Annotated in this window: 74 protein-coding genes; 42 read left to right on the top strand and 32 right to left on the bottom strand. The window is 64.2% G+C overall.

Features of this window, described 5'->3' with window-relative positions; translation table 11 throughout:
• The first annotated feature begins 235 nt into the window (after positions 1 to 235).
• Together RQI43_RS20920 and RQI43_RS20915 are read left to right on the top strand one after the other, a co-directional pair.
• On the top strand, positions 236 to 553 hold the full coding sequence (locus RQI43_RS20920; RefSeq protein WP_311276467.1) for a hypothetical protein: 318 nt from the start codon (positions 236 to 238) through the stop codon (positions 551 to 553).
• Positions 554 to 668: 115 nt separating this feature from the next.
• The gene (locus tag RQI43_RS20915) at positions 669 to 1,169 is read left to right on the top strand and encodes a DUF2867 domain-containing protein (protein ID WP_311276466.1); all 501 of its coding nucleotides are present in this window, start codon (positions 669 to 671) and stop codon (positions 1,167 to 1,169) included.
• 159 nt (positions 1,170 to 1,328) lie between these two features.
• On the opposite strand, the gene frc is transcribed toward RQI43_RS20915, so the two are convergent.
• Both frc and RQI43_RS20905 read right to left on the bottom strand, forming a co-directional pair.
• Complete coding sequence (gene frc / locus RQI43_RS20910; protein WP_207412361.1) at positions 1,329 to 2,579, bottom strand: formyl-CoA transferase; 1,251 nt, start codon at positions 2,577 to 2,579, stop codon at positions 1,329 to 1,331.
• A 125-nt stretch (positions 2,580 to 2,704) separates the two neighbouring features.
• Complete coding sequence (locus tag RQI43_RS20905; protein ID WP_311276465.1) at positions 2,705 to 3,148, bottom strand: PAS domain S-box protein; 444 nt, start codon at positions 3,146 to 3,148, stop codon at positions 2,705 to 2,707.
• 420 nt (positions 3,149 to 3,568) lie between these two features.
• Here RQI43_RS20905 and RQI43_RS20900 point away from each other — a divergent pair, with 420 nt between their 5' ends.
• The 4 genes from RQI43_RS20900 to RQI43_RS20885 all read left to right on the top strand — a co-directional run bounded on the left by RQI43_RS20900 (position 3,569) and on the right by RQI43_RS20885 (position 5,877).
• A complete protein-coding gene (locus tag RQI43_RS20900; RefSeq protein WP_311276464.1) occupies positions 3,569 to 4,012 on the top strand; it encodes an OsmC family protein in 444 nt (147 codons plus the stop codon).
• 23 nt (positions 4,013 to 4,035) lie between these two features.
• The gene (locus tag RQI43_RS20895) at positions 4,036 to 4,404 is read left to right on the top strand and encodes a hypothetical protein (protein WP_311276463.1); all 369 of its coding nucleotides are present in this window, start codon (positions 4,036 to 4,038) and stop codon (positions 4,402 to 4,404) included.
• An 83-nt stretch (positions 4,405 to 4,487) separates the two neighbouring features.
• Positions 4,488 to 5,165, top strand: coding sequence for an alpha/beta hydrolase (locus RQI43_RS20890; RefSeq protein ID WP_056426976.1), 678 nt, complete (start codon positions 4,488 to 4,490; stop codon positions 5,163 to 5,165).
• A gap of 253 nt (positions 5,166 to 5,418) precedes the next feature.
• On the top strand, positions 5,419 to 5,877 hold the full coding sequence (locus tag RQI43_RS20885) for an FUSC family protein (RefSeq protein WP_311276462.1): 459 nt from the start codon (positions 5,419 to 5,421) through the stop codon (positions 5,875 to 5,877).
• 15 nt (positions 5,878 to 5,892) lie between these two features.
• On the opposite strand, the gene glp is transcribed toward RQI43_RS20885, so the two are convergent.
• The 8 genes from glp to RQI43_RS20845 all read right to left on the bottom strand — a co-directional run bounded on the left by glp (position 5,893) and on the right by RQI43_RS20845 (position 14,658).
• Positions 5,893 to 7,122 (bottom strand): gephyrin-like molybdotransferase Glp, encoded by a 1,230-nt coding sequence (glp, locus tag RQI43_RS20880; RefSeq protein WP_311276461.1) that lies wholly within the window; start codon positions 7,120 to 7,122, stop codon positions 5,893 to 5,895.
• On the bottom strand, positions 7,119 to 7,604 hold the full coding sequence (moaC, locus tag RQI43_RS20875) for a cyclic pyranopterin monophosphate synthase MoaC (RefSeq protein WP_311276460.1): 486 nt from the start codon (positions 7,602 to 7,604) through the stop codon (positions 7,119 to 7,121). The genes glp and moaC overlap by 4 nt, the downstream gene beginning before the upstream one ends.
• Positions 7,601 to 8,458: an indole-3-glycerol phosphate synthase TrpC gene (gene trpC / locus RQI43_RS20870; protein WP_311276459.1), complete on the bottom strand. Its 858-nt coding sequence runs from the start codon at positions 8,456 to 8,458 to the stop codon at positions 7,601 to 7,603. The genes moaC and trpC overlap by 4 nt, the downstream gene beginning before the upstream one ends.
• Positions 8,459 to 8,469: 11 nt before the next feature.
• Positions 8,470 to 9,483 carry an anthranilate phosphoribosyltransferase gene (trpD, locus tag RQI43_RS20865; RefSeq protein ID WP_311276458.1) on the bottom strand — a complete coding sequence of 338 codons (1,014 nt, stop codon included), beginning with the start codon at positions 9,481 to 9,483 and terminating at the stop codon, positions 8,470 to 8,472.
• A 34-nt stretch (positions 9,484 to 9,517) separates the two neighbouring features.
• Complete coding sequence (locus RQI43_RS20860; protein WP_056426990.1) at positions 9,518 to 10,132, bottom strand: aminodeoxychorismate/anthranilate synthase component II; 615 nt, start codon at positions 10,130 to 10,132, stop codon at positions 9,518 to 9,520.
• A gap of 76 nt (positions 10,133 to 10,208) precedes the next feature.
• The gene (locus tag RQI43_RS20855; RefSeq protein WP_311276457.1) at positions 10,209 to 11,129 is read right to left on the bottom strand and encodes an alpha/beta hydrolase; all 921 of its coding nucleotides are present in this window, start codon (positions 11,127 to 11,129) and stop codon (positions 10,209 to 10,211) included.
• A gap of 99 nt (positions 11,130 to 11,228) precedes the next feature.
• Positions 11,229 to 12,749, bottom strand: a complete 1,521-nt coding sequence (gene trpE, locus RQI43_RS20850) for an anthranilate synthase component I (protein ID WP_056426996.1) — start codon at positions 12,747 to 12,749, stop codon at positions 11,229 to 11,231.
• 7 nt (positions 12,750 to 12,756) lie between these two features.
• Positions 12,757 to 14,658 (bottom strand): SurA N-terminal domain-containing protein, encoded by a 1,902-nt coding sequence (locus tag RQI43_RS20845; protein ID WP_311276456.1) that lies wholly within the window; start codon positions 14,656 to 14,658, stop codon positions 12,757 to 12,759.
• Positions 14,659 to 14,851: 193 nt separating this feature from the next.
• On the opposite strand from RQI43_RS20845, the gene tpiA reads away from it, so the two are divergent.
• The 9 genes from tpiA (at position 14,852) to RQI43_RS20800 (ending at position 22,849) form a co-directional block, all read left to right on the top strand.
• Entirely contained in the window at positions 14,852 to 15,613 is a 762-nt protein-coding gene (gene tpiA, locus RQI43_RS20840) for a triose-phosphate isomerase (protein WP_056427105.1), read from the top strand.
• 151 nt (positions 15,614 to 15,764) lie between these two features.
• Positions 15,765 to 16,148 carry a preprotein translocase subunit SecG gene (gene secG, locus RQI43_RS20835; RefSeq protein WP_056427002.1) on the top strand — a complete coding sequence of 128 codons (384 nt, stop codon included), beginning with the start codon at positions 15,765 to 15,767 and terminating at the stop codon, positions 16,146 to 16,148.
• 159 nt (positions 16,149 to 16,307) lie between these two features.
• The gene (locus tag RQI43_RS20830) at positions 16,308 to 17,936 is read left to right on the top strand and encodes a CTP synthase (RefSeq protein ID WP_207412375.1); all 1,629 of its coding nucleotides are present in this window, start codon (positions 16,308 to 16,310) and stop codon (positions 17,934 to 17,936) included.
• 16 nt (positions 17,937 to 17,952) lie between these two features.
• Positions 17,953 to 18,351 carry a DUF350 domain-containing protein gene (locus RQI43_RS20825; protein WP_056427008.1) on the top strand — a complete coding sequence of 133 codons (399 nt, stop codon included), beginning with the start codon at positions 17,953 to 17,955 and terminating at the stop codon, positions 18,349 to 18,351.
• A gap of 120 nt (positions 18,352 to 18,471) precedes the next feature.
• On the top strand, positions 18,472 to 19,116 hold the full coding sequence (locus tag RQI43_RS20820) for a DUF1190 domain-containing protein (RefSeq protein WP_311276455.1): 645 nt from the start codon (positions 18,472 to 18,474) through the stop codon (positions 19,114 to 19,116).
• Positions 19,116 to 20,285 (top strand): glutathionylspermidine synthase family protein, encoded by a 1,170-nt coding sequence (locus tag RQI43_RS20815; RefSeq protein ID WP_311276454.1) that lies wholly within the window; start codon positions 19,116 to 19,118, stop codon positions 20,283 to 20,285. Before RQI43_RS20820 ends, RQI43_RS20815 begins: the two co-directional genes overlap by 1 nt.
• 52 nt (positions 20,286 to 20,337) lie before the next feature.
• Positions 20,338 to 20,790: a DNA polymerase III subunit chi gene (locus tag RQI43_RS20810; protein WP_207412378.1), complete on the top strand. Its 453-nt coding sequence runs from the start codon at positions 20,338 to 20,340 to the stop codon at positions 20,788 to 20,790.
• A 161-nt stretch (positions 20,791 to 20,951) separates the two neighbouring features.
• Positions 20,952 to 22,469, top strand: coding sequence for a S10 family peptidase (locus RQI43_RS20805; protein WP_405030677.1), 1,518 nt, complete (start codon positions 20,952 to 20,954; stop codon positions 22,467 to 22,469).
• Positions 22,470 to 22,474: 5 nt separating this feature from the next.
• A complete protein-coding gene (locus tag RQI43_RS20800) occupies positions 22,475 to 22,849 on the top strand; it encodes a hypothetical protein (protein ID WP_311276451.1) in 375 nt (124 codons plus the stop codon).
• Between the two features lie 9 nt (positions 22,850 to 22,858).
• Here the strand turns inward: RQI43_RS20800 and RQI43_RS20795 are convergent, their stop codons facing one another.
• Together RQI43_RS20795 and RQI43_RS20790 are read right to left on the bottom strand one after the other, a co-directional pair.
• The gene (locus RQI43_RS20795; protein ID WP_056427030.1) at positions 22,859 to 23,899 is read right to left on the bottom strand and encodes a sensor histidine kinase; all 1,041 of its coding nucleotides are present in this window, start codon (positions 23,897 to 23,899) and stop codon (positions 22,859 to 22,861) included.
• Complete coding sequence (locus RQI43_RS20790; protein WP_207412382.1) at positions 23,886 to 25,430, bottom strand: ATPase domain-containing protein; 1,545 nt, start codon at positions 25,428 to 25,430, stop codon at positions 23,886 to 23,888. The genes RQI43_RS20795 and RQI43_RS20790 overlap by 14 nt, the downstream gene beginning before the upstream one ends.
• A gap of 229 nt (positions 25,431 to 25,659) precedes the next feature.
• On the opposite strand from RQI43_RS20790, the gene RQI43_RS20785 reads away from it, so the two are divergent.
• The 5 genes from RQI43_RS20785 (at position 25,660) to RQI43_RS20765 (ending at position 30,927) form a co-directional block, all read left to right on the top strand.
• Entirely contained in the window at positions 25,660 to 26,748 is a 1,089-nt protein-coding gene (locus tag RQI43_RS20785) for an OpgC domain-containing protein (RefSeq protein WP_311276450.1), read from the top strand.
• Entirely contained in the window at positions 26,718 to 27,668 is a 951-nt protein-coding gene (locus RQI43_RS20780) for a GDSL-type esterase/lipase family protein (RefSeq protein ID WP_056427038.1), read from the top strand. The genes RQI43_RS20785 and RQI43_RS20780 overlap by 31 nt, the downstream gene beginning before the upstream one ends.
• A 268-nt stretch (positions 27,669 to 27,936) precedes the next feature.
• The gene (locus RQI43_RS20775; RefSeq protein WP_405030675.1) at positions 27,937 to 29,301 is read left to right on the top strand and encodes a lipopolysaccharide biosynthesis protein; all 1,365 of its coding nucleotides are present in this window, start codon (positions 27,937 to 27,939) and stop codon (positions 29,299 to 29,301) included.
• Entirely contained in the window at positions 29,298 to 30,449 is a 1,152-nt protein-coding gene (locus tag RQI43_RS20770; RefSeq protein ID WP_311276448.1) for a GNAT family N-acetyltransferase, read from the top strand. The genes RQI43_RS20775 and RQI43_RS20770 overlap by 4 nt, the downstream gene beginning before the upstream one ends.
• A 58-nt stretch (positions 30,450 to 30,507) precedes the next feature.
• The gene (locus RQI43_RS20765; protein WP_056427046.1) at positions 30,508 to 30,927 is read left to right on the top strand and encodes an FKBP-type peptidyl-prolyl cis-trans isomerase; all 420 of its coding nucleotides are present in this window, start codon (positions 30,508 to 30,510) and stop codon (positions 30,925 to 30,927) included.
• A 73-nt stretch (positions 30,928 to 31,000) separates the two neighbouring features.
• Here RQI43_RS20765 and RQI43_RS20760 read toward each other — a convergent pair whose 3' ends face one another.
• From RQI43_RS20760 to RQI43_RS20740, 5 genes are all read right to left on the bottom strand, one after another.
• Positions 31,001 to 31,828: a 3-keto-5-aminohexanoate cleavage protein gene (locus RQI43_RS20760; protein WP_311276447.1), complete on the bottom strand. Its 828-nt coding sequence runs from the start codon at positions 31,826 to 31,828 to the stop codon at positions 31,001 to 31,003.
• A 95-nt stretch (positions 31,829 to 31,923) separates the two neighbouring features.
• Positions 31,924 to 32,973 (bottom strand): response regulator, encoded by a 1,050-nt coding sequence (locus RQI43_RS20755; RefSeq protein WP_311276446.1) that lies wholly within the window; start codon positions 32,971 to 32,973, stop codon positions 31,924 to 31,926.
• Positions 32,974 to 32,986: 13 nt separating this feature from the next.
• On the bottom strand, positions 32,987 to 33,400 hold the full coding sequence (locus tag RQI43_RS20750) for a response regulator (protein WP_405030676.1): 414 nt from the start codon (positions 33,398 to 33,400) through the stop codon (positions 32,987 to 32,989).
• Between the two features lie 35 nt (positions 33,401 to 33,435).
• A complete protein-coding gene (locus tag RQI43_RS20745) occupies positions 33,436 to 35,316 on the bottom strand; it encodes an MHYT domain-containing protein (RefSeq protein WP_311276472.1) in 1,881 nt (626 codons plus the stop codon).
• A 125-nt stretch (positions 35,317 to 35,441) separates the two neighbouring features.
• On the bottom strand, positions 35,442 to 36,521 hold the full coding sequence (locus RQI43_RS20740; RefSeq protein WP_405030674.1) for a YeiH family protein: 1,080 nt from the start codon (positions 36,519 to 36,521) through the stop codon (positions 35,442 to 35,444).
• Positions 36,522 to 36,631: 110 nt separating this feature from the next.
• On the opposite strand from RQI43_RS20740, the gene RQI43_RS20735 reads away from it, so the two are divergent.
• Positions 36,632 to 36,910: a hypothetical protein gene (locus RQI43_RS20735; RefSeq protein WP_244477894.1), complete on the top strand. Its 279-nt coding sequence runs from the start codon at positions 36,632 to 36,634 to the stop codon at positions 36,908 to 36,910.
• Positions 36,911 to 36,931: 21 nt separating this feature from the next.
• On the opposite strand, the gene RQI43_RS20730 is transcribed toward RQI43_RS20735, so the two are convergent.
• Together RQI43_RS20730 and RQI43_RS20725 are read right to left on the bottom strand one after the other, a co-directional pair.
• Positions 36,932 to 37,252: a cytochrome c gene (locus RQI43_RS20730; protein WP_311276445.1), complete on the bottom strand. Its 321-nt coding sequence runs from the start codon at positions 37,250 to 37,252 to the stop codon at positions 36,932 to 36,934.
• Between the two features lie 11 nt (positions 37,253 to 37,263).
• Positions 37,264 to 38,466 (bottom strand): molybdopterin-dependent oxidoreductase, encoded by a 1,203-nt coding sequence (locus tag RQI43_RS20725; RefSeq protein ID WP_311276470.1) that lies wholly within the window; start codon positions 38,464 to 38,466, stop codon positions 37,264 to 37,266.
• A gap of 499 nt (positions 38,467 to 38,965) precedes the next feature.
• Between RQI43_RS20725 and RQI43_RS20720 the strand changes: the two genes are divergently transcribed.
• Positions 38,966 to 41,020, top strand: a complete 2,055-nt coding sequence (locus RQI43_RS20720; protein ID WP_311276444.1) for a tetratricopeptide repeat protein — start codon at positions 38,966 to 38,968, stop codon at positions 41,018 to 41,020.
• A gap of 541 nt (positions 41,021 to 41,561) precedes the next feature.
• Here the strand turns inward: RQI43_RS20720 and RQI43_RS20715 are convergent.
• Positions 41,562 to 45,293 (bottom strand): vitamin B12-dependent ribonucleotide reductase, encoded by a 3,732-nt coding sequence (locus RQI43_RS20715; protein ID WP_311276443.1) that lies wholly within the window; start codon positions 45,291 to 45,293, stop codon positions 41,562 to 41,564.
• 516 nt (positions 45,294 to 45,809) lie between these two features.
• Here RQI43_RS20715 and RQI43_RS20710 point away from each other — a divergent pair.
• On the top strand, positions 45,810 to 46,223 hold the full coding sequence (locus tag RQI43_RS20710) for an NADH:ubiquinone oxidoreductase subunit NDUFA12 (RefSeq protein WP_207412393.1): 414 nt from the start codon (positions 45,810 to 45,812) through the stop codon (positions 46,221 to 46,223).
• Between the two features lie 78 nt (positions 46,224 to 46,301).
• On the opposite strand, the gene arsH is transcribed toward RQI43_RS20710, so the two are convergent.
• Positions 46,302 to 47,060, bottom strand: a complete 759-nt coding sequence (arsH, locus tag RQI43_RS20705) for an arsenical resistance protein ArsH (protein ID WP_311276442.1) — start codon at positions 47,058 to 47,060, stop codon at positions 46,302 to 46,304.
• A 47-nt stretch (positions 47,061 to 47,107) separates the two neighbouring features.
• Here arsH and RQI43_RS20700 point away from each other — a divergent pair, with 47 nt between their 5' ends.
• The 5 genes from RQI43_RS20700 (at position 47,108) to RQI43_RS20680 (ending at position 50,721) form a co-directional block, all read left to right on the top strand.
• Positions 47,108 to 47,485 (top strand): helix-turn-helix transcriptional regulator, encoded by a 378-nt coding sequence (locus RQI43_RS20700; protein WP_200919165.1) that lies wholly within the window; start codon positions 47,108 to 47,110, stop codon positions 47,483 to 47,485.
• Positions 47,478 to 47,915 carry an arsenate reductase (glutaredoxin) gene (gene arsC, locus RQI43_RS20695; protein WP_311276441.1) on the top strand — a complete coding sequence of 146 codons (438 nt, stop codon included), beginning with the start codon at positions 47,478 to 47,480 and terminating at the stop codon, positions 47,913 to 47,915. The genes RQI43_RS20700 and arsC overlap by 8 nt, the downstream gene beginning before the upstream one ends.
• A gap of 33 nt (positions 47,916 to 47,948) precedes the next feature.
• Positions 47,949 to 49,247 carry an arsenic transporter gene (locus tag RQI43_RS20690; RefSeq protein ID WP_311276440.1) on the top strand — a complete coding sequence of 433 codons (1,299 nt, stop codon included), beginning with the start codon at positions 47,949 to 47,951 and terminating at the stop codon, positions 49,245 to 49,247.
• A 141-nt stretch (positions 49,248 to 49,388) separates the two neighbouring features.
• A complete protein-coding gene (locus RQI43_RS20685; RefSeq protein WP_056430663.1) occupies positions 49,389 to 50,060 on the top strand; it encodes a DUF2155 domain-containing protein in 672 nt (223 codons plus the stop codon).
• 28 nt (positions 50,061 to 50,088) lie between these two features.
• Entirely contained in the window at positions 50,089 to 50,721 is a 633-nt protein-coding gene (locus tag RQI43_RS20680; protein WP_311276439.1) for a LysE family translocator, read from the top strand.
• Positions 50,722 to 50,734: 13 nt separating this feature from the next.
• On the opposite strand, the gene aat is transcribed toward RQI43_RS20680, so the two are convergent.
• The 7 genes from aat to RQI43_RS20645 all read right to left on the bottom strand — a co-directional run bounded on the left by aat (position 50,735) and on the right by RQI43_RS20645 (position 56,034).
• The gene (gene aat, locus RQI43_RS20675) at positions 50,735 to 51,421 is read right to left on the bottom strand and encodes a leucyl/phenylalanyl-tRNA--protein transferase (RefSeq protein ID WP_311276469.1); all 687 of its coding nucleotides are present in this window, start codon (positions 51,419 to 51,421) and stop codon (positions 50,735 to 50,737) included.
• 122 nt (positions 51,422 to 51,543) lie between these two features.
• Entirely contained in the window at positions 51,544 to 51,876 is a 333-nt protein-coding gene (locus tag RQI43_RS20670; RefSeq protein WP_311276438.1) for a hypothetical protein, read from the bottom strand.
• Positions 51,877 to 52,287: 411 nt separating this feature from the next.
• A complete protein-coding gene (locus RQI43_RS20665) occupies positions 52,288 to 52,602 on the bottom strand; it encodes a hypothetical protein (RefSeq protein ID WP_311276437.1) in 315 nt (104 codons plus the stop codon).
• A 133-nt stretch (positions 52,603 to 52,735) separates the two neighbouring features.
• Positions 52,736 to 54,097, bottom strand: a complete 1,362-nt coding sequence (gene accC / locus RQI43_RS20660) for an acetyl-CoA carboxylase biotin carboxylase subunit (RefSeq protein WP_056430648.1) — start codon at positions 54,095 to 54,097, stop codon at positions 52,736 to 52,738.
• Positions 54,098 to 54,108: 11 nt separating this feature from the next.
• The gene (accB, locus tag RQI43_RS20655; RefSeq protein ID WP_056430681.1) at positions 54,109 to 54,594 is read right to left on the bottom strand and encodes an acetyl-CoA carboxylase biotin carboxyl carrier protein; all 486 of its coding nucleotides are present in this window, start codon (positions 54,592 to 54,594) and stop codon (positions 54,109 to 54,111) included.
• Positions 54,595 to 54,614: 20 nt separating this feature from the next.
• On the bottom strand, positions 54,615 to 55,112 hold the full coding sequence (gene aroQ / locus RQI43_RS20650) for a type II 3-dehydroquinate dehydratase (RefSeq protein ID WP_207412404.1): 498 nt from the start codon (positions 55,110 to 55,112) through the stop codon (positions 54,615 to 54,617).
• 112 nt (positions 55,113 to 55,224) lie between these two features.
• Positions 55,225 to 56,034, bottom strand: coding sequence for a DsbA family protein (locus RQI43_RS20645; protein WP_311276436.1), 810 nt, complete (start codon positions 56,032 to 56,034; stop codon positions 55,225 to 55,227).
• 183 nt (positions 56,035 to 56,217) lie between these two features.
• Between RQI43_RS20645 and RQI43_RS20640 the strand changes: the two genes are divergently transcribed.
• Entirely contained in the window at positions 56,218 to 57,408 is a 1,191-nt protein-coding gene (locus RQI43_RS20640) for an aminotransferase class I/II-fold pyridoxal phosphate-dependent enzyme (protein ID WP_311276435.1), read from the top strand.
• 73 nt (positions 57,409 to 57,481) lie between these two features.
• On the opposite strand, the gene RQI43_RS20635 is transcribed toward RQI43_RS20640, so the two are convergent.
• On the bottom strand, positions 57,482 to 58,456 hold the full coding sequence (locus RQI43_RS20635; RefSeq protein WP_311276434.1) for a TorF family putative porin: 975 nt from the start codon (positions 58,454 to 58,456) through the stop codon (positions 57,482 to 57,484).
• A gap of 470 nt (positions 58,457 to 58,926) precedes the next feature.
• A complete protein-coding gene (locus RQI43_RS20630; protein ID WP_311276433.1) occupies positions 58,927 to 61,941 on the bottom strand; it encodes an Rne/Rng family ribonuclease in 3,015 nt (1,004 codons plus the stop codon).
• A gap of 738 nt (positions 61,942 to 62,679) precedes the next feature.
• On the opposite strand from RQI43_RS20630, the gene RQI43_RS20625 reads away from it, so the two are divergent.
• Entirely contained in the window at positions 62,680 to 63,954 is a 1,275-nt protein-coding gene (locus RQI43_RS20625; RefSeq protein WP_056429727.1) for an N-acetylmuramoyl-L-alanine amidase, read from the top strand.
• A gap of 174 nt (positions 63,955 to 64,128) precedes the next feature.
• A complete protein-coding gene (locus RQI43_RS20620; RefSeq protein WP_311276432.1) occupies positions 64,129 to 66,549 on the top strand; it encodes a penicillin-binding protein 1A in 2,421 nt (806 codons plus the stop codon).
• A 148-nt stretch (positions 66,550 to 66,697) separates the two neighbouring features.
• Here the strand turns inward: RQI43_RS20620 and RQI43_RS20615 are convergent, their stop codons facing one another.
• Complete coding sequence (locus tag RQI43_RS20615) at positions 66,698 to 68,785, bottom strand: TonB-dependent receptor (RefSeq protein WP_311276431.1); 2,088 nt, start codon at positions 68,783 to 68,785, stop codon at positions 66,698 to 66,700.
• A 195-nt stretch (positions 68,786 to 68,980) separates the two neighbouring features.
• Positions 68,981 to 69,982, bottom strand: a complete 1,002-nt coding sequence (locus RQI43_RS20610) for a DUF1775 domain-containing protein (protein ID WP_311276430.1) — start codon at positions 69,980 to 69,982, stop codon at positions 68,981 to 68,983.
• 676 nt (positions 69,983 to 70,658) lie between these two features.
• On the opposite strand from RQI43_RS20610, the gene RQI43_RS20605 reads away from it, so the two are divergent.
• From RQI43_RS20605 to RQI43_RS20555, 11 genes are all read left to right on the top strand, one after another.
• Entirely contained in the window at positions 70,659 to 71,957 is a 1,299-nt protein-coding gene (locus tag RQI43_RS20605) for a murein L,D-transpeptidase (protein ID WP_207412411.1), read from the top strand.
• Between the two features lie 429 nt (positions 71,958 to 72,386).
• Positions 72,387 to 73,691, top strand: coding sequence for a serine hydroxymethyltransferase (gene glyA / locus RQI43_RS20600; protein ID WP_056429738.1), 1,305 nt, complete (start codon positions 72,387 to 72,389; stop codon positions 73,689 to 73,691).
• 110 nt (positions 73,692 to 73,801) lie between these two features.
• On the top strand, positions 73,802 to 74,374 hold the full coding sequence (nrdR, locus tag RQI43_RS20595) for a transcriptional regulator NrdR (protein WP_207412436.1): 573 nt from the start codon (positions 73,802 to 73,804) through the stop codon (positions 74,372 to 74,374).
• Positions 74,371 to 75,501 (top strand): bifunctional diaminohydroxyphosphoribosylaminopyrimidine deaminase/5-amino-6-(5-phosphoribosylamino)uracil reductase RibD, encoded by a 1,131-nt coding sequence (ribD, locus tag RQI43_RS20590; protein WP_311276429.1) that lies wholly within the window; start codon positions 74,371 to 74,373, stop codon positions 75,499 to 75,501. The genes nrdR and ribD overlap by 4 nt, the downstream gene beginning before the upstream one ends.
• Positions 75,502 to 76,137, top strand: coding sequence for a riboflavin synthase (locus RQI43_RS20585; RefSeq protein WP_056429741.1), 636 nt, complete (start codon positions 75,502 to 75,504; stop codon positions 76,135 to 76,137). It begins immediately after the preceding gene.
• 211 nt (positions 76,138 to 76,348) lie between these two features.
• Complete coding sequence (ribH, locus tag RQI43_RS20580) at positions 76,349 to 76,858, top strand: 6,7-dimethyl-8-ribityllumazine synthase (RefSeq protein WP_056429743.1); 510 nt, start codon at positions 76,349 to 76,351, stop codon at positions 76,856 to 76,858.
• A 7-nt stretch (positions 76,859 to 76,865) separates the two neighbouring features.
• Positions 76,866 to 77,345, top strand: a complete 480-nt coding sequence (gene nusB / locus RQI43_RS20575) for a transcription antitermination factor NusB (protein WP_056429745.1) — start codon at positions 76,866 to 76,868, stop codon at positions 77,343 to 77,345.
• Positions 77,346 to 77,347: 2 nt separating this feature from the next.
• A complete protein-coding gene (thiL, locus tag RQI43_RS20570) occupies positions 77,348 to 78,349 on the top strand; it encodes a thiamine-phosphate kinase (protein ID WP_311276468.1) in 1,002 nt (333 codons plus the stop codon).
• A gap of 284 nt (positions 78,350 to 78,633) precedes the next feature.
• Positions 78,634 to 79,644 carry a MoxR family ATPase gene (locus tag RQI43_RS20565; protein ID WP_056429747.1) on the top strand — a complete coding sequence of 337 codons (1,011 nt, stop codon included), beginning with the start codon at positions 78,634 to 78,636 and terminating at the stop codon, positions 79,642 to 79,644.
• 4 nt (positions 79,645 to 79,648) lie between these two features.
• Positions 79,649 to 80,563 (top strand): DUF58 domain-containing protein, encoded by a 915-nt coding sequence (locus RQI43_RS20560; protein WP_311276428.1) that lies wholly within the window; start codon positions 79,649 to 79,651, stop codon positions 80,561 to 80,563.
• Positions 80,564 to 80,573: 10 nt separating this feature from the next.
• Entirely contained in the window at positions 80,574 to 83,399 is a 2,826-nt protein-coding gene (locus RQI43_RS20555; protein WP_311276427.1) for a DUF4159 domain-containing protein, read from the top strand.
• Positions 83,400 to 83,521 lie beyond the last annotated feature (122 nt).

Genomic DNA, 83,521 nt, shown 5'->3' with positions numbered 1-83,521 from the left:
CCGGCGCCAACATCCTCGCATCCCTCCTCGCCATCGCCGTGCTGAAGCCCTGGCGCAAGCGGGTGGTGGCCCAGGCGCTGGCCGTCTCCGACGAGACCAAGCCTGCCCCCCGCGTAGTGGCTGCCTGAACTGAGGCTGAGCCACCGACCACGAACAGAGTACGGGGGTCGGACGCCAAGTCCTGGCCCCCGCACCCGTTACATCGCCCCGTGATCGCCCTCGCAGGAGATGTCCGATGCCGCTGACCTGGCGCCCGATGCACACGGCCCCGCAGATCGTCGAGCGGATCTGGCTCAACCATCTGACACTCGGCCCGATCCTGGCCGAGGGCCGTCCCGGCCGCTGGTACGCCCCGAGTGCGGCACGCCAAGTCTGGCGTTGGTATCGCCCCGCTGGGCAGGATAATCTGGAACCCTTCGCCGGCTGGCTGCCCTACGAGGCACTCGCGACGGAGGGGAAAGACGCAGCCTCGCTGGATGTCTCGCCTCACGGCCTCCCGGTTACGCATCCCGTCGCAGGGCAACAGGACCGCAACAACTCCTTAGGAGGATAAACGCACGGCTACCGGGTCCGGTATGGCCGAGGCCGCGCTCGTTCACCTATCGCGCCGCCGGTTATCCGCGCCGGTCATGCTAGGGCTGTCCTCTCAACGGGATGGGAAAAAGTCCTTGCCTGTCGATCTGCCGGTTCGGATTCTGCGCCCGAGCGATCAGCTCGATTATGACGACTCGCGATCGGTCGTACTCCCCTCGGCGATGACTCCGATACAGGACTGGAATTTCATCACGACAGAGCCACGACCGCTCATGTCGCTCGCCTTCCGCATGGGAGATTCGATCGCGGCCCGTTTCGGCGTGAAGGCGATCGGCGGCCTTTCCGGTGAACGCCGGATCCAAGCGCGCGCGGGTGAAACGTTGGACTTCTTCCTGGTGGAACACAGCGCCCCGGATATGCTGGTTCTCACCGTGCGGGACCGCCGCCTCGACGTCATGATCTGTCTCGCGACCTCCGGTCGCCGTCTCACGATCACCTCGTCGGTCGTCGTCCACAATGCCTTTGGTTGGGTCTACATGGTGCTGGTCGCGCCGATCCATCGCTTGATCCTCGCCGCCGACCTGCGGCGTTTGACGAACTCGTTGGGGCAGGAAGCCGTGCGTCCCGGTACGTAGGTCGTTCGTTCGAACAGGGCCGACGCTCGATCAACGATGCCGACGACGCAGCCGTCCTGCTGCGGCCTTGTCTCATCCCAAAAGAAAACGGCGCGCCTCGCGGCACGCCGTTTTCCTCAATCCAGGGCCCGTCCGAGGACGGGCCGCTTTGCATCTGTCTTAGACGGCGCGTGCCTGGTGCAAGCGCTCGATCTGCTGCTGGGTGTAACCGAGGTCGAGCAGCACTTCGTCAGTGTGCTCTCCGAGGAGCGGCGAAGATTTGATCTCGACCGGCATGTCCGAGAACTTGATCGGGCTTCCGACGGTGAGATACGAGCCGAGCTTGGGGTGCTGCACCTCGACGATGGTGCCGCTGGCGCGCAGCGACGGATCGACCGAGAGTTCCTTCATCGACAGGACCGGCGAACACGGGATGTCGAACTTGCGCAGGATGTCGACCGCCTCGAACTTGGTCTTGTCAGCGAGCCATTCCTCGATCGTGCCGAAGATGTCCATGATCTTGTCCTGGCGGGCACGGGCGGTGTTGTAGGCCGGATCTTCGATCCACTCTTCGCGGCCGATCGCCTTGCAGATTGGGGCCCAGGCATGGCCCTGGATCGTGAAGTAGATGTAGGCGTTCGGGTCGGTTTCCCAGCCCTTGCACTTCAGCACCCAGCCCGGCTGCCCGCCGCCGCCCGCATTACCGCCGCGCGGCACCACGTCGGTGAACTCGCCGTGCGGATACTGGGGGTATTCCTCGAGGTAGCCAAGGGCGTCGAGGCGCTGCTGGTCGCGCAGCTTCACACGGCAGAGGTTCAGCACCGAATCCTGCATCGACACGGCGACCTTCTGGCCCTTGCCGGTCTTGTTCTTCTGGTGAAGCGCCGTGAGGATGCCGATGGCGAGATGCATGCCGGTGTTCGAGTCACCGAGAGCGGCGGCGCTGACGGTGGGGGGGCCGTCCCAGAAGCCGGTGGTGGAGGCGGCGCCGCCGGCGCATTGGGCGACGTTCTCGTAGACCTTCAGGTCCTCGTAATGGTGGCCGTCCGAGAAGCCCTTCACCGAAGCCAGGATCATGCCCGGGTTGAGTTCTTGAATGCGGGCCCAGGAGAAGCCCATGCGGTCGAGGGCACCGGGACCGAAATTCTCGACCATCACGTCGGATTGCTTGATGAGGTTCTCGAGAACTTCCTTGCCCTCGGGGGTCTTGGTGTCGAGGGTCAGCGAACGCTTGTTCGAATTCAGCATGGTGAAGTAAAGGGCGTCGGCATCCTCCACGTGGCGCAGCTGCGTCCGTGTCACGTCTCCGGCACCGGGACGCTCGACCTTGATGACGTCGGCGCCGAACCAGGCGAGAAGCTGCGTGCAAGCAGGGCCAGCCTGGACGTGAGTGAAATCGATGATCTTGGTGCCTTCAAGCGGCTTGCTCATCTCGACGTTCTCCCTTTCGATCGTCATGCAACGATAATGGATCGGATAGTTCGAATGTCCGGTTCTAATCCGGAACTCGTGTTGGCCGGTATTCTGGCGAAACCTTTAGATTTTCGCGCCTCCACTTAAACGGAAGCGCTTTCGAGCTCGCTCAGACGCTTGCGCATCTGACGTTCGTCGTTCCAGCGCCGGGTCTCATCGCGGATGATGGCGAGGATTCCAGTCACTGCGCCGTCAGAACCGTGAAGGAGTCCGACGGTGAAGGCGATCGAGAGTGATCGGCCGTCTTTGTGAAGCGCCGGCACGCGCAGCACCTCGGTGCCGTAGCGGGTGATGCCGGTCCGCATTGTCTTGGCGTAACCATCCCAGTGACGCTGGCGCTGGCGTTCCGGGGTGATCAGATCGAGGGATTGGCCGAGCGCCTCGGATGACGAGAACCCGAAGATCCTCTCCGCCGCCGCGTTCCACACGACGATCGCACCGTCCGGATCGGAGACGACGATGGCATCTCCGGCGGCTTCGATCAGTTGAGAGACGTCGATACCGAAGAAATTGGCTTGATCCGACATGGCTTGTTTCGCGTCTTCGAGTGAAACGTCGTCCATCGACTTAGGCAGCAGGTACGGCCGTCAAACGCGATGAGGGATTTCACTTGAGACGCGCGATGCTTCGTTCGCAGTCGTGGTCGTGAGTTCGGCTTCCGTCTGGAATATATTGCGGTTGCGAATGCTGCATTGCATCATCGTGATCGCTTCCTCCATTTCGCGGAAAGGTCAAACCTCGTCCGTGAGATGTTCCGCGCACTTGCTTTTTCTGTGCGTCTACTGTTGGTATTTGGTATGCCAACGAGGGCAGGCTGTCAACACGCGGGCAAGGAGGGGGAATGAGATGGAACTCGCCTTTGCTTCTCGTTCGTTGCCTCGCCAGTCGTTGCTTTGCCGCTTCAGTGCGCACGCGGCGGCTAGGCGAGCCGAGAGGAGACGTCCCGGATGGGCAGTGACGGCAGCATCACGATCAGGCAGATCGAAGGCTATCGGTTCGAGATCGATTTTGGGGAAGCCTTCCCGAACCTCGCCGTTGACGAGGCGCCACCCTATGGCGGCGGGGAGGGGCCTTACCCCGAGCAGATCCTGGTCGCCGGCGTCACCAACTGTCTGTGCGCGAGCCTGGTCTTCGCCCTCGGCAAATTCAAACAGGACGCAACCGGGCTCGCAGCGCGATCGAGCTTTCGCGTGGAACGCAACGCGGATGGTCGCCTGAGGATCAGCGGGATCGAAGTCGGCATCGCGCTGAGCGCTCCGGCGGAAACGATGCCACGGCTCGACAAGGTTCTCGAGCAGTTCGAGCGCTTCTGTACCGTCTCCGAGAGCGTCAAAGCGGGGATTCCGGTCACCGTAGCGGTGCGCGACTCGGCTGGAACGCTGCTGAAGTAGCCGTGTAACAAGAGGAAAACGCCATGGACCACGTGCTAGCAGAAACCCCCGAAGACCTTGCCCGTCTCTTCAACGAAAGGGCCAATGCCGGCGATGTGGAGGGGTTGGTCGCCCTCTATGAACCGGATGCCGTGCTGGCCGCCGGAAAGGTGGTTGCGACGGGACATCAGGAGATCCGGGCATTCTACACCGACCTTCAAGCGCGGCGCTCCGAGTTCCCGGCCGCGGAGACGCTGCCGAGCATCCGCAACGGGGGCATCGCGATGACCTTCGCGCGCCTGCCGAACGGAACGATCTCGGTGGAGACGGCACGGAAGCAGGAGGCCGGCGGCTGGCTGTGGATCATCGATCAACTGAAGATCAAGCCTTTGAGCGAAGCCAAGCCGGATTGACGCGGCAGCTTAGGCAAGGGGCGCCGTCCGCAGAGAACGACCGATGCCCGCACCATGTCACCGAACGACGCGAGGCTCGCCGCATGATCGACCCTAAACTCGCAGGACGTCTCGCTTTTGCGCATCGTCTGCCGACGAGGGAGCCCATGCCTTCGGGCCGCCATCCGCTCGGTCTGCTCGATGAGCGCGACGCCATGCTGATCGTGCCGCCGGGGATCAATCCGCGACGGCCGACTCCCCTCGTCGTACTCTTTCATGGCGGCGGCGGGAGTGCGGAGAAGATCCTGCCCATGCTCGAAAAGCATGCGGAGACGCGCGGATTTCTGCTCCTCGCTCCACAATCTGTATTCCCGACCTGGGATCTCGTCATCGGCGGTCACGGGCCGGACCGCGAACGGCTCGACCTCGCTTTGACCGAGGTAGCGTCACGCTTCATGCTCGATCCCCTGCACATCGTCTTCGCCGGCCATTCCGATGGCGGGAGCTACGCTCTCTCCTCCGGCCTCGCCAATGGCCATGTGGTCACCCACCTCATCATCTCCTCGGCCGGGTTCTTGTCGGTACATCTGCAGGCCGGGTCACCACGCATCTTCATCTCACATGGGACACGGGACGAGCAGATACCCATCAATCGCAGCGCACGGGTGCACACTTCGAAACTGAGGGACGTTGGCTACGATGTGACCTCTGTGGAGTATGACGGGCCACACGCCTACCAGCCTGAGGTTGTAACGCAGGCGGTGGAGTTCGTATTCGGCTAACCGAGCCGGCAAGCGTGAATCCTGAAGATCGCCGGCGGATCGAAGCAGGCTCGGCTCGCGTTCAAAAATCATGGATTCGAGCGACCGTGTCATCGTGGAGCAGCAACCGGGAAGCCCTGGGTGGCGAGCGCAGGCACACCCTCCAGGAACCGAAAAAGGAGGGCGCGACGAGGCCAGGATCAGCCGGCTCGGCGAACGTATCGCGCGCCTTCGCAAGGGCCTGCCGCTACGACGCCGCCTCATCGATGGTTTGGTGCACGGCCTTTTATCCGCTGGCGCGGCGATCATCGCTTATCTGCCGACCCAGGCGCTGAACCAGCGTGAGGGGTTCTGGTCGGCGATCACTGCCATCGCCGTACTCCAAACCGAGTTCCGCGCGACGCGGAAAGTCGGGCGGGATCAATTGCTCGGTGCAGCCACGGGGGGGCTCATCGGCCTTGGTATCTGGCTCGGCCTCGGGCAGCATCTGGCTGCCTATGCCCTCGCAGTCATCCTGTCGCTCACGGCCTGCTGGGTGCTGAACGTGGCGAGCGCGGCCCGGCTCGCCGGGATCACCGCGACCATCATCCTGCTCGTCCCCCATGACGGAACGGCGCAGCATATCTTCGGCTCGCGCGTCATGGAGGTGGGCTGGGGCGTCACCGTGGCGATCATCGTCGGCTGGCTCGCCACGCGGCTGGCTAGATCGACCCCTGACGTCACCGGAAAATGACGAAACTTGTCGTCGTCAGAGCAACGCTCGATCGAGGCGAATGATCCGGCATGGATCGCCGCGCTTCGCGGCCGGAGCGCCGGGTGGGCGAACCAGCAGCGCTTCGGATTGACCGAGGACCGAGAGCATCGAGGAATCCTGGCGCGTTTCGGCGTACGCTATCGGACGGCCGTCATCCGCGATTTCGATCCGCGCCCGCATGTAGTCCTGGCGGATATCGTTGGCCGGCATGTCCGCCCCGAGCAAGGCCGGCTCGCTGCGGTCGGCCCCGGCCTTGGGGTCGCCAAGAAGGGCTCGGATCGCCGGCACGACGAAGAGCAGGCCACAGACTACGGCGGAGACGGGATTGCCCGGTAAACCGATGACCATCATCGGACCGAGGCGTCCATGCATCAGTGGCTTTCCGGGGCGGAGAGCCACTCGCCAGAATCCAAGTTCCAGCCCCTCGCGATGCAGAGCCGCCTGGACGAGGTCATGATCACCTACGGAGGCGCCGCCCAGGGTCACCAGGAGGTCTGCTTTCGCGTCCCGCGCCCGGCCTAGTGCGGCTTCGAGGGAGGCGAGGCTGTCTCCGGCAATGCCGAGATCGATGGGTTCCGCGCCTGCCTCGCGGGCAAGGCTCGCCACCGCCAATCCATTCGAGGCGACGATCTGGTCCCAGCGGGCCGGTTCTCCCGGCGCCACGAGTTCGTCGCCCGTGGCGAGGATCGCGACCCGAGGCCGGCGGCGAACCTGGAGAGTGGCGTGACCACCCGCGGCCGCGAGGGCAAGCCGGCGCGCATCCAGGCACTCCCCCGCCCGCAGGAGCAGATCACCGGACCGGAAATCGAGACCGGGAACGCGGATATGGCGCTTGGCGGCGACCGTTTCTTTCGCCGTGACCACATTGTCCGAGACGTCGGCATTCTCCTGAATGAGGATCGTGTCGGCCCCCGTGGGCACTGGAGCCCCCGTGAGGATCCGTACCGTCTCGCCGGGGCCGATCGTGCCCGAGAAGCCGTGGCCCGCAGCGCTCATGCCGATGAGGGCCAGTTTTGCCGGAACGGCGGCCACATCCTCGGAACGCACCGCATAGCCATCCATAGCGGAGGCGGGGAAGGGCGGCTGGGTCCGTAGGGCGGCCACATCGTCGGCCAGGGTCCGGCCGTAGGCGTCGGCTACCGGCACCGTCTCGGCTGCCACTGGCTCGGCGGCACTTGCGAGGATGCGCGCGAGCGCCTCCTCCACCGGAATGAGTTTGCTCACGAAGCGCCCTCGGCCCGGTACGAGCCGGACTTTCCGCCATCCTTGGAGACTAGGTGGATGCCTTCGATCCGCATGGCGCGATCGGCCGCCTTCACCATGTCGTAGATCGTGAGGCAGGCGACCGAGACGGCGGTGAGGGCCTCCATCTCGACCCCGGTCGGACCGATCACCTTGACCTCTGCGGTCACGCGAAGGCCTGGCAGGGAATCGTCCGGCTCGCATTCCACCCGGACCCTAGAGATCAGCAACGGATGGCACAGCGGGATGAGTTCATGCGTGCGTTTCGACGCCATGATGCCCGCGAGCCTCGCCGTGCCGATCACGTCGCCCTTCTTGGCATCGCCTTCGCGGATCAGCCGCAGCGTTTCGGGCAGCATCACCACCACGCCTTCGGCGCGAGCGATGCGGGTGGTGGCGGCTTTGTCGGAGACGTCGACCATGTTGGCGGCGCCGGCCGCATCGAGATGCGTGAGGCTGCTCATTTGCCGGCCTTGCCGAAGAGCAGGCGTTTCGTCGCCTTGGTCACGTCCGCTTCGCGCATCAGGCTTTCCCCGACGAGGATCGTCCGAAGCCCACCCTTTTCGAGGCGCAGGACATCGCCGTGCCCGGTGATGCCGCTCTCCGCAACAGCGATACGGTCCTCTGGCACGCCCTTGGCAACGCGGATGGCCGTATCGAACGAGACCTCGAATGTCTTGAGGTCGCGGTTGTTGATGCCCAGCAGCCGGGTGCCGAGCGGAATGGCGCGGGCGAGTTCCGCCTCGTCATGGACCTCGACCAGCACATCCATGCCGAGATCGTGCGCGGTCTCGATGATGGCCAGCGCCTCGTCGTCATCGAGGCACGCCATGATGGCCAGCACGCAATCGGCGCCCCAGGCGCGCGCCTCGAACACTTGGTACGGCTCGAACAGGAAGTCTTTGCGCAGCACCGGCAGCGAACAGGCGTCCCGCGCCTCGGTGAGGTATTCCGGCTTGCCCTGGAAGGAGGGCGTGTCGGTGAGCACCGAGAGACAGGTGGCGCCACCCGCCTCGTACGCAGCGGCGAGGGTGGCGGGGTCGAAATCCTCGCGGATCAGGCCCTTGGACGGCGAGGCCTTCTTCACCTCGGCGATGAGCGCGGGGCGACCCTGCGCGATATGAGCAGCGATCGCATCGGCGAAGGGCCGGACCGGCGAGGCTTTCTCGATGCGCTTCTCGAGCTTCGCGAGCGGTACGCGCAGCTTGGCTTCGGCGATCTCGCGGCGCTTATAGGCCTCGATCCGCGCAAGCACGTCACGCCGGTCGGTGGTGGCCGGTGGTGCAACGACGTCCGCAATGGGTTTCGCCTCGCTCATCGGGGCCTCTTTCATGTGTTCGAGACCGCCACGAGGCGTGCAAGGGTTGCTCGTGCCGCGCCGTCATCGATGGCGGAAGCGGCACGGGCCACACCTTCGCTCAAGGTCTGCGCGGAACCGGCGACGACGAGGCCGGCCCCCGCATTGAGAACGGCGATGTCGCGATAGGCGTTGCGCTCGCCCGACAGGACGGCGTTCAGCGCGTGCGCGTTATGGTCGGGATCGCCGCCGCGCAGATCCTCGAGAGTCCAGAGCGGCAGGCCGACTTCGCGCGGATCGATGGTGAAACGGCCGATCCGCCCGTCCTCCAGGGTGACCACCGGCGTCGGCCCGGTGACGGTGATCTCGTCGAGCCCGTCCGACCCGTGTACCGTCCAGACCCGCGTGCTGCCGAGTTGGCCCAATACACGCGTCAGGGGTTCGGCCCAGGCCTCGGTGGAGACGCCCAGAAGCTGGCGCTCGACACCGGCCGGATTCGAGAGCGGCCCCAACAGGTTGAAGATCGTCCGCGTCGGCAGTTCGGAGCGCACCGGCGCCACATGGCGCATCGCGCCGTGATGGGTCTGAGCGAACATGAAGCAGAGGCCGGCCTGTGCGAGGCAGCGGGCCAGCCCGTCTGGGTCGAGACCGATTTTCACGCCAAGGGAAACGAGGACATCGGCCGCACCCGAGCGCGAGGTGGCCGCACGGTTGCCGTGCTTGGCCACCGGCACGCCGCAGGCCGCCGTGAGGATCGCGGCGAGAGTCGAGACGTTGTAGCTACCCGAATGGTCGCCGCCGGTGCCGACGATGTCGATGGCGCCGGGAACCGGGACCACGCGCACCATCCGCGCCCGCATGGCCTCCACCGCGCCGACGATCTCGTCCTTGGCTTCGCCACGCACCTTCAGGGCGATGAGGAAGGCGCTGGCCTGGACCGGCGTCACCTCGCCCGAGAGCAGGTCGTCGAAGGCGGCGCGCGCCTCCGCCCGGTCGAGACTCGACCCGGCCGCGACTTTCGCGAGGAGCGGCTTGAAGGTGTCCATGGGTCGGAAGCGTCAATCAAAATCGATCGATGCGTCAATGCACGCCGGACCCGCGCTTGTCACGTCCCGCGTTCCACGCCGCGGCGATGTCGAGGAAGTTGCGCAGGATCTGCGAGCCGTGATGCGAGAGGATGCTCTCCGGGTGGAACTGCACGCCGTGGACCGGGAGTGTGGCGTGTTCCAGCGCCATGATGAGCCCGTCCGCTTCCGCCGTGACGACCAGATCCTGCGGACACCCGCCGCGCTCCACCACGAGCGAGTGATAGCGCGTGGCATCGAAGGGGCCGTTCAGCCCGCGAAAGACCCCCGTTGCCCTGTGGGTGATGCTCGAGACCTTGCCATGCATGGGCTTTGGCGCGCGCACCACGTCGCCGCCGAAGGCCTGACCGATCGCCTGGAGGCCGAGACAGACTCCGAAGATCGGCACCTCGCCGGAGAGGTCGCGCACCACGTCGAGGCAGATGCCGGCCTCGTTGGGCGTGCACGGCCCCGGAGACAGCACCACCGCATCGGGCGCGCGCTCGCGGATCTCGTCGATGGTGATCTGGTCGTTGCGCACGACATCGATCGATCCGCAAAGCGGCCCGATGAGATGGACGAGATTCCAGGTGAAGGAATCGTAGTTGTCGATGACGAGGACGTTGGCCATGATCGCGCTTCTCTTGATCCCCCTCGTGTGACGAGGTGAGCCGAGAGGGTCAAGCGTTCTCGCGCCGCGTCCGCTCTCAGACCCCGATCGTCGGATGCTGGACGGCGGTGCCGTCCCCTAGATGCGTACGGATGAAGGCACCGGCGCTCGCCAGCGATCGCCGCCCCTCGGCAAGCTGCGGATAGAACATGTGCCAAGCATGGATCATGTGCGGCCAGACTTGAAGCGTCACGGCGACGTCCGCCGAGGCGGCCACCCCGGCGAGGCGAAGGGAATCGTCCAGCAGGGTCTCGGCGCTGCCGACCTGGATCAGCATCGGCGGCAGGCCGCCGAGGTCGGCATGAAGCGGCGAGATCAGCGGGGTCGCCGCGTCCTTTCCTGCGCAATAGGCCTCCACGAGTTCCATCAGGTATTCCCGTTGGATCAGGGGATCGACCGCCGCCTTGGTGTCCATGCTGGCACCGGTCATCTCCAGATCGACCCAGGGCGACGTGAGCCAAAGACAGCGCGGAAGCGGCAGGCCGGCATCACGCAGCGAGAGGGCCGTCGCGACGGCAAGCCCGCCGCCGGCACTCTCCCCGGACAAGACGATGTTCCTGGGGCTGACACCCGATTCGAGCAGGAAGCGGTAACCCGCCAGGGCGTCATCGAGGGCCGCGGGAAACGGATGTTCCGGCGCGAGCCGGTAATCCAGCGCCAACGTCCGTGATCCGGCAGCGCGGCCCGTCTCGGCCATCATGTGCCGGTGACTGTTGAGCGAGCCGGACACGTATCCGCCGCCATGCAGGAACAGGACGACGCGGGTCGGGTCCGCCCCCGGGCTCCCGGTCCATTCGGCCGACACCCCGCCCGCATCGACGGGCACGACCGTCACATCGGGGGGAACTGGATAATGCGCGCCGAACCCGTCGAGCCGTTCACGGCGCTCGGCGAGATTCGAAGACCGTGGACTGGCCGCGAGAAGATCCCTGATGGCATCGATCTCGGTCTCAGCCATCACGTTCCTCCGCCATCGCAACCCGTCGATATACGACCGATTCGATGTCTGTCGGCAATCGCGGGCCAAGCGGAAGGACTGCCTTGGTGCGCGGAAGGACTATTGCCCCCGCCGCGCCCGGCTCGCGAACATCACCGCATCCTCCGCGGCGCGGAACAGGGCTTTGGCCTTGTTCACGCATTCCTGCTGTTCGGAGGCCGGATCAGAATCGTAGACGATGCCGGCGCCGGCCTGAACATGCATCCGACCGTCCTTCACGATGGCGGTGCGCAGCACGATGCAGGTATCCATCTCGCCGCGTGCGCCGAAATAACCGATGCAGCCGCCATAAGGGCCGCGCTTCTCGCGTTCGAGCTCGTCGATGATCTCCATCGCCCTGACCTTCGGCGCGCCGGAGACCGTGCCGGCCGGAAACCCGGCCGAGAGGGCATCGAGTGCGTCGTGGCTCGGATCGAGATCGCCCTCGACATTCGAGACGATGTGCATGACCTGGCTGTAATATTCGAGGAAGAACGACCCCGTCACGGTCACGCTGCCGATGCGCGAGACCCGGCCGACATCGTTGCGGCCGAGATCGAGCAGCATCAGGTGCTCAGAGCGTTCCTTCGGATCGGCCAGCAGTTCCTCGGCCAGGGCCTTGTCCTCGGACGGAGTGGCGCCGCGCCGGCGGGTACCGGCGATGGGGCGGATCGTGACGCGTCCCTCGCGCACGCGCACGAGGATCTCGGGAGACGAGCACACGACCTGAAAATCTTCGAAGTCGAGGTAGCACAGGAAGGGGGCCGGGTTGGTCCGCCGCAGGGACCGGTAGAGGGCGAAGGCCGGCAGCGTGAACGGCGCCTCGAAGCGCTGGGACAGCACGACCTGGAAAACGTCACCGGCGACGATGTACTCCTTCGCCCGCGCGACCATGTCGAGATAGGCGTCCGGCGTCGTGTTCGAGACCGGCTCGGGATGGGCGATGGTGAGGGGGTCGATCCGCGATTCCACCGGAAGCGGACCTTCCAGGACATCGGCCACGCGCTCCAGACGGGCGAGCGCGCCCTCATAGGCCGCACGCGCCGAAACCCCTGCGCTCGGGCGCACCGGGCCGACCACGGTGATGATGTCGCGCACGGCATCGAATACCACCATGACGCGCGGCCGGACGAGGATCGCGTCGGGAACGCCAAGGGGATCCGGGTTCGACACCCCGAGCCGCTCCATGGCCCGGACCATGTCGTAGCCGAGATAGCCGAAGAGGCCCGCCGCCATGGGCGGGAGTTCGACATCGTCATCGGCTCCGATGGCGCTTTCGGCGATGAGGGACCGGAGGCTTGCCAGCGGCGACGCGTCATCGCGCTCGAACACCGACAGGTCGCTGCCCCGTGCGGTCTCCGGTCGGCCGTCGCGACAGCGCCAGGCGAGGTCGGGGTCGAGGCCTATCATCGAGTAGCGGCCGCGCACCGCACCGCCCTCGACGGATTCGAGGAGGAAGGCCGGCCCGGCATGGACCGCCCGCAGCTTGAGGAAAGCCGCGACCGGAGTCTCCAGATCGGCCACCAGGGTCAGGTTGAGGAGGGTCGGCCGCCCTGCCTCGTAGGCCTCCGCGAACGCGGCGTAATCCGGCTCCTGAAACATGATCGGTTCAGTACTCGCCGCCGATCGCGCGCCGGAACGCCGTCTGGTTGACGGTGATCCCCACGCTTTTCTGAACGTCGGCGATGTACTCGCCGAGGATGTCATCGATGAGGGTCGCCTGGAACCGCTTCGAGATCGCCTCGTCGGAGGGGCTGCCGGGCACGAAGGCGGGCATCGTCGCCGCCGTGACCTTGGCGACCACACGCGACTCGCCGGATTCGACCGAAACGGCCTTGTCCACCGGGATGGCGAAGAGGCGATTGACCACGTCGGCCGAGAGGCCGTCCTTGGACTGGCTGCGGGCGATGTCCGTGGAGGTTTGCACCTGCACGCCGACTTCCGCCGCGAGCGTGTCGATGGCCTCGCCCTTGTCCAGACGCTCGGTCAGGCTGCGTGCCTTGTCGGACAGGCGCTTGGCCACCTCGGCAGCGCGCCATTGGGCGGCTGCCTGATCGCGCACCAGGTCGAGGGGTTTGTCATGGGCTTGGTCTATGCCGGTGACGTCGACCCAGACGTAGCCGCCGGACTTCAGGCGAAGCGCCTCGGTGTCGCTCCCGATCTCGGAGCGGAACACGATCGGCAGCGTCGTGTCGCGATCCGGAATGGAATCGACGAGCTTGCCCGACGGGTCGAGTCCCTGGGCGCTCACCGCCGGCACGGTCACGAGGGTGAGGCCCCGCTCCTTGGCGATCTCGGCCAGCGGCTTGCTGTTGGCGCGCTCGTCCTCGATCGTGTCGTGGTCCTTTTCAACGGCGGTCTTGGCGCGCTCGAGAGCGATGGTCTTGCGGATCTCCGGCGCCACGTCGGCGAGGGGCTTGCGTGTCTCGGGTTCGATGGCCGTGACTCGGAGGAGCACGGTGCCGAAGCGACCCTTGACCGGGGCGCTCACGGTGTTTTGGGCAAGCGAGAAGGCGGCCTCTGCGACGGCCGGGTCGAACAGTTCGGCCTTCGTCAGGTTCCCCAGAGACAGTTCCTTCGCGTCGACGCCGCGCGCCAGAGCGACGGCCTCGAACGGCTTTTCGCCGGATTCGATCTCCTTGCGCGCCGCCTCGGCGGAGGCCTCGTCGGGGAACACGATCTGCTGGATCGTGCGCCGCTCCGGCGTGCCGTATTGCGCCTTGGCGAGCTCGTAGCGCTTCTGCACATCCTCGTCCGTGACAGCGTCGGGCTTGGCCATCGCCTGCGGATCGAGGGCGAGGAGGGTCACGGCCCGGTAGTCCGGCGCGCGGAATGCGCTCCTGTTCTCGTCGTAGAAGGTCTTCACCTCATCGTCCGTCGGTGCGGGAATGTCTCCCGCCACGGAAGGGGGCAGCATCATGAAGGAGGCCGACCGGCGCTCGGTGGTGTAGCGATGCACGGCCTCCCGCAGGGCGGCGGGGACATGAATGTCCGCGGCCACGGCCTCGGCGATCTGGAGCCGTCCGGCGGCGGCGCGCTGGTCGCGCACGAACATCGCCTCGTTGATGCCGGCGCGCTGCAGCGTCTGGAAGAAGAGCGTCTGGTCGAAGGAGCCGTTGGCCCCCTTGAAGGTCGGCTCTTCTTGAATCGCGCGCAATACTGCCGAATCCGGGATGACGAGACCGAGATCCTTAGCCTGCTGGTCGAGGGAGGCCTCGCTGATCAGCTGCGAAAGGACCTGCCGATCGAGACCGAGGCCCCGGGCCTGTTCGGGAGTCAAGCTGCGCTGAAGCTGGCTCTGATAGCGCTGTAGCTGCAGCTGATAGGCCGAGCGCACCGCCTCCGAAGTGATCTGCGTCTTGCCCACCGTGGCCACGGTCGTGGCGGAGTTCGAGCGGAAGAAATCTTCCACCCCGAAAATCGCAACGCCGGCGATGAGGAAGGTGAAGACCACCGTGAGAATGATCTTGCCGAGCCAATGCTGGCTCGCACTACGCATGTTCTGCAGCATCGGAACGTTCGAAAATCCGTCGTGATGGCGTGCCGAGGCACGCTCCAGGCCGCCCGCGATAGACCATCCGGTGGCCCCAGCAAAGGCCGGGCGAATCCTCGAGCCCATGTTTGCGCCCGCTAGTCGGCTCTGTTACGGCCCCGCTCACGATCCGGTGAAGCCGGACCAGCAGCATCTGAGCGCGAGGAATACGATGTCGAAGTCGGGACGGCGGCCGCTGATCGCCGGCAACTGGAAGATGAACGGCCTGCGCAGTTCGGTTCCCGTGGTCGAGGCCATCCGCGACGGGCTCTCGCCCGAACTCGCATCCCGGATCGACGTCCTCGTCTGCCCCCCTTCGACGCTGATTTCTTCCTGTGTGGCGGCGGTCTACGGGTCCGCCATCGCCATCGGCGGTCAGAACCTTCATGCCAAGGCCAGCGGCGCCTTCACCGGCAGCATCTCCGCCGAGATGCTGGCCGATCTCGGGGCGAGCTACGTCATCGTCGGGCATTCGGAGCGCCGCGCCTATCACCACGAGACCGACGATGGCGTCCATGCCAAGGCATTGGGTGCCCGCCGCGCCGGACTCTGCGGCATCATCTGCGTCGGCGAGACGCAGGAGGAACGCGAAGAGGGCCGGACCCTCGATATCGTCCGTGCCCAGCTCGCCATCGGCGTCCCCAAGGGGGCGAAGGCCTCCGATACGGTCATCGCCTACGAGCCTGTCTGGGCCATCGGTACCGGCCTGACACCGACCCCGTCCGACATCGCCGAAGTCCATGCTTCTCTGCGTGAGATGCTCGGACAGCTCATCGGCGCGGAAGCCGCCAAGGTGCGTATCCTCTATGGCGGTTCGGTGAAGCCGGGTAACGCCCGCGAATTGATGGCGGTAGAGAATGTGGACGGGGCGCTGGTCGGAGGCGCCAGTCTCGTGGCGTCCGACTTCCTGGGGATAGCGGCCGCCTACGCCTGAAACATTCGCCGCCCTAGGGCGATGCAGGATTTGGCGTGAGACACCATCTCGTGTAGGAGCCTGCCCTTTGCGGACGTTCCTCGCCGGGCCTCTTCGGGCGCCGGATACGGCCTACGTGGTTCACGGACCAGGAACATCGGACTGAAACGACATGAATGCCGTCCTGATCTCCATTCACCTCATCGTGGTTCTCGCACTCATCGCCGTGGTCCTGCTGCAGCGCTCTGAGGGCGGACTCGGGCTCGGCGGTGGTAGCAGCGGTGGCGGCGTGTCGGGGTTCATGACCGGACGTGGCCAGGCCAACGCCCTCACGCGGGCTACAGCGATCCTGGCGGCCCTGTTCTTCACGACGAGCATGACCCTCGCGGTGATCTCCCACCGCAGCGCCGCGCCGAAGTCGATCCTCGACGGAGCCGCGACGACGCAGCCGGCGGCGCCCAACGGCAATATTCTTGAGACCCTTCGTCCCGGTCAGGGCGCTGGCCAGACCGCGCCGGCTCAGCCTGCCACGCCCGAAGCGCCCCAGTCGCGCTGATCGAAGGTCGATGCGGAATGACGGCTCGGACACCTCTCGCTCCGAACCGTCCCCACCCGGCGTTCCACAGAATCCGAACCGATGCAGCCCTGCCGCCACCAGCGGCGGGGTCGTTTGAAGTTTGTCGAATCATCCACCCTTGTTTATGAGCCGAAGCCCATGACGCGGTACGTATTCATCACCGGCGGCGTGGTCTCCTCGCTCGGCAAGGGCCTCGCATCTGCGGCTCTCGCAGCTCTCCTGCAGGCGCGCGGCCACACGGTCCGCCTGCGCAAACTCGACCCCTACCTGAACGTCGATCCGGGCACGATGAGCCCGACGCAGCACGGCGAGGTCTTCGTTACCGACGACGGTGCGGAGACCGATCTCGACCTCGGCCATTACGAGCGTTTCACCGGTCTTCCGGCGACTAAGGCCGATAACATCACCACCGGTCGCATCTATCTCGACATCATCACGAAGGAGCGGCGCGGCGATTATCTCGGCGCGACGATCCAGGTCATCCCTCACGTCACCAACGCCATCAAAACGTTCGTACTCGACGGCAACGAAGCGTTCGATTTCGTCCTCGTCGAGATCGGCGGCACGGTGGGCGACATCGAGGGCCTTCCGTTTTTCGAGGCGATCCGCCAGCTCGGCCAGGAATTGCCTCGCGGCACTGTCGCCTTCGTCCACCTGACTCTGCTGCCCTACATCCCCTCGGCAGGCGAATTGAAGACCAAGCCGACGCAGCATTCCGTCAAGGAACTCCGCTCCATTGGAATCCAGCCGGACATCCTGCTCTGCCGCTGCGACCGTCCGATTCCGGTGGAAGAGCGGCGCAAGCTCGGTCTGTTCTGCAACGTGCGTGAGACAGCCGTCATCGAGGCGCGCGACGTGGCGTCGATCTATGACGTGCCGCTGTCCTACCGCGAGGCCGGCCTCGACCGTGAGGTGCTCGCGCATTTCGGAATCGAACCGAAGGGCGAACCGGATCTCGTGCGCTGGACGACGATCTCCGAGCGCGTGCGCAATCCCGAAGGCGAGGTCTCCATCGCCATCGTGGGCAAATATACGGGCCTCAAGGACGCCTATAAGTCCCTGTCCGAGGCGCTGACGCATGGCGGCATCGCCAACAATGTGAAGGTGAACCTCGAATGGATCGAATCCGAGGTCTTCGAGCGTGAAGATCCGGCACCGTTCCTTGAAGGTATCAACGGCATTCTCGTCCCCGGCGGCTTCGGACAGCGCGGCGCAGAGGGTAAGATTCGCGCGGCGCGCTACGCCCGTGAGCGCAAGATCCCATATTTCGGCATCTGTTTCGGCATGCAGATGGCCGTGATCGAAGCGGCTCGCTCCCTGGCCGGGGTCGAGGACGCCAATTCCACGGAGTTCGGGGAGACCGGCGAGCCCGTGGTCGGCCTGCTGACGGAATGGCTCAAGGGCAACGAGCTGGAGCGGCGCGCTGCACAGGGCGATCTCGGCGGCACCATGCGGCTCGGCGCCTACAAGGCGACCCTCGGCGCGGATACCAAGATCGCCGAGATCTACGGCGGCACCGAGATTTCCGAGCGTCACCGGCACCGCTACGAGGTCAACATGGCCTATCGCGAGCGGCTGGAAGCCAAGGGCCTGCGGTTCTCGGGTCTCTCACCGGACGGTCTGCTTCCCGAGACGGTGGAACATGCAGGCCACCCCTGGTTCATCGGCGTGCAGTTCCACCCGGAACTGAAGTCGCGGCCGTTCGAGCCACATCCGCTGTTCAAGAGCTTCATCTCGGCCGCCATCGTCCAGAGCCGGCTGGTCTGAGGGAGGTGCGGGCGCCATGGTCTCGATCTCGGGTCTGCCCGCCTTCATCGCCTATGTTGCGGCGGCGTTCGGCCTCGTGGCGGTCTATCTCGCGGTCTACCTGTCGGCGACGTCCCATCGCGAGATCGCGCTGATCCGCGCCAACAATGCCTCGGCCGCCATCGCGCTGGGCGGAAGCCTCATCGGCTATACGCTGCCGCTCTCGGTGGCGATCTATAACGCTCAATCGATCCTCGACTGCATCGTCTGGGGCCTCGTCGCCCTCATCGTGCAGATCCTGGCCTATTTCGTCGTGCGGCTGATCCTGCCGGACCTCTCGCGGCGCATCGAAGCCGGTGAGATCGCTGCATCCATCCTGCTCGCCGCGTCGTCCCTGGCGGGCGGCATCGTCAACGCGGCATCCATGACTTACTGAGCCGGCGTTCGGGGAAATGTCCCATCGCCGGTTTCAAACGGCCAAGCTCGATCCTACATTCGGGTCTGTGCGGCATCGTGCCGTGAGGGAGCGGATCGTCGAAAGGCGGTCCTCAGTAGGATGCCATCCGAGGCCGATACTCCGACATCCGTAAAGCCGCCGCGCCTCATGCGCTCGCAGACGGTGACCCTCGTCATGCTGGCGGGTGCGGGCGCCGCCGCCTTCGGGCTTGCTCGTCTCGATCCGTCGCAGGACGAAGAATCCGTGCTCGTCTATGCGAATGCGGACGCCTGTATCGCCGGAACCAGGCGAACGGAGGAGGATTGCCGGAGCGAGTACCTGACGGCGCGTGCTGCCTATCCCGAGGTCGCACCGCGTTACGCCACGGTGACCGATTGCGAGGCGCATCACGGCCCATCGCATTGCCTGCCCGGAGACGGCGTCGCCGTAAGTGCTGCCGGACGCTTCGTCCCGAGGATGGCCGGCTACGTCATCGGCAGGCGGATCGATCAGAACCTGCCGCCACAGCCGATCTTCGACCATGCTCCGAATTCGGAAGCGTCCCATAGCGGAAGCGCCGGCCACTCGGGTGGCGCCGGCTATTGCACGAGTTGGGGCGGACGGATCACCACGTCTTCGGGCGGTGCGTCCTCCAGCGCGCGGGTCGCGTCTTCGGCGGTGCGCAAGGTCGCATACGGTGGCTTTGGAAGCACGGGCCGTTCGTTCTCGTCGCACGGCTGGTCGAGCCATGGAAGCGGCGGCTGATGCGGCGCGTGCCCATCGGCGAACGACCGGATTGGCGGGAGACCGCGCGCCGGCATGGTTTCACCTTCCACACCTTCGATGGCGAAGCGTATTGGTCCGAGAGCCACGCCTACGCTTTCAAGCTGGCTGAGATCGAGGACGATCTCGAAGCGCCGAGCACCGAGATCCACGCCCTGTGCCTCGCTTTCGTCGCCGATGCGGTGGAGGACGAGCGGATCCTGGCCTCGCTCGACATTCCTTCCCATGCCTGGGACGCGATCCGCGCGAGCTGGAGGCGGGGAGACCCCTCCCTCTATGGACGCCTGGATTTCTCCTACGGAGGGGCATCCGCCGGGCCGGCAAAGCTCCTCGAATACAATGCCGACACGCCCACAGCCCTCTACGAGTCCGGCGTGTTTCAATGGCTCTGGCTGGAAGAAGGGCTGCGAACCGGCTCGCTCCCCGAGACAGCCGACCAGTTCAATTCCCTTCACGAAAAGCTGATCGCCCGGTTCCGCACGCTTCGCGGTGACGGAGCGATGGCCTTCACCGCTTATGCCGTTGAGCCCGAGGACAGGGGGACGGTGGCGTATCTCGAAGATTGCGCGCGCCAAGCGGGGCTCGCGACCTGCTTCCTCGACCTCTCCGACATCGGACGTGACGAGGACGGACGCTTCGTCGACCGGGTCGATGCGCCGATCCCGCGCCTGTTCAAGCTCTATCCCTGGGAATGGGCCTTCAGCGACGCTTTCGGAAAGGATCTCGGCACCACGACGACCCGGTTCATCGAGCCACCCTGGAAGGCCGTCCTTTCGAACAAGGGATTGCTGGCCCATCTCCATGCGAGAGAGCCCGGCCATCCCAACCTGTTGCCCTCCTTTTTCGAGAACGATTCCCGCAAGGCGTCATTGGGCACCTCCTTCGTCAAGAAGCCGTTGGTTTCACGGGAGGGGGCGAACATCCTCATGCTGCGCGACGGTGCCGTGCTGGCACAGGATCACGGACCCTATGGCGGCGGGCGCTGCGTGCGACAGGCCCTGGCCGAATTGCCGGATTTCGAAGGCCGCCGCCCCGTGATCGGCTCCTGGATCGTAGGCGACGAACCGGCGGGGCTGTGCGTTCGCGAAAGCGCGGGACCGATCACCGGCAATTCAGCCCTGTTCGTCCCTCACTTCATCGAGCCTGGTTGAGAGCGGCAACCCGCCGCTTTCAAATCGGCGGCTTTACCCTATCCTGGTTCCCGTGACCGAAATCCTCTTCTATCATCTCCAGCAGCAGCCTCTCGAGACGGTTCTACCGAACCTCGTGGAGCGATCTCTGGAGCGCAACTGGCGCGCGGCAATCCAGGCATCGGGCGAGGAGCGGCTTCAGGCTCTCGACGATCACCTCTGGACCTATCGCGACGATAGCTTTCTGCCGCATGGGACGGATCGCGATCCGCAAGCGGCGAGCCAGCCCGTCGTCCTGACGCTCCAGGATGGTAATCCCAACGCCGCCGCCATCCGCTTTCTCGTGGACGGCGCCCCACTGCCGCCGGATGCGTCGGACTATCAGCGGATATGCATCCTGTTCGACGGTAACGATCAGGACGCGTTGCTCGGTGCGCGGGCGCAGTGGAAGCAGGCGAAGGAAGCGGGCCATGCCATCGCTTATTGGCAGCAGGACGAATCCGGACGCTGGCAGAAAAAAGCGTGAGCGCTTTGGCCCATCATTGTAGCGAGAATCGCATGAACCGAGGTTCGACCGTCACGGATTCATGCCGGCCCGGTGGTGTGGCCAAGCCGGGCACAATCCCCGCGGGGCTTCGGTCCATTCTGGCAGGCGGCACCAGGCGCCTCGCACTCGTCTTGTCCGCCATGCTCCTCGTCGCCGGGCAGCCCGCCATGGCGCAGTCCCCCCACGGTGCCGACAAGCCTCAGGAGCGGCGGGCCGCCGAACGGGGCCCAGAGGGACGCAAGCTTCCCTCCGACGTCACCACCGAGCACAGTGTCACCCTGCCGGATGGACGCCTTCTTCGCTTTACCGCCACCGCGGGCAGCCTTCCCCTCGTGGATGAGAGCGGAAAGCTCCAAGCAGAGATCGCCTTCATCGCCTATCGTCTCGCGGACACGAGCGAAGCGACCCGGCCCGTCACCTTCGCGGTCAACGGCGGTCCCGGCGCGGCATCGGCCTATCTCAATATCGGCGCGATCGGCCCCTGGCGCCTTCCTCTCGACGGCACGAGCATCAGCCCCTCCACGCCGGTGAGCCTCGTCCCCAACGACGGCACCTGGCTCGATTTCACCGATCTCGTCTTCCTCGACCCGGTGGGGACCGGATACAGCCGCGCATCGGACGGCGATGCCAAGCGTTACTGGAGCGTCGACTCGGATGCGTCGGTCCTGTCCTCGGCCATCGCCCGCTGGCTGCGGACGAATGATCGGATCGCGGCACCCAAGTTCTTCGTCGGCGAGAGCTATGGCGGTTTCCGCGGGCCGCTCATCGCGGCAAAGCTGCAGGAGGAGATCGGCATCGGCCTCTCCGGCATGGTTCTCCTGTCACCCGTCCTCGATTTCGCCTGGTTGCAATCGCCGCGCACGACCCCCTGGGGCCACGTGACGAAGTTGCCGTCCTTTGCCGCCGCCGCCATCGAACGAGCCGGTGGCACGCCGAGCCGGAAGGCTCTGGCAGAGACCGAGGCCTATGCCACCGGCGACTATCTCACCGACCTGCTCAAGGGCCCGTCGGACCAAGCGGCGCTGGCCCGGCTCGGCGAAAGGGTCGGAGCCATCACGGGTCTCGATCCGAACTTCGTCCGCCGCCAAGCCGGACGCCTGAGTTCGAACAGCGTCCAACGCGAGATCGGCCAGGAGGAGGGGAGGGTCGCCAGCGCCTACGATACCGGCATCACCGGATGGGATCCGGACCCGGCCGCCACATTCTCGGGCTTCGAGGACCCGCTGCTCACAGCCATGCAGGCGCCGCTGACCAGCGCCATGCTCGAACTCTACGGCACGAAACTGAACTATCGCGTGCCCGATCTTCGCTACGAACTCCTCAACGGTGCGGTCAGCCGAGGGTGGGGCTGGGGCGGCGGACGCATGGCACCGGAATCGCTCGGAGCCCTGCGCGGCGTCATGGCGCTCGATGGTAACCTGCGCGTCCTCGTCGCCCACGGTTTCACCGATCTCGTGACCCCGTACTTCACCTCGAAACTCCTCATCGACCAGTTGCCGGCCTTCGGCACGGACAGGCGGATCGACCTAACTGTGTATCCCGGCGGCCATATGTTCTATTCGCGGCCCGATTCGCGTGCGGCCTTTCATAGGGATGCGGCCGAGCTATACGCTGCATCGCTCAAGGCGCGGTCGGGCGCTGCAAAGGACGTGAAGTGACGAGGATGTCGTCGCGGCTAGGCTTCGCCGCTTGTCTCATGGGTCTCAATATCGTCGGCGCGTGTACGACGAGCGAGCGCGAGGCACCGGCGGCGGTACCGGCGAAGGTTGCCGTCGCACCGCTCCCGTCGCCGTCCGTCACGGGCCCGGTGCTCAACGCCGATGGGACGTGCAGCCAGACCTCCGCAGCCAGCGCGACCGTGATCGAGCCCGGGATCGGCGAATGCGATCTCGTCCGGTTGAAGGCGAAGCCTGCGACGGACGTGTTGATCGGCGAAGGCCGTTCAGGCCGGGAGGTACAGGTGCTCTACAGCGAGCCGGGAGCGAAGGAGCTGTATTTCTTTGTCAACGGTCGCCTCGACCGGATCGTCAAATACTGACCGGTCGGATCAATAGGCCGGCACCAACCTGTCTCCGGGCAAGGGCGCGACCATGCGAAAGTGCAGGCCCTCGGCCTCATAGGTAATGTCGACATCGGCATTGCATTGCTGTGCGAGCACGCGCTGGAGCAGCGTCGAGCCGAAGCCCTTGCGTTCCGGCGCCTTGACCAGGGGTCCGCCCGATTCAGTCCAGCGGAGTTCCAGGACGCGCTCGGCATCGCGTTGATCCACGCTCCAGCTGACCGTGACCCGCCCACTCGGCAGCGACAGCGCCCCGTACTTGGTGGCATTGGTGGTCAGTTCGTGGATTGCCATACCGGTGGGTACGGCAAGATCTGCGGCCAGCTCGACCGGGGGCCCTTCGAGCGTGATCCGATTGGCTGTCCCGTCATTGTAATGGCCGAGCTCGTTCTGGAGAAGATCGCGCAGGGGCGCCGTCTGCCAGTAATCCTCCGTGAGCAGGTTATGCGTCTTGCCGAGCGAGACGATCCGGTCCGAGAAGGACTGGTAGAATGTGTCCACATCCTTGGTCGAACGCGCCGTGGCACCGAGGAGCCCCTGCACCGTGGCGAGCGTGTTTTTCACGCGGTGGTGAAGCTCGCGGATCAGGAGAGCCTGGCGCTCGTGCGTCCGTTGGCGTTCTTCGAGATACGCCTGCACTTCGCGTTGCCGCCGCCGCGCGCGAAGGGCCGAGCGAACCGCATTCGCCAGCACGGCCGGATGAAACGGCCGTTCCAGGACCGTGACGTTGCCGAGTAGGTCGGTGAGCCTCACATCCGGCGGGCCGCCGCGATAGCTGAGCAGCACGAAGGGAAAGTCCGACCAGGGCGGTTGCCGCTCGACCCATCGAGCGATCTCCTGCCGGTCCCAATGCAGAAGCGCTTCCTCCGTCATCACCGCGCAGGCGGCGTGGTCCAGATGGGCCACGAGATCGTCCAAGGTCGACGTCGCCTTCGACACGATACCGACTTCCGCCAGGATCGTCGCCGCCACCATCGCATCCCGTCCGAGCGGCGCGAGGATCAGGACAACCGGTTCAGGATGCGGCATCGCGGCCGGGCTCGTTCACGATCGCTCCATCCGTCCGGATCCGTTCCGCGAGCAGATGATCCCGGTCGCCGTCATAGGTAGGAACGCCCGTGAGAACACCGCGGAACCGCTCCAGCGGTTCGCCCACCCGCAATCCGCCTGCATCGATCTTGAACTCGCGGATCGTATCCTCATGCGCGCCTGTCCGCTTCTTCAGGACGGACAGAGCCCTACGGACCCGGCCAGCGGCTTCGAAGAAGCGGAGCATGATCACGGTGTCGCTGACATAGGTCAGGTCCACGGGCGATTCCATCTTTCCGACCATGCCATGCTGGGCCAGGATCAGAATCGTCACGACCCCCTGTTGGTTCAGGTAGGTGACCAGTTCGTGCATCTGCATGACCAGGTACGGCTGACCCGACATGGCGCTGAGATAGCCGGTCAGACTATCGATGATGACGATCCGCGTTCCATCTCGCTCTACAGCGTCGCGGATGCGGCCGGAGAAATCGCCGGGCGAGACATCGGCCGGGTCGATCTGCTCGATCTGCAGCATTCCGGCTTCGACAAAAGCCCCCAGAGGCATTCCCACGCTCTGGGCGCGCTGCAGCAGGATGTTGCGCGTTTCATCGAAGCTGATGATCAGCCCTCGTTCCCCGCGTTTCAGGGCCGCGACGAGGTAGCTCACGGCGAGCGTTGATTTCCCGGCCCCCGATGGCCCGATCACGAGGCTCGCCGTCCCGCGATCGAGGCCACCGCCGAGAACCCGGTCGAGTTCGGGAACGCCGCTCGCCACCGAATCGATGACGAAGCTGCGATGGTGTTCGCTTGCTACCAAGCGCGGATGCACGCGGATGCCGCCCTTCCTGATGACGAAATCGTGGTAGCCGCCTTGATACTCGGTTCCGCGCATCTTGATGACGTGGATGCGCCGCCGAACCGCGCCGTAAGGCGGGGTCACCTGTTCGAGCCGGATCACCGCGTGGCTGATGGAGTGTAGGTTCAGATCGTCATGCTCGGCGCTGAGATCGTCGAGCATCAGCACCGTGATGTCGTTGAGAAGAAAGTAGCTCTTGAGCGCGAGAACCTGACGGCGGTAGCGCAGCGATCCTTGCGAGAGCAGCCGGATCTCCGACAGGCTGTCGAAGACGACGCGGGTCGGTTTCACCCGCTCCATCTCGCCCAGGGCCATGCGGACGGTCTCGCCCAGTTCGAGGTCCGACGAATGCACGAGACTCTGTTGCTGCTTCAGATCGAGGCTCAGCTCTGGCGGCACGAGCTCGTAGATCTCGATCCCGTCCAGGGACCAGCCATGGCGTCCCGCCACGGAGAGCAACTCCCGCCGGCTTTCCGACAGGGTGATGTAGAGGCAGGTCTCCCCCTGCGCCACGCCGTCGATGAGGAACTGGAGGCCGAGGGTCGTCTTGCCGCTTCCCGGCCGACCCTCCACGAGATGCGCACGGCGGGCCGCGTAACCTCCCGAAAGGATGCCATCGAACCCCGGCACTCCCGTGGGGATCGGTTGGGCGTCGGGGGCGTCACTGGATGGCATCATCATGTCCGGTGGATACGGCAACGGTTCAACATAAATTTCCCCGGCGGGTCTGTCCTCGATAAATCGGCCACACCAGGAGCCGATGCCATTCGAGAGGGCGGGAATAACAGGCTTTGCAGATTGTCGTGCGTCGCCTTATCAGACCGTGCCGCCGCGCTGCGAGGCGGCAGCCGCTACCGCCTCGCGCTCCTCCCACAACCTGATAGTCCGGAGTTCGGATCCCATAATGCGCGAACCGAACGCGATCGACTTTTGGCGTGGCCTCGCCCTCGTGACGATCTACGTCAACCACATCCCGGGCAACACATTCGAACGTTACACCTATTCGCAGTACGGCATCTCGGATGCCGCGGAACTGTTCGTCTTCCTGGCCGGATGGTCGATCGGGATCGCCACGCGCGGGCGTGACGGCCAGCCGGAACCGCGTCTGAAAAGCGTGCTGAGGCTCCTGTCGCGCACGATCGAAGTCTACCGTGCACAGATCACCACTATGGCGATCGCCCTGGCCATGATTGCCGGGACGGCTCTGATCCTCGACAATCCGCTCCTTCTCGAATGGCACAATGCCGGAGGCTTCTTCGCCGACCCGATCCAGACCACGATCGGTTTCGTCGCGCTCACGCATCAGCTCGGCTTCTTCAATATCTTGCCGCTCTACGTAGTGCTGTTGGGCATTGCTCCAATTTTTATACTCATCGCCCGGGTGACCCGGATCGCGGCGCTCGTCCTGTCCTTCGGCCTCTATTCGGCAAGCCTCGTCTTCGAATGGAACCTACCGTCCTGGCCGGGCGAGGGGGATTGGTTCTTCGATCCCCTGTGCTGGCAGCTTCTCCTGGTGCTCGGCTTCGTTGCCCAGGACCTGAACCAGCGATCCGGCACTCTCCGGCGCTGGTCTCAACGGCTGATGCCCCTCGGCGTCGTCATCGTCGTGCTCGGAATTGTCCTGTCCGTGTTCGACCTCCGGCCAGACCCGCTGCTCGTTCCCGATCCTCGTCTCGTCTTCTCCTTCGACAAAACGTATCTTTCGCCAGCGCGGCTGATCCACTTCATCGGCGTGTTGCTGGCCTTTCAAGGCGTCTACGCGCTCATCGTCCCACACATCGGTGCGATCGGTCGATATTTGGCGGGACTCGGTCGTAATTCACTGGCAGTCTTCTCCATCGGCTCGCTCTTGAGCCTCGCCGCGCAACTCGTGCGGTTCTGGACGGGGGGCGGCCTTCTCGTGGATGTCGGCGCCATGGGATTCGGTTTGTTCGCTCTGGGCTTCACTGCATGGTTCGTCGAATGGCGCTCGCGCAAACCTCGGCTCTCCTGATCTCACTCGGCCTTGCCTCCCTCGGGACGATCTCCGGATCATCCCGCGCCGGAGCGGAAGGCAGCGCGACGATCGTCTCACCCCCGACTGCGGCGGCCCCGGCTCCCGGTGGCGAAGCGTCGGAGGCCGTCGATGTGAGCCTGTCGCCCGAATGCCGGGTGCCGGGATCGAAGCTCTATACTCTGGCCCGGTTGAGCTCGGTGAAGGCCGCGCTCAAGGAGAAGCGGCCCGTACGGGTTCTCGCCATCGGGTCGTCCTCGGCGGGGGCAGGGGCCTCGGCGACCTATCCGGTCAAGCTGGAAACGGCCCTTGAGCGCTCGCTTCCCAACGTGGATGTGGAGGTCGAGAGCCGAGGCATGCAGGGCGAGATCGCCTCGGGCGCTGCGGAGCGCCTGCGCAGCATGGTGGCCGAGGTCGAACCCGACCTGGTGGTCTGGCAGGTCGGTACCCACGACGCGCTCGCCCGGGTCGATCTCGACGCCTTCGCCAGCGTCCTCGACGAGACGGTTCAGTGGATCAAGTCCCACGAGATCGACGTGGTGCTGGTCAATCCAGTCTACACGGCTTCGCTTGCCCAGGACGAGTATTACAGCAGCATTGTCCGGAAGGTGCAGGAGGTTGCACTGCGCGAGGGAGTGCCGCTCGTGCAGCGCTACGAGGCGATGCGCTACCTGTCCGGGAGCAGCGACAAGGGCGAAGCACATATGCTGGGACGACAGTTCCGTCTCAACGACCTTGGCCTGCGCTGCATGGCCGAGCATGTTACGCGAGCCATCACCCTCTCGCTGCTCCAGCCCGACCCGTCTGCGACCGGAACCGCAACTGCTCCGTCGGTCATCGTCGCGCCGCCGAAGGATGCGGCGGTGAAGCCGCCTTCACCGCCCCGGAGCGGTGGTGCCTCGCTTCAAGAGCAACCCTGATCGGCTTGCCATAGCGATCGCGGCGGATACTCGGTCGGTCCGTAGGTCATCGATCTATAGCGCCATCGTGCAATGTTTCGTTCGGATGGTGTTGTAGGCTGACGCGACCAAGTGGGCCGTCATCAAAAGCCGGGCGACCTTCCGGGGCGAAGCTAGAAAAGAGCCCTTTTTCGTGTCCATTCCGGGACGGGTTTCGCTCAGAGCCCGAAAGCGTAACGGAGTTTGTGTCGGAAACAGATAGGGTCGGCCTGAGCGTTCGGGGCGTGGAGTGGGGTCAGTGTGGGACGGGACGGAGGGCTGGACCCTCGGCGCGGCCTTCAGCCGCTTGAGGACGTTTCGCGCAGGCGCGGCGGGAGCGGCGCTCGACGTCTTCGCGATTCGCATTGCCGCCGCCATCTTCGCCTACGGGGCACAGGTCATGATGGCGCGCCTCATGGGGCGCTCGGAATACGGAGTGTTCGCATCGATCTGGGTGTGGATCGCCATCCTCGGCCATTCCTCCACACTGGGTTTCGCTCAAGGTGCCTGCCGTTTCCTGCCCGCCGATCAGGCGAGAGGCGACGCCGCCCATATGCGCGGGTTCCTCCTCGCGGGCGCGTGGGTAACCATTGCCGCTGCGTCTATAGTTGCAGGCATCGGCCTCGCCATTGCCTGGATGCAGGGCATCCTCCTCGATGGGCCGTATGCTGGGCCTTTGCTCCTCGCAGCACTCGTTCTGCCGCTCTTCACGATGCAGGATTATCTGGAGGGCGTCGCTCGAAGCCAGAACTGGGCGGTGCTCGCCATCGCACCGCCCTACCTCCTGCGCCAGGGGCTCATCATGGTCACCATGGCGGGCGCCGTCACCTTCGGGGCACCGGCTCAGGCATGGGTTGCCATCGCCTGCACCCTGGTCGCCACTGGACTCGCCCTGGCGATCCAAGCACGGCTCCTGATCCTGCGCCTTCGTGACGATCTGCTCCCTGCGAAACCGCGATACCGCTGGCGGATCTGGCTCCGGGCCTGCCTTCCGATCGCGGCCGCCGACCTCGCATATTCCGCGTTCAGCATGATCGACGTGGTTATCCTCGGCATGCTGATGCCACCTGCGGCGGTGGGCCTGTATTTTGTCGCGACCCGGATCCAGCAATTCGTCCCCTTCGTGCATTACGCCGCGTCCGCGGCCACCGCTCAGCGTTTCGCCGCCATCCACGCATCCGGGGATGCAGACGAGCTGACGCGCTTCGTCCGCATGCAGGCCCGCCTTACCTTCGCCGCCACGGTGATCGTCGGTCTTTTCATCGTCACGGCGGGCCCATTCCTGCTCGCGATGTTCGGGCCGGAATTTAGAGCGAGCTATCCGCTTCTCGCCGTGCTGGTCGCGGGCAATGTCGGAGCGAGCCTGTTCGGACCCGGCGAAGACCTGCTCACCATGATCGACGGTGAACGTCTCTGCGCTGGCATCACCCTGGCGATGTTGGCCCTGGCCGCTCTGCTCTGTCTGATTCTGGTACCGGTCCTCGGAATCATGGGAGCGGCCATCACGATGGCCATGGCCAACGTGCTTCGCGGGTTGGGAATGGCTTTGGCCGCTTTCCGTGTGCACGGCATCGTTACGGCGGTCCTGCCATTCGCCGGTCGGCTCGGCTCATGAAGACGGTCTTACAAGACCTGCGCTCGGGACGCTCGGTCTCGCTCGCCACATATTCGGAACTGGCTGCCGATCCCGATCCCTGGGATGCGCTCATGGCCAATGCGCTCACCACGCACCCGCATTACAGCCGCCATGTCATGGCGGCTCATCGGAGGGCGGGGTTGGCCGCCACCGACCTCGCCTTTATCGTTGTGCAAGGCCGGCTCGGGCTGGAGGCACTGTTGCCCTTCGCATGGAAGCGCGATGTGAGCGGGCTCGGAACGCACATTGCCCGTCCCTTCCTGTCGCCCTTCATCACCCAGACGAGCCCTCTCGTTGCGGATGCTCCCGACCTGCCCGACATCCTCGACCTGCTGGTGAAAGGGCTCCAATCCGCCTCCAAGGGGCGGATCTGGCGCTGGCCCCTGCTTCCCACCGAGACGAAGCTCGGTCGCGGATTGCTCGAGGCCATGGATCGCGCCGGCTGGAAGAGAGGCATCGCCAACCGTTTCGAGCGACCGATCGTCGAGCGTCGCGGGTCATATGCCGGTTTCCTCGACGAACATCCGCACCGATCGCGCATGAAGGATCTCAGCCGTCGCCATCGCAACCTGTCGAAGCGAGGCACACTCAGCCATGACATCGCCACCGGCGGCGACCGCCTGAACGATGCCGTCGCGGGCTTTCTCAGGCTGGAGAAGGCCGGGTGGAAGGGGAGGGCCGGGACAGCGCTCGCTTCTCGCCCACAGCACGAGGCTTTCGCGCGTGCCTTGTTCACCGGAGCCGATGGCCCGGTCCGCGTCCGGGCGGATAGCCTTCTGTTGGATGGTCGCCCGCTCTCGATCAGCCTTGCCCTCGTAGCGAGCGGTACGGCCACGCTCTTGAAGACCACCTTTGAAGAGAATGAGCGCTCCAGCGCTCCGGGCCTGCTGCTGGAGGCACGGATCATCGAAGCTCTGTACGGGACCGGCTTTGCCGAACGGCTCGATTCGGCCACGCTCGCCGGCTCGGTCCTCGAGAATCTTTATCCTGATCGAGAGACGATCTGCGAGATCGTCGCCGCCCCTAGCGGTGCCGCGCGTATGATCACGGTCGAACAGCGAATCCGCCTAATCTCGATGGAGCGGCGCGCCATGGTCCGCGTCAAACGGGCCCTGGGCAGGCGCTGACGGGCGGGCACAGGCGTGCTACTCGGCCGGTTCGGCACGCCAGACAGGAACCATCCGCATGCGTCGTCCGCTTCTTGCCCTCACCGGAGCTTTGTTGATCGCCATGACCGCTTCCGCATCCGCCGAGACCGTGACCACGCCTTCGGGCCTGCAATATCGCGACGAAGTCGTCGGGACCGGCCCTACGCCGCAGACCGGCAAGAAAGTCAGCGTCCATTATACCGGCTGGCTCGATGAGGGCGGCAAGCCGGGCAAGAAGTTCGACTCCTCGCGCGACCGTGGCCAGCCCTTCAGCTTCACCCTCGGCATCGGCCAGGTGATCGGTGGTTGGGATCAGGGTGTCGCCACGATGAAGGTCGGCGGCAAGCGCACGCTCATCATCCCCTCTGACCTCGGCTACGGCGCACGCGGTGCCGGTGGGCTAATTCCGCCGAACGCCACGCTCATCTTCGACGTGGAACTGCTCGGCGTGAACTGAACCCGACCCTTATACCCGGACGAGCCTCGCCTCGTCCGGCTCTTAGCCTGTCCCCAATCGGTCCCGCTAACGCTCAGGCTGCCAACCCCAGTGCGGCTCGAGCCTCGGCGGGTGTCGCCACGGTACGACCGTGCCGCTGCACGCACTCCACAGCCAGCCCGACCAGTTCGGCATTGCTCGCTGCCAGTTGGTGCTTCGTCACCCGGATGTTGTCCTCCAATCCGGTCCGTACCGAGAACGCCCCACGGGCAAGTGCCCAGTCCATGACCTCGGCCTGATGGCGTCCGATGCCGGCAGCGGTCCAGGTCGCCTCGGGCAGTACCTGCTTCAGTTCGCCCAGGAGCAGATCGAGCAGGCGCTCGTCGGCCGGCAGAGCATTCTTCACTCCCATGACGAATTGGACGTGGGGGCGGGCATCCATGAGCCCTTCATCCACCAGCCGCCGGGCGCCATGAAGATGTGAGAGATCGAAGATCTCGATTTCCGGCCGGACACCATGCGCCCGCATCTGACTGGCGAGATCGGTGACGAGGCTCGCCGGATTCTCATAGACGATGGTCGGAAAGTTGACCGAGCCGGTGGAGAGCGAGGCCATATCCGGCCGGTGGCGAAGCGACAGGCCACGGCTGGCTGGATCGCGTCCGCGTCCTCCAGTGGAGAACTGCACGATCATGCCGGGGCAATGGCGGCGAATTCCCTCCTGCACGGCGGCGAAACGGTCGGGATCGGACGAGGGCGTCTCGTCGTCGTTGCGCACATGGATGTGCACCAGGGCGGCACCCGCCTCGTAGGCCTGGCGCGTCGATTCGATCTGCTCGGCGACCGTCACCGGAAGGGCCGGATTGTCGGTCTTGCGCGGGACGGAACCGGTGATGGCGACGGCGACGACGACAGGTTTCATGATCCGGCCCGGATGTCCGATGAGGAGGGCACGGGAAATACTGCATTCCGCTCGGTAAGCGAAGTGCTGGGTTCGCGGGCAAAGCAGCCGTCCGCTCAGCCCTGGAACAGCAGCGTCGCCTTGGTTCCGGGTCCGCTCTCTCGATAGATAAGGGCGGAACGGAGGTTGGTGGCCATGGCCTTGACGATGCGCGAGCCGAGACCGGTGCCGCGAGGCTGGCCTTCGCCCGTCCACCCGATCCCGTCATCCTCGACGGTCAGGCTCAAACCGTCCGTCCCGTCGCGCGCCACCGCTACCCGGATCTCGCCGGGGACTTCCGGCGGATACGCATATTTGTAGGCGTTCGTCACGAGTTCGGTGACCACGACGCCGACGGAGACCGCCTTGTCGGTGGCAAGCCGGATCGGCTCCGCGACGAGGCGAATGGCATGGTCGCGCCCGGCTGCCTTCATCGCTCCCTGCAGTTCCTCCACGAGGCTCGAAAGATAGGCGTCGAGTTCCACCGCCTCGACATCATCGGAGGTATAGAGCCGCCGATGAATGCCGGCGATGGCCGAGATCCGCGCCTGCATCTCGCGCAAGGCCGCTTTGGCAGCGGGATCGGAGACGGCGTTGGTCTGCATATGCGTCAAGGCCGCCACGAGGGCGAGAGAATTGGCGACCCGGTGATTCACCTCGCGCAGCAACATGACCGCGCGGTCTCGGGCCTCACGGACCTCTGCCTCGGCCCGCTCCTTGTCGCGCCTCATGGCCTCCTGGCGCAGAGCCGTGTCGATGGCTTCGCCGAGGAGTTCGCGGAACTGACCCTGCAGGTCCTTCCAGACGTAATCGACGGCCCCGGCCTTCAGAGCGGCCACCGCGACGCGGCTGTCCTCAGACCCGGTGACATAAATTACCGGCGGGGCGGAAGGCATGGCGCGGATGGCTGGGAGCACGTCGAGACCGGTCTGGCCGGGCATGTGATGATCGAGGGCCACGAGATCGATGCCGCCCTGGCCCAGACGCGCAAGACCCTCGTCGCCGGTGGCGGCAAGTTCCACGATATAGCCGCGTGCGTTCAGGCCCTTCTGCACGAGGCGCCCGAGGCCGGGATCGTCGTCGACATAGAGGATGCGACCGCGCTCCGGGGCGAGGGGAGCGCTCATGCGGTGCGGATTTTCATGGGTTCTCGGGCACCTGCATCACGGAAAAGAACAACCCGAGCTGACGAATAGCGTTCGAGAAGCCCTCATAATTCACCGGCTTGGTGATGTAGACGTTCGCGCCGAGATCGTAGCAACGCTGGACCTCGCGGCTGTCGTCCGTCGTCGTGAGAACGACCACGGGCGAGCGCCGCGTATGTGGGTTCGCCTTGACCTTCTCCAGGATGTCGATCCCGGTCATATCGGGAAGATTGAGATCGAGCAGGATTAGGAGAGGGCGCTTGGCGCTGGCCTCTCCGGTGCCGTCCGGTCCGAGCAGATAAGCGAGCGCCGACGTCCCGTCCCGGAACGGAATGATCTCGTTGTTGACGCCCGCGCGGCGAATATTGCGCTCGATGAGCCGGGCATGACCCTCGTCATCCTCGATCATCACGATACTGACGGGGTTCACGTTCGGATCACGCCTCATTCCGCTGCGAGGGACGTCGCCGAAACACCCTCGTATACAGCTGTAGCGCTCCCGCGGGGCAGCGTCACGCTGAAGGTGGTGCCTTCACCGAGCTTGGAGGCGACGTCGATCCGTCCACCCAGCGACCGGACCAAAGCTTTGACATGGGCGAGACCGATCCCTTCGCCCGGCCGATCCTGCGCTCCGGAGCGGCGGAACAGTTCGAACACGCGGGAATGGTCACGTTCAGCGATTCCCCTGCCGTTATCTGAGACGTCGATACGGATTCGCGGCCCAACGGCCGCGGCCGTCACCGTGATTCGACCGGCGCGAGTGGGATCCAGATACTTCACCGCATTGTCGAGGAGATTGCCGAAGATCTGTTCGAGGGCGAGTCGGTCCGCCGTGATCCTCGGCAGATCGGGCGCGACGATGACTTCCGCGCCGGCCGCGTCGGTCTGATGGCGCTGGGCATTGGCGAGGCGCTGAAGCAGAGCGTGAAGGTCGAGGGGTTCCGGCCTGAAACTTCTTCGCCCTTCGCGGGACAGTTTCAGGATCGCGGCGATCAGGCTTTCCATCCGCGTCACCGCGGCGCTGATGAAGCCGAGCGCCTCACCAAGATCGGCGTCGATCCTCTCCGCGTCGGGATGGGACTTCAGGGCGGAACGGATGTCCTCACGCGTAGCGTCGAGCTCGCTCGTGAAACCCATGACGTTCACGAGGGGGGCGCGAAGGTCGTGGCTGACGATGTAGGCATAGCGCTGAATCTCCTCGTTGGATTCTCGGAGTTCCGCTTCCGCCTCGCGCTGCTCGGTGATGTCGGTATGCACGCCGACCCATTCACGAATTGACCCATCGGGGGCCAGAACCGGGACGGCACGGATCGCGAAATGCCGCCACGTCCCGTCGCTCACCCGGACGCGATGCTCGTGGACGAAGGTTCGCTTCTCCCGGACCGTTTCGTTCCAGGCGTCCACGGACGATCGAGAATCGTCCGGATGCACGGCGTTGGCCCATCCAAACCCCTGGTACTCCTCGAAGGATTGGCCGGTGATCGCTGACCATCCCGGCTGTTCGCCGACCATCCGGCCCTCGGCATCGTTGGTCCAGAGCACGCCGCGCACAGCCTGAATCGCCGCGCGGAACCGCGCCTCGCTATTGCTCAACTCACGCTGGACGCGCTGCTGGTCGATGGAGGAGGCCAGCATGGCGAGGAACAGAGTGAGGAAGGTCGCCGCCCCGACGAAGAGGGCGAGGTTCTGCTGGCTCGGAGCGAGGCCCGTGACGTGGCTCGTATGCGCGCCGGTTTCCCCGGTCGTGAAGGTCGCGGCGGCCATGCCGGTATAGTGCATTCCGGAGACGGCGAACCCCATCACGAAAGCAGCGATGATTTTTTGCCACGCTCCGTGATTTCGGAACGTGAGCCAGAGCCCGACCGTCGCTGCCGTCACGGCAATGAGCACCGATACGGCGGCAAGGAGAAGATTGTAGGTAACGCTACCGGGCATGTGCAGGGCGGTCATGCCGATGAAGTGCATGCCGGCGATGCCGATCCCCATCAGCGTGCCGCTCACAAGGATGTCCTGCGCTTTCGCTCCCGGTCGGCCGACCCAGGCGAATGCGCCGCCGGTTGCGCCAATGGCGATGACGAGCGAGAGCACGGTGAGACCGGCCTCGTAAGAGGTGGGCATCCCCATCTCGAAGGCGAGCATGCCGATGAAATGCATCGACCAGATGCCGCCACCCATGGCCAGCGCCGCCCCTCCGATCCACGCGATGCGGCGGCCAGGCGCTGCATTGTGTACCCGAGCTCCAAGATCCAAAGCCGTGTAGGACGCGAAGATCGCGATGGCGACGGACAGGGCGACGAGGGCGGGATTGTAGCCGGTATGAACCATCGGGCGACTGCTTGAGGAGGATTCGGAGCCGCTGAACCGGCAGAGGCCCGACCGTAGCCGGTCGGCACCGGCGCCACCACAGCGAACCAGCCGGGCGTTCTTACCGCTCATCAGCTTTGCGCCGATCAGGAGATGCCGAGGGCCCTGATGAGGATGAGGCTGATGGCGAGGAGGACGGCGAGCGAGCCGGTGACGGCCAGGGTGACCCGGCCGCCCATGCGCGCCAGGACCCGGACATCGACTCCGAGCCCAAGGGCAGCCATCGACATGATCGTGAGAAAACCGGCCACTTGCCGCACCGGGCCGGAGGCAGCGTCAGGGATCAGCCCGAGGGAGCGCAGGGTGGCGAGCCCGAGGAATCCGAGGATGAACCAGGGCACGAGCCTGGTGAATCCCAGTCTCCGGGGCGACGCGCTTTGCACGCCTGCCTCCGGGGGCAGCCGGTGGGCGAGAAGCGAGAACGCCACCACGACGGGGCCGAGCATCAGGACGCGAACCAGCTTGACCAGCGTGCCGACCTGGGTGCTCAGGAGCCCAACCGGTACCGTCGCGGCGAGGACTTGGGGCACGGCATAAACCGTCAGGCCGGCGAGCACACCGTATTGGTGGTCTGACAGGCCGGCGAGGGGAATGAACAAGGGCAGCCCGAGTACCATCAGCACGCCGAGCACGGCGGTGAATGCGATGGAGCCAGCGACGTCCTTGCTGTCGGCCCCAATCACCGGCGCCACGGCAGCGATAGCCGAGTTCCCGCAGATGGCGTTGCCGCAGGCGACAAGGATCGCCATGCGGGCCGGCAGACCGAGCCCCCGGCAGATCGCGTAACTCGCCAGAATCGCGAGAAACACCGTTCCGACGATGCCGGTGAGCAGAGCCGGGCCAGAGGCAACGATGGCACCGAGGCTGATGGAAGCTCCCAGCAACGTCACGGCGATTTCGAGCAGTTGCTTCGCGCTGAAGGCGATCCCGGCTCGGAAGCGTTCACCCGGCACCCATGCGGTGCGGATGGCGATACCGAACAGGATCGCGATGACTAATGCCTCTATATAGGGGTGACCGGTGGCCCGCTCTTCCCAAGCCTGGATCGCCATGGCGGAAGCGGTCACGGCGAGGCAGAGCATCAGGCCGGGCAGCAGCGCCGGCCGCATGCGCGTGGTGTTCTCACCCGCGGGAAGACCCGTATTCGATGATGTTTTCACGCCCATTCCACCTGCCGGGATCAGCCAGCAGGCCGTTCCAAAAACAAACTTCTGCCTTGGGCGCAGAAAGGAGAAAACCCCTCTCCATATGGCTCTAACTTCAAAAGACCCATCCATTGATCGATGGCAACCAAACCTCGATCTTAACGCGTATGAGTGCTCGTTCGAATTTCGGCTCCACCAGTTTCGATCCGTATGGCGAACCGGTCAGCGACGACCGCAACGCTTCCACGATGCAGGGTGATCGGCGCGCACGCAATGCTGCTATTGCAGTGTTCTGGACTCTGGCACTCACGCTCACCGCGGGCCGGATCTATTTTAGCGAGCAGACCTTCGATCAGACGATGACGCTTGCCCAGGCGCAGATCGCGGCTTTCGTCACGGCGATCCGCTAGACTGAGATCGATGGCCGCCAGTTAGTAGGCGGCTGCAAGATAGGCGGCGATCGCTTTGGCTTCGGCTTCCTCGATCGGTGCGCGAAAGACCTTCACCATCTTTGTGACCTCGGCATTCCAAAACGCAGCGCCTTTTCCGGACGGCTGCGTGAGGATGTAATCCACCGAGTGACACATGGTGCAATAGGTTTGCGCCGCCTCGAAACCGGCTTCGTGACCCTGAACGGGCAGCAACTCCGCTGTTGGCTCCGGGACGTCATAACTGCGCGGTGCGGCCCAGGCCGTTCCACCGATGAGAAGGGCGAGCGATCCAAAGGCGGCCGCGAAACGATGGTGTCTCATCTCGCTTCTCCTCACAGCGCCTCAAGTCGGGTGGTCTCGATGACGTTCCGCATATATCCCGCCGGATTCCAACGCGGCTCCATCGGCTGCGTCGTCCCGTCTCCGGCTTTGGCGCGGACACGAACCAGGTGCGAGCCCGACTTGAGATCGGCCTCATAACTCCAGGACCGAAACGAGTATTGGCCAATATTTTGGCCGAGCCGTGCTGCCGACCATGTCGTCCCGTCATCCAACGAGATGTCGACGGCCGTAATGCCGGAACCTCCATCGAAGGCGATACCGCGCAGAGCTACCGTTCCGGCGCGAACCGTCGCACCATCCGTCAGGTTGGTGATGAATGAGCGAACGGGCAGCCGATGGATAGGCACCGTCTTCCCCAAGGCGGCTCCCGGCTCGACACAGGCACACTCGTTGTCGGGGATGCGATAGGCCTTCTGCATCCAGAACCCATCGAAGGGGGTGTCCAGCACCGTGATCGAGCTCAGGTGCTTGATCCAGTAGGTGCCGTAGAAACCCGGTACCACGAGCCTCAACGGGTAGCCGTTAAGCCAGGGAAGCTCCTCTCCGTTCATTGCCCAGGCCAGCATCACCTCGCCATCCTCGACATGATCGATAGCGAGAGCCTTGGCGTAACGCGGCGTCTCGGACAGAACCGGCCCGTCGAGACCGGTGAACGCCACCTGCACGGCGCCCTGCTTCACCCCGGCTTTGTCGAGCACGGATTTGAGCGAGACGCCGGTCCAGCGGGCATTCCCCATGGCGCCATTGCCGAGTTGCCCCCCGGCGACACGGGGCAAGAAGAAGCCCCGAGAGTTCCCCGAGCATTGGTTCACGGCCACGAGGTCGATGACGGGAAGGCTCTTCAGTTCCCTCAAGGAGAGGAAGATCGGCCTGTCGACATGGCCGCTTACCTCCAGCCGGAACAGGTCTGGATCGATGGAGGTCGGGATATCGGCGAGGTGATAACGCACGAAGAACGCATCGTTCGGCGTGATCACCCCCTCGTCGAAAACCTGGAACGGAGTTTCAAGCTGAGGCGGACGTGCCGTCGTCTGCAGCAATGGCCGCTTTCCAGGATAAGCCACAAGAGGCCTTTCCCCGTTCGCAAACGGCAGCGTCGCGACCTCACCGGCCATGGGCCGCTCGAACGGCAGCGCTAGTGCCCCGGCCGCAATGGAACCCTTCAAGAAATCCCGTCGCCCGATCTCGACCATCGCTCCCCTCGCCACTTCAGCACAATCACCAGCGATGCCGCCGGCGAAACGCACCGCCTCCGATGCCAGCCTGTATCAAAAACGTTGAGGGAAGGGCGAAGACCCGAGGAGACACGAGGTGCCAGCCAGAATCGCTAGATGGATGCGGAGACACAGCCTCCAACGTTTGGCCGTACAACGTCACCATAAGTAACAAAGTATCAGATTATACGGCACGCGAATGGGAGCCACAATGCAGCACATATAAATATAAAATTCCAAAATCAATGCATAGAACGCTAATAGAGAAGCGATCAAAACGTAAGTTCGATGCGCGTTTCGGCGAGTTATTTGAATTTTAATTACTTTAATTAAATGCACAGCTGGTGACTGAGTTTCATATCGATGCGCGAGCTGTTGCAAGGATATCACCATCAAAAGATATTATGCTTCACTTATAGATACCGACGGATTTCAGTCTATCTTTTGCCCCCATTGCCTGTTCGTTCGTGGAATTAAGATGCCAATCCTTTTTGATGACGGGGTGATCCGCGTTGTGCAGCGGAAAGGCTCCGCGAAGAACGGCGGACCTCGTGGCACAATAGTGACCTTTGCCGATCTGACGTTCCGCCCAGATGGAGAGAAATTCTGGGGTGAGAAACCTGCCCATGGTCTCGGTTACGACGCCATCGGCATCGTATCGTATGGACGGGACTGGTTTCAAAGTGCGTCGCTAGAAAAGGCGGCAGGTATAATACGGGAACAGTTGCTCCCAAGATCTCTGGTATATGGCTACAGCATGGGCGCCTATGCTGCGCTCAAGTATGGACGAATGCTAGGTTCGTCGCGAGCGCTCGCGATTTGCCCACAATATTCAATCAATCCTCTTGATGTACCCGGAGATAATCGGTTCACTAAAGATTTTGTTCCGACCTTGCACCATGACATGGCAATCAAGCGGAGTGATCTCACCGATTTCGCCGTCCAATTTTCTGACCCATACTATATCGACGATAGGATTAATTCAGAGGCTCTCTCCGCGATTGGCGGTATCGAATGGGTCAAGACGCCTTTTCTCAATCACTACACGATCTGGCTTCTAACCGAGACGGACTTTCTCAAGCACATCTTGGACGCCACGCTCGATTCAGATGCGGGACGCATTCGAAACCTGATGCGTCAGCGCCGGGGCCTGACATCGCACTGGTTCCGGCATATCGGCCGCACGGCCATGGTTCGCGGCCGCGATGAGTTGGCCGTGAAGCTTTGGATGAGAGCAGAAGCCATGGGCCAACATGATAGCCTCAAGTACCACGACCTTCTATCCACAGTCCCAACGATGCTAAATCGTCACTTTTCACGGCAGTCGCCTGATAAAGCCTTGGCTGCTGTTGCGAGGCTCCGCCCGTTGCTTGAGACTGAGGTCAGGGGTCGGGAGATCATCGGCAATGCTCTGCGGGTCGGCGGCCGGGGTAAAGACGCGGAAGAAACCTTCCGAACTATCGTATCCGTTGATCCCGCGAATTCGCGGACATGGCTCGACCTTACCTCGATGCTGGACCGTCAAGGTCGATTTCAGGATGCGATCGATGTCGCGAGGAAAGGTGGCGAAGCAAGCACCGAGAACGTCGATCTGCCTATCGTCGCTGATTGGCTTAACGCCTGCCTCCGGATCGTGGAAGGCCGGCTTGAGGATGGTTTAGCGGATCTCGTGCATCTTCAACCTCGTTTGGAAGAAAGCGCTACCGCAGCGGAAACGATCAATCACCACTTCCTTCATAATAACCAACGCTTGACCGAGGGAGAGCGTCCGCAAGCTTTTGCTGAGGGCATGGCCATCTCGCTGAGTGTCTGGCTATTAAGTGCTTACAGGCTCGATCTGCACGACCGATTGGCCGATGCTGCCGAAGTTGCTGCCGCTGGATTCGAATCCAGGCTTGAGGATATCGGACTTCGAATGACCTCCAATTGGTTGAACATTCGGCAAGGCCTCATCAATGGCAATCCGGACAAGGCAAAAGCCAATTTAATTGAACTTGATCTGGCATGCCGCGATCACGTGGAAAGTTTGAAGGCAATACATCAATATCTGATCGTGAATCACAAGAAGGACGCGATCCAAGAACGGTTTCGGGTTACTCTTGCACAAAGCCCGAAGGTCGCAACACTCTGGTTGGCTTTCGCCAGAGCCTTGGATAGCCAGGGCCGCATGGCGGATGCGGCCCTGGTGGCGAAAGCCGGGAGCGACGCCCATCCAACGGACCTTGAACTCGCCATCATTGCCGGATGGAAACTGCTGCAGGTCGGTCCGCTGTCGTCTGCTACGCAATGCTTTCGCCGTGCTTTAAGCGACCGGCCTGAGGGAATCAGGCACCTGGCCGCCATGCGTGAGGCCCGGTTGCGTGTCGGGTTGAGCAAGGCATTATGTGGCGCTGGCGATCATGCCGCTGGCTTCCAGGAAGCGAAAGCAGCAATCAGGTTGGCCCCGCGCGATCCCTTGAGCTGGCTGTGGCTCGGACGCTGCCTCGTGCGGGCGACCCGTCCCATGTCGATATCTTTACGCCGCTCGATCTAAGATAGGACCGTCGTCTGTTTGCGGTTTTTCGGTCGAAAGGCGACTTGATTCGTTATGGGTCAGTTGATGGCTTTCGTCGGCACAGACGGGGACCCTGCGACGTGGTGGGCTACCAATCTGACGCTTAAGGTCCGTTATTGAGGAGACGGACGATAACGAAGAGCCGGTTCAGATCTAACTTTTCGACAAATTCTCGTAAATACCGCTCGCCAGCATCAAGACACGATGATTCGGATGCGGCTGCAATGCATCGATTTGACCAATATCAATTGCAGTTAAGTACTAATTCTTCGAGCGCGAACTTCTCCACGTCGGATGCTACTGGAATCACGCGGTGTCCGTTACTAGCGCGTAGCTTTCCGGGAGCTGCCAATACTCGTCAGTTTAAGGTGAAGATGTTCAAATTGCCTCAGTAGCATGGCGGAAGCAATGCAGGCGGCCCTCGCGGGCCGCCTGCATGTCCTTGTCATGAAATCCTACCGTCAGAATTGACCCCCGCTAAACGTCCCGAGGTCAATCTTATGGGTCGGGTGACAAATTCTCACGAACAACCGGTCGTGGACCCGCACGTATCGCATTTCAGGCAAGTTCCGTTGCGCACGAGGGTGAAGTTCGCGCATTCCGGGCAGGATTCGCCGACATAACCCTTCATCTTGGCCTCGGCTCGGCGGTCCGACACGGTGCGTTCGGCCTTGGCGAAGGGGAGGGCGGTGACGAGGTTTTCGGCTTGGCCCGCCACTTCCGGCTCGGCCTTCAGCGCCGTCGCTCCCCGCAGGGCGTGGACGACGCCTCCAGCCGGAGCGCTCGTTCCGGCCGTGCCGGATCCGACGCCCACCGTCCCGCCGTCCGGGCCACCCTGGATCAGGGTGAGCCGGTCGGCCGAGCCGCGCAGCAGCCCGCGCGAAACGACGCTCGAGGCCATCGTGTCCGGCCGGTCGCCGTTGCGGGTGCCTTCGCCTTCGCCTTTGCCCATCACCGTGTTGCCGATCTCGGACGGGTCGACATGGGCGAGGTCCATGCGGCCGAGATAGGAGACGGCGAGTTCGCGGAACACGTAGTCGAGGATCGACGTGGCGTTCTTGATCGCGTCGTTGCCCTGCACGAAGCCCGAGGGCTCGAACCGGGTGAAGGTGAAGGCGTCGACATATTCCTCCATCGGCACGCCGTATTGCAGGCCGATCGAGATCGCGATGGCGAAGTTGTTCATCAGCGAGCGGAAGGCGGCGCCTTCCTTGTGCATGTCGATGAAGATCTCGCCGATGCGGCCGTCCTCGTATTCGCCGGTGCGCAGGTAGACCTTATGGCCCCCAACGACGGCCTTCTGGGTGTAGCCCTTGCGCCGGTCGGGAAGCTTCTCCCGGGACCGGATGCGCTCCACCCGCTCGATCACGCGCTCGACGATCTTCTCGGCGAGCTGCGCCGCCTTGGCGTTGGCCGGCTGGGCCACCAGCGCCTCGATCGCCTCCTCGGCATCCTCTTCTTCATCGGCGATGAGCGCCGAGTTCAGGGGCTGGGACAGCTTCGAGCCGTCGCGGTAGAGGGCGTTGGCCTTGAGGGCCAGCGTCCAGGACAGCTTGTAGGCGCTCTTGCAATCCTCGACCGTGGCGTCGTTCGGCATGTTGATGGTTTTGGAGATCGCCCCCGAGATGAAGGGCTGCGCCGCCGCCATCATGCGGATGTGGCTTTCCACCGAGAGGTAGCGCTTGCCGATGCGGCCGCACGGGTTGGCACAATCGAAGACCGCGTAATGCTCCTGCTTCAGGAACGGCGCACCTTCGAGGGTCATCGCACCGCAAATATGCGTGTTGGCGGCCTCAATGTCCTTCTTCGAATAGCCGAGGAAGGGCAGGATCTCGAAGGTAGGGTCGGCCAGCTTCTCGGTCGGAACCTTCAGCACACTCGTCAGGAAGTCGTCCCCGAGCGTCCAACGGTTGAATACGAACTTGATGTCGAAGGCCGATTTCAGGCCCGCCTCGATGGCGGCGAGCTTGTCGTCGGTGAAGCCCTTCGCACGCAGGGAGCCCGGGTTGATGGCCGGGGCCTGACCCATCGAGCCATGGCCGACCGCATAGGCCTCGATCTCGGCGATCTCGGATTCGCGGTAGCCAAGGGAGCGCAGCGCATCCGGCACGGCGCGGTTGATGATCTTGAAGTAGCCGCCGCCAGCGAGCTTCTTGAACTTCACCAGGGCGAAGTCCGGCTCGATGCCAGTCGTGTCGCAATCCATCACGAGGCCGATCGTGCCGGTGGGCGCGATGACGGTGGCCTGGGCGTTGCGGTAGCCGTGCTCTTCGCCGAGCGCCAGGGCCCGGTCCCACGCCACCTTGGCACGCTCGGCCAGATCGGCCTGGGGCACGTTGGCAATGTCGAGGGGAACGGGGGCGATAGAGAGGAACTCGTAGCCCGCGGCCTCGCCGTGAGCGGCACGACGATGGTTGCGGATCACCTTGAGCATGGCGTCCGCGTTCTCATCGTAGCCGGGGAACGGCCCGAGCTCGGCCGCCATCTCGGCGGAGGTGGCGTAGGCAACGCCGGTCATGATCGCGGTCAGCGCCCCGGCGAGGGCCCGGCCCTGATGCGAATCGTAGGGCAGGCCCATGCTCATCAGCAGGCCGCCGATATTGGCGAAGCCGAGGCCGAGGGTGCGGTAGCGGTAGGACAGCTCCGCGATCTCCTTCGACGGGAACTGCGCCATCATCACCGAGATCTCGAGGACCACGGTCCAGAGACGGTTGAGATGCTCGAAGGCGGCGACGTCGAACTGGCCGCTGGCGCGGTCATACATCGTCAGCAGGTTCGCGGAGGCGAGGTTACAGGCCGTGTCGTCGAGGAACATGTACTCGGAGCACGGGTTCGAGGCGCGGATCCGGCCCGCCGAGGGGCAGGTGTGCCAGTCGTTCATCGTGGTGTTGAAGTGCAGGCCCGGATCGGCCGAGGCCCAGGCGGCCTCGCCGATCTTGTCCCACAGCTCACGCGCCTTCAGGGTCTTCACCGGCTTGCCGGTGGTGCGGGCGGTGAGGTTCCAGTCGCCATCGGCCTCGACCGCCCGGAGGAAGTCGTCGGTGAGCGAGACGGAATTGTTCGAATTCTGACCGGCGACGGTGAGGTAGGCCTCCGAATCCCAGTCGGTGTCGTAGACGGGGAAATCGATCTTGGTGAAGCCCTGGCGGGCGAACTGAATCACCCGCTTGGTGTAGGCATCCGGCACCATCTCCTTGCGGGCGGCCTTCACGGCCTTCTTCAGCGCCGGGTTACGCTCGGGATCGAAACAGGCGTCACCCTCGGCCTCGCACTGGGTGCAGGCCTTCATTACCGCCTGGAGATGCTTCGAGACGATCTTGGAGCCGGTCACCAGGGCGGCGACCTTCTGCTCCTCCTTCACCTTCCAGTCGATGTATTGCTCGATATCCGGGTGGTCGATGTCGACGATGACCATCTTGGCGGCGCGGCGCGTGGTGCCGCCCGACTTGATCGCGCCGGCCGCCCGGTCGCCGATCTTCAGGAAGGACATCAGACCCGAGGACTTGCCTCCGCCGCCGAGCTTCTCGTTCTCGCCGCGCAGCATCGAGAAGTTCGAGCCGGTACCGGAGCCGTACTTGAACAGGCGCGCCTCGCGGACCCAAAGGTCCATGATGCCGCCCTCGTTCACGAGGTCGTCCTGCACGCCCTGGATGAAACAGGCATGCGGCTGCGGGTGCTCGTAGCTCGAGGCCGACTTCACCAGTTCGCCGGTGCAGTAATCGACGTAATGGTGGCCCTGCGCCGGGCCGTCGATGCCGTAGGCCCAGTGAAGACCGGTATTGAACCATTGCGGCGAGTTCGGCGCCACCATCTGGCGGGCGAGCATGAAGCGCAGCTCGTCGAGGAAGGCGGCGGCATCCTCCTCGGAAGTGAAATAGCCGCCCTTCCAGCCCCAGTAAGTCCAGCAGCCGGCGAGGCGGTCGAACACCTGTGTGGAGGAGATCTCAGAGCCCGAACGCTCGGCCTCGGGCAGTTCCGCCAGGGCGGCCTCATCGGCCACCGAGCGCCACAGGAAGGAGGGAACGTCGTTCTCCTCGACCTTCTTCAGACGCGCCGGCACGCCGGCCTTGCGGAAATACTTCTGCGCCAGCACATCGCTGGCGACCTGGCTCCAGCTCTCCGGCACCGAGATACCGTCGAGGCGAAAGACGATGGATCCGTCCGGGTTGCGGATCTCGCTCAGCGCCTTGCGGAAGGCGATGGTCGCGTAGGGGGATTGCCCGGCCGTGGTGTAACGCCGCTCGAACCGCATGAACCCTGTATCCCTTGCCGAAGTATCGATGGCGACGCCGCGTCGCGCGCCGCCGAATTCTTGCTCAGTCTGACGAAGGCGAGCGCCCGCGAACGCTCGCGATGCGCTGTCCCCTGGCCGGAAATGTCTTGAACCACCCAGCGGACTCGACCGCTCCGGTGACCATCGAACGCTATCGCGACCGGGGCCTTCCCGTCAACAACTTGTGTGTGCCGGCTACGTTCCGCGCTAGATGTTGTGGCTCCGCTTAGAAACCTGTGGATATCGCAGCCACACCGATAAGTGTCCTTTCAGCTTGGAGGATTCGGCGCGGAAAATTTTCGGTTCACAGGCCGGGCGGGAGTCGGTCAAAGTAAGCGTTTGGTTAAGAAGCTCGCGATGTGGGATTCCGGCCGCACCGGTCCCGCCCGGACCGGCGGGCAGGACCCGACAAAAGCTGGACTTCGCATCGGCCCCTCACCATAGTCCGGCCCACGAAGGGCAGGCGGTCGAGCCGGTCCGGTTCAGGCAAGTGCGATGGCTCTCAAGGACACGCTTCTGCGGATCTTCACGTGGTGGAACGGGCAGACCATGTCGCTCGCTCTCATGACGGCCCGGCATGGCCAGCTCGTCGGCACGGACGATTTCGGCAACACCTATTACAAGGCGCTCGGCCCGCTGATCGATCGCTCGGTCGGCCCGGAGCGCCGTTGGGTGATCTATAACGGCTATGCCGACGCCTCGAAGGTACCGCCCGGCTGGCGCGGCTGGCTGTGCCATAACAGCGACGTGCCTCCGAGCGAGGAGACCTACATCCCTCGTGAATGGCAGAAGCCGCATGTGGAGAATCTGACCGGCACCAGCGCGGCCTACCGGCCGAAGGGCTCTCAGCTCAATCCCGGCTCCAAGCCGCTGACGGCGGGCGATTACGCGGCCTGGAGCCCGGAATAACCCGGAGCCCGCGCGAACCGGCATCTCAATCCGGCGGTCGCCCGGCGGGGCGGCGCCTATCACCTATCCCTTTGTGACTCAGGGCGCCTCCGGAGGCTTGGCAAAGCCTGTATCCGCGGCGACTTCCTTCAGCCGCTCCGGCTGGCGGTCCTTGCGCTCGCTGTAGCGGTCGACGAGGTAGTCGGCCCTCTCGCGCGTCAGGAGCGTGAACTTTATCAGTTCCTCGCAGACATCCACCACGCGCTCGTAGAGCGGCCCCGGCTTCATCCGGCCGGCCTCGTCGAATTCCTTGTAGGCCATCGGCACCGAGGACTGGTTCGGGATCGTGATCATCCGCATCCAGCGTCCGAGCAGGCGCAGGGCATTCACCGCATTGAAACTCTGAGAGCCGCCGGAGACCTGCATCACCGCCAGGGTGCGCCCCTGGGTCGGGCGTACGCTGCCCTCGCTGAGGGGCAACCAGTCGATCTGGCTCTTCATCACACCCGTCAGGGTGCCATGGCGCTCGGGCGACACCCATACCTGCCCCTCCGACCAGAGCGAGAGCCGGCGCAGCTCCTGCACCTTCGGATGAGCGGCGGTGGCGTCATCCGGCAGGGGTAGGCCATCTGCGTCGTAGATGCGTACCTCGCCGCCCATGGCTTCGAGCAGGCGCGCGGCCTCGTGAGCGAGGAATCGACTGAACGACCGCTCACGCAACGACCCGTACAGGATCAGAAAGCGCGGCGCGTGGCTGAAGGGCTCGTTGACCCGCAGATGCTCCGGTAGCGGCACCGCGAAATGGGCTTCGCTGAGGCTTGGCAATCCGTCGGTGAAGGGCTGTCCGGGCTTGTCCAAGGATCGACCTTCCGTTATATTTCAATAATGATTGAGATATTGCATCGATGATCGAAGAACGGCAAGCCGTCGCGGCTTTCGCGGCCCTCGGCCAGGAGAACCGGTTGCGGATCATCCGCGCCCTGGTCACCGCCGGTCCGGACGGGTTGAGCGCGGGCGCGCTGGCGGGCGAGGTCGGCGTCTCCGGCACCAACCTGTCGTTCCACGCCAAGGAACTGAGCCATGCCGGGCTGATCCAATCCCGGCGCGACGGCCGATCGATCATCTACAGCGCCACCTATCCGGCCCTGTCGGGGCTGATCGAGTTCCTGATGCGCGATTGCTGCCGGGGTAGAGCGGAGGTCTGCGCACCGGCCGTGAACGCGCTCACCGCCTGTCCCAGTCCCACCAGCGACGAGGCCTATGGAGACCGCACCCATGTCTGAACCGTTCGACGTTGTGATCTACCACAACCCGGATTGCGGCACGTCCCGCAACGCCTTGGCGATGATCCGCAATGCCGGGATCGAGCCGCATGTGGTCGAGTATCTGAAGTCCCCGCCGAACCCGGACCTGATCCGCCAGATGCTCGGCCGGGCCGGGCTCTGTGTCCGGGACATCCTGCGCGAGACGGGCACACCCTACCTGTCGCTCGCCCTCAGCGACCCGACCCTGACGGACGAGGAGTTGCTCGACGCCATCGCGTCGCATCCGATCCTGCTCAACCGCCCGCTCGTGGTGACGCCGAGGGGCGTCGCCCTGTGCCGCCCCTCCGAGGTTGTGCTCGACCTCCTGCCGGTCCAGCACGGCGAGTTCGCCAAGGAGGATGGCGAGCGGGTGGTGGACGAGCATGGACGCCGCGTCGCCACCGCCTGAGCGCGGTTCGACCCATTACGAGAAACGACCCGGATGCTTGCGCTCGCCATCTTCCTTGTCACCCTGGTATTCGTGATTTGGCAGCCGAAGGGGATCGGGATCGGGTGGAGCGCCCTGGCCGGGGCCACCTTGGCGCTCGCCGCCGGGGTCATCCAGCCGGGCGACGTCCCGATCGTCTGGCACATCGTCTGGGATGCGACCTTCACCTTCGTCGCCCTCATCATCATCTCGCTGCTGCTCGATGAGGCCGGGTTCTTTCATTGGGCGGCCCTGCACATCGCCCGCTGGGGCGGCGGCAGGGGCCGGCGGCTGTTCCCCCTTGTGATTGTGCTCGGCGCCGCCATTGCGGCGGTCTTCGCCAATGACGGTGCGGCTCTGCTCCTGACCCCCATCGTGCTCGCGGTCCTGTTGCGGCTCGATTTTAAACCGCCCGCAGCCTTAGCCTTCATCGTCGCCTGCGGTTTCGTCGCCGATTCGACGAGCCTGCCGCTGGTGATTTCCAACCTCGTCAACATCGTCTCGGCCAATTATTTCGCCGTGCCCTTCGGGCGCTATGCGGCCGTGATGGTGCCGGTGAACCTCGTATCGCTGACCGCGACCCTGGTGGTTCTGTGGCTCGCCTACCGGCGCGACATCCCCGAAGCCTATCCGATGCACGCGTTGGAAACGCCCAGCGACGCCATCCGCGATCCCGTCGTGTTCCGGACTGCATTCCCACTGCTCGGCTTGCTGCTGCTCGCCTATACGCTTACCGCACCGCTCGGCGTGCCGGTCTCGGCGGTGACCGGCCTCGGTGCCGCGCTGCTGCTCGGCCTCGCTCTGCGCGGCCGGATCATCCCGGTCCGCAAGGTGCTGACCGGCGCGCCCTGGCAGATCGTCCTGTTCAGCCTCGGCATGTATCTGGTGGTCTACGGCCTCAGGAATGCCGGCCTCACCGGCGAACTGGCCAAGGGCCTCACCTGGCTGGCCGGGCAGGGGCCGTGGGTGGCCACCATCGGCACCGGTTTCGCCGCCGCCATCCTGTCCTCGGTGATGAACAACATGCCGAGCGTGCTGATCGGCGCGCTGTCGATCCAGCAAGCCCCGGACCTGTCGCCATTGACCCGCGAACTGATGATCTACGCCAACGTGATCGGCTGCGATCTCGGCCCGAAATTCACCCCGATCGGCAGCCTCGCCACCCTGCTCTGGCTGCATGTGCTGGCCGCGAAGGGACAGACCATCACCTGGGCCCAGTACATGAAGATCGGGATGGTGATCACCCCGCCGGTCCTGCTGGTCACCCTCGCGGCGCTGGCGATCTGGCTCCCTCTCCTCGGCCCGCAGGGGTAAAGCGCCATCGGCGAACGCCCGACACCCATGGACAGGCACGCCGCCCTTTTTACACCATGCTTGGTCTGTCTATCGGTGCATGACATCGCGACCGCCCTGGCTTAGGGCAGACGCCTCATCGTCCCGCTCCGGGTAAGCCGCATGCTCGTTCAACGCCGATTGCACATTGCCCTGAGGGCCGGCCTCATGCTCGCGGGCGCGGTGGCGCTCGGATTGCCGATGACGGGGCAGGCCCTCGCCGACAAGATCAAGAACCCGACCGCCGTGTTCTCCGGCCTCGACAAGATCACCGGACGGATCGTGTCCTTCGAGGTCGCTGTCGACGAGACCGTGCAGTTCGGCGCGCTGCAGATGACGCCGCGCGTATGCTACAGCCGGCCGCCGACCGAGAGCCCGAAGACCACGGCCTTCCTGGAAGTCGACGAGGTGACCCTCGACAATAAGTACCGCCGGATCTTCACGGGCTGGATGTTCGCGGCCAGCCCGGGGCTCCACGCCATCGAGCATCCGATCTACGATGTATGGCTCGTTGATTGCAAAGGCGGCAATGACATCATCGCCGAGGCGCGAGAGCAGGAGGACGTGCCTGCTATGGCGTCGAAGCCGGAAAGGACGAAACGCCAGAAAAATACCGACCCGACGCGGACGGCTCAGCAGGTCAATCCAAACGGGCAGGTCGACGTGGAAGCGCCGCGTGGCGTTCCGGTACAGCCCAAGCAGAAGCCCTCGCGCAAGTTCTTCCCGACGAATGAAGGCCCGGCCCCCGCGCCGCCGCCGCAGCCACAATCGATCTTCGACGCCATCTTCCGGTAGGATCGGCCGCGCAACGGAGTTCCCCAGTATGCCCGATGCCGTCACCTTCCTGGCCTTCGCGGGCGTCTCCCTTGGGATGGTGCTGACGCCGGGGCCGAACATGGCCTATCTGGTCTCCCGCGCGATCTGCCAGGGCCGCGCGGCAGCACTGGTCTCCCTCTGTGGAGTCGCGCTGGGTTTCGTCGTCTATATGCTGTGCGCTGCGTTCGGCATCACGGCGCTGATCCTGGCGGTCCCCTACGCGTATGACGCGCTGCGGCTGACCGGCGCCCTCTATCTCGGTTATCTCGCCTGGCAGGCCCTGAAGCCCGGCGGTCGCTCGCCGTTCGAGGTGAGCCGGCTCGCCCCCGACAGCCGGACGCGGCTCTTCGCCATGGGTTTCCTCACCAACCTCCTCAACCCAAAGATCGCGATGCTCTACCTCGCGCTGCTGCCGCAATTCGTGACGCCAACAGGCGGCTCGGTGCTGGGACAGACGCTGATGCTCGGCTCCGTTCAGATCGTGATCAGCATCGCGGTGAACGCGCTCATCGCCTTGGCGGCGGGATCGATCGCCGTCTTCCTGTCCCGCAATCCCGGATGGCTGAAGGCCCAGCGCTGGATCATGGGGGGCGTCCTGGGGAGCCTCGCACTTCGTATGGCGCTCGATCGAGGTCGCTAATGCGGCTCGCGACTCAGGTTTCCTGGGCCTGAGCAAGCGAGGCAAGCACCTCCTCGCCGCTGACCGCCCGTTCCTTGGGCCAAACGTCCCAAACTGCTTCAGCAGCGATCGCCTCGGCGAGGCGACGCTTGTAGACATGGCGCGGAACCTCCTCGGCTCCGAACTGGATCAGATGGTCCGTGACGAATTGTGTGTCGGCGAGGCGATATCCGCCCTTCCGCAGTCTCGCCATCAGGTGCGCGAGGGCAACCTTCGAAGCGTCGCGGGAGATGTGAAACATGCTCTCGCCGAAGAAGGCCGCTCCGAGCGAAACGCCATAAAGCCCGCCGACCAGCCGACTTTCGGCATAGACCTCGATCGTATGTGCGTGGCCTGCATCATATAGTGCGCCGTAGAGTTCGCGGATGCGCGCATTGATCCAGGTCTTCTCGCCATCGCCTCGCGGAGCGGCACAGCCCGAGATGACGCCATCGAAATCGAAATCTGTCCGCACCTCGAAACGGTCGGATCGAATGGTTCGGGCAAGCCGACGCGAAACGTGGAAATAGTCGATTGGCAGGACGCCGCGAGCCTTCGGCTCGACCCAGTAGATCGTCGGGTCCTCGGCATCCTCCGCCATGGGGAAGATGCCGGCAGCATAGGCTTTCAACAGGATCTGCGGAGTGATGTCCACGCAATCGCCGTCGTGGTCGTGGTGCATGGCCACTAATGTGACGTCTCCCGCGCGCGAAAGCCAGAGCAACATAACGTCACCCAGCGTCGCGCCCAACGAAAAAGGGCGGAGCCTCCGCTCCGCCCACTTACGTTTTAAACGAGCCGAGCTCAGAATTCCGGGCCGCCCGAGGTCGTGCCAAGGTTGGGGTAGGAGCGCTGGTTCTGCTCGGCATTGCCGCCCTTCGCAGAATCCTCGAACACGGCCTCACGGTTGGAGTTGAAGAAACCGCCGCGGACACTTCCTGTGTCCTCAACGTCGATACGGCCTTCTGCATCGCGATAAGAACCGTAGACCGGCGGGCGATCGATTGCGTCGACACCATTGGTACCCGCTAGCGGTACGATCCTGTCGGACGCGCCAACAAAGTCAGTTGGTGCCTGGGCGAGAACGGCGGTGGCGCTCAGGGTAGCAGCCACGAGGGCGAGTGTCAGGGTGCGCATGATTGGAACTCAGTCGGTAGGAAGAGAATCGGCCTCTCGGTGGCTGCCTGGTGAGAATAGAAAGGCGCTGGCCGGGCCGGACTGGTCGAATAAGCTCTGACGACCCAAGACGTTCCGGAGATATTGAGCCGGCGATGTGTCACATCCCACCGGGGGTGAAAAACTAGATCAGATGACCGCCATGCTATGGATGCCCCAGAGAGAACTGTATTTTGCTCTTAATAGGCGCCAGTGCAGTGATTTTTAGAAAAAATGACTAGCTCGCTTTCCAAATCACGGAGGTAGGAATATCCATCATCGTGCTCATCCGCACTAATCGAGAATGACCTACGCTTTCAGAGGCCGGCAAAACAAAACAGCCGACCTGTTGAGGCCGACTGTTCTGTATCGTCACTTTGGAATTATGTGCAATTAGCGGGCGGGGCCGCCGGAGGTCGAGCCGGTATTGGCCCCCATGCCTTTGTTCGTCTGATCGGCATTACCGCCCTTCGCAGAATCGACCGCGCCGGCACCCGGCGACATTCCGTTCTCCCCGGCTGGACGGCTCGTGCTGCCCGTGGCCGGCGGCATATCGCGCGTCGACGGGTTGTCGAGCGGCCCACCTGTGGTCGTGCCAGCCTGCGGTACGGCCCGTTCCGGCTGCGAGACGTTACCCGAAGGTGACTGCGCCAGAGCCGGGGAGGCTGCGATAAGCATGGCGGCGACAGTGAGCTTTGCGATACGCATGAAGTTCGTCCTTGCTGATTCCTGTTCTCATCACGGTGGCACAATCACGCTCGATTGCGCACAATGAGAAACTGTTCAACCAAAGAACGAGCTTCTAGCGGAGCAGTTCCGCTTAGCCGATTGTAGAACCTCTTCAGACTGCGGCGTCCGCGAGACCGCCAGCTTCGAGAAAACCCTCCAGCCAATGGATATCGTACGCTCCGTCGAGGACCTCCGGATTTCGCACGAGTGTGCGAAAGAGCGGAAGCGTGGTGTCGACGCCGGCGACAACGAACTCATCGAGGGCGCGACGCAGGCGCATGAGGCATTCCTGGCGGGTGCGCCCGTGAACGATAAGCTTCCCAATGAGGGAATCGTAGTTCGGCGGGATGCGATATCCCTGATAGGCGGCGGAATCGACGCGGACGCCGAGTCCACCCGGCGGATGGAAGTAGGTGATGAGACCAGGCGATGGACGAAAGGTGGCCGGGTGTTCGGCATTGATCCGGCACTCGATGGCATGCCCGGACACCTTGATGTCGTCCTGTGTCACGGAGAGGGGTAGGCCAGCGGCCACACGGATCTGCTCGGCCACGAGATCGACACCCGTAATCATCTCTGTGACCGGGTGCTCGACCTGGATGCGGGTGTTCATCTCGATGAAGTAGAAGCGACCATCCTCGTAGAGGAATTCTACGGTGCCGGCGCCGATATATTCGAGCTCCTGCATCGCCTTGGCGCAGATGCCGCCGATCTCGGCGCGAGTCGCCTCGTCGATCACCGGCGAGCCGCCTTCTTCCCAGACCTTCTGGTGCCGCCGTTGGAGCGAGCAATCGCGCTCCGCGAGGTGGACGGCCCGGCCTCGGCCATCACCAAGAACCTGAACTTCGATATGGCGCGGCTTCTCGAGATACTTCTCGAGATAGACCGCATCGTCACCGAAAGCCGCCTTCGCTTCGGTGCGCGCCATATCGAGGGCCTGCTCGAGATCGGCTTCCGTCCGAGCCACCTTCATACCGCGCCCCCCCCCACCGGAGGCGGCCTTCACCAGCACGGGATATCCGATCTCGGCCGCGATCCGCTTGGCTTCTACCGGATCGTCGACCCCACCCTCGGAGCCCGGCACACAAGGGATGCCCAAACGCTTTGCCGTTCGTTTGGCCTCGATCTTGTCACCCATGATGCGGATATGCTCCGCCTTGGGGCCGATGAAACCAATATTGTGGTGCGCCAGCACCTCGGCGAAGCGGGCGTTCTCCGACAGGAATCCGTAGCCCGGGTGCACCGCATCCGCCCCCGTGATCTCGCAGGCGGCGATGATTGACGGAATGTTGAGGTAGCTGTCCCGGGCCGACGGGGGCCCGATGCACACGCTCTCGTCGGCAAGCCGCACATGCATCGCATCGGCATCAGCTGTGGAATGCACCGCTACGGTGGCGATCCCGAGTTCCTTGGCCGCGCGAAGGACGCGAAGGGCGATCTCGCCGCGATTGGCGATCAGGATCTTTTCAAACATGGGACGCGCAATCACTCGATGACGAGGAGAGGTTCGCCGAACTCGACCGGCTGCCCATCCTCGAAGAAGATCGCGGTCACCGTTCCGGCGCGGGGGGCGACGATCTCATTGAACGTCTTCATGGCCTCGATCAGAAGGAGCTTCTCGCCAGCTGCGACTGTTGAGCCGATATCGACGAAGGCCTTGGCATCCGGGGAGGGTCGACGATACGCGGTACCAACCATTGGCGAGGGTACGGCTCCAGGGTGTCCCGCCCCGGCCTTGGTACGATCACCGGCTGTGCCGGGGCCGGCGACAGGCGCCGCAGCCGCCACGGGGGCCGACGTCGCCAGGGCAGGGGCGGGAGCCGCCACCTGAACGTGGACGGGCTCGATCCGACGGACCACGCGGATGCGCAGGTCACCCTTCTCCACCTCGATTTCGGTCAGATCCGTCTCGGTCACGAGTTTGGCGAGTTCGCGTACGAGCTCGGGATCGAAAGGTTCGTTCTTAGGCATCGGCACCTTGGCCATTCCGGTCAGTCTTGAGAGTTGGCGTCCGACGAAGCATCGGACAGGAGAGAAGGGAGAGACGGCAGGCGAGCCTGGAGCAACCGCACCAGGGCTTCCAGACCCAGACCGTAGCTGTGCGGACCGAAACCGCAGATGATTCCAGCGCAGACCGGTGCGATGAGCGAAACATGCCTGAAGGCCTCGCGCGCATGCACGTTCGACAGATGCACCTCAACCGCGATGGCACCACTGCCGGCGATCGCATCCCGTAGGGCGACGGAGGTATGGGTGTAGGCGGCGGCGTTGATAAGAACCCCGGCGCCCGCAAGGCCCGCCTCCTGCACGAAACCGACCAGTTCGCCCTCGTGGTTGGTCTGGCGGACGGTCAACGTGACGCCGAGGGTTTCGGCGCGCGCGCGTAGGTCGCGCTCGATGTCGTCGAGCGTGGCGGTCCCGTAGATGCCTGGCTCGCGGCGTCCCAGGAGGTTGAGGTTCGGTCCATGAAGGACGTGGATCGGGATCATGACATCGCGTTCGAAGCGCCGGCCGCACCAAAGAGCCGGGGCGGTGGTCCTAGACGATCGCCGCCGGAAGCGACAGATGCATTGCCCGAACAATCGCCGGGCATGATGCGCCTCAGCAGCTCGCGTGGCCGCATTGCCGGATATCGCTGATGGTCTTGCGGATCGGCTCCACGCCCACGGCACCGGGGATGATCTCCTCACCGATGATGAAGGCCGGCGTACCGGAGAGACCGAGCTTGTCGCCGAGGCCGACATTCTCTGCCAGCGCCGCCTTCACTTCCGCTCCCTGTGCATCCTTCTGCAGCTTGGCGATGTCGAGGCCCATATCCTTGGCAAGCGCAACCGCGCGCTCGCCGTTGACCCGCCCCTTGCTCTCCAGGAGCTTGACGTGGAACTCGAACAGCTTCTCGCCCTTGAGCTGCTGCTTGGCCGCCAGCGAGATCTTGCTGGCTTCCAGTGATTCCGCTCCGAGGACGGGGAAATCCTTCAGCACGACCCGCAGCTTGGGATCCCCCTTCACCAAGGTCTGGATGTCGGCGAGCGCCCTGCGGCAATAGCCGCAATTATAGTCGAAGAACTCAACCAGGGTGACGTCGCCGGACGGATTGCCGACCACTACGCCGTGCGGCGAGTTCACGAGGGCCTCGCGGGATTCCTTCAGCGCGGCGGCCTGGGCCAGCTTCTGTGTCTCCTGCTGGCGGCGCTCGCCCTCGGCAATGGCCTCCTGCAAAACATCAGGATTCTTGACGAGGTAATCCTTGATGATCGCCTCGATCGCCTGGCGCTGCACATCGGTGAAGGCTGCAGCCGAAGCCGGGGCCATCTGAGCGGGAGCCGGCGCCTGCGCATTAGCGTTCGAAACGCCGGAGGTCAGAGCGCCAGCGAGGGCGACGGACGAAATAAAGTGGCGAAGCAGGCGCATTGATCCTCGCGGGGTCGCGTCCCGTCGGCCGTGATCCGGCTCGGGACGACCGGTCGTTAGTCGCCGGGTTAGGCGTTTTCGCGGCGGCGGGTCAATCGCATCGCCCGATGCGCCATAATCCGTGGCGGCGAGGAATGGGTAAGTTGCCTGGAAGAGGAGGGCGGAGGGGAGTAAGCCAGCACCATGACGTCAGCCGCCGATCGCCCCGACAGCAGCATTGCCGCGAGAGCCTCACTGCGCGCAAGCCGCGTAGCGCCCTTTCTCGCCATGGACATCATGGCCGCCGCTGCTCTGCGTGACAGGCAGGGTGACGGCGTGATCCATATGGAAATCGGCCAGCCTTCGGCTCCCGCGCCGCGTCGTGTGATCGAGGCCGCACAGCGTGCTTTGGAAACCGGCAGGCTGCCTTACACCGATGCCTGTGGGATTCCGGCCCTGCGCGAGCGCATCGCCCGGCATTATCGCGACACCTATGGTGTCACGGTGTCACCCAATCGGATCGTCGTCACCAGCGGCTCCTCAGCCGGCTTCGTGCTGGCTTTTCTCGGACTGTTCGATGCAGGCGCGCGCGTTGCGGTGCCACAACCGGGCTATCCCGCTTATCGCAGCATTCTCAACGCATTGGATCTCGTTCCGGTGCCTATGACGCTGCGGGACGAAGACCGCTTCGCTCCAACGAGTGAGGCTTTGCGCACCATGCATCGTCGCGACTCACTTTCCGGCATCCTGGTGATGAGTCCCGCCAACCCGTCCGGCACGGTCATCGAGCCTGCCCGGCTCGCGCAACTCTGCGCCACGGCCCGCGACTTGGGGCTGCCTTTCATTTCGGACGAAATCTACCACGGTCTCAGCTACGGTATGCCCACCGAAACCGCACTGAAGTTCGATGACGATGCCATCGTCATCAACTCGTTCTCGAAGACCTTTTGCATGACCGGCTGGCGCATTGGCTGGATGGTGGTTCCGCCTTGGCTAGCTCGTCCCGTCGAGCGATTAGCGCAGAATCTCTACATCTCCGCGCCCTACCTGTCGCAGGTGGCGGCGTTGGCTTCCTTCGACGCGATGGAAGAGGCGGAGACGATTCGCCTCGGCTATGCCGCCAACCGGGCATTGTTGCTCGACGCGTTTCCCTCCCTCGGCCTGGGAAGTACCCATCCGGCCGATGGCGCCTTCTACCTCTATGCCGACGTCGCCAACCTCACCGACGACGCATCGTCCTTCTGTCGCCGGATGCTGGAGCAATCCGGTGTGGCCGCGACCCCGGGACTTGATTTCGACGCCGCGGAGGGAAGCCACCATGTGCGGTTCTCCTTCGCGGGGTCCGAACGGGATTGCGTAGAGGCGGTTCGTCGCCTGAAGGCTTGGCTCGGTTGAAGGCTTTTGGCCATCGACATGAGAATGGCTCCGAAGCGCTCCGGGGCCATTTTTTTGTATCTGAGCGCCGCGCTTAGCGGAACAGGTTCAGGAATCCGCCCGGCTCGGCATAGATGCCCGGGGCCGCCGTGGAGGTCTGGAACGTGATCGAACCAATCACCGCGTCACCGCACCATTTCGAGGTCCCGCCATTGGTAACCTGGCGGAAGTCGCCGCTGAAGACGGCGCATTCGGTCTTGGTAAGATCGGTGTTGTGGTAGCGTACGTCGAGAACGATGTTCTTGTAGGTGTAGGACAGGCCGACGTTCCCATAGAGGTAACTGGGCAGGTTGATCGAGTTGAACCGCCCCATATCCGCGTTGAATCCGGTAGCGGAGTTCTTTGCAGCACCGAGGAAAAAGTAGCCGAGTTCCGACGACAGCGAGAACCCGCCTGCATAGGCTTCAGGCAAGAAAGGGAAAAGTGAGGCTGGCAGCGCGTAAGCGGCAGTACCCGAAGCATAGGTGCTAATGGCGTGCGTGCCGAAGAAGTTCGGCGAGAAGAATACGTTCGTACCGAGCGTCAGCGCATCCGTCGCCGTGTACAGCATCTTTCCAGCGGCTTCGTAGAAATCAGAATTCTTGGTGGAGAACGCAGTACCGCCGGGCAGGACGACCTGCTGCTCGTTCGGATAGAAGTAGTACAGAATACCGAGATCGAAGGCGAACTTACCGAAGGTCGGGCGAATACCCGCAATCAGATCGAACTCCATGTCTGGTCGCGTCGGTAGGCGGGTCTGATAAGTCGCGAAACCCGCATAGGCGAAGTTGTTCAAGAACTGTGCTTCGAAAAAGGTCTGGTAGCTGCCCTGCAGGTTCGATTGCGACACACCGCGGAAGTTATAATCCGTCTGGTAGCGAGAGCCGAACGAGAAGCCGATCAGCGGATCGGCAGCCTTCGCCTCGACCGGCATGACTTTGGGTACGGAAAGATCGGCTGCAATCGTCGGCGAGACAGCGACGCTCGCAAGCGTACTGAAGGCCAGGAGTGATGTGTACAAACGGCGCATGGCCCGATCCTTCCAGTGGTCGCCGAAGGGGCTGTGGCGACACAAACCCCATTTCAATGAGATCCCCCTGGCTTCTAGATCGACGTGCAAACAGCTCGGTTTTCTAGCGCCAGTGAAGGCTGGGATGATGACTGTCTTTTCTGACGTCATCTCTTTCGCCCCTAACTCAAGCTTGACCTTAAGGGACTACGCCTTTGAGAAAAATGACTTTGCTGCAACAGAGCCCACCAATCACATGGTCCCTATTGAAAAACCCGAAAATAGACGAATACATGTGCAATATGCGCAAGAAATATACTTGAAATGCACGATAAGTATCGCCGTCGCTAAGAACCTTCATCTGCAATGAGGCGGAGTGGCCAGTCGCCCGCGGTGGTCTCGCACGGTGCACACGGAGCCGGAAATGAAATGGGCCGCATCCAGTTAGGATGCGGCCCATTTTGGTTCGCTCGGCGTCGTCGGAGGTTGGATTATTCGCCTGTGAGCGCAGCCTTGGTCCGCGACCACCATCCGGCGCGCTTCGGACGATCGGGATCGATCGGCGTCAGCACCACCGCTACCGGCTCGGGAGCAGGAATTGGCGCCGGAGCCGGCTCAGGGGACAAGTCCGATGTAGACGTGTCGTGAAGGTTGTCCGGGGCCTCGCGAGTCGCCGCCTCAATGGGCTTGAGCGAGGGTTCGTCAGCAATAGGCAAGTCCACCGAAACAGGTGCGAGTGCCGCTTCCGATGCATCTGGCGGAAGATCGACCGAAACCGGAGCCCCCTCTTGGACGGGGTCTGAAACGTTCTGCTCCTCATCGGCATCGTCGCGCGGGCGGCTCTCGTTACGATCCCGACCGCGTCCACCCCTGCGTCCGCGGCGACGCCGGCGGCCAGCGCCTTCGTCTTCTGACAGTTCGGAGCGGGGCGTCGTCTCGCTGTCCGGAGCATCCCCAACGACGATCTCGTCGGCCGCATTCTCGCGAGCCGTATTGTCCTGGGCGTCGCCGGCCTGATCGCCTAGATCTTGACTCTCTCCATCGACGTCCTCGTCACCGGAATGATCATCGCCGCTAGCGGAGTGCTCACCCGTCGATTCGCCGGTCTCGTGACGACCACCCCGACGGCGCCGACGGCGGCGGCGGCCACCGGAGCGCCCCTCGCCATTGCCGTCACTCGAATTCTCACGCGAACCGTCAACCTCGGACGCCTCAGCCTCGGCGTCGACGACGGCCTCTTCTTCCTCGTCGCCGTCGAAATCGTCGTCGGTATCCACCTGGGGCGAAATCGCCACGGCGCGGATACCAGTTGCGGGCCCCTCGCTTCGGATCGCCGGCTCACCTCGATCGAGCTGGAACGCGGATGTCGCGGCCAAGCGCTCGTCTGCAGCAATGGTAACGCTGACGCCGAAGCGGATCTCCAGCTCGCGCAGATGCGCGCGCTTCTGGTTGAGAATGTAGAGCGCCACCTCGGTACGGGTACGCAGGATAAGGTTGTGCGTCGTGCTCTTGAGGAGCGATTCCTCAATGGCGCGTAGGATTTGCAGGGCAACCGATGCCGTAGCTCGGACGTAGCCCGAACCGCCGCAATGGACGCAGGGGAGCGACGAACTCTCGAGCATGCCGGTGCGAATGCGCTGGCGGCTCATTTCAAGCAGACCGAACGGCGAGATCCGACCGACTTGGATGCGGGCGCGATCGTTTTTCAGACAATCGTTCAGCTTCTTCTCGACAGCGCGGTTGTTGCGCTTCTCCTCCATGTCGATGAAGTCGATGACGACGAGGCCAGCGAGGTCGCGCAGACGGAGTTGGCGGGCGACTTCCTCGGCCGCCTCCAGATTGGTGCGGAGCGCCGTATCCTCAATGTCGTGCTCGCGGGTCGAACGGCCCGAATTCACGTCGATGGAGACGAGCGCCTCCGTCGGATTGATGACGAGATAGCCGCCGGATTTGAGTGTGACATGGGTCGAGAACATCGCGTCGAGCTGTTGCTCGACACCGTGGCGCGCAAAGATCGGCGTCGCGTCCCGGTAGGGCTGCACCACCTTGGACTGGCCCGGCATCAGCATGCGCATGAAGTCGCGTGCTTCGCGGTAGGCCTCGTCGCCAGCCACAAGGATATCGTCGATATCCTTGTTATAGAGGTCGCGGATCGCGCGTTTGATCAGTGAGCCTTCCTCATAGACCAGAGCCGGCGCGGATGAGGACAGCGTCAATTCGCGAACGCTCTCCCAAAGGCGCATCAGATACTCGAAATCGCGCTTGATCTCGGGCTTGGTCCGAGACGCACCGGCGGTGCGAAGGATTACGCCCATGCCCTCCGGCACTTCGAGATCCTGAGCGACTTCCTTGAGGCGCTTACGGTCCGCTGCCGAAGTGATCTTGCGGGATATGCCGCCACCACGACCGGTATTGGGCATCAGCACCGAGTACCGACCCGCCAGCGACAAGTACGTGGTGAGCGCCGCGCCTTTGGTGCCGCGCTCTTCCTTGACGACCTGAACCAGGATGATCTGGCGACGCTTGATGACCTCCTGGATCTTATAATGACGGCGATAGGTGCGCGGCCGCTCGGGGATCTCGGCCAACGCGTCGCCGTTGCCACCTACCTGGGCGATCTTGTGCTCGCCATCCTCGCCTTCATGCTCGTCGTCCGAATCTTCGTCATCGGAGTCGTCCTCGTCGTCCGAATCATCGTCTTCATCGGAATCGTCGTCCTCATCGGTCTCGTCTTCGGCAACCGAGGCATCCGGATGGGCTTCAGGCGACGGCTCTTCAACAGCATCCTCTGAGGGAGCCGTCCTCTCCAAGTTGAGGGCAGGGGCCTCGACGGGAGCAGCAGCCTCGCCTTCGAGGGATGCGGGTGGCAGGTCCGACGACGCGTCCGAACCGGGCTCGATGAAAGTGGCGTCAGGCGCGAAGGGATCGGCTGAAGTGGCCTCGTCCTTCACAGACTCGTCGACGGCATTCTCCGAGGACACGACAGAATCAGGCGTCCCGACAGCCTCGGGCACAATGGGATGTTCACCCGATTCGTTGTTCTGCGGTGTGTGATCCTGCTGCGTCGCGTCGTCGGAAGAACGCGCCGCGACGGCCTCGGACACGTCCTCGACGCTCACCGTATCGCTGGTCTTGGCGGATGCGGCTTCAGCGCGGCGACCGCGCGAGCGCCGGCGTGGCTTACGCTCCTCGCGCTCGCGATGCTCCTCGGCGTCCCGCGCCTCGTCTTCCAACAGTGCCTGACGATCCGCGAGGGGGATCTGGTAATAGTCGGGATGAATCTCACTGAAGGCGAGGAAGCCGTGGCGGTTACCGCCATATTCGATGAACGCAGCCTGGAGCGATGGCTCCACTCGGGTCACCTTCGCGAGGTAGATATTGCCCCGAAGCTGCCGGCGGTTCGCCGCCTCGAAGTCGAACTCCTCAACCCGGGAACCATGCACCGTGACGACCCGGGTCTCTTCCGGGTGCATCGCATCGATGAGCATCTTGTTGTTGTTGGCCATGACGAACTTTCATGGCGGTCGACGTCGTCCTTCTGCAGCCGAATTGTCCCGGCGAAGCGCTGCCCGATCCCGGCCCATCGGCCGTCGAGGGGAGAGCACGCTTAGGCCCACAGAAGCGGGCCAAGGGGGCTTTAGGGAAGGGATTGCCGTCAACCGCCGCTAGGCGCCGGTGATCGGCGCGACTGGGGTTGAACCTGGCCAAGGCCGACGGGGAACCGGCGCCACGCGAATCGCGTACGCTTTGAACACGAGCAACGGCAACCGATGCTGTGCGTCCGCCCATCCGCTCCCTGACCTCACGAATAATTTGAAGCCGAGCAATCGCCGGCCGCTGATTTCAAGAACGGCGCTTCGGCGAAACAATCGCCGCATGCACCGATACCCACCCGGATTGAAGTTACCGGCGAACTTGACGCGGAGAGCCGACTGCGAGGCGACGCGGCGAAAGGCCATGACGCACCCGCGGGCCACGGTGACGACCGCACGGCACCCGGGAAGGGACATTACCATTACAGATCGTCGCGGGCGCTTGGCAAGCAGCAACGCAGCCGCCGCCTCAACTTTGCCGCCGTGGTCGGGTGCGCGGCATCCGACTCGCACCTGTCGCCCCACGGCAGCATACTGGCCACTTTGCGAATCAGGGACGATAGGAACGGTTAACCATCCTGATCGTATCCCTTAACGAACGCTCGCGCTTCCGAAGGACCTTATGGTTCCAGGACAACGACTGCCGGACCGATGCCGCCTCTCGCTCGCCTGCTCCGTTCCGCATTTATTCTGTGTGTTGTCGCGACGACTGCTCCGGTCGTGGCCCAGGACGGTCTGCGAACCAATCCAGCGGCATCCAGCCAACAATCGGCGGTCGCCATTGCCGCTGACCTTTCCGTCGGTTCGAGCGGCTCGACGAAGCTGACACTGACATTGTCAAAACCCATCGAGGCACGCGTCTTCGTTATGGAGCGGCCGGACCGGGCGGTCATCGACCTCGCGGAAGTGAACTTTCAGCTTGGGCCAGAAACCGGCCGCCGCCGAGAAGGCTTGGTTTCCTCGTTCCGCTACGGCCTGTTTGCGCCCGGACGCTCCCGCATCGTCGTCGATCTCGCGCAACCAGCTACAGTCGGACGAATCGAGACGACGACACGTACGCGTGACGGCGCCATTCTGCTGACGGTCGATTTCCAGAAAGCAGACCGCGACGCCTTCCGCCGAGCCGCCGTTTCCAACGACCCATCTCCGCCAAGCCGGAAGGAAGCCGTGGCGGAGCCGACCGATTCCCGACCACTCATCATGATCGATGCTGGCCATGGCGGAATCGATCCGGGCGCTATCGCCGCCAGCGGTGTTTTTGAAAAGGACATCGTCTTCGGCTTCGCCCAGGCTCTGGTTGGGAAGCTCGAAGCCTCCGGCCGTTACCGTGTCCGGATGACCAGAGATCGTGACGTGTTCGTGCCGCTGTCAGAGCGCGTGCGGATCGCCCGCGAGGCGAGCGCCGACCTCTTCGTCTCGATTCACGCCGATTCCATTTCCTCCGCGCCGCAGGTGCGTGGCGCCACCATTTATACGGGCTCCGAGAAGGCCACTGACGCCGAATCGGCCAAGCTCGCTGAGCGTGAGAACAAAGCGGATTCGACCGCCGGCACGGATTCCAGCGAAGGCCCCGGCCACATCGCCGACATCCTCCAGGAACTGACCCTGCGGGAGACGCGGACCTTCTCGTCGGGCTTTGCCAAAGGGCTGATGTCCTATCTCAGCCCCGTGATGGAGCTGAGCAACAAGCCTCATCGTGAGGCCGGCTTCGTGGTCCTACGCTCGCCCGACGTGCCTTCGGTGCTGGTTGAGCTCGGCTACCTATCGAGCAAGCGCGACCTTGAGATGCTTCAATCCGAAGCTTGGCGCGCTGACGTCACCGGAGGCATGGCGAAGGCGATCGACGCGTTCTTCGCCAACCGCACTTCGCTGACCCGGCCTGTGCCGCCGCGCCGCTCTGCGGCAATCGCCCCAGTTTCACCATAGATACGGTGTGAAACCGGGGCTCACGGCGCCCCGGCCTCGGAACAGGCGTTCCACCGCCTCCGGTCGATCACGGGTCGTCGCGTCACTCTTGCCTTTCCGGGATAATCGAGGTCTCGGTCATCCTCGCCTCTCGGCCGGACCGGCAGCGGCAGATCATCGACGGACGGGACCCGGATGCGCTTCATCCTTCGTTTCTTCGGCTTCCTGTTCAGCATCGGTGCGATGCTGTTCGTACTGCTATCCGCAGCCGGGGCGTATTTTTACTACACCTACAGCCAGGACCTGCCCGACCACGCCGCGCTCGCCAATTACGAGCCGCCGGTGATGAGCCGCGTCCACGCGGCGGATGGCAGCCTGCTCGCCGAATATGCCAACGAGCGCCGTCTCTACCTACCGATCCAGGCGATGCCGAAGGTCGTGGTGGCGGCCTTCCTCTCGGCCGAGGACAAGAATTTCTATAAGCATGGCGGCATCGACCCCGAAGGTGTCGTTCGCGCAATTCTGACCAATGCCAAGAGCGGCAAAAAGCAGGGCGCCTCGACCATCACACAGCAGGTGGCGAAGAACTTCCTGCTCACCAACGAGCAGACCTTCGACCGCAAGATCAAGGAGGCGCTGATCGCGCTTCGGATCGAATCGACCTATTCGAAGGACAAGATCCTCGAACTCTATCTGAACGAAATCTTCCTCGGCACCATCGTGCCCGGTCGCAACCTACACGGGGTTGCCGCCGCGGCGCTCGATTATTTCGGCAAGTCCGTCCACGAGCTGACCATCAACGAGGCCGCTTATCTCGCCGCTTTGCCGAAGGGCCCGAACAACTACCACCCCTACCGTCAGACCCAGAAGGCCCTCGACCGCCGCAATGAGATCATCGGCCTGATGGCCCAGAACGGGTACATCACCAAGGAAGAAGGTGAGGCTGCCCGCAAAATGCCGCTGGGCGTGAACCCGCGCGTCGCCTTTGCCAACGCGGCGAACGCCAACTACTTCACCGAAGAGGTCCGGCGAGAGATCACCGAGCGCTACGGCGAGAAGAAGCTGTATGAGGGTGGCCTCTCCGTACGCGCGACCCTCGATCCAAAGATGCAGGCCTGGGCGCGCAAGGCACTGGTGGACGGCCTTATCCGATACGACCAGTCGCATGGCTGGCGCGGTGCGCAGGCCAAGGTCGATCTCGTCGGTCGTGATTGGGGCCTCGCCGTAGCGGAAGTTCCGGCCCTTGGCGACGTGCAGCCATGGCGGCTTGCCGTCGTCCTGAGCACCACGGGCGGCGTCGCCCAGATCGGTCTTCAGCCCCGCCGCGAAGCCTCTGGCCAAGTCTCGAAGGAGCGCGAGACCGGAACAATCGCCGCTGACGGTACTCGTTGGACCGGTCGCTCACCCTCGGCCGCGCTGAACGCCGGTGATGTCATTTATGTCGAAGCGATAGACGGCGGTCGCGGACAATATCGCCTCCGTCAGCGCCCCGAAATCTCTGGTGCCATCGTCGCGATGGACCCGTTCACCGGGCGCGTCCACGCCATGGTCGGCGGCTTCTCCTATGACGAGAGCCAGTTCAACCGAGCGACACAGGCCCAGCGCCAGCCGGGCTCTTCGTTCAAGCCGATCGTCTACTCGGCGGCCCTGGACAATGGTTACACCCCGTCCTCGATCGTGCAGGATTCACCGATCACCATCGAGGCTGGACCAGGCCAGGAAGCGTGGTCGCCCTCGAACTATGACGGCAAGTCGGGTGGTCCACACACGCTGCGCTACGGCATTGAGCATTCGAAGAACCTGATGACCGTTCGGCTGGCCAAGGATGTCGGCATGCCGCTCATCGCCGAATATGCCCGCCGCTTCGGCGTCTATGACGACATGCTCCCTGTCCTGCCAATGTCCCTTGGGGCCGGCGAGACCACGGTCATGCGTATGGTCACGGCCTATTCCATGCTGGCCAATGGTGGCCGCCGCATCCGTCCGACCTTGATCGACCGGATTCAGGACCGCGTCGGCGAGACCATCTATAAGCACGACAACCGTAAGTGCCTTGGCTGCGATGCCGAGAAGTGGTCCGGCCAGGATGAGCCCAAGCTCGTGGACGATTCAGAGCAGGTCCTCGATCCGCTGACGGCTTACCAGATGGTCTCGATCATGGAGGGTGTGGTCCAGCGCGGCACGGCGACGATCCTGAAACAGGTTGGGAAGCCCCTGGCCGGTAAGACCGGAACGACGAACGACGCCAAGGATGCGTGGTTCGTGGGCTTCTCGCCGGATCTCGCGGTCGGTGTCTATCTCGGCTTCGACAAGCCTCGCTCACTCGGCGACCGGGCCACCGGCGGCGGGTTGTCGGCGCCCATCGCGCTCGACTTCCTCAAGCAGGCTCTCAAGGACAAGCCACCGACCCCCTTCCGCGTGCCTCCGGGGATCAAGCTGATCCGCGTCAATGTCGCCTCCGGCATGCGCGCCGGCTCGGGCGAGGGTTCAGGTACGATCCTCGAAGCCTTCAAGCCGGGCACTGCCCCGCCGGACGCTTATGTGGCGGCACCTTCCGCGCCCGCTGCCGTACCTGCGGATGCAGACCGTGCGGCGCAGGCGGGCGGATTGTATTAGGCTGCCTCTCTCCCTTCCCGGACACCCGACGCTCGGGCGAGCGGTGGTCCGGGAAGTGTCGCCATAACGGCGCCGGTCGATCGAAGAAAAGTGCCGATATCAAACGCCCTTCTGCTGGCGTGAATAGGCGGCTTCATTCGACCTGCCGTCAAAACGAGGCGCGGATCCCCCCGAATACGCTGCGGCCGGTGCCGGGATAGAACGCGATCGGATTGCCGCCCATCGCGGCCGCGTCGTTCAACACCGAAATGTCAGAGACATATCGGATATCCCCCAGGTTTCTCGCATCCAGGAACAGCGAAACTCCGTTGGCAAAGTCAAAACCGGCCTGGACGTTGACGAGGGTGTAGCCGGGCACCTGAAGGGTGTTGGCATGATCCGCGAAAGCTCCGTGCGGTACCCAATCCACTGATGGGCTCAGGTGAAAACCGCTCGGATGGGTGTAGGTCACGACGCTCCGCAACACGTCCTGCGGGATGCCGGCGATGCGGTTGTCTCCGAATTGCGGGTCGCTTACGAAGCGAAAGTCGTTATGCGTCCAGATCTGCGAAGCCGAGATACGGTCGCCACTGCCGGTGAGGTCGCGAACGAGGTCGAGGGTCACTGCCGCCTCGACACCCTGATGGATCGTACGCGGCGAATTGAACGTAGCTGCCGGAATGTTCAGTCCCGGATTGACGCTGAAATTGACAAGCTCATCCCGAACTTCCGACCGATAGAGCGTCACGTCCCAGGCAATCCCATCGAGCCGGCCGCGCGTGCCTGCTTCGTAAGTCCAGGCGCGTTGAGCCTGAAGCGGCACGAACTGCGTCGTTACCCCGATGGTCTGGGTCAGATCAGTGAAGTCGGGCACATCGCGTGAACGGGTGATGTCGGCGAAGACCTGGACATCCGGCACAGGCTGCCAGATCACACCAAGTTTCGGGTTGAGGCCCTGATAGGTCCGGTTGTCAAATTTGGCGCCGGAGTTCGGGCCGAAGCCGCCCTTGTCGCTATAAGTCCGGTTCGACGAGAAGGCCTTCGCGCCCGTCATCAGCGCGACATCAGGGAGGAACCAGAAGCGGTTCTCACCGTAAGCCTCGTAATTCGATGAACTTTGCAGCGCATTCAGAGTCTGCGCGCCCCGCTGACCGGCAAGATTGGTGAAGCGAAGCGACGAGTTCTGCCCGGCAAACGCGCGCAGACCCAGTATCGTGTCGTTGCAGTAGCCGGCGATGTCGAAGGTGCCGGCCCAGTGAGGTGAGATACCGTATGTCCAGCCATCCTCGTCGATGACCTGAAAGATCGGATGGTAGAGCGACTTGTGGATCGCCCAGGTATCGATATCGAGCTTGCCGACGTCGAGGGCAAACGAGGTTCGGTTGGCGACGCGCTCAGTCTCCACCTTCCGGGACTGATTGCCCGCGATGGCGCCAGGATTCGCGATGGTCGGATTTTTCAGACTGTTGAACAGGCTCAGGGTGCCGGGGAGCTTCTGGTCTGTAAGGTAAACTCCAACATAGAATCTCGTTTCGACACCGGGGGCTAGCTGATAGCCGAGATTGGCGTTGAAGTTCTGCGTCCGCTGGGCCTCGTGATCCCGAAACCCATCAGCATTGGTGATCGTACCACTGATGAGGAAATCGGCTGGTCCTGATAAACGCGAGAACTGGAAATGCTCGCGGATCGTACCAAAGCTGCCGCCATCGACGCGCACGACGTTTGGCGCAAGGGCGGTCTGCGCCGTCGGTGTCACGAAGTTGATCGCCCCGCCGAGCGTCGTGGCGCCGTAGGTCAAGGCGTTGCCGCCTTTGTAAACCTCGACGGAGCGCAGGGCGAGGGGATCGATCTGGTAGAAATCACCGCTTCCATCGGCGGCATTCACCGGAAATCCGTCCTGAAGCAGCTCGATGCCGCGGAGGTGAAAACCGCGCGAGATGCCCGATCCGCGCAGGGAAAGGCGCATTTCCTGACCATAACGCTGCTGCACAAAGACACCGGGCGTATCTTTGAGAACATCGCGTAGCGTATTGGCGTAGCGGTTCTGAAAGTCCTTGGCATCGACGAAGGCGACGGACCCGACGGTGGCATTCACCGTAGCGCGTTGCGCCGCGACGCTCGGCACCGTGAGGGACCCGGCCGAAGCGCCCTGAACGCTGAGTTCTGGCAGTTCGGCATTGGCCACTTCTTGGGCGAGGGCCGATGTCGAGGAAAAAAGTAGGAAGGCGAGCGCACTTCCGAAATAGGAGTTCTGCATGGAATTAGACTCCGGACCCCGCGCCCTGAATCACTCCGTGCTGTCGGCGCGGAGGAGCAGCGGATCCTGAAAGAGAAAGAGATGGGATCGGCCTTAGCCCAGGCGATCACGCGGCAGCGGAAAGCCTGGGATCAAATCCAGTATCGACGCTTCAGCACGTTTCCCCAGGGGAAACCCATTCGTCGACGTGATTGGTCAGTGCTGATGATGTCCGGCCGCGGGTTCGGTCGCAGCAGGCGCATTAGGGGCCTTGGCGCCGATGGGAGCGACGGCGAAGGTGACTCGCACCTCACCCGTGCGCTGAAAGCCCAGTGTTCCGGAAACCGGTTCACCGACCTTCGGCGACGCACTCAGCCCTTCGAACATCAAGTGGAAGCCGCCGGGCTTGAGCTCCACGGTTTCGCCGGGCTTGATGACGAGGCCGCCATCCACCGCGGCCATCTTCATCACCCCGCCATCCATGGTCATGGAATGGATTGAACCGGTGCTAGCCAACGGAATGGAGGCGGAAATCAGCGTGTCCGGGCGCGTTCCGGTATTCGTGATCCGGACGTAGCCGCCAGCAACCGTAGCGCCACCGGGAGTGGCACGCATCCACGGTGTATCGATGACGAGATCACCGGCCTGGATGGTGTTCGCAGGGGAGGACGCAGCGCTCGACGACGATTTAGTGCGCGCGGCAACGATGGTCACGCCGGGAGCGGGAGACTGCAACGAGTGAGCGTTCTGGCCCGGTGCGGGAATCTCGCTCCAGCGATACGCGCCCTTCACGCAATCCTGCTCCACAGGAAAATACACGGTCGCACCGGGGGCGAATGTATCCGTGACACGGGCGAGGAACGTAAACTCGTCGACTTGATCGTCGGGCAGTTCTCCTCCGCTCCAGGTTATGGTTTTCACGCCTTCTGAAATATCGCCGTGGTAATATGGATAGGCCTTGGCATAGGGAGCTTTTTCCAAGGACAGGGTCCAGCCGGGCTTCGGCATCGGTTTGGCACCGATGACGCCCTCTGGAATGGTCACGCTCACGCGTTTCGTCGGCGTGCCTTCGCAGCCATGGGTGATCTGAATGACGCCCCGATAAGTGGCGTTCGGGCTGGCCTCCTTCCGCTCGAGCGTGGCGTGAGAGAAAGCGACATTGGTCGAGACGGTGAGGAGAAGGGTCGCGGCAAGTTCTGCCCGCACTATCCGTTTCATGATGGCTGTCCGTGTCTGAAGGGATCGAGATTTCGGATCACTTCAGACGATAGGAGGACCACGCGGTTGATGAATGGTGCCAGGGGGACCGCGCCCACCGGGTCGGGCCTCAGTAAGCCATGTCAGGCGGATGCCCGCCGGGAGCGGCCAGACCGTCGGGCTCGAGACGAGCCCAATCACTGTCGCCACTGCAACGGCGGACGCGGACGTACAGCAGAAGTCGTGTTTGCCGTGACCGGACTTCGCCGGGCTCTGATCGGTATCCGTCCCATCGGTCAGACTCGAGCAGAGCGGACCGACATGGACGAGGGAGGGCAACGGCATCAGGGTGCCAAGGAAGACCTGAAGAACCAACGCGTAGAGCGCGATCACAGCAGTGATCGCGCGCAAGCCGCCAGCCCCTGAATCCCGCGACATCATCCTTCAGCGCTTAGCGCAACGGACATAATCCCGCCATCTCTTTCACAATCGGACGAGCCGTCATGTTGCATGTGCGCTGCAGTACAGCACAGCCTGTGATTTATCGCGGCCGCGCCACAATCTAGCCCGGACGGCATGACTTCTTAACCGTGCCCCGACACGTTCGCGGCACAGGACTTTCGGTGGTCGGTATCCACCCCAACCATGCCCCGACGGCCTCGTGCCGCTTCACAGGTCAGATTAGAGTTTCCGTCCGATGCTGAAACAGGCTCCCATCGCCCGCTCGCTGGGCTTCGCGCTTCTCGCCAGCGCCGCCGCCTTCGCCCAAACGGCCACTGCGCGCGAAGCGGCCGGCTTCGCTCAGGCGGAGTGGGCCCAGGATTATGCCTCGCCTGCAACGATGCAGGTGCAGCGTTCCTCGACACCGATTCTTTCTCCGCAGACGATGGCGGCGACTGAGCAGATGGTCGAACGCTACAAGGACATCGTCGCACGCGGCGGTTGGCGCCCGGTCTCCGGCGCGGATCGCCTGCGCGTCGGCGCCAAGGGTCCAGCTGTGGCGGCTCTGCGCGCTCGTCTCGCCGTGACCGGCGACATCGACTCGGCGTCGGGCAGCTCGGGTGTCTACGATTCCTACGTCGCCGCTGCGGTGAAGCGCTTCCAGGCCCGTCACGGTCTGAGCCAGACCGGCTCCATGAGCATGGCCACCCAGCAGGCGATGAACGTCTCGGCTGATATCCGCCTGAAGCAGCTCGAGGTGAACGCCGTCCGCCTGCGCTCCTACGCGGGCAATCTCGGCAATCGCTTCGTCATTACCAACATTCCCGCCGCCCTGGTCCAGACGGTAGAGAATGGCCAAGTCGTGACCTTGCACGCCGCCGGCGTCGGCAAGATCGACCGTCAGTCGCCGATCATGAATACCAAGGCGACGCAGATCAATTTCAACCCCTTCTGGACGGTTCCGGCTTCCATCGTGAAGAAGGACCTCATCCCCAAGATGCAGAAGGATCCGAATTACCTCACCGAGAATAAGATCCGCATCTTCACTGGGGACACCGAGATTTCACCGGCCTCGGTAAACTGGAACTCGGACGAGGGTACGCGCTATCGCTACCGTCAGGACTCGGGCGCCGATTTCAACTCGATGGGAATCGTCCGCATCAATATCCCGAACCCGCACGGCGTGTTCATGCACGACACGAATTCGAAGGGTGTGTACGGAGACGATTTCCGATTCATCTCCTCCGGATGTGTTCGCGTGCAGAATGTGCGCGAGTACATTACCTGGCTTCTCAAGGACACGCCCGGTTGGGGCCGCGACCAAGTGGAACAGGCGATCGAGAGCGGCAAGCGCGTCGACGCGACTCTGAGCAGCCCGGTTCCGGTCTACTGGACCTACATCACGGCCTGGGCGACCCCAGACGGTCTCGTCCAGTTCCGCGACGACATCTACAAGCGCGACGGTGTCAATGTGCCTTCAACCTTGTCTGGGCCGACTCCGGTCGCCAGCGCTGAGCAAATTCAGACCTTCGAACCGGGTGACGAAGAGAACTAATCGCTTCACTTATGTGCGCGAAAGCGGGCGGCGGGATTCGGGTGCGAATCCCGCCTCTTTGGTTTTGAATTAGATCGCAGGTCTTGGAAAACAGATCGCCTCGAGAAAGCTTGGTTCGCCGCCATGGTATGACGCGGCTCTTGCTCACCCCTTAGTCGCGAGACGCCGACAGCTTTCGAGCGCGACACATGCATGCAAGCGTCGCGACATAGGGTCGCCAAACTCTCGATCGGCGCGGCCAGTATCCCGCGGATGTCATTGGCGCACCGACAAATACAGGATGCACCGAATTTTTTTTGCCCGGGGCTACAAATTAGCTGTGCTTGGCCTCGCCCCGCGGCACGTGTAGTAAATCACGCTTCGAGCGACCGCCCGCCCTACGCCAGCGGATAACGGACGCCCTCGCCCGTTCAACAATCGAGGCTTTCCATGAGCGCCGGTACTGCAAGCGACAAGCATTTTTCGAATTCCTTCTTCAGCGCATCCTTGGCCGACGCGGATCCGGAAGTTGCGAAGGCGGTGGGCCAGGAACTCGGTCGGCAGCAGCACGAGATCGAACTGATCGCGTCGGAGAACATCGTCTCCCGTGCGGTCCTGGAAGCCCAGGGCTCGGTCCTCACCAACAAGTACGCGGAAGGATATCCGGGCCGTCGCTATTATGGTGGTTGCGAGTTCGTCGACATCGCTGAGAACCTTGCAATCGAGCGCGCTAAGCGCTTGTTCGATTGCGGATTCGCAAACGTTCAGCCGAATTCCGGGAGTCAGGCGAACCAAGGCGTGTTCATGGCTCTTATGCAGCCGGGCGACACCTTCCTGGGCCTCGACCTCGCTGCTGGCGGCCACCTGACCCACGGCGCCCCGCCGAATGTGTCCGGCAAATGGTTCAAGCCCGTCTCCTACACCGTGCGTCGCGACGACCAGCGCATCGACATGGAACAGGTTGAGCGTCTGGCCCATGAACATAAGCCCAAGGTCATCATCGCTGGCGGCTCGGGCTACCCGCGTCATTGGGACTTTGCCAAGTTCCGCGAGATCGCCGATGCGGTCGGAGCTTATTTCTTCGTGGACATGGCCCATTTCGCGGGTCTCGTCGCGGCCGGTGTCCACCCGTCGCCGTTCCCACACGCCCATGTCGCCACTACGACGACCCACAAGACACTCCGCGGCCCGCGCGGCGGAATGATCCTGACGAACGACGAGGCGCTCGCCAAGAAGTTCAATTCGGCGATCTTCCCCGGCCTGCAGGGCGGACCGCTCATGCACGTCATCGCCGGCAAGGCCGTGGCCTTCGGTGAGGCGCTAAAGCCCGAGTTCAAGATCTACGCCAAGCAGGTGATCGAGAACGCCAAGGCGCTCGCCGATACCCTCATTTCCGGCGGCTACGACATCACGTCCGGTGGGACCGACAACCACCTCATGCTGGTGGACCTTCAGAAGAAGGGCCTGACCGGCAAGGCGGCGGAAGCCGCACTCAGCCGCGCCCACATCACCTGCAACAAGAACGGCGTGCCCTTCGATCCGGCCAAGCCGACGATCACGTCGGGCATCCGCCTCGGCACACCTGCCGGCACCTCGCGCGGCTTCGGCGTCGCGGAGTTCAAGCAGATCGGTGCCCTCATCATTGAGGTACTCGACGGTCTGGTGGCCAAAGGTGAAGGCGGAGATCCGGCGATCGAGGCCGCGGTGAAGGACAAGGTCCACGCCCTCACGCACCGCTTCCCGATCTACGGCTGAAACCTCCGTCTGCGGGTGCCCCCGCAGATGACGTCATGATAGAGACGGCCGCGGATCGCCATATCCGCGGCCGTTCTCATTTTTTCACCAACCATGCAGGTATCCGCCCGATGCGGTGTCCCTATTGCGGCGGTCCCGACACCCAGGTGAAGGATTCGCGTCCCAGCGATGATTCAGCGGCAATCCGCCGGCGGCGGGTCTGCCCGGACTGCGGCGGCCGCTTCACCACTTTCGAGCGGGTGCAGCTGCGGGAACTGACGGTGCTCAAGCGCTCGGGTAAGCGCGTACCGTTTGATCGCGATAAGCTTCAACGCTCTATCGACGTGGCCGTCCGCAAACGGCCGGTAGATCCGGAACGGATCGAACGTCTGGTCAGTGGGATCACCCGCCAACTCGAAAGCGGCGGCGAGGCTGAGATCGCCAGCGAGGCCATCGGTGAATTGGTGATGGAGGGGCTAAAGGGGCTAGACGACGTGGCCTATGTCCGCTTCGCCTCAGTTTACAAGAACTTCCGAGAGGCGAGCGACTTCAAAGCGTTGCTCGGAACCCTCGGTCATACTCCCGATATCACGAGGCTACGAGACGATGGAATGAGCGACCAACACGCTCTCCATGAAGTCTTGCCCGGTGGTAGCCCGCCGGCCAAACCGCCTGCGAAGCGCCAGACGCGAGGGCGGCCATGAACGACTATCAGACAGCCAGCACGGATGATCGTCGCTTCATGCGCCTGGCTCTGGCGATCGGCAGGCGCAATCTCGGGCGGACCTGGCCCAATCCGTCCGTCGGCGCGGTGGTGGTCGCGGGTGAGAGGGGCAGGGAGCGCATCATCGGGCAGGGCGTAACGGCATCGGGAGGACGTCCCCATGCAGAGCCTCTTGCTCTCGCGATGGCCGGGGAGAGCGCGCGCGGCGCGACTCTCTACGTCACACTCGAGCCCTGCTCTCACCACGGGGCCACCCCCCCTTGTGTCGACGCTATCATCGCTTCGGGAATCACTCGTGTCGTCACTGCGATCGCAGACCCGGATCCGCGCGTGGCGGGGAGGGGCCATGCCCGCCTCGCCCAGGCCGGTATCGCCGTGACACAGGATGTACTCTGCGACGAGGCCGCGAGGGATCATCGCGGTCACGTCACCCGCGTAACGAAGAAACGTCCCAGCCTACATCTCAAGCTTGCCCGTACCCTGGACGGATTTGCGGCTGGCGCGCCGGATGAGCGCCTTCGCATCACGGGCCCCATTGCCGATGGCGCGGTCCATCTCTGGCGCGCTCATGCCGACGCAATTCTCGTAGGGATTGGAACGGCGCGGGCTGACGACCCGTCGCTGACGGTGCGATTACCTGGTCTCTCGCAACGATCGCCGCTGCGCATCATCCTCGATTCGACACTTCGTCTCTCGCCGGCCTCTCACCTCGTGCGAAGCGCACGGGACATCCCGACTCTTGTGGTGACGACACGATCGGCTCCCATTCACGCCAAGCGGATGCTCGTCTCTTTTGGGGTCGAAACGATCCAGGTCGAGGCCTGCTCACATGGTCGGATCGACCTGTGTGCCGCGCTCTCACAACTGGCCGAGCGTGGAGTGACGCGGATCTGCTGCGAAGGTGGTCCCCACCTCGCCGATTCTCTTGCAGCCGCAGATCTGGTGGATGTCTGCACACTCGTGACTGGCCCTCGTGCCATCGGCGGGGGAGGCCTTCCGGCAGTCGGCGATGCGTTGACGGCGCGCCTCCAAGAGCCCGAATTCAGCATTACCGAAACTCGCGCTTTCGGACCGGACCAGTGTGTTACCTACGAACGGAGCGTCTAGATGTTCACTGGCTTGGTAAGCGATGTGGGATCGGTCCTCAGTGTCGAGGGTGATGAGCGTCTGCGCCGAATCCGCATCCGGTCCTCCTACAATCCCGCAACTATCGCCCTCGGTGCATCCATCGCGTGTTCCGGTCCCTGCCTCACCGTGGTGGCGATCGAGCGCGAGGCCAAGGGCTGTATCTTTGCCATTGACGCCGCGGCCGAAACTTTAGCGCGGACCACCGTTGGCGGCTGGGCTGAAGGTACGCGCCTCAACCTCGAACGTTCGTTGAAGATCGGGGATGAACTCGGCGGCCATCTTGTGACCGGGCATGTGGACGGCGTCACCGAGATCGTCGCTCGCGAGAGCGTGACGGGTGGGACCGGCGATCCGCAATGGGCACCAAGCGACCGATTCGTGTTGCGTGCGCCATCATCCGTATCGCGCTTCATTGCAGAGAAGGGTTCGATCTGCCTCGACGGAACGTCACTCACGGTCAACTCTGTGGATGGCGACCTCTTCTCGGTCCTGCTCATTCCGCACACCCTGGCGGTTACGACCTGGGGTGACCGGCGAACCGGCCACAAGCTCAATCTAGAGGTCGACCTGATCGCTCGCTATGCTGCCCGCCTATTCGAGAATCGTGCCTCCTGACGCGCTATCTTGTGATACGCCACCCTTCAGTCTATCGCTCGCCCACCGCGAACGACACGTCGCCGGTCCGCGTCTCAGGCGTCATCGGTCGCAAGATTTCGAACCGGGTCGACCCGGTCATACTGGGTGGCGACGCCGACGATCCGCGCTAACGGCTCATTCGTCACATCCGTGCCGATCTTGCCCTTCGCCACTACAGACAAGGCCTACGATGGTTTCGCCCTCACCCGCCGCCCGGCCGGCAACGCCTACGAACGTGAAGGGCGCGCGCGTCCTCGTGGTAGAAGCGCGATATTACGACGACATTTCCGATGAGCTTCTTGCCGGAGCACAGGGTGCCCTCGACGCAGCGGAGGCCGAGGGCATCGTGGTGACGGTGCCAGGTGCCCTCGAGATCCCAGCCGCCATTGCCATTCTGGTGGAGGAGGCCGCCCGTGCAGGTCAGCCCTATGACGCTGCCGTTGCCTTGGGCTGCGTCATCCGTGGCGAGACCGGCCATTACGACATCGTAGCGACTGAGAGCGCGCGGGCTCTCATGGACTTGTCCGTGGTGGGTCGCCTTCCCCTCGGAAACGGCATTCTGACGGTGGAAACGATGGAGCAGGCGCTTGCCCGCGCCCGCGTTTCCGACCTGAACAAGGGTGCGGGTGCCGCGGAGGCAGCCCTGGCCGTCCTGGCGCTCAAACGTGCCGCGGCTGCCGCGCCCGTGGGAGAGGATTGAGAACCCCATGGCCAAGACGATCGAGCGCAGCGGCGCACGCCTCACCGTGGTTCAAGCGCTGTATGAGATGGAAATCTCCGACAAGGGCGTCATCGAAGCGCTTGCCGAGTTCGAGGCGTATTGGATCGGCCGCGACGTCGACGGCGTCGAACAGCCCCCCGCCGAAATCTCATTCTTCCGCGATCTCTTGCGTGGTGTCGTCGAGGAGCAGCGTGCGATCGATCCGCAATTGGACAAGGCATTGTCGAGCGGCTGGCCGCTGAAGCGCATCGAAGCAGTTTTGCGCGCTATCCTGCGCGCTGGGGCCTACGAACTCATGTTCCGCAAGGATGTGCCAGCTCGCGCTGCGATCTCGGAGTATGTCGACGTCGCCCATAGCTTTTATGCCGGCGACGAGCCCGGCATGGTCAACGCGGTCCTCGATAAGGTCGCCCGTGAGGTTCGCGGATCGGAATTCGCCGGGCTCCCCGGCTCCGGGCGCGCTTGACGATCACGCCCCCCACCGTTCGTTCCGATGAGAACGGGCTGATCGCGCGCTACTTTGCGCCCTGGGCTGGCTATGGCGCGGATAGGCTGCGGGATGATGCCGCCACCCTCGTGCCAAGTCCAGGCTGCGATCTGGTGTTGACTGCAGACGCTATCGTGGCGGGCGTCCACTACCTGGCCGGCGACCCTCCCGCATCCATCGGGCGCAAAGCGCTCGGGGTGAACCTGTCCGATATCGCCGCTAAGGGGGCGATGCCGCGTGGGTTCCTCCTGACGCTCGCCCTGCCTGACGACTGGACGGAAGCGTGGCTTGCCGGCTTCACCGACGGCCTCAGGGAAGCAGCGACTGCTTTCGATTGCCCGCTTCTAGGAGGCGATACCGTCCGCGCGGCGGGTCCCGCCCTCATTGGCGTGACCGCCCTCGGGGAAGTGCCGCGCGGCAGCATGGTTCGGCGGATGAGTGCGGAGATCGGTGACGTCCTCTGCGTCAGCGGCACGATCGGCGACGCGGCCCTCGGCTTATTGGCCCTGAATGGGGTGATGCCGGAATGGGCCGAGCGCTTGGGGAGGGAGGGTCGAGATGTCCTGATCGACCGCTATCGCCATCCGCGCCCGCGTAGCGCGCTCGCACCGCTTCTCCGCCGCCATGCGCGGGCCGCTATGGACGTCTCCGATGGGCTTGCCGGCGATCTGACGAAGATGCTGATGGGTGCCGGCCGGACCGCCGAGATCACGCTTTCCGATGTGCCGCTTTCCAATGCCGCCCGTGCTGCGCTTGCTCTCGACCCGGCGCTGATCAGCCCGATTGTAACCGGTGGCGACGATTACGAGATCCTTTGCGCGGTGGCACCGGACCGGGTTGAGGCGTTCATCGCTGAAGCCCTCTCGTTGGGGGTTCCGCTGGCGCGGATAGGATCGGTCGTCGAAGGCGACCGCCCGCCTGCGTTCCGCCGGCCGGACGGCAGTGAGTACGCCTTCGCCACGCGCTCCTTCAGCCACTTCTGAATCACCGGGCAACTTCCCGCAGCGGTGAGAAGCGTGAGTTGCCGACGTTGCACGTCTCCAGCCTGATCGCGGATGCGCCATTCTTGTAGCGGGTCCCGCGGTAGCCGAGACGCGAAATCGTCCTTCGCCGTCGACGAGGGACCGCAAAATGCCTGCGTCGTCGCGCCGACCTTGCCAGCATGCGGGAAAGAACGCCACACTCTCTCCCAATGCCGCCGCCAGGCTGCACCCACGTGTCACCGCGATCCTGACCATCGGCCGCGCGGCAAACCGGGATCGAACGCATGACTTCAGGCTCCACGCCGGCGACGGCCACCTCTCTCGACGACGGCATCGTTGCCACCGCGGAGGCGTGTCTCGGCCAGGTGGGACAGGCCCGCGACGCGATCCACAAGGTCATCTTCGGCCAGGAAAAAGTGGTCGACCTCGCCCTCATCACCATTCTGGCGGGTGGCCACGGCCTGCTCGTCGGACTGCCCGGTCTGGCAAAGACCAAGCTCGTCGAGACGCTCGGCACCGTGCTCGGGCTCGATGCCCGGCGCGTTCAATTCACCCCCGACCTTATGCCTTCCGACATCCTCGGCACCGAGATCCTCGACGAGGACCAAGACCGCCGCCGCTCGTTCCGTTTCGTGCGCGGCCCTGTCTTCACGCAATTGCTGATGGCGGACGAGATCAACCGGGCCAGCCCGCGCACCCAATCCGCTCTGCTGCAGGCGATGCAGGAGAATTTCGTCTCGGTGGCCGGTGAGCGGCACGACCTTCCGCGCCCGTTCCATGTGCTGGCGACGCAGAACCCGATCGAGCAGGAGGGTACTTACCCGCTCCCCGAGGCGCAGCTCGACCGTTTCCTGCTCGAGATCGATGTCGGCTATCCTGACCGCGCGGCTGAGCGTCGGATCCTCATCGAGACGACGGGAATCGGGGACCATAGCCCGCAGGCGGTGATGTCCACGGAGGCGCTTCTCACGGCGCAGCGCCTCGTGCGTCGCCTGCCAGTCGGCGACGCCGTGGTGGACGCGATCCTCGACCTTGTCCGCTCCGCAAGACCGGAAGGGGGCGATCCTTCTCTGAAGGGAAAGCTCCTATGGGGGCCTGGTCCCCGCGCCAGTCAGGCATTGACGCTGGCGGTGCGCGCTCGCGCCTTGATCGAAGGCCGCGTCGCACCCTCGGTCGCCGATGTGAAGGCGCTCGCGGAGCCCGTGCTCAAGCACCGCATGGCGCTGAGCTTTGCGGCGCGCGCCGACGGTGAGACCGTGCCGGGGATCATCGCCCAGCTGGCTGCGAAGCTTTAGCCGGATGATCGCGACCCGGGTTCTCGACGCGGCCCAGCGCGCTCCTGGGCGACACGAGACCGAAGGCGCGCTCTCTCTCGCCGAGCGGATGCCGCGTTTGATCCTTGAATCGCGCCGTGTCTCCTCGACGCTCGCGCATGGCCTGCATGGCAGACGCCGGGCGGGGCAGGGGGAAAGCTTCTGGCAGTTCAGACCCTTCGTGGCTGGCGAAGCGGCGGCGCGGGTGGATTGGCGCCGCTCCGCCCGCGACGACCGGCTCTACGTGCGCGAGCGCGAATGGGAGGCGACCCACAATATCTGGTTCTGGATCGACCGTTCCGCCTCCATGGGGTACTCGTCGAGCCTCGGACAGGGGCCGAAGGTCGAGCGCGCCCTCGTGCTCGGCCTTGCCGTCGCCGATGCCTTGGTCGAGGGGGGTGAGCGGGCGGGGCTTCTCGGTCTCACCAGAGCCACGGCCTCACGCCGCATTGTCGAGACGATGGCGCACGCCCTGGTGGCCGACAAAGCAGGTCTTACGCAGGACATGCCGCCGCGCGCCACGCCGGGCCGCTTCGACGAGGCGATCCTAATCAGCGATTTTCTCTCGCCTCTGGAACAGGTTAGAGAATCTGTGGGCTCGCTGGCGGGCTCCGGCACGAGAGGCCATCTCGTCATGGTGGTCGACCCGGTGGAGGAGACCTTTCCCTTCGCGGGGCAAGCCGTGCTGCACGATCCTGAGACCAAGATGAGCCTCGATATCGGTGACGCGGCGTCGTGGGGGGCGGCCTATCGCACCCGCATCGCCGCGCATCGGGAGGGTCTCGCCGAGATCGCCCGAGCACAGGGCTGGACCCTGACGATCCATCGCACCGACCGGCCGGCGAGCGAGGCGGCCCTGCGTCTCCTCACGCTGGTCGCCGCCGCGCGCGGGACGGGGTGAGGAGCAGCGCATGTTCGGATTGCCCCTGACCTTCGCCGCGCCGCTGGCGCTCGCGGCGCTTATCGCATTGCCGGCATTGTGGTATTTGCTCCGGGTGACCCCGCCGCGCCCGCAGCGGATCGAGTTTCCGCCCCTGCGGATCATGGCCGACCTCATGGCCAAGCGCGAGACTCCGGCGCGGACCCCGCCCTGGCTGCTGATCCTCCGGATGATTGCCGCCGCCTGCCTGATCCTCGCCGTGTCGGGGCCGGTCTGGAACCCGTCGGGCACCGGAGCGACATCGGGGCGGACGCCGCTTATCGTCATGATCGATAACGGGTTTTCCGCCGCGCATGATTGGCGCGAGCGCATGCGGGCCGCCACCGACGAGATCGAGGCGGCCTCGCGGGACGGTCGCCCTGTGGCCGTGATCGCGCTTGCTGACGCCCCGGCGGCTATAGAGGCGAAGACGCCCGCCGCCGCTCTGGACCGGCTCCGGGCCGTCGCGCCGCGCTCGCATCTACCGCAACGCGACGTCCATTTGACCGCCATCGGAGCCTTCCTCGACCGCCATCCGGCGGTCGCTGTGGTCTGGATCGCCGATGGCGTTGCGGGTGCCGCATCCGATGCATTCGGCAAGGGTTTGTCCGACGCGCTGAACAAGGCCGGCGCCGGTCTCACCATCCTGCGCGCGGAAAATCCACCGGCTCTGGCCCTCGCCGCGGCCGAGAGCGGCGGCAAACTCACCGCCCGAGTGCTGCGCGCTTCGGCCAATGGCCGCGATGCCGGCGTGGTCCGTGCCCTGGACCAGAAGGGTCTGCCGCTGGCCGAGCACGATTTCCGCTTCGCCGACGGGGCCACCGAAACGGAGGTCCAGTTCGAGCTTCCGGTGGAGCTCCGCAACGGCATCAGCCGGCTCGAGATCGCCGCCGAGCGCTCGGCCGGCGCCGTGACGCTGATGGACGAGCGCGGCAAGCGCCGCCGCGTCGGGTTGGTCTTCGGCGGCACCAACGATCAGGCGCAGCCACTCCTGGCCCCGACTTACTATCTCTCCCGCGCACTCACCCCCTTCGCGGATGTCCAGGAAGCACGCGGGGCCAAGGGGGTGGCCGAATCCGTCGGGCAGCTCCTCGACAATCAGGTCTCGGTCCTGGTCCTCGCCGATGTGGGCGCCCTCGACGAGGCGACCATGCGCCGGGTGGCGAGTTTCGTGGACGACGGCGGCCTGCTGCTGCGCTTCGCCGGGCCGCGCCTGGCTGCCGGCAACGACACCCTGGTCCCCGTGCGCCTGCGCCGGGGAGGCAGGACCTTGGGCGGCACCCTGTCCTGGGACAGCCCCAAGACGCTCGCGACCTTTGCCCCGGAAAGTCCGTTTGCCGGGCTGGTCCCCCCGGCGGATATCGGGGTGCGCCGCCAGATCCTGGCCGAGCCGGATGGCGACCTGCCGGGCCGCACCTGGGCCTCGCTGCAGGATGGCACGCCCATCGTCACCGCCGAGAAGCGCGGCAAGGGGCAGATCGTGCTGTTCCACGTCACCGCCGACACGACCTGGTCGAACCTGCCGCTCTCCGGCCTGTTCATCGACATGTTGCGCCGCGTGGTCGCCCTGTCGGGCAGCGCTGCGCCGAACGGAGGGGAGGGGTCGACCCGGCCCGCCGCCGCCGTCCTGGCGCCTCGCCTGACCCTCGACGGTTTCGGGGCACTCGGCAGCCCGCCCGCCGGCGCCACGGCAGTGCCGGACGATTACGGCGAGCGGGCCAGCCTCGAACATCCGGCCGGGTTCTATGGCCCGGCCGATGGCGGCGTCGCCGTGAACGCGCTCAGGCCCGACGACCGCCTGAAACCCCTCGACCTGTCGGCTTTCACCGACGCCCGCACCGGTTCGCTCAGCGGCGGAGACACCCTCGACTTGCGCGCCACGCTGTTTACCCTGGCGCTGATGCTCCTGATCCTCGACACCCTCGCCGGCCTCTGGCTCGGCGGCCTCTTCAACCGGTCGCGCGGGGGGCTGTTCGGACGCTTCGCCGGACGGGCGGCGGCTGTGCTCATCGTGGCCGGCATCGGCGTCGCCGGCCTGTCGAGCGGAACCCATGCGCAGGAGGGCGCGCGGCCGAACACGTTCGACTCGGCCCTTGCCACCCGTTTGGCCTACGTCGTCACCGGCGACGAGGCGACGGATACGGCCAGCCGCGCCGGGCTCAACGGCCTGACCCAGATGCTGGCCAGCCGGACCGCCCTGGAGCCGGGCGAACCGATCGGCATCGATCCGGGCAAGGACGAGCTCGCCTTCTATCCGATCATCTACTGGCCCATCGTCGCCAGCCGTCCGCAGCCGAGCGAAGCCGCGATCCGCCGGATCGACGCCTTCATGCGCAATGGTGGGACGGTCCTGTTCGACACCCGCGACGCGCTCACCGCGCGGCCGGGCGGCCCACCGACACCGGAGGGGGCCTATCTGCGCAAGATGCTCTCCACGCTGGAGGTCCCGGAACTGGAGCCGGTTCCGGCGGACCATGTGCTCACCAAGGCCTTCTACCTCGTGGACAATTTTCCCGGCCGCTACGCCACCGGCCAGACCTGGGTCGAGACCCTGCCGCCCGCCGGAGACGGGGCCGAACGCCGCCCCGCGCGGGCCGGCGACGGCGTCTCCCCCATCGTCATCACGGGCAACGACCTGGCTTCCGCCTGGGCGGTGGGCAAGCGCGGCGAGGCGCTCTACCCCATCGTCGGCGGCGACCAGCGCCAGCGCGAGATGTCGTTTCGCGGCGGCATCAACCTCGTGATCTACACGCTCACCGGCAACTACAAGGCGGATCAGGTCCACGTCCCGGCCCTGCTGGAGCGGTTGGGACAGTGATGAGCTTTCAGACTGCGTATCGGGACGGGCTCGTCCCTCCCCCCTTTGCGGGGGAGGGTGGTCGCGGAGCGACCGGGAGAGGGGGCGACCTCTCCGGACAGCGCGCTCCCCTCTCCCGACCC

This window comes from Methylobacterium sp. WCS2018Hpa-22 (assembly GCF_031843785.1).
Lineage (GTDB): Bacteria > Pseudomonadota > Alphaproteobacteria > Rhizobiales > Beijerinckiaceae > Methylobacterium.
The sequence above is the reverse complement of the archived record's forward strand: the minus strand, read 5'-3'. Positions and strand labels throughout refer to the sequence as shown.

What these genes read in the sequence shown, in the direction of transcription:
- RQI43_RS20920 (WP_311276467.1), top strand. Translation starts at nt 236, where the DNA reads ATGCCGCTGACCTGGCGCCCGATGCACACGGCCCCGCAGATCGTCGAG.
- frc (WP_207412361.1), bottom strand. Translation starts at nt 2,579, where the DNA reads ATGAGCAAGCCGCTTGAAGGCACCAAGATCATCGATTTCACTCACGTC.
- RQI43_RS20905 (WP_311276465.1), bottom strand. Translation starts at nt 3,148, where the DNA reads ATGTCGGATCAAGCCAATTTCTTCGGTATCGACGTCTCTCAACTGATC.
- RQI43_RS20900 (WP_311276464.1), top strand. Translation starts at nt 3,569, where the DNA reads ATGGGCAGTGACGGCAGCATCACGATCAGGCAGATCGAAGGCTATCGG.
- RQI43_RS20895 (WP_311276463.1), top strand. Translation starts at nt 4,036, where the DNA reads ATGGACCACGTGCTAGCAGAAACCCCCGAAGACCTTGCCCGTCTCTTC.
- RQI43_RS20890 (WP_056426976.1), top strand. Translation starts at nt 4,488, where the DNA reads ATGATCGACCCTAAACTCGCAGGACGTCTCGCTTTTGCGCATCGTCTG.
- moaC (WP_311276460.1), bottom strand. Translation starts at nt 7,604, where the DNA reads ATGAGCAGCCTCACGCATCTCGATGCGGCCGGCGCCGCCAACATGGTC.
- trpC (WP_311276459.1), bottom strand. Translation starts at nt 8,458, where the DNA reads ATGAGCGAGGCGAAACCCATTGCGGACGTCGTTGCACCACCGGCCACC.
- trpD (WP_311276458.1), bottom strand. Translation starts at nt 9,483, where the DNA reads ATGGACACCTTCAAGCCGCTCCTCGCGAAAGTCGCGGCCGGGTCGAGT.
- RQI43_RS20860 (WP_056426990.1), bottom strand. Translation starts at nt 10,132, where the DNA reads ATGGCCAACGTCCTCGTCATCGACAACTACGATTCCTTCACCTGGAAT.
- RQI43_RS20855 (WP_311276457.1), bottom strand. Translation starts at nt 11,129, where the DNA reads ATGGCTGAGACCGAGATCGATGCCATCAGGGATCTTCTCGCGGCCAGT.
- trpE (WP_056426996.1), bottom strand. Translation starts at nt 12,749, where the DNA reads ATGTTTCAGGAGCCGGATTACGCCGCGTTCGCGGAGGCCTACGAGGCA.
- RQI43_RS20845 (WP_311276456.1), bottom strand. Translation starts at nt 14,658, where the DNA reads ATGCTGCAGAACATGCGTAGTGCGAGCCAGCATTGGCTCGGCAAGATC.
- tpiA (WP_056427105.1), top strand. Translation starts at nt 14,852, where the DNA reads ATGTCGAAGTCGGGACGGCGGCCGCTGATCGCCGGCAACTGGAAGATG.
- secG (WP_056427002.1), top strand. Translation starts at nt 15,765, where the DNA reads ATGAATGCCGTCCTGATCTCCATTCACCTCATCGTGGTTCTCGCACTC.
- RQI43_RS20830 (WP_207412375.1), top strand. Translation starts at nt 16,308, where the DNA reads ATGACGCGGTACGTATTCATCACCGGCGGCGTGGTCTCCTCGCTCGGC.
- RQI43_RS20825 (WP_056427008.1), top strand. Translation starts at nt 17,953, where the DNA reads ATGGTCTCGATCTCGGGTCTGCCCGCCTTCATCGCCTATGTTGCGGCG.
- RQI43_RS20820 (WP_311276455.1), top strand. Translation starts at nt 18,472, where the DNA reads ATGCCATCCGAGGCCGATACTCCGACATCCGTAAAGCCGCCGCGCCTC.
- RQI43_RS20815 (WP_311276454.1), top strand. Translation starts at nt 19,116, where the DNA reads ATGCGGCGCGTGCCCATCGGCGAACGACCGGATTGGCGGGAGACCGCG.
- RQI43_RS20805 (WP_405030677.1), top strand. Translation starts at nt 20,952, where the DNA reads ATGCTCCTCGTCGCCGGGCAGCCCGCCATGGCGCAGTCCCCCCACGGT.
- RQI43_RS20800 (WP_311276451.1), top strand. Translation starts at nt 22,475, where the DNA reads ATGTCGTCGCGGCTAGGCTTCGCCGCTTGTCTCATGGGTCTCAATATC.
- RQI43_RS20795 (WP_056427030.1), bottom strand. Translation starts at nt 23,899, where the DNA reads ATGCCGCATCCTGAACCGGTTGTCCTGATCCTCGCGCCGCTCGGACGG.
- RQI43_RS20790 (WP_207412382.1), bottom strand. Translation starts at nt 25,430, where the DNA reads ATGCCATCCAGTGACGCCCCCGACGCCCAACCGATCCCCACGGGAGTG.
- RQI43_RS20785 (WP_311276450.1), top strand. Translation starts at nt 25,660, where the DNA reads ATGCGCGAACCGAACGCGATCGACTTTTGGCGTGGCCTCGCCCTCGTG.
- RQI43_RS20780 (WP_056427038.1), top strand. Translation starts at nt 26,718, where the DNA reads ATGGCGCTCGCGCAAACCTCGGCTCTCCTGATCTCACTCGGCCTTGCC.
- RQI43_RS20770 (WP_311276448.1), top strand. Translation starts at nt 29,298, where the DNA reads ATGAAGACGGTCTTACAAGACCTGCGCTCGGGACGCTCGGTCTCGCTC.
- RQI43_RS20765 (WP_056427046.1), top strand. Translation starts at nt 30,508, where the DNA reads ATGCGTCGTCCGCTTCTTGCCCTCACCGGAGCTTTGTTGATCGCCATG.
- RQI43_RS20760 (WP_311276447.1), bottom strand. Translation starts at nt 31,828, where the DNA reads ATGAAACCTGTCGTCGTCGCCGTCGCCATCACCGGTTCCGTCCCGCGC.
- RQI43_RS20755 (WP_311276446.1), bottom strand. Translation starts at nt 32,973, where the DNA reads ATGAGCGCTCCCCTCGCCCCGGAGCGCGGTCGCATCCTCTATGTCGAC.
- RQI43_RS20750 (WP_405030676.1), bottom strand. Translation starts at nt 33,400, where the DNA reads ATGATCGAGGATGACGAGGGTCATGCCCGGCTCATCGAGCGCAATATT.
- RQI43_RS20745 (WP_311276472.1), bottom strand. Translation starts at nt 35,316, where the DNA reads ATGGTTCATACCGGCTACAATCCCGCCCTCGTCGCCCTGTCCGTCGCC.
- RQI43_RS20740 (WP_405030674.1), bottom strand. Translation starts at nt 36,521, where the DNA reads ATGGGCGTGAAAACATCATCGAATACGGGTCTTCCCGCGGGTGAGAAC.
- RQI43_RS20730 (WP_311276445.1), bottom strand. Translation starts at nt 37,252, where the DNA reads ATGAGACACCATCGTTTCGCGGCCGCCTTTGGATCGCTCGCCCTTCTC.
- RQI43_RS20725 (WP_311276470.1), bottom strand. Translation starts at nt 38,466, where the DNA reads ATGGTCGAGATCGGGCGACGGGATTTCTTGAAGGGTTCCATTGCGGCC.
- RQI43_RS20720 (WP_311276444.1), top strand. Translation starts at nt 38,966, where the DNA reads ATGCCAATCCTTTTTGATGACGGGGTGATCCGCGTTGTGCAGCGGAAA.
- RQI43_RS20715 (WP_311276443.1), bottom strand. Translation starts at nt 45,293, where the DNA reads ATGCGGTTCGAGCGGCGTTACACCACGGCCGGGCAATCCCCCTACGCG.
- RQI43_RS20710 (WP_207412393.1), top strand. Translation starts at nt 45,810, where the DNA reads ATGGCTCTCAAGGACACGCTTCTGCGGATCTTCACGTGGTGGAACGGG.
- RQI43_RS20700 (WP_200919165.1), top strand. Translation starts at nt 47,108, where the DNA reads ATGATCGAAGAACGGCAAGCCGTCGCGGCTTTCGCGGCCCTCGGCCAG.
- arsC (WP_311276441.1), top strand. Translation starts at nt 47,478, where the DNA reads ATGTCTGAACCGTTCGACGTTGTGATCTACCACAACCCGGATTGCGGC.
- RQI43_RS20690 (WP_311276440.1), top strand. Translation starts at nt 47,949, where the DNA reads ATGCTTGCGCTCGCCATCTTCCTTGTCACCCTGGTATTCGTGATTTGG.
- RQI43_RS20685 (WP_056430663.1), top strand. Translation starts at nt 49,389, where the DNA reads ATGCTCGTTCAACGCCGATTGCACATTGCCCTGAGGGCCGGCCTCATG.
- RQI43_RS20680 (WP_311276439.1), top strand. Translation starts at nt 50,089, where the DNA reads ATGCCCGATGCCGTCACCTTCCTGGCCTTCGCGGGCGTCTCCCTTGGG.
- aat (WP_311276469.1), bottom strand. Translation starts at nt 51,421, where the DNA reads ATGCACCACGACCACGACGGCGATTGCGTGGACATCACTCCGCAGATC.
- RQI43_RS20670 (WP_311276438.1), bottom strand. Translation starts at nt 51,876, where the DNA reads ATGCGCACCCTGACACTCGCCCTCGTGGCTGCTACCCTGAGCGCCACC.
- RQI43_RS20665 (WP_311276437.1), bottom strand. Translation starts at nt 52,602, where the DNA reads ATGCGTATCGCAAAGCTCACTGTCGCCGCCATGCTTATCGCAGCCTCC.
- accC (WP_056430648.1), bottom strand. Translation starts at nt 54,097, where the DNA reads ATGTTTGAAAAGATCCTGATCGCCAATCGCGGCGAGATCGCCCTTCGC.
- accB (WP_056430681.1), bottom strand. Translation starts at nt 54,594, where the DNA reads ATGCCTAAGAACGAACCTTTCGATCCCGAGCTCGTACGCGAACTCGCC.
- aroQ (WP_207412404.1), bottom strand. Translation starts at nt 55,112, where the DNA reads ATGATCCCGATCCACGTCCTTCATGGACCGAACCTCAACCTCCTGGGA.
- RQI43_RS20645 (WP_311276436.1), bottom strand. Translation starts at nt 56,034, where the DNA reads ATGCGCCTGCTTCGCCACTTTATTTCGTCCGTCGCCCTCGCTGGCGCT.
- RQI43_RS20640 (WP_311276435.1), top strand. Translation starts at nt 56,218, where the DNA reads ATGACGTCAGCCGCCGATCGCCCCGACAGCAGCATTGCCGCGAGAGCC.
- RQI43_RS20635 (WP_311276434.1), bottom strand. Translation starts at nt 58,456, where the DNA reads ATGCGCCGTTTGTACACATCACTCCTGGCCTTCAGTACGCTTGCGAGC.
- RQI43_RS20630 (WP_311276433.1), bottom strand. Translation starts at nt 61,941, where the DNA reads ATGGCCAACAACAACAAGATGCTCATCGATGCGATGCACCCGGAAGAG.
- RQI43_RS20625 (WP_056429727.1), top strand. Translation starts at nt 62,680, where the DNA reads ATGCCGCCTCTCGCTCGCCTGCTCCGTTCCGCATTTATTCTGTGTGTT.
- RQI43_RS20620 (WP_311276432.1), top strand. Translation starts at nt 64,129, where the DNA reads ATGCGCTTCATCCTTCGTTTCTTCGGCTTCCTGTTCAGCATCGGTGCG.
- RQI43_RS20615 (WP_311276431.1), bottom strand. Translation starts at nt 68,785, where the DNA reads ATGCAGAACTCCTATTTCGGAAGTGCGCTCGCCTTCCTACTTTTTTCC.
- RQI43_RS20610 (WP_311276430.1), bottom strand. Translation starts at nt 69,982, where the DNA reads ATGAAACGGATAGTGCGGGCAGAACTTGCCGCGACCCTTCTCCTCACC.
- RQI43_RS20605 (WP_207412411.1), top strand. Translation starts at nt 70,659, where the DNA reads ATGCTGAAACAGGCTCCCATCGCCCGCTCGCTGGGCTTCGCGCTTCTC.
- glyA (WP_056429738.1), top strand. Translation starts at nt 72,387, where the DNA reads ATGAGCGCCGGTACTGCAAGCGACAAGCATTTTTCGAATTCCTTCTTC.
- nrdR (WP_207412436.1), top strand. Translation starts at nt 73,802, where the DNA reads ATGCGGTGTCCCTATTGCGGCGGTCCCGACACCCAGGTGAAGGATTCG.
- ribD (WP_311276429.1), top strand. Translation starts at nt 74,371, where the DNA reads ATGAACGACTATCAGACAGCCAGCACGGATGATCGTCGCTTCATGCGC.
- RQI43_RS20585 (WP_056429741.1), top strand. Translation starts at nt 75,502, where the DNA reads ATGTTCACTGGCTTGGTAAGCGATGTGGGATCGGTCCTCAGTGTCGAG.
- ribH (WP_056429743.1), top strand. Translation starts at nt 76,349, where the DNA reads ATGGTTTCGCCCTCACCCGCCGCCCGGCCGGCAACGCCTACGAACGTG.
- nusB (WP_056429745.1), top strand. Translation starts at nt 76,866, where the DNA reads ATGGCCAAGACGATCGAGCGCAGCGGCGCACGCCTCACCGTGGTTCAA.
- RQI43_RS20565 (WP_056429747.1), top strand. Translation starts at nt 78,634, where the DNA reads ATGACTTCAGGCTCCACGCCGGCGACGGCCACCTCTCTCGACGACGGC.
- RQI43_RS20560 (WP_311276428.1), top strand. Translation starts at nt 79,649, where the DNA reads ATGATCGCGACCCGGGTTCTCGACGCGGCCCAGCGCGCTCCTGGGCGA.
- RQI43_RS20555 (WP_311276427.1), top strand. Translation starts at nt 80,574, where the DNA reads ATGTTCGGATTGCCCCTGACCTTCGCCGCGCCGCTGGCGCTCGCGGCG.